Annotated in this window: 137 protein-coding genes and 2 tRNA genes (2 of these 139 cut by a window edge); 50 read left to right on the forward strand and 89 right to left on the reverse strand. The window is 62.6% G+C overall.

Annotation, left to right across the window (positions count from 1 at the left end; genetic code table 11):
* The 4 genes from B0G83_RS16120 to B0G83_RS16135 form a co-directional block, all read right to left on the reverse strand.
* On the reverse strand, positions 1-109 hold the 5' end (the start) of the coding sequence (locus B0G83_RS16120) for a sulfate/molybdate ABC transporter ATP-binding protein (RefSeq protein WP_105508378.1). The gene continues 950 nt to the left of window position 1, outside the view; 109 of the gene's 1,059 nt are visible here — the first part of the coding sequence; the start codon lies at positions 107-109; the stop codon falls past the left edge of the window.
* On the reverse strand, positions 109-1,131 hold the full coding sequence (gene cysW / locus B0G83_RS16125; RefSeq protein WP_181156892.1) for a sulfate ABC transporter permease subunit CysW: 1,023 nt from the start codon (positions 1,129-1,131) through the stop codon (positions 109-111). The genes B0G83_RS16120 and cysW overlap by 1 nt, the downstream gene beginning before the upstream one ends.
* Positions 1,128-2,030 (reverse strand): sulfate ABC transporter permease subunit CysT, encoded by a 903-nt coding sequence (cysT, locus tag B0G83_RS16130; protein WP_105508379.1) that lies wholly within the window; start codon positions 2,028-2,030, stop codon positions 1,128-1,130. The genes cysW and cysT overlap by 4 nt, the downstream gene beginning before the upstream one ends.
* Before the next feature lie 174 nt (positions 2,031-2,204).
* Positions 2,205-3,245 carry a sulfate ABC transporter substrate-binding protein gene (locus B0G83_RS16135; RefSeq protein WP_105508380.1) on the reverse strand — a complete coding sequence of 347 codons (1,041 nt, stop codon included), beginning with the start codon at positions 3,243-3,245 and terminating at the stop codon, positions 2,205-2,207.
* 312 nt (positions 3,246-3,557) lie between these two features.
* Between B0G83_RS16135 and lexA the strand changes: the two genes are divergently transcribed.
* From lexA to B0G83_RS16150, 3 genes are all read left to right on the forward strand, one after another.
* Positions 3,558-4,208: a transcriptional repressor LexA gene (lexA, locus tag B0G83_RS16140; RefSeq protein WP_105508381.1), complete on the forward strand. Its 651-nt coding sequence runs from the start codon at positions 3,558-3,560 to the stop codon at positions 4,206-4,208.
* 60 nt (positions 4,209-4,268) lie between these two features.
* Positions 4,269-4,637, forward strand: a complete 369-nt coding sequence (locus tag B0G83_RS16145) for a hypothetical protein (RefSeq protein WP_105508382.1) — start codon at positions 4,269-4,271, stop codon at positions 4,635-4,637.
* A 120-nt stretch (positions 4,638-4,757) separates the two neighbouring features.
* Positions 4,758-5,423 carry a DUF2939 domain-containing protein gene (locus B0G83_RS16150; RefSeq protein WP_105508383.1) on the forward strand — a complete coding sequence of 222 codons (666 nt, stop codon included), beginning with the start codon at positions 4,758-4,760 and terminating at the stop codon, positions 5,421-5,423.
* Positions 5,424-5,557: 134 nt separating this feature from the next.
* Here B0G83_RS16150 and B0G83_RS16155 read toward each other — a convergent pair whose 3' ends face one another.
* Positions 5,558-6,022, reverse strand: coding sequence for a universal stress protein (locus B0G83_RS16155; protein ID WP_105508384.1), 465 nt, complete (start codon positions 6,020-6,022; stop codon positions 5,558-5,560).
* A 302-nt stretch (positions 6,023-6,324) separates the two neighbouring features.
* Between B0G83_RS16155 and nodI the strand changes: the two genes are divergently transcribed.
* Both nodI and B0G83_RS16165 read left to right on the forward strand, forming a co-directional pair.
* The gene (gene nodI, locus B0G83_RS16160; protein ID WP_105508385.1) at positions 6,325-7,239 is read left to right on the forward strand and encodes a nodulation factor ABC transporter ATP-binding protein NodI; all 915 of its coding nucleotides are present in this window, start codon (positions 6,325-6,327) and stop codon (positions 7,237-7,239) included.
* Between the two features lie 147 nt (positions 7,240-7,386).
* Positions 7,387-8,226, forward strand: coding sequence for an ABC transporter permease (locus B0G83_RS16165; RefSeq protein ID WP_105508386.1), 840 nt, complete (start codon positions 7,387-7,389; stop codon positions 8,224-8,226).
* A 131-nt stretch (positions 8,227-8,357) separates the two neighbouring features.
* On the opposite strand, the gene B0G83_RS16170 is transcribed toward B0G83_RS16165, so the two are convergent.
* Entirely contained in the window at positions 8,358-8,780 is a 423-nt protein-coding gene (locus B0G83_RS16170; RefSeq protein WP_105508387.1) for a hypothetical protein, read from the reverse strand.
* 245 nt (positions 8,781-9,025) lie between these two features.
* Positions 9,026-10,012 (reverse strand): LysR family transcriptional regulator, encoded by a 987-nt coding sequence (locus B0G83_RS16175; protein WP_105508388.1) that lies wholly within the window; start codon positions 10,010-10,012, stop codon positions 9,026-9,028.
* A 185-nt stretch (positions 10,013-10,197) separates the two neighbouring features.
* On the opposite strand from B0G83_RS16175, the gene B0G83_RS16180 reads away from it, so the two are divergent.
* Positions 10,198-11,595 carry a M20 family metallopeptidase gene (locus B0G83_RS16180; protein WP_105508389.1) on the forward strand — a complete coding sequence of 466 codons (1,398 nt, stop codon included), beginning with the start codon at positions 10,198-10,200 and terminating at the stop codon, positions 11,593-11,595.
* Between the two features lie 102 nt (positions 11,596-11,697).
* Positions 11,698-12,981, forward strand: coding sequence for an MFS transporter (locus tag B0G83_RS16185; RefSeq protein ID WP_105508390.1), 1,284 nt, complete (start codon positions 11,698-11,700; stop codon positions 12,979-12,981).
* Positions 12,982-13,028: 47 nt separating this feature from the next.
* Here the strand turns inward: B0G83_RS16185 and B0G83_RS16190 are convergent, their stop codons facing one another.
* Positions 13,029-14,081, reverse strand: a complete 1,053-nt coding sequence (locus B0G83_RS16190; protein ID WP_105508391.1) for an NADP(H)-dependent aldo-keto reductase — start codon at positions 14,079-14,081, stop codon at positions 13,029-13,031.
* Positions 14,082-14,252: 171 nt separating this feature from the next.
* Between B0G83_RS16190 and B0G83_RS16195 the strand changes: the two genes are divergently transcribed.
* Both B0G83_RS16195 and B0G83_RS16200 read left to right on the forward strand, forming a co-directional pair.
* Positions 14,253-14,465 (forward strand): DUF3820 family protein, encoded by a 213-nt coding sequence (locus tag B0G83_RS16195; protein ID WP_035550621.1) that lies wholly within the window; start codon positions 14,253-14,255, stop codon positions 14,463-14,465.
* Positions 14,466-14,738: 273 nt separating this feature from the next.
* Entirely contained in the window at positions 14,739-14,981 is a 243-nt protein-coding gene (locus B0G83_RS16200; protein ID WP_105508392.1) for a hypothetical protein, read from the forward strand.
* A gap of 146 nt (positions 14,982-15,127) precedes the next feature.
* On the opposite strand, the gene cysC is transcribed toward B0G83_RS16200, so the two are convergent.
* Entirely contained in the window at positions 15,128-15,646 is a 519-nt protein-coding gene (cysC, locus tag B0G83_RS16205) for an adenylyl-sulfate kinase (protein WP_105508393.1), read from the reverse strand.
* A complete protein-coding gene (locus B0G83_RS16210) occupies positions 15,643-17,232 on the reverse strand; it encodes a sulfotransferase (RefSeq protein ID WP_105508394.1) in 1,590 nt (529 codons plus the stop codon). The genes cysC and B0G83_RS16210 overlap by 4 nt, the downstream gene beginning before the upstream one ends.
* Positions 17,233-17,587: 355 nt before the next feature.
* On the opposite strand from B0G83_RS16210, the gene B0G83_RS16215 reads away from it, so the two are divergent.
* Both B0G83_RS16215 and B0G83_RS16220 read left to right on the forward strand, forming a co-directional pair.
* Positions 17,588-17,938: a hypothetical protein gene (locus B0G83_RS16215; protein ID WP_105508395.1), complete on the forward strand. Its 351-nt coding sequence runs from the start codon at positions 17,588-17,590 to the stop codon at positions 17,936-17,938.
* A 364-nt stretch (positions 17,939-18,302) separates the two neighbouring features.
* The gene (locus B0G83_RS16220; protein ID WP_105508396.1) at positions 18,303-18,704 is read left to right on the forward strand and encodes a hypothetical protein; all 402 of its coding nucleotides are present in this window, start codon (positions 18,303-18,305) and stop codon (positions 18,702-18,704) included.
* Between the two features lie 46 nt (positions 18,705-18,750).
* On the opposite strand, the gene B0G83_RS16225 is transcribed toward B0G83_RS16220, so the two are convergent.
* From B0G83_RS16225 to B0G83_RS38655, 29 genes are all read right to left on the reverse strand, one after another.
* Positions 18,751-19,299, reverse strand: coding sequence for a 3TM-type holin (locus B0G83_RS16225; protein ID WP_105508397.1), 549 nt, complete (start codon positions 19,297-19,299; stop codon positions 18,751-18,753).
* On the reverse strand, positions 19,299-19,781 hold the full coding sequence (locus tag B0G83_RS16230; RefSeq protein WP_105508398.1) for a glycoside hydrolase family 108 protein: 483 nt from the start codon (positions 19,779-19,781) through the stop codon (positions 19,299-19,301). The genes B0G83_RS16225 and B0G83_RS16230 overlap by 1 nt, the downstream gene beginning before the upstream one ends.
* Positions 19,778-19,954: a hypothetical protein gene (locus B0G83_RS38650; RefSeq protein WP_181156895.1), complete on the reverse strand. Its 177-nt coding sequence runs from the start codon at positions 19,952-19,954 to the stop codon at positions 19,778-19,780. Before B0G83_RS38650 ends, B0G83_RS16230 begins: the two co-directional genes overlap by 4 nt.
* A gap of 104 nt (positions 19,955-20,058) precedes the next feature.
* Entirely contained in the window at positions 20,059-20,901 is an 843-nt protein-coding gene (locus B0G83_RS16235) for a hypothetical protein (RefSeq protein WP_105508399.1), read from the reverse strand.
* Positions 20,902-20,963: 62 nt separating this feature from the next.
* Positions 20,964-21,278, reverse strand: coding sequence for a hypothetical protein (locus tag B0G83_RS16240; protein ID WP_105508400.1), 315 nt, complete (start codon positions 21,276-21,278; stop codon positions 20,964-20,966).
* Between the two features lie 9 nt (positions 21,279-21,287).
* Positions 21,288-22,028, reverse strand: a complete 741-nt coding sequence (locus B0G83_RS16245) for a hypothetical protein (RefSeq protein ID WP_105508401.1) — start codon at positions 22,026-22,028, stop codon at positions 21,288-21,290.
* Positions 22,029-22,340: a hypothetical protein gene (locus B0G83_RS16250; RefSeq protein ID WP_105508402.1), complete on the reverse strand. Its 312-nt coding sequence runs from the start codon at positions 22,338-22,340 to the stop codon at positions 22,029-22,031. It lies immediately after the preceding gene.
* On the reverse strand, positions 22,340-25,732 hold the full coding sequence (locus tag B0G83_RS16255; protein ID WP_105508403.1) for a host specificity protein J: 3,393 nt from the start codon (positions 25,730-25,732) through the stop codon (positions 22,340-22,342). Before B0G83_RS16255 ends, B0G83_RS16250 begins: the two co-directional genes overlap by 1 nt.
* 2 nt (positions 25,733-25,734) lie before the next feature.
* Entirely contained in the window at positions 25,735-26,310 is a 576-nt protein-coding gene (locus tag B0G83_RS16260; RefSeq protein WP_105508404.1) for a tail assembly protein, read from the reverse strand.
* Between the two features lie 6 nt (positions 26,311-26,316).
* Positions 26,317-27,060, reverse strand: a complete 744-nt coding sequence (locus tag B0G83_RS16265) for a C40 family peptidase (protein WP_105508405.1) — start codon at positions 27,058-27,060, stop codon at positions 26,317-26,319.
* Positions 27,060-27,740: a phage minor tail protein L gene (locus B0G83_RS16270; RefSeq protein ID WP_105508406.1), complete on the reverse strand. Its 681-nt coding sequence runs from the start codon at positions 27,738-27,740 to the stop codon at positions 27,060-27,062. Before B0G83_RS16270 ends, B0G83_RS16265 begins: the two co-directional genes overlap by 1 nt.
* Positions 27,741-29,150 carry a hypothetical protein gene (locus B0G83_RS16275; protein ID WP_105508407.1) on the reverse strand — a complete coding sequence of 470 codons (1,410 nt, stop codon included), beginning with the start codon at positions 29,148-29,150 and terminating at the stop codon, positions 27,741-27,743. It lies immediately after the preceding gene.
* Between the two features lie 5 nt (positions 29,151-29,155).
* Positions 29,156-29,497: a phage tail protein gene (locus B0G83_RS16280; RefSeq protein ID WP_105508408.1), complete on the reverse strand. Its 342-nt coding sequence runs from the start codon at positions 29,495-29,497 to the stop codon at positions 29,156-29,158.
* Entirely contained in the window at positions 29,497-32,772 is a 3,276-nt protein-coding gene (locus B0G83_RS16285; protein WP_146120243.1) for a phage tail tape measure protein, read from the reverse strand. Before B0G83_RS16285 ends, B0G83_RS16280 begins: the two co-directional genes overlap by 1 nt.
* Positions 32,773-32,845: 73 nt before the next feature.
* Positions 32,846-33,280 carry an HK97-gp10 family putative phage morphogenesis protein gene (locus B0G83_RS16290; protein ID WP_105508410.1) on the reverse strand — a complete coding sequence of 145 codons (435 nt, stop codon included), beginning with the start codon at positions 33,278-33,280 and terminating at the stop codon, positions 32,846-32,848.
* Positions 33,280-33,570, reverse strand: coding sequence for a hypothetical protein (locus B0G83_RS16295; protein ID WP_105508411.1), 291 nt, complete (start codon positions 33,568-33,570; stop codon positions 33,280-33,282). The genes B0G83_RS16290 and B0G83_RS16295 overlap by 1 nt, the downstream gene beginning before the upstream one ends.
* A 5-nt stretch (positions 33,571-33,575) precedes the next feature.
* Positions 33,576-33,995 carry a hypothetical protein gene (locus B0G83_RS16300; RefSeq protein WP_105508412.1) on the reverse strand — a complete coding sequence of 140 codons (420 nt, stop codon included), beginning with the start codon at positions 33,993-33,995 and terminating at the stop codon, positions 33,576-33,578.
* Positions 33,996-34,038: 43 nt separating this feature from the next.
* Positions 34,039-34,680, reverse strand: a complete 642-nt coding sequence (locus tag B0G83_RS16305; RefSeq protein ID WP_105508413.1) for a phage tail tube protein — start codon at positions 34,678-34,680, stop codon at positions 34,039-34,041.
* 83 nt (positions 34,681-34,763) lie between these two features.
* Entirely contained in the window at positions 34,764-35,135 is a 372-nt protein-coding gene (locus B0G83_RS16310) for a DUF3168 domain-containing protein (protein ID WP_105508414.1), read from the reverse strand.
* Complete coding sequence (locus B0G83_RS16315) at positions 35,128-35,469, reverse strand: phage head closure protein (RefSeq protein WP_105508415.1); 342 nt, start codon at positions 35,467-35,469, stop codon at positions 35,128-35,130. The genes B0G83_RS16310 and B0G83_RS16315 overlap by 8 nt, the downstream gene beginning before the upstream one ends.
* A 142-nt stretch (positions 35,470-35,611) precedes the next feature.
* On the reverse strand, positions 35,612-36,286 hold the full coding sequence (locus tag B0G83_RS16320; protein WP_105508416.1) for a head-tail connector protein: 675 nt from the start codon (positions 36,284-36,286) through the stop codon (positions 35,612-35,614).
* 3 nt (positions 36,287-36,289) lie between these two features.
* The gene (locus B0G83_RS16325; RefSeq protein ID WP_105508417.1) at positions 36,290-36,568 is read right to left on the reverse strand and encodes a hypothetical protein; all 279 of its coding nucleotides are present in this window, start codon (positions 36,566-36,568) and stop codon (positions 36,290-36,292) included.
* A 72-nt stretch (positions 36,569-36,640) separates the two neighbouring features.
* Complete coding sequence (locus tag B0G83_RS16330) at positions 36,641-37,897, reverse strand: phage major capsid protein (RefSeq protein ID WP_105508418.1); 1,257 nt, start codon at positions 37,895-37,897, stop codon at positions 36,641-36,643.
* Positions 37,898-37,989: 92 nt separating this feature from the next.
* A complete protein-coding gene (locus tag B0G83_RS16335; RefSeq protein WP_105508419.1) occupies positions 37,990-38,733 on the reverse strand; it encodes a head maturation protease, ClpP-related in 744 nt (247 codons plus the stop codon).
* Positions 38,730-40,085, reverse strand: a complete 1,356-nt coding sequence (locus B0G83_RS16340) for a phage portal protein (RefSeq protein WP_105508420.1) — start codon at positions 40,083-40,085, stop codon at positions 38,730-38,732. Before B0G83_RS16340 ends, B0G83_RS16335 begins: the two co-directional genes overlap by 4 nt.
* Positions 40,082-41,740 (reverse strand): terminase large subunit, encoded by a 1,659-nt coding sequence (locus B0G83_RS16345; RefSeq protein ID WP_105508421.1) that lies wholly within the window; start codon positions 41,738-41,740, stop codon positions 40,082-40,084. Before B0G83_RS16345 ends, B0G83_RS16340 begins: the two co-directional genes overlap by 4 nt.
* A gap of 3 nt (positions 41,741-41,743) precedes the next feature.
* Positions 41,744-42,229 (reverse strand): terminase small subunit, encoded by a 486-nt coding sequence (locus B0G83_RS16350; protein WP_105508422.1) that lies wholly within the window; start codon positions 42,227-42,229, stop codon positions 41,744-41,746.
* A 181-nt stretch (positions 42,230-42,410) separates the two neighbouring features.
* Positions 42,411-42,740, reverse strand: a complete 330-nt coding sequence (locus B0G83_RS16355; RefSeq protein ID WP_258167906.1) for an HNH endonuclease — start codon at positions 42,738-42,740, stop codon at positions 42,411-42,413.
* The gene (locus tag B0G83_RS38655; protein WP_181156897.1) at positions 42,737-42,895 is read right to left on the reverse strand and encodes a hypothetical protein; all 159 of its coding nucleotides are present in this window, start codon (positions 42,893-42,895) and stop codon (positions 42,737-42,739) included. The genes B0G83_RS16355 and B0G83_RS38655 overlap by 4 nt, the downstream gene beginning before the upstream one ends.
* Positions 42,896-42,969: 74 nt before the next feature.
* On the opposite strand from B0G83_RS38655, the gene B0G83_RS16360 reads away from it, so the two are divergent.
* On the forward strand, positions 42,970-43,167 hold the full coding sequence (locus B0G83_RS16360) for a hypothetical protein (RefSeq protein WP_105508423.1): 198 nt from the start codon (positions 42,970-42,972) through the stop codon (positions 43,165-43,167).
* A 106-nt stretch (positions 43,168-43,273) separates the two neighbouring features.
* Here B0G83_RS16360 and B0G83_RS16365 read toward each other — a convergent pair whose 3' ends face one another.
* The 15 genes from B0G83_RS16365 to B0G83_RS16430 all read right to left on the reverse strand — a co-directional run bounded on the left by B0G83_RS16365 (position 43,274) and on the right by B0G83_RS16430 (position 49,537).
* The gene (locus B0G83_RS16365; RefSeq protein WP_146120244.1) at positions 43,274-43,492 is read right to left on the reverse strand and encodes a hypothetical protein; all 219 of its coding nucleotides are present in this window, start codon (positions 43,490-43,492) and stop codon (positions 43,274-43,276) included.
* An 11-nt stretch (positions 43,493-43,503) separates the two neighbouring features.
* On the reverse strand, positions 43,504-43,806 hold the full coding sequence (locus B0G83_RS16370) for a BrnA antitoxin family protein (RefSeq protein WP_181156900.1): 303 nt from the start codon (positions 43,804-43,806) through the stop codon (positions 43,504-43,506).
* Complete coding sequence (locus B0G83_RS16375) at positions 43,790-44,059, reverse strand: BrnT family toxin (protein WP_105508425.1); 270 nt, start codon at positions 44,057-44,059, stop codon at positions 43,790-43,792. Before B0G83_RS16375 ends, B0G83_RS16370 begins: the two co-directional genes overlap by 17 nt.
* A 59-nt stretch (positions 44,060-44,118) precedes the next feature.
* Positions 44,119-44,514, reverse strand: a complete 396-nt coding sequence (locus B0G83_RS16380; RefSeq protein ID WP_258167907.1) for a hypothetical protein — start codon at positions 44,512-44,514, stop codon at positions 44,119-44,121.
* A 68-nt stretch (positions 44,515-44,582) separates the two neighbouring features.
* Positions 44,583-44,861, reverse strand: coding sequence for a phage portal protein (locus tag B0G83_RS16385; RefSeq protein ID WP_105508427.1), 279 nt, complete (start codon positions 44,859-44,861; stop codon positions 44,583-44,585).
* The gene (locus tag B0G83_RS16390) at positions 44,858-45,106 is read right to left on the reverse strand and encodes a hypothetical protein (protein ID WP_105508428.1); all 249 of its coding nucleotides are present in this window, start codon (positions 45,104-45,106) and stop codon (positions 44,858-44,860) included. Before B0G83_RS16390 ends, B0G83_RS16385 begins: the two co-directional genes overlap by 4 nt.
* An 11-nt stretch (positions 45,107-45,117) precedes the next feature.
* Complete coding sequence (locus B0G83_RS16395) at positions 45,118-45,606, reverse strand: hypothetical protein (protein ID WP_105508429.1); 489 nt, start codon at positions 45,604-45,606, stop codon at positions 45,118-45,120.
* On the reverse strand, positions 45,603-45,938 hold the full coding sequence (locus B0G83_RS16400; protein WP_146120245.1) for a hypothetical protein: 336 nt from the start codon (positions 45,936-45,938) through the stop codon (positions 45,603-45,605). The genes B0G83_RS16395 and B0G83_RS16400 overlap by 4 nt, the downstream gene beginning before the upstream one ends.
* A complete protein-coding gene (locus B0G83_RS16405; protein ID WP_105508431.1) occupies positions 45,935-46,396 on the reverse strand; it encodes a DUF1364 family protein in 462 nt (153 codons plus the stop codon). Before B0G83_RS16405 ends, B0G83_RS16400 begins: the two co-directional genes overlap by 4 nt.
* Before the next feature lie 163 nt (positions 46,397-46,559).
* Positions 46,560-46,904 (reverse strand): hypothetical protein, encoded by a 345-nt coding sequence (locus B0G83_RS16410; protein WP_105508432.1) that lies wholly within the window; start codon positions 46,902-46,904, stop codon positions 46,560-46,562.
* Between the two features lie 3 nt (positions 46,905-46,907).
* Positions 46,908-47,531 carry a DUF1064 domain-containing protein gene (locus B0G83_RS16415; RefSeq protein WP_105508433.1) on the reverse strand — a complete coding sequence of 208 codons (624 nt, stop codon included), beginning with the start codon at positions 47,529-47,531 and terminating at the stop codon, positions 46,908-46,910.
* Positions 47,532-47,535: 4 nt separating this feature from the next.
* Positions 47,536-47,661, reverse strand: a complete 126-nt coding sequence (locus B0G83_RS39140) for a hypothetical protein (RefSeq protein WP_258167908.1) — start codon at positions 47,659-47,661, stop codon at positions 47,536-47,538.
* A complete protein-coding gene (locus B0G83_RS16420; RefSeq protein WP_105508434.1) occupies positions 47,658-48,818 on the reverse strand; it encodes a replication protein in 1,161 nt (386 codons plus the stop codon). Before B0G83_RS16420 ends, B0G83_RS39140 begins: the two co-directional genes overlap by 4 nt.
* 1 nt (position 48,819) lies before the next feature.
* Positions 48,820-49,092 (reverse strand): hypothetical protein, encoded by a 273-nt coding sequence (locus B0G83_RS16425; RefSeq protein WP_146120246.1) that lies wholly within the window; start codon positions 49,090-49,092, stop codon positions 48,820-48,822.
* A gap of 4 nt (positions 49,093-49,096) precedes the next feature.
* On the reverse strand, positions 49,097-49,537 hold the full coding sequence (locus tag B0G83_RS16430) for a phage regulatory CII family protein (RefSeq protein WP_105508535.1): 441 nt from the start codon (positions 49,535-49,537) through the stop codon (positions 49,097-49,099).
* A 213-nt stretch (positions 49,538-49,750) separates the two neighbouring features.
* Here B0G83_RS16430 and B0G83_RS16435 point away from each other — a divergent pair, with 213 nt between their 5' ends.
* From B0G83_RS16435 to B0G83_RS16520, 18 genes are all read left to right on the forward strand, one after another.
* A complete protein-coding gene (locus B0G83_RS16435) occupies positions 49,751-50,020 on the forward strand; it encodes a hypothetical protein (RefSeq protein WP_105508436.1) in 270 nt (89 codons plus the stop codon).
* A 181-nt stretch (positions 50,021-50,201) separates the two neighbouring features.
* Positions 50,202-51,503: a helix-turn-helix transcriptional regulator gene (locus B0G83_RS16445; protein ID WP_181156902.1), complete on the forward strand. Its 1,302-nt coding sequence runs from the start codon at positions 50,202-50,204 to the stop codon at positions 51,501-51,503.
* A gap of 53 nt (positions 51,504-51,556) precedes the next feature.
* Positions 51,557-51,967: a DUF6232 family protein gene (locus B0G83_RS16450; RefSeq protein ID WP_105508439.1), complete on the forward strand. Its 411-nt coding sequence runs from the start codon at positions 51,557-51,559 to the stop codon at positions 51,965-51,967.
* 171 nt (positions 51,968-52,138) lie between these two features.
* The gene (locus tag B0G83_RS16455) at positions 52,139-52,348 is read left to right on the forward strand and encodes a hypothetical protein (protein ID WP_105508440.1); all 210 of its coding nucleotides are present in this window, start codon (positions 52,139-52,141) and stop codon (positions 52,346-52,348) included.
* Between the two features lie 143 nt (positions 52,349-52,491).
* The gene (locus tag B0G83_RS38660; RefSeq protein ID WP_181156904.1) at positions 52,492-52,659 is read left to right on the forward strand and encodes a hypothetical protein; all 168 of its coding nucleotides are present in this window, start codon (positions 52,492-52,494) and stop codon (positions 52,657-52,659) included.
* Between the two features lie 132 nt (positions 52,660-52,791).
* Complete coding sequence (locus B0G83_RS16460; protein WP_105508441.1) at positions 52,792-53,001, forward strand: hypothetical protein; 210 nt, start codon at positions 52,792-52,794, stop codon at positions 52,999-53,001.
* Between the two features lie 130 nt (positions 53,002-53,131).
* Entirely contained in the window at positions 53,132-53,293 is a 162-nt protein-coding gene (locus B0G83_RS39145; protein WP_258167909.1) for a hypothetical protein, read from the forward strand.
* Between the two features lie 7 nt (positions 53,294-53,300).
* Entirely contained in the window at positions 53,301-53,534 is a 234-nt protein-coding gene (locus B0G83_RS16470; protein WP_105508443.1) for a hypothetical protein, read from the forward strand.
* Between the two features lie 25 nt (positions 53,535-53,559).
* A complete protein-coding gene (locus tag B0G83_RS16475; RefSeq protein ID WP_105508444.1) occupies positions 53,560-54,084 on the forward strand; it encodes a PRTRC system protein E in 525 nt (174 codons plus the stop codon).
* Between the two features lie 12 nt (positions 54,085-54,096).
* Positions 54,097-54,510, forward strand: a complete 414-nt coding sequence (locus tag B0G83_RS16480) for a PRTRC system protein C (RefSeq protein WP_105508445.1) — start codon at positions 54,097-54,099, stop codon at positions 54,508-54,510.
* Positions 54,507-54,689, forward strand: a complete 183-nt coding sequence (locus B0G83_RS16485; RefSeq protein WP_105508446.1) for a hypothetical protein — start codon at positions 54,507-54,509, stop codon at positions 54,687-54,689. Before B0G83_RS16480 ends, B0G83_RS16485 begins: the two co-directional genes overlap by 4 nt.
* The gene (locus B0G83_RS16490; RefSeq protein ID WP_105508447.1) at positions 54,686-55,735 is read left to right on the forward strand and encodes a PRTRC system protein F; all 1,050 of its coding nucleotides are present in this window, start codon (positions 54,686-54,688) and stop codon (positions 55,733-55,735) included. The genes B0G83_RS16485 and B0G83_RS16490 overlap by 4 nt, the downstream gene beginning before the upstream one ends.
* Complete coding sequence (locus B0G83_RS16495; RefSeq protein WP_105508448.1) at positions 55,732-56,445, forward strand: PRTRC system protein B; 714 nt, start codon at positions 55,732-55,734, stop codon at positions 56,443-56,445. Before B0G83_RS16490 ends, B0G83_RS16495 begins: the two co-directional genes overlap by 4 nt.
* A 4-nt stretch (positions 56,446-56,449) precedes the next feature.
* Positions 56,450-57,241, forward strand: a complete 792-nt coding sequence (locus tag B0G83_RS16500; RefSeq protein WP_105508449.1) for a PRTRC system protein A — start codon at positions 56,450-56,452, stop codon at positions 57,239-57,241.
* Positions 57,238-57,969, forward strand: a complete 732-nt coding sequence (locus tag B0G83_RS16505) for a PRTRC system ThiF family protein (RefSeq protein WP_105508450.1) — start codon at positions 57,238-57,240, stop codon at positions 57,967-57,969. Before B0G83_RS16500 ends, B0G83_RS16505 begins: the two co-directional genes overlap by 4 nt.
* Entirely contained in the window at positions 57,966-58,298 is a 333-nt protein-coding gene (locus B0G83_RS16510; RefSeq protein ID WP_105508451.1) for a hypothetical protein, read from the forward strand. Before B0G83_RS16505 ends, B0G83_RS16510 begins: the two co-directional genes overlap by 4 nt.
* A gap of 2 nt (positions 58,299-58,300) precedes the next feature.
* Positions 58,301-58,660 (forward strand): hypothetical protein, encoded by a 360-nt coding sequence (locus B0G83_RS16515; RefSeq protein ID WP_105508452.1) that lies wholly within the window; start codon positions 58,301-58,303, stop codon positions 58,658-58,660.
* The gene (locus B0G83_RS16520) at positions 58,660-59,673 is read left to right on the forward strand and encodes a hypothetical protein (RefSeq protein WP_105508453.1); all 1,014 of its coding nucleotides are present in this window, start codon (positions 58,660-58,662) and stop codon (positions 59,671-59,673) included. Before B0G83_RS16515 ends, B0G83_RS16520 begins: the two co-directional genes overlap by 1 nt.
* Here the strand turns inward: B0G83_RS16520 and B0G83_RS16525 are convergent.
* Positions 59,670-59,948 (reverse strand): hypothetical protein, encoded by a 279-nt coding sequence (locus B0G83_RS16525; protein ID WP_146120248.1) that lies wholly within the window; start codon positions 59,946-59,948, stop codon positions 59,670-59,672. The genes B0G83_RS16520 and B0G83_RS16525 overlap by 4 nt on opposite strands.
* Before the next feature lie 159 nt (positions 59,949-60,107).
* On the opposite strand from B0G83_RS16525, the gene B0G83_RS16530 reads away from it, so the two are divergent.
* The gene (locus B0G83_RS16530) at positions 60,108-60,314 is read left to right on the forward strand and encodes a DUF4224 domain-containing protein (RefSeq protein ID WP_181156907.1); all 207 of its coding nucleotides are present in this window, start codon (positions 60,108-60,110) and stop codon (positions 60,312-60,314) included.
* Positions 60,311-61,333, forward strand: a complete 1,023-nt coding sequence (locus B0G83_RS16535) for a tyrosine-type recombinase/integrase (RefSeq protein WP_258167910.1) — start codon at positions 60,311-60,313, stop codon at positions 61,331-61,333. The genes B0G83_RS16530 and B0G83_RS16535 overlap by 4 nt, the downstream gene beginning before the upstream one ends.
* Positions 61,334-61,488: 155 nt before the next feature.
* On the opposite strand, the gene B0G83_RS16540 is transcribed toward B0G83_RS16535, so the two are convergent.
* Positions 61,489-61,564 (reverse strand) — tRNA-His (locus tag B0G83_RS16540).
* An 89-nt stretch (positions 61,565-61,653) separates the two neighbouring features.
* On the reverse strand, positions 61,654-62,655 hold the full coding sequence (gene dusA, locus B0G83_RS16545; RefSeq protein WP_105508457.1) for a tRNA dihydrouridine(20/20a) synthase DusA: 1,002 nt from the start codon (positions 62,653-62,655) through the stop codon (positions 61,654-61,656).
* 331 nt (positions 62,656-62,986) lie between these two features.
* On the opposite strand from dusA, the gene B0G83_RS16550 reads away from it, so the two are divergent.
* Positions 62,987-63,253 carry a hypothetical protein gene (locus B0G83_RS16550; protein ID WP_105508458.1) on the forward strand — a complete coding sequence of 89 codons (267 nt, stop codon included), beginning with the start codon at positions 62,987-62,989 and terminating at the stop codon, positions 63,251-63,253.
* 173 nt (positions 63,254-63,426) lie between these two features.
* Here the strand turns inward: B0G83_RS16550 and B0G83_RS16555 are convergent, their stop codons facing one another.
* Both B0G83_RS16555 and B0G83_RS16560 read right to left on the reverse strand, forming a co-directional pair.
* Complete coding sequence (locus B0G83_RS16555; protein WP_105508459.1) at positions 63,427-63,669, reverse strand: hypothetical protein; 243 nt, start codon at positions 63,667-63,669, stop codon at positions 63,427-63,429.
* Positions 63,670-63,798: 129 nt separating this feature from the next.
* Positions 63,799-63,996 (reverse strand): hypothetical protein, encoded by a 198-nt coding sequence (locus B0G83_RS16560; protein ID WP_105508460.1) that lies wholly within the window; start codon positions 63,994-63,996, stop codon positions 63,799-63,801.
* A 162-nt stretch (positions 63,997-64,158) separates the two neighbouring features.
* Between B0G83_RS16560 and B0G83_RS16565 the strand changes: the two genes are divergently transcribed.
* Positions 64,159-64,509, forward strand: a complete 351-nt coding sequence (locus B0G83_RS16565) for a hypothetical protein (protein ID WP_374954915.1) — start codon at positions 64,159-64,161, stop codon at positions 64,507-64,509.
* A gap of 17 nt (positions 64,510-64,526) precedes the next feature.
* On the opposite strand, the gene B0G83_RS16570 is transcribed toward B0G83_RS16565, so the two are convergent.
* Genes B0G83_RS16570 through ssuD form a run of 4 tightly spaced genes read right to left on the reverse strand, consistent with a single transcriptional unit; the run spans position 64,527 to position 67,930 of the window.
* Positions 64,527-64,742 (reverse strand): molybdopterin-binding protein, encoded by a 216-nt coding sequence (locus tag B0G83_RS16570; RefSeq protein ID WP_011488137.1) that lies wholly within the window; start codon positions 64,740-64,742, stop codon positions 64,527-64,529.
* Positions 64,743-64,799: 57 nt separating this feature from the next.
* A complete protein-coding gene (locus B0G83_RS16575; RefSeq protein WP_105508461.1) occupies positions 64,800-65,876 on the reverse strand; it encodes an ATP-binding cassette domain-containing protein in 1,077 nt (358 codons plus the stop codon).
* On the reverse strand, positions 65,876-66,709 hold the full coding sequence (ssuC, locus tag B0G83_RS16580; protein WP_105508462.1) for an aliphatic sulfonate ABC transporter permease SsuC: 834 nt from the start codon (positions 66,707-66,709) through the stop codon (positions 65,876-65,878). Before ssuC ends, B0G83_RS16575 begins: the two co-directional genes overlap by 1 nt.
* 60 nt (positions 66,710-66,769) lie before the next feature.
* Positions 66,770-67,930 (reverse strand): FMNH2-dependent alkanesulfonate monooxygenase, encoded by a 1,161-nt coding sequence (gene ssuD / locus B0G83_RS16585; RefSeq protein WP_105508463.1) that lies wholly within the window; start codon positions 67,928-67,930, stop codon positions 66,770-66,772.
* 512 nt (positions 67,931-68,442) lie between these two features.
* Here ssuD and B0G83_RS16590 point away from each other — a divergent pair.
* A complete protein-coding gene (locus B0G83_RS16590) occupies positions 68,443-68,868 on the forward strand; it encodes a hypothetical protein (protein WP_105508464.1) in 426 nt (141 codons plus the stop codon).
* A gap of 16 nt (positions 68,869-68,884) precedes the next feature.
* Here the strand turns inward: B0G83_RS16590 and B0G83_RS16595 are convergent, their stop codons facing one another.
* Positions 68,885-70,021 (reverse strand): enoyl-CoA hydratase/isomerase family protein, encoded by a 1,137-nt coding sequence (locus tag B0G83_RS16595; RefSeq protein ID WP_105508465.1) that lies wholly within the window; start codon positions 70,019-70,021, stop codon positions 68,885-68,887.
* Between the two features lie 46 nt (positions 70,022-70,067).
* Positions 70,068-70,877, reverse strand: a complete 810-nt coding sequence (locus tag B0G83_RS16600) for a TetR/AcrR family transcriptional regulator (protein WP_105508466.1) — start codon at positions 70,875-70,877, stop codon at positions 70,068-70,070.
* A gap of 135 nt (positions 70,878-71,012) precedes the next feature.
* Between B0G83_RS16600 and B0G83_RS16605 the strand changes: the two genes are divergently transcribed.
* Positions 71,013-72,017 (forward strand): NAD-dependent epimerase/dehydratase family protein, encoded by a 1,005-nt coding sequence (locus tag B0G83_RS16605; protein WP_105508467.1) that lies wholly within the window; start codon positions 71,013-71,015, stop codon positions 72,015-72,017.
* 54 nt (positions 72,018-72,071) lie between these two features.
* Here the strand turns inward: B0G83_RS16605 and B0G83_RS16610 are convergent, their stop codons facing one another.
* Both B0G83_RS16610 and B0G83_RS16615 read right to left on the reverse strand, forming a co-directional pair.
* A complete protein-coding gene (locus B0G83_RS16610) occupies positions 72,072-72,497 on the reverse strand; it encodes a DUF1488 domain-containing protein (RefSeq protein WP_258167911.1) in 426 nt (141 codons plus the stop codon).
* Positions 72,497-72,766, reverse strand: coding sequence for a hypothetical protein (locus B0G83_RS16615; RefSeq protein ID WP_035550656.1), 270 nt, complete (start codon positions 72,764-72,766; stop codon positions 72,497-72,499). Before B0G83_RS16615 ends, B0G83_RS16610 begins: the two co-directional genes overlap by 1 nt.
* Positions 72,767-73,011: 245 nt before the next feature.
* On the opposite strand from B0G83_RS16615, the gene B0G83_RS16620 reads away from it, so the two are divergent.
* Together B0G83_RS16620 and B0G83_RS16625 are read left to right on the forward strand one after the other, a co-directional pair.
* On the forward strand, positions 73,012-73,203 hold the full coding sequence (locus B0G83_RS16620) for a hypothetical protein (RefSeq protein WP_105508468.1): 192 nt from the start codon (positions 73,012-73,014) through the stop codon (positions 73,201-73,203).
* A gap of 87 nt (positions 73,204-73,290) precedes the next feature.
* Positions 73,291-73,671 (forward strand): hypothetical protein, encoded by a 381-nt coding sequence (locus B0G83_RS16625; protein ID WP_105508469.1) that lies wholly within the window; start codon positions 73,291-73,293, stop codon positions 73,669-73,671.
* A gap of 27 nt (positions 73,672-73,698) precedes the next feature.
* Here the strand turns inward: B0G83_RS16625 and B0G83_RS16630 are convergent, their stop codons facing one another.
* Together B0G83_RS16630 and B0G83_RS16635 are read right to left on the reverse strand one after the other, a co-directional pair.
* Complete coding sequence (locus B0G83_RS16630; RefSeq protein ID WP_374954916.1) at positions 73,699-74,031, reverse strand: DMT family transporter; 333 nt, start codon at positions 74,029-74,031, stop codon at positions 73,699-73,701.
* 10 nt (positions 74,032-74,041) lie between these two features.
* Positions 74,042-74,539 carry a heme-degrading domain-containing protein gene (locus tag B0G83_RS16635; RefSeq protein ID WP_105508471.1) on the reverse strand — a complete coding sequence of 166 codons (498 nt, stop codon included), beginning with the start codon at positions 74,537-74,539 and terminating at the stop codon, positions 74,042-74,044.
* Positions 74,540-74,808: 269 nt separating this feature from the next.
* Between B0G83_RS16635 and B0G83_RS16640 the strand changes: the two genes are divergently transcribed.
* A tRNA-Met gene (locus tag B0G83_RS16640) sits at positions 74,809-74,885 on the forward strand.
* Positions 74,886-75,063: 178 nt separating this feature from the next.
* Here the strand turns inward: B0G83_RS16640 and B0G83_RS16645 are convergent.
* Positions 75,064-76,149 carry an iron-containing redox enzyme family protein gene (locus B0G83_RS16645; protein ID WP_105508472.1) on the reverse strand — a complete coding sequence of 362 codons (1,086 nt, stop codon included), beginning with the start codon at positions 76,147-76,149 and terminating at the stop codon, positions 75,064-75,066.
* A 167-nt stretch (positions 76,150-76,316) separates the two neighbouring features.
* Here B0G83_RS16645 and B0G83_RS16650 point away from each other — a divergent pair, with 167 nt between their 5' ends.
* The 6 genes from B0G83_RS16650 (at position 76,317) to B0G83_RS16675 (ending at position 81,778) form a co-directional block, all read left to right on the forward strand.
* Positions 76,317-76,862: an NUDIX hydrolase gene (locus B0G83_RS16650; protein WP_105508473.1), complete on the forward strand. Its 546-nt coding sequence runs from the start codon at positions 76,317-76,319 to the stop codon at positions 76,860-76,862.
* A gap of 9 nt (positions 76,863-76,871) precedes the next feature.
* Complete coding sequence (gene aat, locus B0G83_RS16655; RefSeq protein WP_105508474.1) at positions 76,872-77,615, forward strand: leucyl/phenylalanyl-tRNA--protein transferase; 744 nt, start codon at positions 76,872-76,874, stop codon at positions 77,613-77,615.
* Positions 77,616-78,006: 391 nt separating this feature from the next.
* A complete protein-coding gene (locus B0G83_RS16660) occupies positions 78,007-78,828 on the forward strand; it encodes an arginyltransferase (RefSeq protein WP_105508475.1) in 822 nt (273 codons plus the stop codon).
* 193 nt (positions 78,829-79,021) lie between these two features.
* Complete coding sequence (locus B0G83_RS16665) at positions 79,022-79,999, forward strand: quinone-dependent dihydroorotate dehydrogenase (RefSeq protein WP_244146882.1); 978 nt, start codon at positions 79,022-79,024, stop codon at positions 79,997-79,999.
* A gap of 171 nt (positions 80,000-80,170) precedes the next feature.
* Positions 80,171-80,965, forward strand: a complete 795-nt coding sequence (locus B0G83_RS16670) for a cystine ABC transporter substrate-binding protein (protein WP_035550685.1) — start codon at positions 80,171-80,173, stop codon at positions 80,963-80,965.
* Positions 80,966-81,118: 153 nt separating this feature from the next.
* Positions 81,119-81,778, forward strand: coding sequence for an amino acid ABC transporter permease (locus tag B0G83_RS16675; protein ID WP_105508477.1), 660 nt, complete (start codon positions 81,119-81,121; stop codon positions 81,776-81,778).
* Positions 81,779-81,818: 40 nt separating this feature from the next.
* Here B0G83_RS16675 and lepB read toward each other — a convergent pair whose 3' ends face one another.
* The 6 genes from lepB to B0G83_RS16705 all read right to left on the reverse strand — a co-directional run bounded on the left by lepB (position 81,819) and on the right by B0G83_RS16705 (position 88,810).
* Positions 81,819-82,520 carry a signal peptidase I gene (gene lepB, locus B0G83_RS16680; protein WP_105508478.1) on the reverse strand — a complete coding sequence of 234 codons (702 nt, stop codon included), beginning with the start codon at positions 82,518-82,520 and terminating at the stop codon, positions 81,819-81,821.
* Positions 82,521-82,623: 103 nt separating this feature from the next.
* A complete protein-coding gene (locus tag B0G83_RS16685) occupies positions 82,624-83,643 on the reverse strand; it encodes a Gfo/Idh/MocA family protein (protein WP_258167912.1) in 1,020 nt (339 codons plus the stop codon).
* A gap of 146 nt (positions 83,644-83,789) precedes the next feature.
* A complete protein-coding gene (locus B0G83_RS16690; protein WP_105508480.1) occupies positions 83,790-84,512 on the reverse strand; it encodes a FadR/GntR family transcriptional regulator in 723 nt (240 codons plus the stop codon).
* Positions 84,513-84,872: 360 nt separating this feature from the next.
* Entirely contained in the window at positions 84,873-85,706 is an 834-nt protein-coding gene (locus tag B0G83_RS16695) for a class I SAM-dependent methyltransferase (protein WP_105508481.1), read from the reverse strand.
* 45 nt (positions 85,707-85,751) lie between these two features.
* On the reverse strand, positions 85,752-87,674 hold the full coding sequence (locus B0G83_RS16700) for an alpha/beta fold hydrolase (RefSeq protein ID WP_105508482.1): 1,923 nt from the start codon (positions 87,672-87,674) through the stop codon (positions 85,752-85,754).
* A 158-nt stretch (positions 87,675-87,832) separates the two neighbouring features.
* The gene (locus B0G83_RS16705; RefSeq protein WP_105508483.1) at positions 87,833-88,810 is read right to left on the reverse strand and encodes a glycosyltransferase family 2 protein; all 978 of its coding nucleotides are present in this window, start codon (positions 88,808-88,810) and stop codon (positions 87,833-87,835) included.
* Positions 88,811-89,077: 267 nt separating this feature from the next.
* On the opposite strand from B0G83_RS16705, the gene B0G83_RS16710 reads away from it, so the two are divergent.
* The gene (locus B0G83_RS16710) at positions 89,078-90,535 is read left to right on the forward strand and encodes an oligosaccharide flippase family protein (RefSeq protein ID WP_105508484.1); all 1,458 of its coding nucleotides are present in this window, start codon (positions 89,078-89,080) and stop codon (positions 90,533-90,535) included.
* Between the two features lie 25 nt (positions 90,536-90,560).
* Here B0G83_RS16710 and B0G83_RS16715 read toward each other — a convergent pair whose 3' ends face one another.
* The 13 genes from B0G83_RS16715 to B0G83_RS16770 all read right to left on the reverse strand — a co-directional run bounded on the left by B0G83_RS16715 (position 90,561) and on the right by B0G83_RS16770 (position 102,705).
* The gene (locus tag B0G83_RS16715; protein WP_105508485.1) at positions 90,561-91,271 is read right to left on the reverse strand and encodes an immunity 52 family protein; all 711 of its coding nucleotides are present in this window, start codon (positions 91,269-91,271) and stop codon (positions 90,561-90,563) included.
* 11 nt (positions 91,272-91,282) lie between these two features.
* Positions 91,283-91,882: a restriction endonuclease fold toxin 5 domain-containing protein gene (locus B0G83_RS16720; protein WP_105508486.1), complete on the reverse strand. Its 600-nt coding sequence runs from the start codon at positions 91,880-91,882 to the stop codon at positions 91,283-91,285.
* A 53-nt stretch (positions 91,883-91,935) separates the two neighbouring features.
* Complete coding sequence (locus B0G83_RS16725) at positions 91,936-92,667, reverse strand: immunity 52 family protein (protein WP_105508487.1); 732 nt, start codon at positions 92,665-92,667, stop codon at positions 91,936-91,938.
* A 12-nt stretch (positions 92,668-92,679) separates the two neighbouring features.
* Positions 92,680-93,165 carry a restriction endonuclease fold toxin 5 domain-containing protein gene (locus B0G83_RS16730; protein ID WP_258167913.1) on the reverse strand — a complete coding sequence of 162 codons (486 nt, stop codon included), beginning with the start codon at positions 93,163-93,165 and terminating at the stop codon, positions 92,680-92,682.
* Positions 93,155-93,634, reverse strand: coding sequence for a hypothetical protein (locus tag B0G83_RS39150; protein WP_258167914.1), 480 nt, complete (start codon positions 93,632-93,634; stop codon positions 93,155-93,157). The genes B0G83_RS16730 and B0G83_RS39150 overlap by 11 nt, the downstream gene beginning before the upstream one ends.
* A complete protein-coding gene (locus B0G83_RS16735) occupies positions 93,627-94,130 on the reverse strand; it encodes a DUF4123 domain-containing protein (protein WP_105508489.1) in 504 nt (167 codons plus the stop codon). The genes B0G83_RS39150 and B0G83_RS16735 overlap by 8 nt, the downstream gene beginning before the upstream one ends.
* Before the next feature lie 3 nt (positions 94,131-94,133).
* Positions 94,134-94,544, reverse strand: a complete 411-nt coding sequence (locus B0G83_RS16740; RefSeq protein WP_105508490.1) for a PAAR domain-containing protein — start codon at positions 94,542-94,544, stop codon at positions 94,134-94,136.
* 202 nt (positions 94,545-94,746) lie between these two features.
* Entirely contained in the window at positions 94,747-95,868 is a 1,122-nt protein-coding gene (locus B0G83_RS16745) for a glycosyltransferase family 4 protein (RefSeq protein ID WP_105508491.1), read from the reverse strand.
* Positions 95,865-98,246 carry a hypothetical protein gene (locus tag B0G83_RS16750; protein ID WP_105508492.1) on the reverse strand — a complete coding sequence of 794 codons (2,382 nt, stop codon included), beginning with the start codon at positions 98,244-98,246 and terminating at the stop codon, positions 95,865-95,867. Before B0G83_RS16750 ends, B0G83_RS16745 begins: the two co-directional genes overlap by 4 nt.
* Positions 98,247-98,259: 13 nt before the next feature.
* Positions 98,260-99,417 (reverse strand): glycosyltransferase family 4 protein, encoded by a 1,158-nt coding sequence (locus B0G83_RS16755; RefSeq protein ID WP_105508493.1) that lies wholly within the window; start codon positions 99,415-99,417, stop codon positions 98,260-98,262.
* Positions 99,414-100,592 (reverse strand): glycosyltransferase family 4 protein, encoded by a 1,179-nt coding sequence (locus B0G83_RS16760; RefSeq protein ID WP_105508538.1) that lies wholly within the window; start codon positions 100,590-100,592, stop codon positions 99,414-99,416. Before B0G83_RS16760 ends, B0G83_RS16755 begins: the two co-directional genes overlap by 4 nt.
* 11 nt (positions 100,593-100,603) lie before the next feature.
* Positions 100,604-102,163 (reverse strand): hypothetical protein, encoded by a 1,560-nt coding sequence (locus B0G83_RS16765; protein WP_374954917.1) that lies wholly within the window; start codon positions 102,161-102,163, stop codon positions 100,604-100,606.
* An 8-nt stretch (positions 102,164-102,171) separates the two neighbouring features.
* Positions 102,172-102,705 carry a GNAT family N-acetyltransferase gene (locus B0G83_RS16770; RefSeq protein WP_105508494.1) on the reverse strand — a complete coding sequence of 178 codons (534 nt, stop codon included), beginning with the start codon at positions 102,703-102,705 and terminating at the stop codon, positions 102,172-102,174.
* A gap of 291 nt (positions 102,706-102,996) precedes the next feature.
* Between B0G83_RS16770 and B0G83_RS16775 the strand changes: the two genes are divergently transcribed.
* The 4 genes in view from B0G83_RS16775 to B0G83_RS16790 are tightly spaced (at most 4 nt apart) and all read left to right on the forward strand, a layout consistent with a single transcriptional unit that may run on beyond the window.
* Positions 102,997-103,248: an acyl carrier protein gene (locus B0G83_RS16775; protein ID WP_035550733.1), complete on the forward strand. Its 252-nt coding sequence runs from the start codon at positions 102,997-102,999 to the stop codon at positions 103,246-103,248.
* The gene (locus B0G83_RS16780) at positions 103,245-104,504 is read left to right on the forward strand and encodes an acyl-CoA dehydrogenase family protein (RefSeq protein ID WP_105508495.1); all 1,260 of its coding nucleotides are present in this window, start codon (positions 103,245-103,247) and stop codon (positions 104,502-104,504) included. The genes B0G83_RS16775 and B0G83_RS16780 overlap by 4 nt, the downstream gene beginning before the upstream one ends.
* A gap of 4 nt (positions 104,505-104,508) precedes the next feature.
* A complete protein-coding gene (locus B0G83_RS16785; RefSeq protein WP_105508496.1) occupies positions 104,509-105,576 on the forward strand; it encodes an amino acid--[acyl-carrier-protein] ligase in 1,068 nt (355 codons plus the stop codon).
* Positions 105,573-106,552 carry the 5' portion of a DUF1839 family protein gene (locus B0G83_RS16790; RefSeq protein WP_105508497.1) on the forward strand. It continues 115 nt past the right edge of the window, so 980 of the gene's 1,095 nt are visible here — the first part of the coding sequence; it begins with the start codon at positions 105,573-105,575; its stop codon lies beyond the right edge, outside the window. The genes B0G83_RS16785 and B0G83_RS16790 overlap by 4 nt, the downstream gene beginning before the upstream one ends.

Consider the following 106,552-nt stretch of genomic DNA (forward strand, 5'->3'; position numbering starts at 1 on the left):
ACGGCCCGAGCAGCGCAACCAGTTCACCCGGCGGAAAGTCGAGCGAGACGTTATCGAGCGCGACGAAATCGCCGAAGCGCTTCTGCAGGTTACGAACAGTGATACCCATTACAGCTCTCCTTGCTTGAGCGGGTGTTGCGGCGAGACAGGCGATGCCTTGAACGAGGACGATGACGACGACGCGGCGGCCAGTGCGACGGGACCCGCATACGCGGGCACGTCGCGCGCGGCCGACAGTTCCGCCGACATATGGCGCTCGGCGAGCAGCTTCAGCCCCAGCGTGACGAGTGCGAGCAAGGCCAGCACCGACGCCACCGCGAACGCCGCCGAGAAGTTGTATTCGTTGTAGAGAATTTCGACGTGCAACGGCATCGTGTCGGTCTGGCCGCGAATGTGGCCCGACACCACCGAGACCGCGCCGAACTCGCCCATCGCCCGCGCATTGCACAGAATCACGCCGTACAGCAGGCCCCATTTGACGTTCGGCAGCGTGACGCGGCGGAAGATCTGCCAGCCCGACGCGCCGAGCACGTGAGCGGCTTCTTCCTCGTCGTTGCCTTGCGCCTGCATCAGCGGAATCAGTTCGCGCGCGACGAACGGGAACGTGACGAAGATCGTCGCGAGCACGATGCCCGGCACCGCGAAGATGATCTGTACGTTGTGGTCGATCAGCCACGGGCCGAACCAGCCCTGCGCGCCGAACATCAGCACGTAGATCAGCCCCGAGATCACCGGCGAAACCGAGAACGGCAAGTCGATCAGCGTGGTCAGCAGCGCCTTGCCGCGGAACTCGAACTTGGCGATACACCACGAAGCCGCGAGGCCGAACGCGAGATTCAGCGGCACGGCGATCGCGGCGGTAATCACAGTCAGCTTGATCGCCGACAGCGCGTCCGGATCGGCGAGCGATTCCAGATAGAAACCCAGGCCCTTGCTCAATGCCTGATAGAACACCGCGACCAGCGGCACGACCAGAAACAGTGTGAGAAACAGCAGCGCGATGGCGGTCAGGAGCCAGCGCACCCACGGTGCTTCGGTAACCGGATCGGGGCGGCGCGACACGTTCAGGGGCGCGCGCGGCGCCACGGCGCCGGCCGCGCTGTTCACTTCATTCACGGACGGGCGGCTCATTGCGCACCTCCGCCGATTGCCCCGACGCTGGCCACAGTGGGCACCGGCGCCGGACCCGCGCCACCGCGTCCCGTGCGACGTTGCAAATACCACTGCAAGGTATTGATGAGCAACAGCATCAGGAACGACACGACCAGCATCACCACCGCGATCGCGGTCGCGCCGGCGTAGTCATACTGTTCGAGCTTGGTGATGATCAGCAGCGAGGTGATTTCCGACTTCATCGGCACGTTGCCGGCAATGAAAATCACCGAGCCGTATTCGCCGAGCGCCCGTGCGAACGCCAGCGCGAAACCGGTCAGCAACGCCGGGAACACGGCGGGCAGCACGACGCGGCGAAACGTCAGCCAGCGCGACGCGCCGAGGCACGCGGCGGCCTCTTCCTGCTCGCGTTCGAACTCCTCGAGCACCGGCTGCACCGTGCGCACCACGAACGGCAAACCGATGAAGGTCAGCGCGACCAGCACGCCGGCCGGCGTGAATGCGATCTTGAGGCCGAGCGGTTCGAGAAACTGGCCGATCCAGCCGTTGCCCGCATACACGGCGGCGAGCGAAATGCCGGCCACCGACGTCGGCAGCGCGAACGGCAGATCGACCACGGCGTCGACGATGCGTTTGAACGGGAACGTGTAACGCACCAGCACCCACGCGACCAGAAAACCGAACACCGCGTTGATCAGCGCGCCGCCGAGCGCGGAGAAGAACGTCAGGCGATACGACGCGAGCACGCGCGGCGAACTCACCGCGCGCACGAACTGAGCCCAGTCCAGCGTCGCGGTCTTGAGAAACGTCGCCGTAAGCGGAATCAGCACCACCAGGCTCAGATAAGCCACGGTGATGCCGAGGGTCAGGCCAAAACCGGGCAACGCGCTCGGTTTTCGGAAGGTCAACGTCGTCATGCTGGTTACTCGTTCAGGTTGATGCCGGTGTTGCGAGGACCGATTTCCGGCCGCCGGGCCTTGGGCGGCCAAAAGCGCGCCCATGGGCGCGCTCGGAGTAATGCGTTGCCGTTTGCCGGTCGATATCGTTGCGTCGTTGCGTCGTTGCGTCGGGACTGACCGGACGAGCCGGCCTTATTGCGGCGAGTAGATCGAATCGAACACGCCGCCGTCGGCAAAGTGCGTCTTCTGCGCGTTGGTCCAGCCGCCGAACGAATCGTCCACCGTGTACAGCTTCAGCTTCGGAAACTTGGCGGTCAGTTCGGCCGGCACCTTGTTCGAACGCGGACGGTAGAAGTTGCGCGCGGCGATCTCCTGACCTTCCTCGCTATAGAGGAAGTTCAGATACGCCTCGGCCACCTTGCGCGTGCCGTGCCGGTCGACGACCTTGTCCACCACGGCGACCGGCGGCTCGGCCAGAATGCTGACCGACGGCACGACGATTTCAAACTTGTCCGGACCGAATTCCTTCAGCGACAGGAACGCTTCGTTTTCCCACGCGATCAGCACGTCGCCGATACCGCGTTGCACGAAGCTCGTGGTCGCGCCGCGCGCGCCCGAATCCAGCACGCCGGCGTTCTTATAGAGCTTGCCGACGAACTCCTTGGCCTTCTGGTCGTTGCCGCCCGGCTGATGTTCGGCATACGCCCACGCCGCGAGGTAGTTCCAGCGCGCGCCGCCCGAGGTCTTCGGGTTCGGCGTCACGATCGACACACCCGGTTTGATCAGATCCTCCCAATCCTTGATGTGCTTCGGGTTGCCCTTGCGCACCAGAAACACGATCGTCGACGTGTAAGGCGACGCGTTGTCCGGCAAGCGTTTTTGCCAGCCCTTGTCGAGCAGGCCCTTGTTGGCCAGTGCGTCGATGTCGTAGGCAAGTGCCAGCGTCACCACGTCCGCCTGCAGACCGTCCAGCACTGAGCGCGCTTGTGCGCCGGAGCCGCCGTGCGACTGCTTGAAGGTGATCGTCTCGCCGGTCTTCGCCTTCCATTCCTTGCCGAACGCCTGGTTGATGTCCTGATACAACTCGCGCGTCGGGTCGTAGGACACATTCAGCAGCGTCGTGTCGGCGGCGTGCGCCTGCGCCATCACGCCGAGCGCCCCGGCCGCGCCCAATGCGAGCGCCGCGATGATTTTTCTGGTCTTGCCTGCCAGCCCCGTACCTTGGTGGTTCATGTCAACTTTCTCCGCGTTGTGGTCCGCTAAACAGCGTGTGGTGTTGTTCTACGTCGCGGTCACGTGCACATGAGCGCCAACTCGGAGGCCAGTCTATCGAAGAGCTTTCATCATTAAAAATAATGTTTCTTCATTCTTTAATACTCAAAAGTGGTAATGACAGCTGGGCAAGGCGTTGCGGCACGAAAACGGGTGTCGGAGCGTCCTTTTACGGCGTTGCAGCGGCAGCCGACGCGACGAACTTAAAGTAAAGCTTGAATTGCGCCGAATACTGTATAAAAATACAGTCACCTGTTCATACATACAGTGGCCATGACCAAACTCACCGCACGACAGCAGCAGGTTTTCGATCTGATCCGCCGGGCTATTGAACGCACCGGTTTTCCGCCCACCCGCGCGGAGATCGCCGCGGAACTCGGCTTCAGCTCCGCGAATTCGGCAGAAGAACATCTGCGCGCGCTTGCTCGCAAGGGTGTGATCGAACTCGCGGCCGGCGCGTCGCGCGGCATTCGCTTGTTGAGTGGGCCGGAAGACTCGCCCTACCAGTTCACGCTGCCGCACGCGAGCATCATGCAGCTGTCCTTGCCGCTGATCGGCCGGGTGGCCGCGGGCAGCCCGATCCTCGCGCAGGAACATATCGCGCAGCACTATGCATGCGACCCGGCGCTGTTCTCGAGCAAGCCCGACTACCTGCTGAAGGTGCGCGGGTTGTCCATGCGCGACGCGGGTATTTTCGACGGCGATCTGCTCGCCGTGCAGAAAAAGAGCGAAGCGAAAGACGGTCAGATCATCATCGCCCGGCTGGGCGACGACGTGACGGTCAAGCGCTTGAAGCGCCGGCCGAACGGCATCGAGCTGATTGCCGAGAATCCCGATTACGAAAACATCTTCGTTGAAACCGGCAGTGCGGAATTCGCGCTGGAAGGGATCGCCGTCGGGCTGATTCGTCCGGGCGAGTTTTAAGCCACTCCCCCGCATCAACGTCGTACTCACGCTGCATCTTTGCATCGCCTGGAGAGACTCATGGAACGCCTTGCCCGCTTGCTGCCTTTTCGCCAGTTCGGTCGTCTGCGTCATCTGCGCAAGCTGGTGCCCTGCTCGTTGATCGAGGCATCCACGGCGAGCACGCCGTCGCTGTTCGATTCGCTCGACGAGGCGTCGAACTTGCCGGCGGCGCTTTCGTCTTCGCTTCCGTCTTCGTTGCCGGCGTTTGCGCGCGTGTCGTTGAACTCGGGCCTGAATACGGCGGAACCGGCGCGTCGTGCGCCGGTGCGCGTCTATCACGGGCCGTCGCGGCTCATCATGGTCGGCACGGTCGACGCCGTCTGCCGCATGATCGACCGTTGCATCGCCGAAGAAGCGAATGTGCACGGCGCCGTATTCGAAGGCTGAACGATTCGATTCCGAACCGGTTGTCCTGTTGCATCCTGTTGCATTGCCGGAATCAATCAGGGATCGTTTTGGCGTGGCCGCGGTCCACGTTAAATCACACCTGATAGAGAGTCTCACTCAATGGCTGTTTCGACCCGCACAAAGCGCAGCGCTACCCGGCCGCTGATCGTTACGCTCGTTGTGATCGTGGTGATTGCCGCGCTAGGTTTCACGTACGCGTCGCCGTATCTCGCGCTGAACAACCTCAAACGCGCAGCGGATGCGCGCGACGCGCAAACCGTCAACCAGTACGTTGATTTTCCCGCGTTGCGCGAGAGCCTGAAACAGCAGGTGACTGGCTTACTGACGCGCCGGCTCGACGTGCAGAGCAACGGCAATCCGCTCGCTGCCATCGGCGCGATGATAGGCGTGGCGCTGATTGGTCCGCTCGTGGATGCTTATGCGACCCCGGACGGCGTGGCTGCATTGCTGAACGGCATGCCACCGCGTGGCAACCCTGGCGAGCGGCCGCCGGTGCCGCCGGCAGCGGATAATCCGTCAGCGTCTGAGGCACCTACACCAACGCCCGCGCCGCCTGCTGCGCCGACGCAGCCCGAGGCGGCCGGCAGCAACGCGAACCCCGCCGCCACGCCGCCGCAACCGCCGCAAACCACGGCGGGCTACCGTGGCCTCAACGAATTCGTCGTCACGTACCAGCATGGCACGGGCGACGCGCGTTACTCGGCGATTTTCGCGCGCGAAGGTTTGTTCACGTGGAAGCTGGCCGCGGTCGATCTGAACCCGTGACGTCCACGTGACGTTGCCTGATGCTCAATGGCGAGGGGCCGGCGCGGTTCGCCCCGCGCCGCTCAGACAGACCCTGATACGCGTTCGGGGCAAACCAGCAAGCGCACCTGGGCAACGCACCCCCGCTTAATCCATCAAGCTGCCGCTTGCTGCTGTTCCTGCGCGGAAGAACACGCCACCAGAATGCTGCACGAAATGCGGTCGAGCAGCGGCGTATTGCCGGCGCCCATCCACCATCGCGACAAGCCGGTGCGGCAGCGGTGCCCAACCACGACGAGATCGACATGCAGCTCGTTGGCGAGATTGGCGATCTCGTCGATCGGATGGCCGAACGCAAAATGCCCTTGCGCACTGACACCGCGCTCGGTCAGCCAGTCCACGCCTTCCTGCAGAATGTCGCGGGCGGATTTTTCGAAGCTGCCGCACGCCACGTCGGTGAGGAGGCCCGCGCTTTGCGCAATGCTCGAACGCATATCCACCACGGATAACAAATGCGTTTCCGCTTTCAGATCCAACGCGAGATCGGCGCCGCAACGCAGCGCTTTACGACCTTCGCGCGAACCGTCGTAGCACAGCAGTATTTTTTGGTAGCTCGCCATGATTTTCTCCCTTCGCGCGGAAAGCGCGCTTTGAATCAATCATGGTGCGCCGCAATTCAGCTTGCAAGGGATGGAAAACGCTAACTGCGCCCTAAACCGGTGCGCACACCGACGACACGGCAAGAGCGACACCCCGGCACGGCGCCGGGACATCATGCCGCAGTGCAAGAAAGCCCTTCTGGACACCCGGGTGCCAGGCAGCGGCGGCCGGGCGATGTCCTAGAATAGGCAGCCTTCACGGTCATTACGCGCATTACGGCCATCCGCATCAGTCGCCCCTTTCCCGGAGCCTCGTTCGATCCATGTCTGAAGCCGCCATCGAATTCCATCAGGTCAAAAAGCGCTATGGCGACAAGACGGTCGTCGACGGGTTGTCGTTTCATGTCAACGCTGGCGAATGCTTCGGCCTGCTCGGCCCGAATGGCGCGGGCAAAACCACCACGTTGCGCATGCTGCTCGGCATTGCCGCACCAGACGCCGGCGCGATCCGTCTGTGCGGCGAGCCGATTCCCGGCCGTGCGCGTGTGGCGCGAGCCCGGGTCGGCGTGGTGCCGCAGTTCGACAATCTCGATCCCGATTTCACCGTGCGTGAAAACCTGCTGGTGTTCGGCCGCTACTTCGGTTTGAGCGCCGCGCAATGCCGCGCGATGGTGCCGTCGCTGCTCGAATTCGCGCGGCTCGAAAGCAAGGCCGACGCCCGCGTGAGCGAACTGTCGGGCGGCATGAAGCGGCGTCTCACGCTGGCGCGCGCGCTCGTCAACGATCCCGACGTGCTCATCATGGACGAACCCACCACCGGTCTCGATCCGCAGGCACGGCATCTGATCTGGGAGCGGCTGCGCTCGCTGCTCGCGCGCGGCAAGACCATTCTGCTGACCACGCACTTCATGGAAGAAGCCGAGCGGCTGTGTCACCGGCTCTGCGTGATCGAAGAAGGCCGCAAGATCGCCGAAGGGGCGCCGAGCGAGTTGATCGCATCCGAAATCGGCTGCGACGTGATCGAGATTTTTGGCCCCGATCCGGTGGCCTTGCGCGATGAACTCGCGCCGCTGGTCGAGCGCTCGGAGATCAGCGGCGAGACGCTATTCTGCTACGTGAACGACGCGCAACCGGTGCACGCCCGGCTCAAGCAGCGCGCCGGCCTGCGTTATCTGCACCGGCCGGCGAATCTGGAAGATGTGTTTCTGCGGCTCACCGGCCGCGAGATGCAGGACTGATCGTTGCGAGTGGATGCATCGGGCAATCATGCGTATCGCAAGCACACGCTGCATCACCTGCATCACGCAGGCCACCAGCCGCCGCACCTGATCGCCATAACAACGCCCCGGAGAAACTCCCTTCGGGCAAACCGCACGAGACACGCCATGGACGCACGCACCTACGACACCCCGGACCAGGCCCCCAGCGACAAACCCTCGGCGCAAGAACCCTTCGCCGCGTTCCCGACGAACGCAGTGAACTGGGTCGCGGTATGGCGCCGCAATTTTCTGGTGTGGAAGAAGCTTGCGATCGCGTCGATGTTCGGCAACCTGGCCGATCCAATGATCTATCTGTTCGGTCTCGGCTTCGGGCTCGGGATCATGGTCGGGCATGTCGACGGCGTGTCGTACATCGCGTTTCTCGCGGCCGGCACGGTGGCCTCGAGCGTGATGATGTCGGCGAGTTTCGAGTCGATGTATTCAGGCTTTTCGCGCATGCACGTGCAACGCACGTGGGAAGCCATCATGCATACGCCGTTGACGCTCGGCGACATCGTGCTGGGGGAAGTGATGTGGGCGGGCAGCAAATCGATGCTGTCGGGGGTGGCGATCATGCTGGTGGCCGGCTCGCTGGGCTATGCGAATTTCCCGTCGATGCTGCTCGCTTTGCCTGTCATCGTACTCACCGGGCTCGCATTCGCGAGTATCGCGATGATTGTGACGGCGCTCGCGCCATCGTACGACTTCTTTATGTTTTACCAGACCCTGGTGTTGACGCCGATGATGCTGCTGTCCGGCGTGTTCTTTCCGACTTCGCAATTGCCGGTCGCGGCGCGCGCGGTCACGGGCATGTTGCCGCTCGCTCACGCCGTCGATCTGATCCGCCCGGCCATGCTGGGCCGGCCGGTCGAGCATGCCGTTCTGCACCTGGCGGTGCTGGCCGTGTATGCGGTGGGCGGGTTTATCGTTGCGGCCGTGCTGTTCCGCCGCAGGATGATGAAATAGGCTCAGGCCTTCAATGCGGCGAATTCGCTTTGTCGCCGCATGCGCGGCACGCAGACATGGCCCGATGCATTGCCGCGGAAGGTGGGTGCTCGAGCTTCAGCACCCCGCACCCGTGGCGATCAACCCATCGCTCAGTCTTCGTCGTCGGTCCACGGAATATCCACGTCGGAGATAAACGCGACCGTCGCGAACGGTCCGCCATCCTGACGGCCGATTTTGCCATCGGCACGCTGCCATTCGACGCGGAACACGGTGGCGGGATCGTCCGCGATCAGACGCACCGTGCGCACTTCGTCCGGATCGGATTCCTCGACCGGACCGTCGAGCGAAATCTGCAGTTCCTGCGGCCACAGGCCGTCGGCCGGATCGTAGATCTTGTCGCCGTCTGGAATCAGCGTGAAAGCTTCCACACCGATCGTTGCCGAGGCTTCCACGATCATCTTGCCGAGCGCGCGCAGCAGTGCCGTCGCCCGTGCCGAATTCGCCTGACGGATCGCCAGGTCCCCGCGCGTCAGCGCCTGCTCAAGTTTTGGGTTGGTTTTTTGTTGCGCCATTCGATGTCCTGAGTCCTATCGCTCTGTTGTGGACAGCGCGCCTTAGCCGTTGCGCGCCGCTCTCCATTTTTCGGGCTGAATCCTACCACTGGCGTCCCCAAAAGGGACGCCCCGGCGCGTGCATTGCTGCATTGCACGCCGTGCGGCGCAGTTCGACAGCCCGCCCCGTCCACCACAGTTTAGGTCGTGATTCAGGTTCCGGCAGGGACATTTGGCTTTCAATCGACAACGCAGGCAGGCCCCTGCTATATCGCGCCCGGCTTCAAAACCCGGCCGCCACGCGAGCTTCGTTTTCGCGTTGGGTTAGGCTCGCTGCTCTCTGCCGGCCTTGACCCGCCGATTGCCGCGATCAGGTAATCGCGAAACGCCCGCACCGCCGACGGCAGTTCGCGCCCCGCCATGGTCTGCACCTGGATATTGCGCTGGCGCAGTTGCGGATGGGTCAGCGGCATCACGACGAAACCGTCGCCGGCATAACGGTCGCGCACCGACAGCAGGCCCGTGAACATGATCGCGCCGCTCTTCTGCGCGTAGCGGTACATCGCGCCACTGTTGTTGCAGGTGAGATCGGGCTCGAGCAGGATGCCTTCGAGCGCGCAGGTAATGTCGATCAACTGGCGAATCGTGGTGCCCGGCTCCGGCAGTACCAGAGGATAAGACCGCAGGTCGACGAGCGACACCTTCGCGCGCGCGGCCAGCGGATGATCCGCGCGCAGCAGCGCCAGCACCGGCGCACGTTCGGTGTGCTCGACCTTGACGCCCTTCTCCGGCGCAAGGCTGAAGGTCAGCGCGAGATCGGCGTCGCCGTCGCGCACGCGGCGGGTGGCCTCGCCCGGCGACATCACCGAAAGCGTGAAGTCGATGCCCGGATACTGGCTGCGGAAACCCGCCATCGCGGCGGGCAGGAAATCCGCGGCGAACCCCTCCGAACTCACGATCTTGATCATGCTGCCGTGCAGACTCTCGAGTCCGCCGATCTCCTTCACCACGTGTTCCGCTTCGAGCAGGCTGCGCTGCGCGTAGGCAAGCAGCCGCTCGCCGGCCTCGGACAGCGCCATGCCGCGTGGGCGTCGTTCGAACAGGGCTACGCCGAGTTCGCTTTCGAGCCGCGCGATCTGCCGGCTGATCGCCGATATCGCGACGTGCAGTCGCGCGGACGCGTCGCTGATCGAACCGGTGCGCGCGACTTCGACGAAATAGCGCAGTGCGATGCCGTGCAGGGAAAGTGTCATGGGGCTCTCTCATTCGGCAAAACGTGCGACCTCAAGCTTGCATATTGACATGCGCCGACCTTTGCCTTTTCGGCAACGCAAGCTTCGAAATACGATCATTGTGACAAAAAAATCGGCCTCCTAGAATCGGTTCGAAGCTGTCCATCGCCCCGCATCCGCATTCCGCCCCGCATTGGAGACACACCATGAGCCGCAACGAGGCCATCGAACACGCCACCCGGCATTTCGAATCCGGCGCCTTTCTCGAAAACCTCACCCGCCGGGTGGGGTTTCGCACCGAGAGCCAGGAAAGCGATCGCGCCGCGACGCTGCTGTCGTATCTAACCGACGAAATCGCGCCCGAAGCCGAAGGTCTCGGTTTCACGTCGCGCATCGTCGATAACCCGGTTAGCGGGCTGGGCCCCTTCCTGATCGCCGAACGCCACGAAGCCGCGCATCTACCGACGGTGCTGATCTATGGCCACGGCGACGTGGTACGCGGCTACGACGACCAGTGGCGCGCGCCGCTCACGCCGTGGGCCGTGACGATTGAAGGCGAACGCTGGTACGGCCGCGGCACGGCCGACAACAAAGGCCAGCACAGCATCAACCTCGCCGCGCTGGCGAGCGTACTCGCCGCGCGCGGCGGCCAGCTCGGCTTCAACGCGAAGCTGCTGATCGAAATGGGCGAGGAAACCGGCTCGCCGGGGCTCGACGCGCTGTGCCGCGAGCACGCGGACGAACTCGCCGCCGACGTGTTGATCGCCTCCGACGGCCCGCGTCTCGCCGCGCGCCGCCCCACCGTATTCCTCGGCTCGCGCGGTTCGGTGAACTTCAAGCTTTCGCTGAATCTACGCGACGGCGCGCATCACTCGGGCAATTGGGGCGGCCTGCTGCGCAATCCGGCCACGGTGCTGGCCAACGCGCTGGCATGCCTCGTCGATGCGCGCGGGGTGATCGCCGTCGACGGTTTGCGCCCGCCGCCGATTTCCGAAGCCGTGCGCCGCGCGCTCGCCGACATCAGCGTCGGCGGCGGCCCGGGCGATCCCGAGGTCGACGACGACTGGGGCGAGCCCGGCCTCAGCGCGCCCGAACGCGTGTTCGGCTGGAACAGCTTCGAAGTGCTCGCCTTCAAGGCGGGCAATCCGGAGAACCCGGTCAATGCGATTCCGTCGTCGGCCTTCGCACATTGTCAGTTGCGTTTCGTGGTGGGCACCGATTGGCACAGTCTCGAACGCTATCTGCGCGCGCATCTGGACGCGCGGGGTTTTTCGCTGGTGCGGATCGACGTCGAGCGCGGCGCGCCGGCCACGCGGCTCGACCCGGACGATCCGTGGGTCACGTGGGCGGTCGCGTCGCTCGAACAGACTACCGGCAAGAAGACCGCCGTGTTGCCGAACCTGGGCGGCACGCTGCCCAACGAAGTCTTCGCCGACACGCTCGGGCTGCCGACCATCTGGGTGCCGCACTCGTACCCGGCCTGCTCGCAGCACGCGCCGAACGAGCATCTGCTCGGACCCGTGGTGCGTGAAGGCCTGCAGATCATGGCGGGCCTGTTCTGGGATCTCGGCGAGAACGCGCCGCATCCGACATCCGCAGCCTGAGGCAGTCCCGCACGAAAAACCCGCGAAGCCGGGGCGACCACCAGGTCAGTCCCCGAGCCCACGCCATTCGCCCCGCCGCATCCGTTACGAGACACGTTCACGATGATAACGTCCACCTTGCAAACCAGCGCCGCGCGGCCGTCCGCCGCGAAAGCCCATCGCATCATTCTCGCGGCGTCGATCGGCAACGCGCTCGAATGGTTCGACCTCGTCGTCTACGGCTTCTTCGCGGTGACGATCGCCAAGCTGTTCTTTCCGGCGCGCACCGAAGCGATTTCGCTGATGCTCACGCTCGGCACCTTCGGCATTTCGTATCTGATCCGCCCGCTCGGCGGACTCGTGCTCGGTTCGCTCGCGGATCGCGCCGGACGCAAGGCATCCCTATTGCTGTCGATCGCGTTGATGATGGTCGGCACGTTGACGATCGCCGTGATGCCGCCTTATGCGGCGATCGGATTGTGGGCGCCCGCGGGCATCATGCTGTCGCGCCTCGTACAGGGATTTTCGGCGGGCGGGGAATTCGGCGCCTCGACCGCGTTTCTGGTCGAACATGCGCCTGAGCGGCGCGGCTTCATGGGGAGTTGGCAGTTCGCGAGTCAAGGTCTCGCCACGCTGCTCGCGTCCGGTTTCGGTGCGCTGCTGACGAGCCAGCTCACCACCGCGCAACTCGAATCATGGGGCTGGCGCCTGCCGTTTCTGTTCGGCCTCGCGATCGGTCCAGTCGGTTTCTATATTCGCCGCTACGTGGACGAAGGCGCGGAGTTCGCCGCCGAGCCGAAAGCCCGTACCCCGCTGCGCGATCTGTTCGGCACGCAGAAGCTGCGTATGGTGCTGGCGGTCGGCGCGCTGATCGTTTCGACGGCGGCGAACTACATGATCCTGTACATGCCGACTTATGCGATCAAGCAATTGCATCTGCCCGCTTCGACCGGATTCGCGGCGACGCTCGCGACCGGCTTCGTGCTGACGATATTGACGCCGTTCGCCGGACACCTGTCCGATTCGCTCGGGCGCATCCGGATCATGGCGTCCGCTGGCGTGCTGATGCTGCTGACGGTGTATCCGGCGTTTGTGTATATGAACGCGCATCCGTCGTTTGCGACGATGCTGCTCGCGCTGATCTGGATCGGCGTCCTGAAGGCGACGTATTTCGGCGCGTTGCCCGCGTTGATGTCGGAGATCTTTCCGACGCAGACACGCGCGACGGGTCTTTCGGTCAGCTACAACATCGGCGTCACGGTGTTCGGCGGTTTTGCGCCGTTCGTGATCACGTGGCTGATCGACGCGAGCGGCAATAAACTCGCACCGGGCTTTTATCTGATGTTCTGCGCGGCGGCCAGTTTGCTGGCGCTTTATGTGGTGCGGGCGAAGCTGAAGATTCGTTGAACTGCTTCTTCGAGCGTTACCCGCACCGCCAACCCTTCAGCGACGCATCAGGGCGCGGGATTCGGCTGCAATTCATGCAGTGCATCGATTTCCGCGAGGATTTCCGGCGATAGTTTGACGGCGGCGCTGGCGATGTTTTCCTTCAACTGATCGAGCGAGGTCGCGCCGATCAGATTGCTGGTCACGAACGGCCGGCTATTCACGAAGGCCAGCGCGAATTGCGCGGGCGACAGGCCGTGACGTTTCGCCAGTTCCACATAACGCGTGGTTGCCTGCACGGCTTGCGGCTTGTTGTAACGCTGGAAGCGCTCGAACAGCGAGATGCGTGCGCCGGCCGGACGCGCGCCGTCCTCGTACTTGCCCGTCAGCCAGCCGAACGCGAGCGGCGAATAGGCCAGCAGGCCGAGATTGTCGCGATGCGCGTATTCCGACAGCCCCGCCTCATAGGTGCGATTGAGCAGGCTGTACGGATTCTGAATACTGACGATGCGCGGCAAGCCGAGCTTTTCCGCCGCGCGCAGAAATTGCGCGACACCCCACGGCGTTTCATTCGACACACCGATGTGACGCACCTTGCCGGCCTTCACGAATTCGGCGAGCACCGACAGCGTTTCCTCGATCGGCACCGTGTATTCGTCGTCGACCCACGGATACGCGGGGCGGCCGAACGTCATCGTGCTGCGATCCGGCCAATGCAGTTGATACAGATCGACGTAGTCCGTTTGCAAACGCTTCAGGCTGTCGTTCAGCGCTTCGGTGAGGTTCGCCCGGTCGAACTGGTTGCCCGCGCCACGAATATGGCGCGGGTTATGCGGCTGACGCGCCGGGCCGGCGATCTTGGTGGCCAGCACGATCTTCTCGCGCGCGCTGCGATGCTGAGCGAGCCACGTGCCGATATAACGCTCCGTCGAGCCTTGCGTCTCGGCGCGCGGCGGCACCGGATACATTTCGGCGGTGTCGATCAGGTTGATGCCGTGATCGAGTGCGTAGTCGATCTGCGCATGCGCTTCCTGTTCGGTGTTCTGCTCGCCCCATGTCATGGTGCCGAGACCGATCAGGCTGACCTGCACATCGGAGTCGCCAAGTCTGCGGTATTCCATCGAACTGTCCTGTTGATTGTGTGAACGGAGCCGGCGACGTTACCATGTCGGCGAATAGCCTGCAGCGAGGCTAAAATGCAGGGCCGGTGAATCTCGCCTGCTCGTGGCCGCTTGTTGTTCCTTGTCACCCACTTCCCCACTCACCGCGTTTTTTTTGCCGACCTCTGCGCCATGAATCCCGAACATCTCGAACTGCTGGTCACGCGCGTGATGCCCTACGGGAAATATAAAGGCCGCGTGATTGCGGACCTGCCGGGTCACTATCTAAACTGGTTCGCGAGCCAGGGCTTTCCGCCCGGCGAAATCGGCCGGCTGATCGCGTTGATGCAAGAGATCGACCACAACGGTTTGAAGCCTTTGCTCGAACCTTTACGTAAGCGCTGACATCCTTACCGAGGCTTCGAAAAACGCTTGCGCGATACCTGCTCGAGGCGCGCGTTGAAAGCGGTTTGAAGCACTGCCAAGCCGGATGAAAGTCGTTGCGCAGGCAACGTGCAAGCAATGTAGGCTTGTACAAATTCATACAGACTTTTGCTTGCGCCGCGCGCTTGCGTGGACTTAAATCGGCATGTGCCCTTGCGCAGTCCCGAATGCTTTTTGCCGTAGTCTGAATCGTGGTTTGAACACTCCTCCGCACGTGTCATCGCCTGCCTTTTCATGTCTGAATTCAGTCTCTCCGCACTACTGGAATTTATCGGCCACGACCTCTCGCCCGTGCGGGCGGTTCTCGCTTTTTTTCTGATCGGCTATCTGGTAGTCGGACTACCCGTGCATTTCCGCCAGGGCGCCGCGTCGCGCGATATCTGGGGCACCGCCGCCGGCGTGACCATGGCCGCCATTTATGCGGCGTTTATCATCGGCGTGTACCCGGCTTTGCATCATCCGGGCTTGATGCATTGAAGGCGGCCACGGACCTGCGTGAGCCATGGCCGTGCCGGTGGCGAACGCCGGGGCAATGAGCTTGTGCGGGTTTGACGATTGCGCGCCGCGTCGACCTCTGAGCGTTCGCAACGTCGGCGGAAAGCGCGTTATGCCGGCAAACGGCCCTACGCGATATGGGCGAGTAACCGGTCTACCGCCTGATCGACCGGCAAACGGTCGGATTCGATCACCACGTCGGGTTTCAGCGGCGCTTCGAAGGGATCGGAAATACCAGTGAAATGGGGAATTTCGCCACGTCGTGCGCGTGCGTAGAGTCCCTTCGCGTCGCGCGCCTCACACACCGCCAGGGGCGCGTTCACAAACACCTCGACGAAACCTTCACCGACGATTTCACGCGCCGCGCGCCGATGCTGATGCTCGGGCGAAATCACCGCGGCAATCGCGACGAAACCCTGCTGCATGAAAAGCGCCGCGACGTGCGCGACGCGGCGCAGGTTTTCAGTGCGGTCCGCGTGCGTGAAGCCGAGGTCGGCGTTCAAACCGCGCCGCAGCACGTCGCCGTCGAGCACGATCGACGTCTGCCCCCTCTCCTTCAGGCGTTGATGCAGTGCGTTGGCCAAGGTCGATTTACCTGCGCCGGATAGCCCTGTCATCCAGATCACCGCACCACGCGATGCGCTCATGCCGGACGCTCCGGATAGCCTGCATGTGCCGTGCCGGCCGCGTCGTTCAAGTCGTTCACGACAGCCGGTGCCAGCTCGGGCCCCAAGCCATCGAACAGCGGCTGCAGCAGCGCCGAACGCGGCTGCCAACGCTGCAGCGAAGTCTTGTAGATCGGACGACGCACCTGCGTCGCGCTGGCCGTGCTCACCTGTCGCGTGGTCTGATGAAACGACAGGCAGCGTTCGTCCCAGTCGAGCCCGCAATGCGCGAGAATGCGACGCACATGGCCTTCCAGATCGTCGACCAGCTCTTCGTATTTGACTTCCATCATCACGCCCTCGGGTAGCACGCTTTGCCAGTGCTTCATCAATGCATCGTAGGCACGGTAGTAACGGCCCAGTTCGCCGAGATCGTAACCGAACGGCACGTCATGAAAAACTCGCGAAAAAATCGACAGGCAGGTTTGCAACGGCGAACGGCTGCTATGAATAAAGCGCGCGTTCGGCAGCGCCAGATGAATCAGCCCGATGTTGATGAAGTTGAACGGATATTTGTCGACGAAATGCGTATAGCGTTCGCCGTCCGGCATCGTACTCCGGATCTCGGGCAGCGCGTCGTGCATACGCCGCAGATAGTCCGCGCCGAGCGCGTGCAACGGCGCGGCATCGGCGTGCGGCAACCCTTCGATGTCGATCCTCAACGGATCGCCGGCGCCGCGATGAATACCGCTCACCAGTGCCTCGCCGAATTCCGTGCGCTCGCCGGCGCCGAACACCTTCGGATGACTCGCCAGAATCTGTTCGATCAGCGTGGACCCCGAGCGCGGCATACCGACGATAAAAATCGGCGCCGCGCTCCGATCGCCCAACCCGCCTTTGGCCGCTAACACCTCCGCGCCGAGCAACTGCGGCAAGTGCGAGAACAGGCTCAACGCCTCCGCTTCGACATAGCGCACGCCGGGGCGGCGCAGCGCATTGGCCATCAGAAACTGATCGAACGATTCGTCGTTGCGGCCGATGTCGGACAACGCCTGACCGTAGGCGAAGTGAATTTCCGACTGATTCTCCCGCGTCAGCGAATCGGCATGGTTCGCCAGATGCTCCATGGCCGCGAACACCGGATCGTCGACGGCGAGACGCTTGGACTGCACGAAGTTGCGGTAATAGAGCGGCGCCATCGGCGCGGCTTCGATCGCGTGACGGTAAGCTTCGTGAGCTTCGTCGAAAAGGCCGAGCGCGTGCAGACAGTTGCCAAGATTGTTGTGCGAGCCGTCGGCCTTCGGATTGAGGCGCACGGCTTCACGATACGCGTCCAGCGCCGGCTCGAGCCGACGCATCTGCTCGAAGCACCAGCCGAGGCCGTGATACGTATCCGCGTTCAGCGGATTGAGCGAGCTCGCCGCGCGGTATGCCTGCACGGCTTCGGGATAGCGGTTCAGGACGGCGAGCGTCGCGGCGCGGCGCTCATGGACGATAGCGTTGGAGGGGTCGAGCGCGCGCGCGGTGTCGAAGCGCTGCAGCGCGCCTTCGAGGTCGCCGCGCGCGGCGCGGGCTTCGCCTTCGGCGCACCATTCGGATGCGGTAGCCGGTTTTGGATCGTGCTTCATTGACGGCTGTTTCTTTCGCAGGCTGCGCATTAAGCGGTCCTGGCAGTGGGCGGATGCGTCCTTGTCGTTCAGCACGGCGCGGGCGCAGAACACGCGCTGAACTCAAGGGGTATTGTCTGACGCGAAATTAACAGGCCCGCCATACAGTTGCGTTTCGAAATTTTAACTAACTGTTACAACACGAAGTCGCGGTGATACTTTGGAAGGCCCCTGCGATGCGTGGCGGCTAAGGCATTGCATCTCTGTCGATGCTCCGTCGATAAGGATGGCGATCGACCGGCCGTAATCTGCGGACACAAATGGCGCTGAACTCCCGCGTGCGCGATTTTTCTCATTCTTATACCAGGAGAAAATCGTGAGCAGGCTCATTGCATCGATGGCGCTGTTGGCGGTAGCGGCAAGTCTCGTCGGTTGTGCGGTCGCGCCGCCGTATGGGTATGGCTATGGGTACGCGCAGCCGTATTACCCCGACTACGGTTACGGGTATGGACCGCCGTATGGGCCGGTCTATGGTTCGGTCGGGATCTGGGGCGGCTGGGGTGGCTGTTGTTATTACCGTGGCGGCGGCTACTGGCATGGCCACGGCGGGTGGCACGGTGGTGGCTGGCATGGCGGCAGCGGCGGCTATCACGGCGGCGGGTACGGTGGATCCCATGGCGGCGGCAGTTCGTGGAGCAGCGGCGGGTCGGGAGGACGTGGGCGTTGAGGCGGGAGCGCGATTGTTCGGCGTCTTTCTGAGTTGCTCAGCGGCGCGGAGATCGAACGAGCAACGTCAAAATCAAAACAGACTGCCAAAACAAAAACGGCGTTGTGATTGCTCACAACGCCGTTCGTCAAATCCATTACTGCTTGAATTCTTTGGGGTGGCTGATGGGGCTCGAACCCACGACAACAGGAATCACAATCCTGTATATCCATACATATTTAGTAAGGCTTTGCGGTCGATGAATGGGAACGCAAAGGAAAATTCAGGCCTTGATTAACAAGGGTTTTTCAAACCTCGTTCCCATAAATTGTCGCCTCCGGGCTCCGGGATATACTGTACATCCATACAGCTATTCGAGCTTGCCGTGACCCTGCCACCTTTCACCCCGCCGACGCTCGCTGAACTGCGCGAGTGGTATCGGCTGTACGGAGAAGCCGAGGATCTGAAGCGCCTCATTCTGGAAGTCCAGCACTCACGCGAACTGCTCGCGCATCTGCATTGGCTGCTGCAGAAGGCGACACGCGTCGCGGAGCGAGCTGAGTTCGGAAGGCTTATCGGCGGCGAGGATGCGCCCCTGCGCGCCGCTGACACGGCAGTCAGCGCGGAGATGCGCCGGATAGGGCCGATCGGAGGAAAGGGAAAGCCGGAACACTGGCGGCCAACGCCCAGGTCGGCCGCAGACATCGCGCCGTTCTCAATCGACCCGGACGACCCGGCAGACCGTGCGGCGCTCATCATTGCGCGCGGTCACCAGCGGCGGCGCTAACGCTATTTCGCGCCCGTCGGCTCCCGGCCACAGCGCGCCGACCACGCTAACCGCGCATGTCGCTCTTGACGCTAGGATCGGCCTGCATTTTCCCGCGGAAAAAACTCGCCACACCGAGCACTCCACCAATCGCGACCCATGCCTCGGGTGGGATGTTCGGCTGAGCAATGTTCGGCCACCAACCGCGTAGCACAGGGATGATGAAATACGCGCCGATCCACGCAAACCCGAAACAGAAACCGACGAACGGCCGCCATCCGTAGGTCGGCCAGTGATCCGCCTTTGCCTCGACCTGCATCGTCTGGTTGACCGTCGCGGTATTGGCCTGATCGGCGGCAAGTTCGGCCTTCTCGACGTCAGCTGCAATCTGCGCGAGTTGCGCCTGCTGATCGAGCACCGCCTTCTGAAACTGCAGCGAGAGCGCCGGGTCGGCCTGGATAGCGGCAAGCGCCGCATCCGGAGCCGACTGGCCGGTTACGACTTGCGCGATACCAACGACCTTGCCGGCAACATCGGCGGCCTTGGAGCCGCCGAGCCAGCCGGCGATCATCGGCGCGAACTGTGCGAGCGCCATTGCGATTGGAATAAGCGGCATTACGATGCTCCTTTCGTGAGGTTGTTGGCGATGCGGTTGGCCCAGCCCTTGCCAAAGCTCGACCATGTCGACAGTGAAGTGAAATAGCGCAGGCGCAGCGCATTCCAGCGCAGCATGAAGCGCAGCGGGTCGGTGGCCTGCACCGCCGCGATCGTCGCGGGCCCGATCAGCCCGTCGACCTTCGCGCCGGCGGCACCCTGCATCCAGATCACCGGATGGCCGCCGTTATAGTTCGCATCGAAGATCTGGAACGCGACGCGCGCGTCGAGCTCGTCGAGCCGCAGCGGATCCCAGTACAGCTTTTTCGCGATCACCTTCGCGGTGTCCCGCGGTAAATCGCGCATCGCGCCGGCGTAGCCATATGCTCGAGCAACGCGTAGCGTGACGCCCCACATGGTTTCGCCGCCCGGGTCGGCAGCGTTATTCGAATATCCGCCCTCGTTGCCGATCAGCGCATCGAAGGCGTCATCAAAGCTGGTCATTTGCTGAACCCCCTTGTTTGGAGAAATGCGTACGCCAGCGCAGCGAGCCCGAGCGAAGCCACACCGCCGAGCGTCCACTTACCGAGCGTCGCGAACTGCTTGTCGAGCCACTCAGTCAAGCCTTCCTTGAGTGCGTTCTTTACTTCGTCTTGCGTCAGGCCTTCTACTGGCATGGTGTGTCCCCGGTCACGGGCAAAAGCCCAATAAAAAACCGCCCGAAGGCGGCCAATAAAAAAGCCAGCTCGAAGGCTGGCTTTGCTTGAGGCTAGATTACGGCCTACGTCCCGGTCGCCGACGCGCCACTTGCCGCGCTGGCGGATGCCGCCGACTCCTTGTATCCCGCCGCGATCGAATCAGCGACTGACTGAACGACGAGATTTTGAATGTAGGCGTCGGGCGTCCTGCAGTCGGCCCCAAAATGCTCAATGCCCGGCGATGTGGCCGTAGGCTCGGCCGTTCCGTTTCCGAATCCAAAGCTGACGCTTGTTTGGCCGATGAATCGCAGCGCAGCGCCGTTGGAGAACGCCTGTATGAGAGCTTTTTGAAGTGCGGCCGAGGCTGAATCGAGCGCATCGCAGGTTTGAACCGGGACCACGGCGAATACGGCTTTTCCAGCGACAGCCGCCCATTGCGAAAACACTACCAGGTCGGCGGCGAACTGGCTCATCGCGGCTTGCTGCGCCGGATCACTCGAAGGCGTCACCATATCGTCGAGCTGAAAATTGACGACGACCCATTCGCTCGGGTCTTTTGTGAGAAGCGCCGGCGACGGTGCGACGCCGTTGTACTCGGTCGTGACGAGCTCGTGCAGCGTCGTGCCGTCCATCACTTGCGCAGTCACGTCGGCAGTCACGCCGCGCGACGCGAGCGCATCCTGAAGCGTTTGCACCGTTGCTTGGGCATCGGATGCGCCGGTATCAGGCGCGGACGCCGCCCTAGCCGCTGCAGCAAGCTGCACGTGCGCAGTCGCGCCTGAGGATGCCGAAACAAGCGGCTTGCCGTACATCGAGATCGTGAGCGGCTTGGCAGCCTGCAGCGGCGCACTTCCGCCGTCGCTCCCGCCTCCGCACGCCGCCAGACAACCCGAAAACAGCGCTGCCGCCACCATGGTTTTAATCATTGTTCCCCGCCCCGGATTGATTTGTTAATTGCCTTACAAAAGTTTACATGCAATTTGTAAACTCACGCAACGATTTCTGCGCCAGCAAAAACATATCTATTCGGATAGCTTGACGCGCTGCCGTCTGTCGGTGCGGCAGCAACGAGCGACGACTCGGCGAACTCGCGCGCGTCGACGCCAGCGCCCGGCAGTTCCGAGATATGGATCTGCTGGGTGTACATGGCGAACCTGCCGGCGTCTTTGGCCGCGCTGTCTAGATACGACGCGACTGTCGCATTGGTTAGGCCGGAAACGTAATCGAGCGCCACTTGTTGGACGACGTGATAGCCAGCAGATGCGCCGGTCGACGGCGTCACATAATTAATTCGGAACGGCATTTAATCCTCCTAGATATTGCTTAAGTCAACGGCCATGAATCGCCAATCCCATTGCGAGCCGAAGCACACGTCGTTACTTGGGTGAGAAGCGCCTCCGAACGAGTAATACTGGTACAGGAAGTTGACGGCGTTCCCGGCAGTCTGTAAGGCGCTGATGTTGTAATTTCCGGTGCTCCCGCTAGACATGCCGATCAATGACGTGCCAATTGCACCCACGCCGATTTTCGATACCGTCGGGTAATTCCATGAATATGAAACGGTGTCGACGTGCGGCAATTGGCCGAATCCCGGCCCCGCGCCGCGAACGTTGCCGGCCTGAACGTCGATTACTCGGGCCATGCGCTGCCTGGCGTCTGCGATCAAAGTGCCACTCTCATCGAACACCTGCAGGCCGTACCCGGCCCCGCTCGGCGCTGCGGCAGCAGACCGGTCGAATATGTAGACGGCTATCTGCGCGGCGGCACTTGCCCACAGAAGCACGTTCCATGTGTTGCCGCTCGGATTCGTGACTTTCAGGATCGTCGCGTACGCATTCGGGCTGTACAGCACGATCAGCGGCGATACGGCCGACACAGAGAACGAACAGACATTCCCTTGCGCCGTGTATTGAGTGCTCCCGTTTGACTTCATCATCGGGAACGTCCCGGCGGCGGCAGTCACGGCCAACGTCTGGCGAAGCACATAATTCGATGTGGCGCCGTCAATTTGCACGAGGCCGGAATCCGTGAACGCCTGAAAGCCTGCAGTCATTTAATAGGTCCCATAGAACAGCGTTCCCGATTGGTAAATGTCGTATTGCGAGCTATGCTTCGCTGCGTACGTCCAGGTTAAAGTGCTCCCGCTGATCGAGAATTGCGGGCAGATAACGCCGCCCGACAAGTAACCCTCGCCAATGCACACTTCCGGCTGGAACGAGACGAAGCCGCCTTGCGCAAACCGGGAATCAACGATGCTGCCGCCGGTCCCGTTGATGTACTGCGAACTGATAATCCGCATCACGCGGTACGACGCGTCGAGCACCAGATTACCCGACGCGTCCCAGATTTGAAGTCCTGCCGCCATCACCAGAGCCCCAATCGAACGCGCAGCGTGCCGTTGCCGTCGTACACCAGCAACGTTGAATCGCTCAGCGTGAGATAGCCACTCCCGCCGTTCGCCCCATTCATCGTCAGCGTTCCGTTCTTGTCGAGCTTCCACCGCGGCTGGCCATTGGCGCCGACGGCGGTCGATTGGATGATGTCGCCGATCATCGCGTTCTGGATCCAGCTCGTACCGATGAACGCCTGACTGATGAATACCTGCCCGCCCTGCACGACGAACGGTGAGCTCACTGCACTGCCGTTCGGGTCGAGGATAGCCACGCGACTCGCCGATAGCAGCACCGTCGACTCGACGACGCCGCTGCTATTGTCAACGCCCACGCCGATCCCGGCGATGTAGGTGTGCCCGTTGGACGTGATCTGCGTCTTGATCTGGTACGACGCGGCCACGCGGCCGTTCAAATCTGCGTACGAGCTCGCCACTGTCTGCACTGCCGCGGCATTGGCATTTGCCTGCGCCTGCACCGTCGTGATCTGCGATGCCTGAGCACTGTCCGCATCAACGCGCGCTTGCGTTTCAGTCTGAATCGTCGCGAGCAGCTTCGCACTTGTCGACGCGATTTGCGCTGTCGTCGTTTCAAGATCTCGCGAGAGAGCGAGATCGCCCTCGGCGCGTGCCGACTGCTCCGACCACACACCAGCGTAGACTTGAGTCGATCCGGCATAGTCGCCCGTGGCGCCGGCCATCGCCGGAATGACGACCTGCGCACTGACCTGGTCGAGCCGGGTTGAAAGCGCCGTGTCCCCTGCGGCGCGCGCCTGCTGCTCCGTGGTAATGGCGGCGGCGTTGTCCGCGACTGACTGCTGGATGCCGGGAATCGCCTGGATCGGTGCAAGCACGTCCTGCGCGAGCTGTCCCTGCGTAATCTGATTTGTCAGGTACGTCAGGATCTCGGTTGCGTCGCTGCTGCTCTGTCCGTTGACGCCAGCTCCGGTCGGGTACCACGGCCCGATATTCCCCGACGTGTCGACGAGACGCCCCCAGAAAAAGAACGAGCGGCCGGCAGCCAAACCCATCAGGCTCGCGCGAGCCTGTGGATAAGCGTAGTCGGATAGCTTCACGGCAGTGCTGCGATCGCTCGTCTGGCTGTACCAGATTTCGGTTCGCTGAGTGTCGCCGGCGGAACCGTCCGCAGGGAAAGCCCAGTCGAGCTGGATCGCAAAGACCTGCGTTGTGGTCGCAAGCGATACGAGTGACGGCGGCGGACTGGTCTTTCCGGTCAGCGCCGTGTCCACGCCATAGGCGGGGACCGACGTAACGCCCATCGCATTCACCGCACGCACTCGCGCGAGATATGTGCCCTGATAGATTCCCGCGACCTCGACCTGCAGGCCGCCCGTCGAGTTGACCGTAACCCACTCGCCGTTGTCCTTGCGCCACTCGGGCAGATACGAAACAGCCTTGTCGGCAGAATTCCATGCGATGACCATGACGGTCTTCGAAATGCCCTGATCGATCACCGAATACGTCGAAGTCGTCACGCCAGTCGGCGGCTGCTGCGCCGAAGGCGGAACTACCGTCACAGGCCGCACCTGGATTGCCGCTCCATTGTCGATCGCGGCATATTTGCCTGGTTCGTGCTGGGTCGCGTTGATGGTGTATGTGGTCTGGTCGTTGTCCGACGATTCTTGAATGCTCACCACCCGGAAAAGCTGCGTCGCAAGGTCTGCGCTCTCCAGCATCCATACCGCGTCCGTAACCGGGTCTTGGTCGTACGCCGACGAGACCGTCACCGTGTCGCCGTCGACCGACGAGACCGCGCGAGCCTGCGCGACACCGGTAGGCAAAATCGCGGTGAGTGTGTCTCCCGCCGAGACGACCGGAGCCTTATCGAGAGTGATCGCCCTTCCCGCCGCCGTCCGGATGCGGCCACCAATGCGGCGCCCTGCCTTCGCCGGGTCCGCAACGCCAATGATTTTCCCGGGCGCGCATAGCGTCGCGTCCAGCCCGACAGAGAATGAGACGGTGTTGGTCTCATAACGGCTCGTAAGCAGCATCCACCGCCCAAGCCGGTGCGCCTGCCCCTGTGACGTTGTACCGAACGCCGTGATCTGCGCCTTGACGACGCCGTATCGAGCGATGCCATCGTCATCAGGGACCGGCTCGACAGCCTGCTTGAACTGGTTCGCCGGGTCATTCCAGCTTACGAGCGCGGTCGTATATCGCGTCTTGCGCTCCGACCCGACGTATTTGAACTGGCCGTCGATGACGTTGGCAGCCGTGTAGACGTAGTCCGGATCTGCAGGTATGTCGGCAGCGGCCACGACAGAGCCCGGTCCCCAATAAGCGATGCCGCGAAACGCAGTGGCCAGATCCTGCAACACCTTGTACGCGTCGGCCTGCGTCTGGATTACACAGTTGCAGGTGAATCGGGGCTCCTGGCCACCCTTGCCGTCCGAGACCATCACATCGCAATACTGTGCGATCGCGTAAAGCCCCCACTTGTCCACCATCGACGCGTCGACGCGATTGCCGAGCCCGTAGCGCGCATTGAGCACCAGGTCGTAGAACACCCAGGCCGGGTTGTTGGACCATGCCGTCTTGAACGTGCCGTCCCACGCCCCCGAATACACCCGCGCCTCGGGATCGTAGTTCGTCGGCACCCGGATCATAAGACCCTTGATGTCATACGAGCGAGTCGGCACCGAACTGAACGACTGGGCGTCGAACGACAGCCCGACCAGCGCGCTCATCGGATAGCGGAGCTTGCGGTCGATTACTTCGGTGATCGCTTCAATGTTGATCGTATCGGCGATCAGCGAACTGTGAGCGTTCGGTGTGATGCGGCGCACGCGTACCAACCAGCTCGTCGTCGCGGCCGGCAACTCGATGCGTACGCTGCGTTCGTAAAGCGATGTCGTCTTGCCATCGAACGCGCCTGACGCCACTTGGGCATACGAGCCGCCATCAACCGCGAGATCGATCGCATACTCGATGCGGTATCCAGTGACATTCCCCGTCGACGCGTCGGACTTCTGCAACGCCGGCACACCGAACCGGATGCGCACCGCGGTGAGCTGCGTATTCTGGATCTGGTGGACCCACGGCGAATCCGACGTCAAAGGCGTGCTGACGGCAGTCTCATTCTCGACCGCCGGGAAACCCGACAGATACGTCTGATCCTGGGTGCCTGTCCGGGTATCGACGCTGTAGTTCGAGAAATTCGTCGAGCCGTCGCTATTCTGAATCGGCGTGCCGTCGAGAAACACGGATTGAAGCCCGTTCGCAAGACCGGCGATCGGCCCCTCGGAGATGACGTCGAGCACCTTGGCGTAGGCGATCGAGTGCAGGCTATCCGGCGACTCGCTGGGCGTGCCGCCCGAGCCCCCTCCCTTCGAACCTTGGATGCGCATATCTAGTTCTGGTCTTGGGCGAAGATGCCCGAGCTGATGACTTTGGAGCCGACCGTCATCCGGCCGTACACCAGTGGAACGGGCTCGCCCTGCGCCGCGCTATTCACGGGACCATTGAAGTAATAGGACGTCCCGTTGTTGGGACCAGCCCCGGCGAGCCCGCTGGTTTGCGGGCTGAGCATCTGCATGACGCCGCCGAGCATCATCGAAGCGCCGAGGCCGATCAGTGTCGAGCCGCCGAACTCGCTGGTGAAGACTCCGACGACGACAAGCGCGGCGCCAAGAATGGTTTGAAACAGGCCGCCGTTCTTGCTGCCGATGAGGATAGGTGCGATGCGGATTTCGTCGCTGCCGACCGGATGCTCGATCTCATCGTCGGCGACGTTGCGCCGGCCGTGAAAGACGGCAAACGTCAGGCCGTTGTCTTTGGCGTTCATCATAAATTTCTCGAAGCCCGGCACCGTCACGCACAGCGCGCGCACCGCCTCGCGCGTCGATGACACGGCCAGCCGGTGAATGCGGCCGAACCGCGTCCCCGCGACGCCATAGAGGCGTACGGTTCTGAGTGTGTCGCTCATATTTTTTTATCCCTTGTAGCGCAGCACCGTGCGCAGGCTGTGCACCCACATGCCGCCCCAAACGGTGCGGCCCGATAACCGGCCATACATATGATGCAGAAGCACGCCATCGCCGAGATAGATGCCTGCGTGATTCGGCACGCCGTTCTTGCTGCGGATCTGCATCAGCAGCACGTCGCCGCGCTGCAGCTCGGCTTCCTGTCCCATGTCGACGAAGCCGGCGGCCGCGAAATTGTCGAGATAGAGATTCGACTTGCCGTCGTCCCACCACCCGTCCGGTCGTTCGAAGTCGGGCAGCTCGACGCCACGCTCAAGCAGGTAGTAGCTTTTGATCAGGTCGTAGCAGTCATGCACGCCATGCACGAACTGCCGCCCGATCAGGGGTGCGACGTAGCCGGTCGGACCGAATTCGCACCAATCGTCTATGCCGATCAAGCCGTCTTCCTGCACGCCGAGCGACACAATCACCCACGCGCCAATGCCGGACCGCTCGCACATAGAACGGTCCGCGCCGCTGGGGCGCGCCGGCATGCCCGGATGCGAATGCACGAACGCGACGATTCGACCCAAATCCTCGGCACGGGCATAGTCGTGCCCTGATACCGTCAAATCCTCTTCCGGCTTCGTCGCCCGATTCGTGCAAGGCAGATATGTCTCGCCGTTGACAGCGTCGACGATGAACCCGACACACTCGCGCGGATACTCCGCGAGCGCGTGCGCCGCGATCGCGTTCTTGGTCGTCTCGTTCATCAGGAAAGGTTGTCGCTGAGGAAGCCGCCGAAACTGAGCGGCTGGTTGACACCGAACCGGCATTCGCACCCGCTGGTACGCTTGCTGCATCGATCGAGCGCAGGATCGGTCACAGGGTTGTCGTTCACATCGAAATACGCAGTACCGGTGTAGCCGCAGTTCGCATCCCGATACATCCACTGACACATCGGCGCGATCTGCCGCGCCGGCAGTTGCTGCCCACCGAAGTCGAGCGCAGAAGCCAGCATGAAATCGACCTGGACGTTGGTCTCGCTGCTCTTTTGCTCGATGTACCAAAGCTCGGGCGCCATTTCCTCGTTAGGGTCGGCCGTCGGATTGCCGCCCGCGAAGTTGACCGCGTCGAGGTACTTCGTGAGCGTGCGCCGGCGGCGCACCTTTGCGCCCACCATATCGGCGAGAAAGACACACAGCGCGGAAATGGTTCCGTTTAGGTTGGCGACCGAAAGCGTCGGCGAAGGCTGCTGCGCATCCGACGTGTGCTCGAAGCCAGTTGCCTGAATCGGCCACGGTTTGTATTCGTTGCCCTGCCAGAAGATCGACGTCGACTGAAGGTGGCCATGAAAGCGCAGCACGTCGCCGCCTATCGCTGTGCAGTCGACCTCGAATAGCTCAACTAACGCGCCAGGTTCGAGCTGCTGGATGTCTGCGTTGATTGCCATCTAGATTCCTACTGCGAGGTACTGCAGCGGCCGGACTCCGCCGCTTCCGGTGTAGTCGTTCACGTGGAAATTCGCGTTAGTGAGCGTGAAGCCCGTCATGGTGAGCAGGCAGTTCGTGTAGTTGCTCACGATGACGGGAATGCATACAAACTGCGCTGTCGTGAATGGCTTCGTGAATGCGACGGTTGCATCCCCGCCGCTATTGGTTGACGCCTGCCCCCAGTTAAAGATGAGGCCGCCCAGCCATGTCGGAAAGGCTATAAAACCTGTCGTTCCAAAGAGCGCCGCGAACCCCAGACGCAGTTTTTTTGGAGTGACAACAGCCGGATAATCTACAACTCCAGCGTTCACTTCCGCCTGCGTGGCGGTGCGGGTAAGACCCGCGGTTGTATCGGTCGCCGTCCCACTCAAATACGCAACACTTGCCTCTTGAGAGTAGAGAGAAGAATTGTTCCCACTCTCCAGCTTGATGCTGCCGAATCGAATACCAAAAGCGCCGGCAGCAGGATTGCCGGACGCAGCGTCAGCATATTTCCGAACGCACGCGTAAGCGGTACCGGAAGGTGTTGTAAACGTCGTATTGAGGGTTGTGAACCCTTGGCCGAACGGAAACGTGAGACGCGAATCGGAGAACCCGATGGGCGCCATCGCCGAATTGAAAAATTGCACGTCGACTTCGGCGGCCCCCGCTGTCATTCCGCCCGTATACACCTTGGCCGAAAGGGCCAATGGCGCGCCTGCGGTAATCGCAAAAGGAGTGGCGCTGTCCACGGTTGTCACCGAGACCGGGTTTGCGTTCGAGAATAGCGTCCCCTCTCCTGACCCGCCCACCAGCGCTGCGAAATTGCTGGTCTGCCAACCAGTATTTCCCAGCTCCCCAGACCCATTGAGCAACAGGTTCGGACTGTTGGCACCGTTTAGCTTTCCGGTGGCGGACAAGTTCCCCGCAATACCAGCGCCAAGGGTAAGCGTCCCGTCAATGGTCTCGTTCGCGCTTCCTCGCCCCCTAAACAGGACTCTCCACGGATTGACGCCGTCCGTGTCAAACGCCACGGACTCGCCCGGATGAAGCGACATGAACGCGGCTTGCGGAGCAGTAGGGTTACCTGCGCCGGGAGAAATCCCCGTAGAGACCGTGCCGACGTTACGCAGCACGATATAGCCGTCCACTCCGGCCGCACTCGCGGGCGGTAGCCCCACGTTATTGGAGTTATAGATGTTGACACGCTTGCCGACGCAGTCCGCAGGCAAATCCTGATTAGACGTGATCTGGTTCGGGTAGGTTGTGAGGGCGGCTTGCGCATTCAGGATGTCGACATTTCCGTTGGCCTTCACATTGGCCGTACGAACAGCGTCGCCGTCCTTGCCGTCCGGTGGAGTGCCGAGGGCTACTTTCTGAAGATTTGCCATGGGGCTCAGGGAGTGAAGGTTTGATCGAACGTCGCAGTGATCGTGTAGGCGCTGCCGTCCTTGGTCGGCTGCGAATACTTCTCACACGTGAAAAGCCCGGGCGTGGTCCACAGCAGCGGCGTCCAGTTGAATGACGTTGCGCCGGCATGCAATTTCAGGAATGCGAGGATCGCGGTGATCGTTGCAGCGTCGTCGGTGAATTGGAGGTTGAAGCTCGACGACTCTCCGTTAATGCCGTCCGCGATACGTTGCGCATAGCCGTCGCCAAATTGTGCTTTGCGTACACGCTCCGTCGTACTGCCCGACGTACCGGCGACCGTTGGAACCCACGTGAATGTGTCGGCCATTACGCGATCCCGTTTTGCGTTTTCCAGAGCACGCCGCCCTGCTTACGCTCGTTTTGCAGTACGGCCTGCACGGCCTGCTTGATCTTCATGCCGAGATCGCCAGCATTGCGTTGATCATCGGCCGAGCCACCGCCCTGGACGGAAACCGGTACGGTCACGTTGATGTCGCCGCTGCTCGACGAAGTAATCGCGTGATTCGGCGTGATCGTTCCGGACGCGCCGGGATTGAACAACTCCGGCCCCTTCTCGCCAACGAGATACGTTGTGCCAGCGTCAACCGGGCCGCCGCTCGCGCGCGCCGGAATCGTTCCCCAGCCACCCGAACTGCTCACCAGGTTATCGAGAGCGTCGCCGCCCTGCGCATTGGCCGCGAACGTCGCGCCGGTGTTGCCGAAATAACTGCCGGCCGCGCTGATCGCCATATTGAAGAGACCGGAGATCGCTGCGCGCGCCTGCATGCGGATAATGTCCGCGATAACGCTATCGGCCAGGCTCTTGAAATTGAACTTGCCGGTGGTCGCTAGCGAGACGAAAGCGTCTTCCATGCTCTTCGCGACGTTGGTAACGGCCGATTCGGTCTGCGCAGCCATGTTCTGCGCCGAGTCCATATAGTTGGCGATCGCCGCCGACGCGCCGTTGGTCCAATCAGCCTGCTTCGCCTTCAGCGAAGCATAGTAGGCGTCGTAATCCTGCAGCGACTGGTCGAGCCCCGCCTTGATGTCTGCTGAGGCTTTCACATAATCCGCACCTCCAATCAGGTCTTTCGGCGTGGCCTTATCGAGCTGCTCCTGCAGCCGCTGATACTCGGCATAGACAGATTTCACGGCCTGCGCGTTTTTCTGCGCTTCCGAGCCCATGCCGAAAGCGCCAAGCTGGCGCCCATACTGATCGTTTTGGCCCTTCTGGTAGCTCGCCATCGACGCGTCGATCTGCGCCGATCGCTCCTGCAGTTTCTGAACGTCCTCGCGATGCTGAATCTCTTTCTCGAGCTCGACGTTCTTCTGCAATTGGGCACGAATCGCGTCCTGGTCCGCAATAAGGCTCGCTTGCTGCGGCGTGAGCGTCTTGTTCTTCCAGTCACTCACCTGCTGGTTGAACTTGGCGAGCTCGCTTTCTGCGGTCGTCAGCTTTCCGGTGGTGGAAAGCTGCGCGTCGAGTGCGGCCTGCTGGTCGCGGAGCTGTTGCAGCATCCGCGCGCCGGCATCGTCCCGAACTGCCTTCGGCTTCGGCGTTTTCGGATCCTTGTATTTCGCGTCGATATTCGCTTCGTCGGCGAGCTGCTGCTCGGGGCTCAATCCGAGCGGCCCCGCGATCGTATCGAGATATTTCTGGATCTCTTTGGCGCGCTTCTCCGCCGGCGTAGCGAACTGCGAATTGAACGTGTCGTACGCGTGCTTGGCGTCGATGGTCTGCTGGTTCTGACGCTCGGTGCGCGCCTTATCCTGCGCTGCCTTGACCGCCGCATCGCGCGTCGAAATCGCCTTCTGCAACTCCGCCTCGTCCTCGGGCGACCATTGACCGATCGGCAGCCGCGCCGATTTGTTGTCCTGCAGCCGCGCGACTACCTGCCCAGGCGTCGCCGCAGCGCCGAACGATCCAACGGCCTCAATCGCACCATTGATCATCGCTTTGATGTCGCGCCATCCAGCGAGAATGATCCCCTCGTTGGCGGCAATCTCCTTCGTGCGATCATCCATCGCCTGGGAGAACGCTTCAACGGCCACCTTCGCCGCGCCGGTCGCGTCGCCCTGCCTTTCCAGCGCTGCGATCTGATCGTATGTCGCGGCCGTCAGGTAGTGATACTGGTCGTTCAGCTTGACCGAAGCCTGGACGGGCTCTTCGGCAAGTTTCGTGAACTGGTCGACCATCTGCTTGACCGACATGCTCGTATAGGTCGCCGCATCGGCCGCCGTCTTCCCGAGGTTCTCGATTTCTTCGCCGGTCAACCGTCCCGTCGCGGCCAGTTCCGTGACCGCCTCGACGGCCGTGTTGAACGTCGCGCCCCCCGCCGTCGCTGCGGTCGCCATGTTGCGCAATTGATCAGCGGTGACGCCCGCGTAACCACCGGTCAGCGCGAGCGCCTCGTTCATTTTCTCGTTCTGGCTCGCCACCATATACATCGCGGCCCCGACGCCCGCAATCGTGATCGACAGCGGATTCAGCAGCAAATCGAGCGCGCCCGCGAGCGAGAGAAACCGGGTAAACGAACTCGCGAGACGAGTGAAATTGCCGCTCGCTGCTTCGCGGCCCAGCACACCGATCTCTGCGGTAACTCCAGCCGTGGCACCGGCCGCGCCGTGGGCCGCCGTCGTCTCGACGGCATATGCGGCCGCCATCTCTTCGCCGAGCGCAATCTGCTGCTTGCGCAACTCGATCTCTTTCGCGATGGCAGCGACCTGCGCCGTCTCAGCCTCGGTGAAACCGGCCATTTGCGCGTCGTACTCAACCATCTGCGCCTGTGTCGCGGTGAGCGCGGTCAGCTGGCGGCCGAGCGCCTCGGCGACCTTTTCGGCTTCCGTTCCGATCACCGTGGATGCCGCCTTGAATTCCGCGGTCACCGCTGCTTGCGCCGTCGCCGCGGCTCGCGCCGAGGTCGCGATTCCGGTATTGGCGCGCTCGGCAGCCGTCGCCGCAGCAGCCATCGCATCCACGCTCGACGCATAGCGGTCTGCCGCATCGGTCGTGCTGCTTATCGCAGCGGTTGCCTCCAGCGAGGCTGCAACCATAGCTGAGATGCGCGCCGTCGCCTCTGCTTCGCTTTCCCCGGCCTCGGCAGCGTTCACCATGAGCTGCGCTTCGGCGAGTTGCTTGAGTGCAGCTTCTTTCTCGCGGATCTGCGCGATGATCGGCGCCGCATCGGCTGCTTGCCCGCGCTGCTGGGCCTGGTACGCCAGCAAATCGGCGCCCGACATGCCGACCGTATCAGCGCGCGTTTGAAGCGATGCAAGGAAAGCCTGATTCGAGGCCAAGCGGGCCTGCTCCGCGTTGAATTCTCGTTGCGCCTCCGCCGCTCTCCTGGTGGCGGCATCGACCGCATTCATCTTATCGATGTACGGCGCGATCGAATCGGAGACGCCTAGAACCGCGGCCTTTTGCTCGATAAGCTGGCGATTGTTCAAGCCGTACGATTCTGACATCCGGGCGACTTGCTGAACAAGCGAGTTGATCGCGCGCGAGCTCGCTTCACTGCCATTCTCGGCTGCTTCGGCGATAGCTGCCTGCGCCGCCTGCGTGCGCTGCGCAGCCGCTTCCTGCGAGGCAATAAACGCGTCCATGCTGCGCTTCGCGCGCTCGACGCCGGATTCAACGCCGGTAGCATCGAGCGAAACGCGAATCAGTGTTTCCTTGTCAGCCACGGGTCAACTCCGAAATTTTTTGCTGAAGCACTGCATCCACCGCGTCGGCAGCGGCAGTCTTCTTCGTGTCGAATGACGGGCGCAAGAACGGCTGCGCTGCCATTTTTGAGGTGCCAGCTTCGACGAAACGGCCGTAAAACGCGTCCCTGCTCCACGTCACGATGTACGACGCAATACGCCCTTCGACAGACTGGTCCTTGTCGTAGGCAATCAGCAGATGCTCGCGAAGAAATCCCGGGTAGATCTTCGTACCCTTGCGCTCATACGAGCGGATACCGACAGGAACACGCACCTTCATCTCTTCGAAGAAAACGCGCGCGCCGGCGACCGCGGCCTGCCGCAAAACCGGCTCGCTCGCGATGTTGTCGAGTCCCCGGAGAGCATCGGTCAACGCTTCCGGGTTTTCTATCGTGAAGGGCTTGGCCATCAATTCGCCTTGCTCGGGAACATCATCGAAAGCAGAAGATTCGATTGCGCATCAGGATCGTCGAGCAACACCGGCTTCGCCTCTTCCGTCACCTGCTGGACATGCTCATTCCATGTCATGAAATCGAGCGGCCCGAACGACTCCTTCCTGACCTTCACATCGCGATTGATATTCGCGAGCATCGACGCAATCGTGCCGGCACGGAGATCGTCGTAATGAGAGCCCCGCCGGTCGAGCTGATACGAGGCCATGTACTCGACGAACTCCGCGCTGGTGATTTGCTGCTGCAATTCCCTTACTGGGCGGCCGAAGTCGATGCTGAGCTGGAGCCAGAATCGCCGCTCGGGGCGGCTGCGGAGTTTTTTACTGCGTCCTCCACCGCCGTCGGCTGCATGCCGTTGAGACGAATGGCGACCGCGGCAATCCGATCGATCGCCGCGGTGCCCTGCGCGCGCAGGTTCGCGATGTCCGACTCGTCGAGCACAAGCGCGCCGGATTCGTCGACAACGGTCGCGAGCAGCAGACCGGCTTGCGACTCGCTGATCGGAACCTTGCCAGCCTGGCGTTGCGCGTAGAACGCGTCGCGCGCGAGACCCGACATTTCCGACACGTGAACGGAGACGCCGTCGCCCCATTCGGGAACGTCGACCGACTCGGTTTTCAGGTGGACGGCGCCGAGGATGGCGGCTTTGGTTTCTTTGCTGAGAATGGGCACGTGAATTCCTGTTTGCTGGGATGAATGTCGAACGCGGCCGCAGTTACGCGTAGGCCACGTCGCCGGTGATGCGGATCGACACGCCGGTCGTCTTCAGGATCTGATCGACGCCGCCGTCGAGCGGGCTGTTTTTAACGTAGCCGCTGAAAGTTGCGGTCCGGGTATTGGGCAGCGTCAACTTAAACTGCTTCAGCGTGCCGGCGCGCTTCGCTGCGTCGCATGCGACCTGGCCCGGATCGGTGAAATCCTTGTCGACGTCGAAGGTGAAGTGGCCGAAGTCCTGCAGGCCGAGCATGAATTCCTTAGCCGTGCTCGACAGGTTCGTCTTGTCGATTTCATTTGCCGTACCGTCGAAGCCCTTGAAGTTGTTCAGGTTGCCGATCGGCGTCCATGCAACCGGCGTCGCGGTACCACCTGCGGTCCACGCGGCGCCGCCGGTGGTGTCAATGTCGACGGCATACGTGCCCGCCGTGACATTCTTGATGACGGCGGTTTGGCCGTTCAACGTCGTGTTGCCCGCCAGGGCGCCAAACGTCACGATGTCGCCGTTCGAAAAACCATGCGCCGCCGAGGCGACGATAGTCGGGAAGCCCAGGGCAAGGCCGGTGATGTTCTTCACCACGCCGGCGCCGCCGGACACGGAAAGAGTCGATCCCTGAGCGGAAATCGCAGTGCTAGAAGGCATTTTTCAGACCTCACAAATGAAAAAACCCGCTCAGGGCGGGTCGGTGGTTAAAGCTGATGCCGGCCGAGACCGGCCGCGATTCGTTACGGATAGAACCAGATAGAGAAATCTTCGCGCGAGCCGTACAACTTCGTGTCGGGCTCGTACGCGCTCACTGGCGCGCCAAGCGTCGTGGCCCTGATGGGCGCGGCGGAAAGCGCGGCGATCGCGCTTTGCATAATCGCCGTCGCTGCGGCACGCGTGTCAGCCCAGACGTTGACCTGCATGCGGGCGTTCTGCAGATCGACGGAATTACTCAAATAGTTCGGCGACTGGCCGCCGACAGCCTGGTAAGTGATGTAGGGGCGGCCGACGCCCGTGGGCCCTACGTCCGGATAAATGCGAAAGCTTCCATCCGCGTTGCTCACCAGCGACTTTAACGCCGCAACTACGATCGCCTCGGCGGAGTTAGCCATTGTTCAAGCCCTCCTCTGCCATCAACGTGATCATGCGATTTCGCTCGTCCTCGTTGATCGAGTCGTGAATGTCGAAAATCCGCGTCCCGAAGACGATGCGCATCGCGGCGACGTCTTTCGGGTTCGCGAGTTGCGGCACATAGCGCACAGTTACCGAATGCGTCACTGACGACTGAACGGCCTGCGCGGCGAGGCGTTCGCGGCCGGTCGTCGGTGAGACCTTTCCACGGCAGGTCAAAACATCAACCCACGCATTGATCGGCTCGCCCAACTCATCCTGCTCGGCCGACTTGGCCTGAAACGTCAGGAGGTGACGAAGTTCGCCAGCGCGCATTACCAGCTCCTTATCCGATAACGGCCAGTTTTCCCGGTGGCCAACATCCGAAGTGACAGCATTAGCGCGATCGTGATCCCTCGCCCAAAGCGACGGGCCGTGAGGAATGCGGATATGGTGCACCTGACGCGGTTAGCGATCATCATGCGTATCCCATGATCCGGTAAGGGTCGAGCAGCGTGTCGACGTAGGGCAATTCCTGCACCGTCACGCGCGTCGCCACAGACACCTCTTCCCGGTTCTCATATAACGCGCCGACGCGAAGCAGGATCCACGACTTGATGCCGGCTGGCACGTCGACCGCGTCCCCATAGCCCGCGGTGAAGCTGATCTGCACCGCATTCGTCGTATTCTGCGTATCGGGCCAGTAGGTGCCGGTCGCCGGCGTCAAAACGCCAGGCTCGCTAATCGGATCGACAACGTAGGCTGACGGGTCAAGCGTCCGCGTCACGCCGCTCGTATCGATGTACTTCACGGCATCGACTGATTGCAGGCGCGGAAACGGGATGTCGATCTTGCTGCCGCGGAAGCGCACGGCGTAATTGCGCATCGTCATCCACGCAGACGGCAGCTGGTCGACCGGCACATAGCCCGGAATTACGCCGTAGTAGGTGTAGAACGGGAACGCGTCGAGGAACAGGTCCCACTTCTGAGTCACGAAGACGCGACGACACACGTTTTCGGCGTGAACCCGCGCGGCACTGATCAGCATTGCGATTAGCGCGTCTTCGCCGGAGTCGGTCACGCGCAGATGCAGCTTTGCCTCATCCACCGTGACCGGCTCTTCCGCCGGCGCCTGCGTCAGTCTGATGCCCATGCTTTAGCTTGCCGCAGCCTGCGAAGCGCCAGCCGGGTCGGGCTGCTTTTCTTCGGTAATCGCGGCGGCCACCTCGGCGGCCGTCGCGGGATCTTCAATCGCGACAACATCAGCGCCCTTGCTGGACGCGTACGCGACGGCATCCTCGTGATTGTCGACAACGCCCGCGGCTGTCAGCGCCTTGATGACGTTTTCCGGACCCTCGACAAGCTGGCCGCACTTGATGCCCAAGCCAACGTGATCGGCGAGCACACGCGCTCGCGCCGTTTGAACTTTTGCCATGATGGACTTCCTGAGAGAGGTGATGCAGCGAGCCGAAGCCCGCCGTAGGATGACCGAAAGACTCGGTTTCTGTTAGGTGGCCGAGTTCGCGTACGTCTTGATGGCACCGCCTGCGTCGATCAGATTGCCGCCCGTGCGCAGGAAGCCGACGAAGCCGATCTGACCATTCAGCGTGAACGCCGAATCGGTCATGCGGAACAGTGTCAGGTCCATCACGTCGCGGATGACGTACTTCGAAAATTGACCGAACGCGATCGACTCTGCATTCGCCGCCATCACCGGCATGTCCTGATTGATGTAGATCGGGCGGCCCATCAGGCGATCCGGCGCGCCGCCATTGATCATGGCGTCGGCCTCGTATCCCGGCACGAAGATCGGGCGGTTCTGGCTATCCTTGATCTTGCGGATAGCCTTCACCGACGAGTCGTGCATCATGTAGCCCACGCCCGGCTGGCTTCGGTACGCGGGATCGATGGAGTGCTCGAGGTCGACCAGATCGTCATAGACAACGGTGAGCGTCTGGCCGGTGGCGCCGACCTTGCCAGTGTTGGCGGCCGTAATGAGGCCGCGCGGCTGGCCGGTGCCGGTGCCGGTGGTGAAATGCGTGTTCTGGATGCGGCCCAGACGCATCGCCAACAAACTCTGGATGTACGCCTCGATGTCGATGAACGAGTCCTGCACCAGTTCAAACGGCAGCGCGATCTTCTTCGAGCTGTACTTGTAGACGTCCATCGAAATATTGCCGAAGGCAGTATCGAGCCCCGTAACCGGCGCGTTCTGGCCAACGATTTCACCGACTTCCGCCGTCGGATCGGTGGTCGGAAAGTTCATCGACGCGCCCGTCGCCGTACGAATCGCGTGCGCTACGGCGCGCATACCACCGTAAGCCTTCATTGCGATTTCCAGCGAGCGCTGGTATTCGGTCGCAACCGTGAAGCCGCCTTCCGTGGTGGTGGTCGTCGACATCGCGTTGCGGATGTCGGGGGTCTGCCGAGCGAGCATGCGCGCACGGTCTTCGTCGGCCATGTTCGAAATACCGCCGGCCATGAAGGCGCGGAGCGCGCGCGTTTCATCACCGTGGGCGCCGGGCGTGCGCGTCGCGGCAGTCATTGCTGCGGCATGCTGAGCAGCCGGGTCTTCTGCGGCGAGCTGCGCGCGGCGGCTCTCGCGAGCGATTTCGCTGTCGATCGCCTCGATCTCGGCCAGAATCGAATCCATGCGCTCGGCCTCGGCGGCCGGCATGCGCTGGTCGGCGGGAAACTTGTTGTTGATCTCGTTGGCTTCTTTCGCCTTCGAATTGCGCAGTTCACGCAGTTGTTGCAGCTTCATGTGAATCTCCTGACAGGGATGACCGCTCGCGCAGGTCGTTAGGACGAAAAAAAACCGCCATCAGGCGGCTGTTCTCAGGTGCGCGAGGCGCGTCACTGATGGTTGATGCGATTCAGCATGCGCATGCGCTGCTGCTGGCGTTCGCGGTGTTCTGCGGTAATGGCTTCGACATGCTCCGGCTTAGCGCTAGCCTGCGGCTTGGGAGCATTGGCGTAGGCGCTCAAGTCCCACGATGCCTGCGCGCGTGGCGCATTCTCGGCAACGCGATCGGCGAGGCCGATTTCGACCGCCTCTTCTGCAGTGAACCACGTCTCTGCGCTCATGAGCGCCTTCATATCGTCCACGCTCTTGCCGCTGCGCTTCGCGTACTGACCAGCGATCACGCCGTCAGTCTTGTCGAGCAGCGCCGACGTGGCTGCGAGGTCGGCAGAATTGCCAATGGCAACAGTCCAGGCGCAATGGATCATGTACATGGCGCCGTCCGACATTTCGACCTCATCGGCCGCCGATGCGATCACGGTCGCCGCGCTCGCCGCGACGCCGTCAATGTGCGCAACCACCTTCGCGCCGGTATCGCGGATCGCCGCGACGATCGCCTGCGCCGCGAACACATCGCCGCCAGGCGAATTGATGCGCAGATGGACCGTCCCGCCCTTGATGCCGCGAATTTGCGGCACCAAAGTTTGGGCGGAGACGCCGCCCCACCATTCCGCTGTGTCGTCGTCGGCGACGATGGCATCGTAGATATAGATGGTCGTGTCTTCGCCCTGCACATCAAACGCGCGAGGCTGCGCCGGCCGGCGGTTTTTCGCCAATAGCTGGATCAGCTTGCTCATGTTGCTCCTTGGTCTGGTTGTCCCGCCGGCGCGGGCGCGGTTTCCGGCTCTGCAGCTGGTTCGGTTACATTGGCGGTCTGCGCAATACCGCTGTTCACGACGTCTCCACCCTCGACGGGCGGCAGCAGCTTCAGGTGCCGCACCTCGTTCTGGGTCATCCAGCCGGGCTCGCCGGCGCGACCGAGCGCGATACGGAGCGCATCGTTCTCGCTCTTCAGATCGCCTCGCTCCATACCGGATACGTCGAATTCACAGAAGATGCGCTGGCGCGCCGGCCACACCTTGCGGTTGAATTCCTGATTGATCTTCACCAGATCTCGCAGCAGCGTGAACTTGACAAAGCCACGGCTCATGTTCTCGACGCCGCTGCCCCACGATGTCGTCTTCTCCGTCGAGCCAACCATAAACGGCGGCACTCCCAAGATGCGGCAGATTTCTTCGAGATCCCACTTGCACGTCTCGAGGATCTGCGCATCGACCGGCGACATAGTCAGTTCTTGCACCTTCAGACCGCCAGTAAGGATCGCCGGCAGGTGCGAGTTCGCGACGCCGCTATGGCGCTCGCCCCATGTGGCACGCAGAAGCCGCGCCTGCTCTTCCGTCATGTTGCCGTCGGTCGTCAGCGCAAAGTCGGGGCGCGCGCCGTTCGAAAAGAACCGTGCGCTGTATTCCGCCGCTGCGATCGATGTGCCGACGGCCTGTCGCGCAGCGTACGTAATCGGGCTCGGACTGCGGATTCCGTCATACCCGAGGCTCGGCACGTGGATGATGTCCGCCGGATGCAGCACATACTCGGCGCCAACCAGCGGCTGCACGCGATACCAGAGATCGCCCCGGCTGTCGCGGAACGGAAAGACGCGCAGCGGATGGTGCGCCTTAAACGCCGAGATCGAGCTGCTACGAAACGACGGCCGCACGATCTCGGCAAAGCAATCGCCATAGAACAGCCGCGCCGCAACCATGTACTCCCAAAAGACGGCCGCTGATACGTCCGGCTCTGGCTGTTCATTGAACAGCCACCAATACGGGTGCTCGACGCGTGCGCGGCCGGTCGGCGTGCGCTCGTAGATCTGCATCGGCAGCGTCGAGATCGCGCCGGCAATCAGCGCGACGCACGCATAGACCGCAGAGACCTTCATTGCGGTCGTCTCATTGACGACCGGCCCGGCGTTGCTGATTGCGCCGCCGCCAATGATGTTCGCCAGCTCCTGAACAGTCAGGCTCTGCCGCGTCTCGTTGAGGTTGCTGACCCGACCGGTAGCCTCAGGCCCATGCTGAGCGCGCCAGGCATTCAGCACGGACGAGCCCGGAATTCGGGCCTTCGCCTGCGCCGCCTTGAATGCTTCGCTCATAGGATAACGATTCCCGGTGTAGGTGCTGACTGCGGATTAAGACTCATCAGGGTTATGGCGTTGAAACTGGCCATAAGCGGATCGATTTTGGCGGTCCCGCTGACCTGCTTGGTGATATTCACGGCATTTCCAACGGGAACCACGCGGGCATTGCCGGCGCACCACGCCATCATTCGCTGGCCGCCATGCACAAGCACTCCTTCGGCGAGCTTGCGCTCTGTCGTTTTGATGGCACCGGACATCTTCCAGCCCTGCGAAATACCGATGACGATCTCTTCCGGCACGCCGGCCTCGACCAGCGCATCCAGGATGGCGCCGATACCGGCCGGGTCTGCCCCAACCTTGTCGAGCAGCCCCGAAGCGAATATAAGCGAGACGATGTCAGCGACGTCGCGCACGTCGTCGCCGATCTGCTCGACGACGGTCAGATCGCCCTCTTTCTCGAAGTCGCGCAGCGTCGGCGCAACCTCTTTCCGGCGTTCGAAAACTGAGGGATGCGCCCACGCATGCGTCCAGAGCAGCCAGCGACGCGTCACCTTCTCGCGCCCAACCACCCCAAGGCCAAGCAAGTCGTCGAGGCCGCCGCCGTCGATGCCGACGTCGATCACATCGCACCGCTCGATCAGCTGCTCGAGTGTCAGTTTCGGAACCAGCGCCGCCGACTCCCAAAATTCCGCTCCAGCCCATCGATCAGAGCGCAACGCGAGACCGATTTCGACGTTTGCATGCTTCGCGAGGAAGCCGCGAAATGATTCCTCGCCCTCGGTTTGCGCCTTCTTGAACTCGCGCTCGAGGAACTCCTGATCAACCGAGTAGCCGAGATTCGGATTGACCATCCCGAGGTTTTCGACCTTCAGGTGCTGCTTGCTCGCCACCATTTCCGGCGGGTGCTCGAAGATCACCGGCACAAAGCGCTTGTCTTCGATCTTGCCGTCGCGCACATCGCGCGCGTACTGCAATTTCTGGCGAAAAACACCGGCCGGCGGATCATCGGACTGCGTGGTCAGATAGATCACGAAGCCTTCCGGACGCGATGCCAAGCCGCCGATCGCCTCGCGCAGCATGTTCTCCGCGTTCGCCTGCTTGCCGAATAGCCACAATTCATCGACCAGCGTCCCGACGCTTTTCTTTCCGCCGACGGTGTTCGAATCGGCCGCTACGACCTTCAGCGTCGCCCCGCTGTTTCGGTGCGTGATCGTCTTGATGTGCGTCTGCACCTGAAGCAGCTCGTCGAGCTCTTCGTCGTGCTTCACCATGTCCCGGCTGGGGCTGAAGCTGTTGCCTGCAACCTCGATGGTCGGCGCCAGAATCGCGAACTCCGCGGACTGCCGCCAGTTCAGAATGACCGCGGTCATCATGATCCCGGCCGCGATCGTCGATTTCGAATTCTTTTTCGGCAGGCAGATGAACCACTCGGTGATCAGCCGCCGGCCGCTATCCGGGTCATACGCGCCGAAGATCGACGCCACCAGATCGAACACCCATTGCGCGCACGACTCGCCGAACGTCGGGCTGCCCGGCGCATCGACAATTTTCAGCTGCTTGAAGATCGCCAACGCATGCTCGGCCTGGTCGGGGAAAATGGGCGGCGGAATGATGGACTCGCCGCGCTTGAGCCGGTCGGCCCAATCGAGGCAGCTTGTCTTCCATTCCATCGGTCACTTCCGGTTGTTCACCACCAGCTTTGGGGGCACCGTTGCTGCGAACTTGCCGGCACCGGCCTTCTTTGCTGCATCGGCCTTCGCGTCCTTCTTGCCGGCCTCGGCCATCTTGGCGTGCATGAACGGCATGAGCGTCTTCGCCGCATCGACCCGCAGCTTCGGCTCGGTATTCTGGTCGTTCATTGCAGCAAGCAGGAATGCCTTCGGATCCGAAAACGTCAGGATCGTGTTCAAGTCGAAGCCCGCCGCGACTGCGGCCTTTGTTATCGCCGCATCGGTTTCGGCTTGCGCCGGTTTCGGCTTCGCGCCGCCCTTCTTCCGCCGCTCCACCAAGTAGGCGACGACGTCCTTATCTTTAACAAGTCGCGACCCGGCCGCCGATGCGGTTGCAGCGCTGTAGCCTGCTGCGATAGCCGCGTCCCTATTGGACTTTCCAGCTAAAACAGCATCGGCAAAGAGCCGTTTCTTGCTGTTAAAAGCCATTAACAAAAGCTCCAAAAAGGGAAAAATTCTGCGCGTGAGAGAACGGTTGGTTTCCCGTCATGCGAAACGGTAGAGTTTCGATGCCCCCACCCTGCCAGCACCTCTACGGCACGCCGAACAGGCCTGTGACGGCCTCGCGCGTGGCGCCTGACGCTCTTCGAACCTGTCGCGAAGCAGGCTGCTACAAAGCACCTACTGCCGATCGACCCTTCGCCTCGCTCGCTGTCTTCGTGGCGTGGCAGTCGACGCACAGCAGGTTGAGGTTGCTGTCGTCGTTGCTGCCGCCCTGCTCAAGCGGCACGTGGTGATCGACCTGATCGCGCCACGGCAACCACACGCAACCACAACCCCGACACTTGAACTGTTGGTCAACTGCAACGCGCTGACGCGTCTGCACCCATTTGCGACCACGCACGCGTGGCGTCGTGCCGGCCTTGGCTTCGAGCGTTGCGACTCGATTGGTGTTCGCCGCCTGGATGCGCGGCTTGAGCGTCGATAGCTTGCGGCTCATCGGACGACCACACGCATCGCGCGCTTGATCTTCGCCTCGAGCTTCGCCCGATCCGGCGCATTGCCACTGAGAATGCAGCAGATCGCGAGCACGCGCAGGTATGGGTTCAGCCACCACGCGAACGACACACTCAACTTGATCTGCGTCTGCGCCATGCTGGACTCCAATGAATCACTGCCGCTGTAGAATCGTTGCGCCGGAAGGGCCGGCATACAAAAAGGAGAATTGAATGGGAACGTTCTACGGGTCAACCGCAACCGCAGTCGTCCGCGAGGCCGTGAGTGCAGCACTTAACAACGGCAGCATCAAATTGCTCGGAACTGGTAACCCAGATAACGCGGAACTGAACGGCAAATCAGACGCTGCATACCTCGCCACGCTGCTCAACGAGCTGCACGAGCAACTGAAGGCAAAAGGAAACGAGTAAAACAAAAAGCCCGCGCGGCGTGAACCGTGCGGGCTTTTCTTTGGGCGAGCGAACTCACCACAGGCGAATAATCACACGTTTCCTCTGTGGTCGTCAATGATTGCAATCATTCTTCGCTCGGTGGAGTGATTGGGCCATACCAGCGGGTTCCAACGAAACCCGGAGAATCCACAATAGTGCGGCCGCCCTCGCCAGCGAACGCTATGGCGAACGCAACTCCCGCGCCGAGATGCACGACGGTCACCTCGCCGACCAGCTTCTCGCCCGTATTGCGCTCCACCCAATAAAACCCTGACTGCGCAGGCAGTTCGATCGTCCACTTCATGCCGGCTCCAATCATGCGTGCTGATGCTCCTTCAACCAATCGCGCAACGCGTCATTCATGCGCGTTTGCCAGCCGTCGCCCGTTGCCTTGAATGCTTCGACAACGTCGGCATCGTATCGCACAGACAATAGAACCTTCGGCGATTCGAGACGTGGCCGGCCGCGCGTGCCGAGGCGCTTCATCTTCTTGAAATCTTCGTCAGACACCTCGTAGGTATCCGGATCAGCGGCGATGCCGCGATTGATTGCCGCGTCTTCGTCGGGCGTCGGCAATTCGAGCACGCGACCCGACCGCGTCTTAATCGTATTGCGCATAGTTGCGTACCTCTCGGTCATTTGCCTTGCGAAGGCTGATCACATGCATCGCTTCGCCGCGCTGTGTGAAAACCACGCAAAAGAGACGTGCGCCGATCGGTGCAAAACCGACTTCACGCACTTCCCTGTAATCGCGACGGTCATCGACGTAGAACAGCACTTCCGACCAGTCGATCATTGCTGCCATTTCGAGCGACACGCCGTGCTTTGCGATGTTCGCTTTGTTCTTTGCGGGGTCGTAAGTGAGGTCCATGCAAATAATTGTAGCTACATATAATGAACGATGCAATCATTATTTGCAGCTACATTTAATCATACGCCACGAATGAGAGATTTGGCCAGCAGGCCTGGACGCATCACGCGCTTTGCTTCCGCATAGTCTGCGTCTTGGGTCGAGGGATTGCGGGGGTTGCGAAACACCGCCGCGCCGGCGACGAAGTTGCGCACGGCGGTCATGACCGCGACTCGATGGTCGAGCGACAATTTTTGAATGAGCGGATCGACAGCTTCGCCGGTCGCCGTGCGCAACTGGCGATCAACAGTGTCAGACAGATCGTCGTAGTCCATCCACTGATTACTGATCTTGAAGTCGCGGCAGCTCGCCGACGCGCGGCCATGCCCAAGCGCGGGTTCGTATGCCTGGCTCCACTCGTACCACTCCGTCAGAACCGCGTCGATCTCGTCTGCCGCAATGGCGCTTGTCGTCATGGTGATTTGCCTCTTTGCGTGTTGTTCGCCGCGACCGCCGCGGTTTGCTCCAATTGCACAGCTCGTCGTCACATGACCACCATGAAGTGAATGCCGTGATACCAGAACCAATCCACCAGCGCGTGCCGCAACTCGACTGCGCGCGGGAATGAGTACTCGACCTGCAGTGACTTGATGTCCGCCGGATGCGGCACATACTCGGCGCTGCCTTGGAACAGTTGGCCGCTGATCGGGCAGCCGTCAAATGCGACAATCTGCGCTTCGGTTATTTCGTCGACATGCTGCCGGCTCGTGTCGATCAACTGCTGGGGCACGTCGGCCCATTGGATATATGCGTGTGCGCTCATTCCGACACCTCGACGGGAGCAGCAGCATGGTCGACCGTGATAGTCACAAGCCCTTCATTGATGACGCTGTAGCTACCCATTCTGGAAGATAGGCGGCATTGGATATTGACGCCGGGCGAACCCGGATCAATGCCGCACATCGACGCGACATACTCGCCGATGATGCGTTCGAGCTCGGTGCCGTCGAGCACCGCACGATGCGTCGTCGTATTCGTCCTGCTGCTGTTGACGTTGATTGCGCTCACAATGTCCTCCCTCACGACAGGCTTTTGAGTAGCGCCTGCAGCTGGCGCAGCTTTTCGAGGTTCGCATTGCTTTCGGCGCTGCCTTGCTCGATCGTCAGCGCCGCCGTCTCGATGTCGGAGGCAAGCATCACGATGCTGGTCGCGAGCTGGCGCGCACGCTCGGACAGACTGGATAGGATGTCGATCGGCGATTTCGCCGACTCGACCGCCAGCGAGCCGGATTCAACCGCTTTTGCTGTCGCCACTTGAATAATCTCCCTTTCCCTGATTTCAACGCGCTGATACAAGCCCGTTTGACGCTCACGAATCAGACCGGCATCCTTCAGCCGCGCAATGCAACCGTCGAGCACCGCGACGTCGGGCGAGCTCTTCGTGACGCGCCGCATATTCGAAGCGATCTCGTTGCGCGACCACGCTTCCTGAATGGGCACCATTTCGAGCACCTTCTTGGCGATCGCCGATTGGGCGTTCAATGCGGACTGATATTTGGCTGGCGTCATGCGATTTCCCTCACATCCCATTCCAGATCACCACTGGCGAGAAACGCCGCCAGCGTGGTTCCATTAAATTCGACAGGCGCTTTGGCGCGGAAGACTCCATCGCCAACCCAACCCAGATCGCCCGGCAGAAACCCGCCGCGATAGTGTTCCGGTATCCATGCGTCCGCATAGACAAAGCGCGGGCCGCGATGCTCGTACATCACGCGCTCGAGCCGGTAGACCATCGTCTCAATCCGCCGGGTCTTGCCGTAGGTGGCAAACTGCACCCGCCCTACGCGACGGCCATGCCTCAACCAGCCAACGCCATCGGGAATCTCGACCCACAATCTCAAGCTGCCTCCTGAATTTCCAATCCCATTTTCCGAGCGCGCCGCGGCTCCCAGCGCGCGAGAGCATCGTCAAAAGCGGCGCACTTGTCCTCGAATGGCGCACCGCTGCGATCGAGCCATTCGTGGCACTTCGCGCAACCGGGCACCGTGAACCAGTGCTTCGCCTTCAAACCACCACCCTTTCCGTGCTTCGACTGGTTCGAGTGGCAATCGACGACCGTCGGATCTGCCCAATCGCTCCACGGGCATTCCACGTTCAAGTAGCACGGCTCGCCGCGGCACGCCGCGAGGTACTTCGCGCCTTCGGCAACCGTCACGCGCTTCCGGCGCGTTTTGAGCGCAGCCTTGCGCAGTACCGTCTGAGTGTGAAATGTCGTCTTGACTGCCGTCGACGGCTCCGGCCGTTTGAAGCCAGTGCGCGCAAGCGGCGTCTTTCGCTGCATTGGTGCTGATCGCTTCATGCCGATTCCCGCAGGCAACGCATTTCAACCGGCGCACCGCTCGAGGCGAGAACCGAACGCCGACCTTCGCGCCAGAAGTGAAATGCGAGCTCGCGCAACGATGGCGCAACCGCTGCGGCGTTGAATTCGCGTTCAAACCACGCGTCGAACTCTTCCCGCTCGGTCACGTCGCCGCCCTCCCTGCCATCACCATCGCGTGCATGACGGTGAACAGCGTGTCCCGGATCGTCAATTGGGTCGCGAGCCGTTCCTTGCGGGCCAGATAGCGCGGATTGAGCCGATAGTCCGCGCTGCGCGGAAACGACTTGCCAGTCAATTCATAGAGCGCGCGATATTTCGATTCGCTGCCCTTCACATGGCCGCTTTCCTTCAATACGCGCAGCTTCTTCTTAACGCTCTCGTATGTGAAGCCGGTCGCAGCGCAGATCTCCGCATTTGTCGAATTGGGATTGAGCGACAGGAATTCACAGATCTCGCGCTGCTGCTTGCTCATGTTCGTGTATGCCATTGGCTAGATCTCCTTCACCGTGATGCCGTGCTTGTCGAGCATCTGCTTACGCTTCTGGATGTACGTGCGGTTCTTCCGCGTCGCGACCGATTTCACGTCCTCGACGACCTGCTTTCCGAGCGTCACGTCGAAATAGACGAAATCGGCGACATACTTCGATGCGCGCTCCCACGTACCGTCGTCGCGCTGGCGCCGCTCAGTCAGCACGAACGCAACCTGCAGGCGAAGGTCGCAGATCGATCCGGCCGCCTGCAGCTGGATCAGGTGAAACCAGCGCGACCGCTCTTTCTGGCTGTCGAATTTGATGCCTTGATGCTCGCACTTCGTGTTTCGATACTTCGGCGGCTTGGCCGGCTTGGTCAGCCGCCGGAGCGGTGCGCCGAGCGGCGCCGCGTCGCCGATCTCGGCCATGGCGCGCGCGGAGCCAGCGATGCTGCTTCCGATCGCCGACATGCCAACGCCGTCGGCCACCTCGTCGAACGTACTGTTCGGCGCACCGCCGTTGCGACGCATCAGCTCGCGCTCGGCGAAGCCGCGACCGACAGTCGTGTCCTCGCGCACGCGCGCAGTGCCGACGTTCTTCGTGCCTGTGGGGACCACCATTGGCCAGGGTGCTCGCTTCGTCATGGGCTCACACCTTCCGGAACGCGAGCCAGAACAGGAAACCGAGCACCGCGAAGCCGACCATCACCACCACGAGTGCGCCGGCGCCTGCCACACTCAACCAAACCATCCATTCGGGGATATGAATCGTCATGAATTACCTTCAAGTTTTGCGAGTGCAGCGCGCACTCGCGCCGTGATTGCGGGCACCGGTTCGTCATCGGTGAACGCGATGCCCATTTCTCGGGCCATCGCTTTGATGCTGCTCGCCGAGGCGTCCCAATTACCCGCGGCGCGCGTCCCATCCGGGTTGCGCTTGAGCGTCATGCGACCTTTGACGTCGCCGAACCCCTTCGGGCTGATCAGGTAATCGAAGCCGGCGTGCGGCGGCAAGTCGACCTTGTCGCGGACCGCCGGGAAGTAGCGCGCCCACGCGTCCGCGTCGCCCTTCAGGTGTGCCGTGAACGCTCGGATCGCACCGGCCCGCGCCTCGACGAAAGCCGCCTCGTCCACTGCGCCGATACGCTCCCCGAGTGCCTTGTTGAAGGCTCGGATCACGGCAAGTTCGGCGTCGGTGTAGGCGGATTGGATCTCGTCCATCCAGCCGCCCGCGTTCAGCCAAGTGGCCGCGTGCGGAATGAATTGCGGGGTCGACCACTGCTCCGAAGTCTTGGCACGCTCCAAACCTGCCATCAGGTCGTTGAAGAGCTGCTCGTCCGGGTTGCGTTTGGCGAAGGCCTTTTCCGCCGTGGTCTTGGATTTCTTCTTCGGGTAGGCCGCCCAAAAAATCTCGAAGCGTTCGCGAAGCGAGCGCGAAAGGGTTTCTTTTGGAGTTGTCTTTTGGTTAGTGTCTTTTGGGGTTGTCTTTTGTGGTTGTTGATTCGACAACCCCTTAGTTGTTGAATCAACAACCGGAGTGGTTGTATTTTCGACAACCGGGGGTTGTTGAATCGACAACCGTAGATGCTCAGCGACAGCCCATTGACGGTAGTGCTTGTTTAGGCTCAGCGTGTGCGCATACTCGCCGTCGGCACGGTGGAGGATGCGGAGGTCAACCAGTTGGGCAACTGTGCGGCTCAGGTTCGCTTTGTCGATGTTGGTCATTTTGCGGATCTGCGACAGGCCGATGTCGTCGCTGCGCTTGTTGAAGCCGTAAGTCTTCCGGACGACTGCCATCACCACGGCTAGCTGCTGGCCCGTCAACCGGGCGAACAGCAATGCGTCAAGCAGTTCGTTTGCAATGCGCGTGAAACCGTCCTGCGTCTGCGGGCCGACCTGCTCAGGCAAATGAATGACCTCGGCCAGTGCCATATCAGTTCGTTGCGGGCAGACCGATGGTTTCGTTCAGCACACCGGTCGCTGCGCATTTCTGCTCGCCGCGCACCTGCAGCGCTTCGTCGTCGAGCAGCTCGCGCACGCGGCCGCAGACGCTCGACAAACGCAGATTCGTGCGGTCGGCGATTTCCTGCCGCGTGAGCGTCAGGTGCTCGCTGTAGAACAAATTGGCGATCATCTGCTTCTGCGTGCAGCGCTTCGTGCCGGTCACTGAGTCGTAGCCGGCCAGTTGGGTATGTGTCGCCCGCATTCGGTTACTCCGCCATGCCGCGCAGTCGCGCAGCCAGGTTGAACAGGACTTGCGCGTGCGCGAAGATGCGCGCCTCGACGCGTGCTACCTCTTTGTGCTCGACACGGCCGTCTTCAAGCGTCTTCGTGATCTCGCGGCCAACGTCGCCGTGCGTTTCCCACGCTTTGCCCATCATTTCGACGATTGCCGAGTCGCAGCAGTCTGAAACCTGCGGCAGCTTCACCAGGGCATGGCCAAGCTCGTTCGCAATGGCTTCCGCGATTCGCACGTCGCCGGTGATCTGCGACATCCGCACGGCCTCAGCCACCGTGAGGTGATGCGTAGTGTTGTTGGGATTCACCTTGTTGCGCAAAACCGCCGCCGACATTCCCATGCGGGGCGCGAGAGACTCGCAACCGCCTGGATAGTCGTGTGCCACTGCATGCGCCGCGTCGAGAATGTTCAATTGCTGCTCCACACAAACGTGTTTTCTTGCCCTTAGCACAACTAAAGTGCAATTCAACAACAAGAAAACGGGGAAGGATAAAAATGACGACGCTACGGAAATCTTTTGCTGCTGCTGCGTTCGATTCCAACGTGCTGCCTATCGGGGCGGGTATCCGGGCTCTCGCCTGTAGAATTTGGAGTTCTCACACAACCAATGTCTACGGATACCCTCATGGAAGAAAAACTCGAACAACTCACACGCCTAGTGGATGCGATGGCAAAACAGCAAACCTATCTAATCGCAAACAACTCGGCATTGACCGCAGTGGTTCGCGCACTCGCCGAAGCCAACGCACAAGACCCTGTATTCCAAACCGCACTGAAGATTGGCGCGGAATCCCGGAAAGTGGCGCAGTTAAACAGCGCGCAGTCGGACGAGGGCATCGACGCGTTCAACGCAGCGCTGAACGCGTTACTGCCTCGAGGGCTGCGCGAGATCTAACCTCGCGAGCAATGGCGGCAGCATTAGCCGCACAGGCCGCCGTGAGGGTCTCGATGCGTACGCTCACGGCGGCTTCTCGCGCAGCGGATTCGAGCGCCGGACGGATCAGCCACAGCACCAGTCGCGCATACAGTCGTTTCATATCAAGCAGCCTCTCTAACTCTGATCTGGGGTAAGCGCGATGACGTCAGACCGCCTCGGGGAAAGCGACACCGGCCTTAGCGCTGAGAATGTCGGGGCGACGCAAACGGACGCTGGCGGGAATTCCGCGCACGGTCCAGTTGTGAACGCGCTGCGTGCCCCCCCTCTTGAAACCGAGAAGCTTCGCGACGCGAGCGGGGCCGCCGAGGCTCTTAATCAGCGCCCGATCGGATTCGAGGGTGAAGGTGTTGGTGTCCATGAGGCGCCATTAAACACCACGTTTAGTTTTGCTGCAAGAGGTTTAAACGCGCCGTTGAACAACAAAACGTTTACTTCGGCGACCATTGCGCGCATGCACGCGACAATGGAACGGTTATACGAAGCTGCCCGCCTCCTTCATCAGATCGAGGGGCCGGCTCAACTCGCCAAATTTTTGAATATCTCGGAGCAACTGGTAAATAACTGGCAGCGCCGTGGCATTTCGAAGGGTGGAATGCTGGACGCACAAAAGGCATTCGGGTGCAGCGCAACTTGGCTGGAAACTGGCATCCCGCCAATGATGGCATCAGTCGGAGGCGCCAACCACGGCAATCCAGGCTCCGATTCGACGAAGAGTGATAGAAAGAAACCTGTAATCAAAATGCAGCCTGACGCTGGCCGGGATACACTGCCTGCCGGGGAAGTATCAGTGAACCGGCTGCGTCGTGCGTTGGCCGACAAAAATGTCTCACCAACCGAGCTCGCGAGCGTTGCGGGCGTTGGTGTGGAAACCGCTGCCTTATGGCTGGGTGGTATTGGCCCCGAAATCTCGATGATTCAAGCTGTCGGGATACAGAATACCTATGGCGTGAATTCGGTGTGGTTGCTCAAGGGCAAGGGAGAGCCCGGAGTGGCCGTACGGTACGCGGACGCGTTCGACCCGATCACGGATCTTAAATGGCGAGGCGTGCCAGTGGTGGGGTTTGCTCAATTGGGCGATAACGGACATTTTGTGGACATCGATTACCCCGTAGGTTATGGCGACGGCTATGTCGCCGCACCAACGGAGGACAAAGACGCCTACGCCCTTCGCTGCGTTGGCGATTCGATGCGGCCCCGGATTAAAGACCGCGAATTTGTCGTTGTTGAGCCGAACCATGTGATCGAGCCGGGGGACGAAGTGCTGGTGAAGTCCAAAGACGGCCGTGTCATGGTCAAGGAATTTCTATACGAGCGCGCCGGGCGGGTGCACCTCATATCCGTCAACGAGACACACGCTCCCATCGCCATCGACAAAGACAACATCGAGAAAATGCACTACGTTGGCTGGATTGCCAAGCCCACAGCTTGGCGGCCAGGTTGAAACTTCGCCCTGTAGCGCCAACGAGAGAGCGCCGCACATGTCTGGAAAAATAAATGGACGTCGATCCAATCGTTAGCGGGCGCACCAGCTCATCCAATTCGGAAACTGTATTTCTGAACCTTGACAACGTCAAAGTCACCAACGCACGGTTCGTCGTGCCAGGGCAGACTTTCGCCATGAGCGGCATCACATCAATCGGCCATCGCGAGAAGGGTTCGTCGCGCACGGGCGGTATCGCGCTCGCGTTGCTCGCCGCCGTCGTGGCGTTGGCGTGGCCTGCGCTGCGCCCTCTCGCCGCACTGATGTTCGTCGCGGGCATAATTTGGACCGTGCGCGCCCGCGGTCGATACGATGTGATCTTGCATACGGCTGCGGGCGAAGTCCCTGCGTTCTCGTCGTCGGACAGCGCGATTGTCCAGCAGGTTGTGGCCGCGCTGAACGAAGCAATAATATTTCGCGGATGATATGGCGCGCGCCACCAACTGAAGAAACCCGCCTTGGCGGGTTTTTTTTCGCCAAGGCGAAACGTGCGACGATCAAGCACATACAACCAACTAAACAAAATGTTTGACTGAAATATAAACATAGTGTTTAATTCGGCTCACGCACTCACCGACCTACCGGGAGAACTTGAGATGAGCACCGTGCACACAACCGCCCCGCGCTTCACCGAAGCAACGCGGCCGGCGAACGAGATCACGTACTTCGAAAACGGCGGCATGACCGACGCCGAATTGGCGCAGTACGCCCGCCGTACGACGAAGCGTCCGCTGGTCTGCTTCGCTGTCATCGCCGCCTCGCCGTTTGTCGCCGAAGGTCTTTGCCGTCTCCTCGGCACCTGGTAATGCGCGCCTATCTCAAAGCCCTCGCAGTCGGTGTCGCCGCGCTAGCGATATACAGCGCTGTTGCCGAAGCAATTGAAGCCCGAGAGTCCCGTATCGAACGCTGCAGCGTGGTTCGCTGCACCTGATCCCGTAAAGGCTCACCGATGAATACGTTTCCCGTGATTTTAGTACTCCTGTTCATGGCAATGACGGTTGGCATGTTCGCGGGATTCATTCTCGGCAGCCTTTGCACCACAGCGAAGCTCGCAGATGCCGCCGATCCGGCGCTCGAACACGAGAGCGATGCGTGCTATCCGCGCATCGGCGACTAACCAAGCGCCACTGGAGCCCTGAGATGGTTTGTCGCGATACCACGGTTCTCCTGATCGTCGGCGCTATCGTCTTGGCCGCCGTTGCAGGGGTGCTGCTCGGCCTTCTTCATCTGCGTAGTAGCAAGGACTGATATGCCCGCGCCGATCCGCATTACTGACGACATGGTGGCTCGCGAGTTTCGCCTGCAGCGCTGCCGTGGCTCTGCCGTCGACGCGATCACCAACCCGATCGTGCGACGCTGCCTGGAGTTGGGGGCGAGTGTCCGCGCAGCGCGCGAAACCACGATCGATTCGAACAACCACCGCGACGCGAAGCTGCGCGCGGCCAACGATCTCGACTGATATGTCACGTTGCCACGTCCGCTGCCGCCACTGCGCGACACGCCGCTGCCTGAGGCGTAACCCGCGCCATTACGCTCGACTCCCCGCCTGCGCAGTATGCGGCAAGCGTAACTACCGCGTCGATCGCTGGATGAACCGGCGCGACACCGGAAAAACGCGGTGCGACTGCTCCGGCTACTGGTTCCCGCACCGTCGCGGCTCGCTTTTCTGCTGGAACCGCGCCGACGGAACCGGCCGTTATCCCGGCGATGCGGATTTCGCCGATCGCAACTACGACGGGCTCGCGGCCTGAACGCACGATGCCGACCATTTCTCAACTCGCCGGCATGTTGCCCCGCGACCCGAAGTTTCGCGAGTGGCTTTCGTCCGCAACGCAGGTCGACCAGCTGACCGTCGACGAAGCCGCGGAGGTTATTCGCCACGTCTGCCAGATCGATAGCCGCCGCCGGCTCGCCACGGATAAGGCGGCGGCCACCCGCTTTCACACCCTTTTGCGCCCCCCGTTCGCCGAGTGGCGCGCCAAGCAGCACTGACCCGCAACCACACGGAGAAACGTACATGTCTTTGTTCACATCCCTGCAACCGCTGGCCAAGCTGGCGACGCTCACCTTGCTGATCACCGCCGAGGGTGATCAGCTTCGAGTCAACGTCACGCCGCGCGCCAGCGACGACGACAAGGGCGAAAAGACGCTCTACCCGCTGTCGATCCTCGCCACGGCCGAAGAACTCGACCGCGACTTCGCCGAGGCGGTGTCCATTTACGAACCCAGCACGCTCTCCGTACTCGATCAGGCACGTGCAGCAAGCGCGGCGAACGGCGCCGGATCGGCTCCCAAGGCACTCCCGGCGCCGTCGACGAAGGGCAAGCCGGGCCGCAAGCGCGCATCCGAAGTGCCCGCGCCGAGCGATTCGAGCGAAAACCCGGGCGGCGGCGAAGCGCCGGAGGCTGATCCGCGCCAGACACAAATTCCCGGCATTGAACCCGGCGCCGAGCAGGCCACCCCCGAGACGCCTGCAGCAGCCGTCGAGCAGGATTCCAGCAACGACCAACAGGCCGCCGATGATGGCGTCGACCTGCTGTAACGGGAGCCGCGAATGAAAACCGAAACACTCGCTCGCGAATTCCTTTACAACGGCGCGAAGCTGGCCGATCCGTCGCCGACGTTCTCGCTCGCGCAGGTGCGCGACTTCTACGGCAACACCTATCCCGAGATCGTCAATGCCGAGATCGAAGGGCCGGTCGTCGCCGGCAATAAGAACGTCTTCACGTTCCGGCGCGCCGTCGGCACCAAGGGCACTACCGACGAACTGATCACCGTTCGAAAGAAAATCGGCCGCGTCCTGCAAAACTGCAAGCACGTCGCGCCGGCGATCTGCGCCTATCTCGTCGAAGTCGAACGCATCGCCGGCGCGCACGTGTGCCCGCTGCTCGACGAAGAGGTGCAGTTCATCGACGCGCTCTACGCGCGCTACGTGAAGCAAGCCGTCGCCGCGGAGATCGCATCGTGACTCTCGAACAGCTGCGCGCCGAGCTCGAGCGCGGACCAATGACGCCGGCGGGCGAGCACCGCGTCGACGTCCAGCACACGAACAACCCGCTCGTCCACCGCTTGCACGGTCTCGCGTTGCGCCGCGCTGCTGGCGTGCGCCTGAAGCTTCCCGTCGCCAACATGCCGGTGCTGCCATGAGTTTCGCGCCCCTCGCCCTCCCGTCGCTCGCCAACGTTCCGGGCGCGTACACGATCAGCTCCGGCGAGTCGTTCGCGTACCCGCTCGCGATGTCGCTGCTTGAATCGGGCGTCATCGCCGCCGAGGACGTCGCGCGGCGTCCGCGATCAGAAATGGCAGTCGCCACGGCCGCCCTGACGCGTCATTGGAACCGGATCACGGAAGGCATGCATATGTTCGACTGGAACCTGCGCCTCGAACAGGAACCTGCCGGATACCCTTTTGAGCCGGCGAAACGCACGGATCAGCTGTGGGCCATGATCCAGACAACCCGAGGCCCTGTTTCCTGCAAACAAGTGTGCATCGGCGGCGCAATCACTGAACTCGAAAGAGTGCGCGAAGGCCTCGGCCAAACGCTGCTTGCCGCGCTTTATGACGCCTTCCACATGCTGCCGACCGTGTGCTCGCCCGAATACACGTTCTGGCTGGCTCAGCACACGTACTGGTACGGCGAAAGCGATGAGAAGTACGCTGTCGAAGAGGCCATGGCGATGCACGACTGCAAGTCTCGCGAAGAGCTTGTCGACACGTTCGATTTCTTCACGCACGAAAAGTTTTTCGCCGAGATGCCTAAATGGGCAGCGCGTCCGGAGCGCGTGCTTTCCCGCCACCAGGTCAGGCGCGCTGCCGCCCGCGACGATTTCGCGCGTGAGGTTGTGGGCGCGATGGACTCAATCTGGAACATTGTCCAGTTCTACGGCCCCTTCGCAGAAGTGGGTACGGGCGGCGCCGGCCTTGATGCGATCGACCTTGCTCTCGTCGTGCGCTGGCAGGAAGAAGACGTTTGCGGACGCGTTATTGACGACTTTCTTCAGTACGTCGCCGACAGCGAGGAGCTCCTGCTCGCTTCGTCCGTAACGTCCTTAAAGGTCGACGGGGGTGACATCGCAACGTGGCTCAAACAGATGGAAGCGACGGCGATGCTGGCCAAGGCAGTCGAGTATCTGCTGAACATGCTCGGGCGCGACGAGTTTCAGACGAAAACACTGGTGCGGGTGTTCGCATGAAAAGCGTCGTGATCGCTCAGGAAAACGACGTGGAGCTGCAGCTCGACAGCGCGCTGCTGTTCTACCGATCGCAAGGCACAAACCACATTTACGCGACGCAGCATGCCGCGCGCGTCGTCGACGGCCGGCCGACGCTGCTGGCCGGCGTGCCGATCACGCTCGACCAGCTGGCCGACATCGCTGACCTCGCCGCGCAGAAAACGAGCTATCGCGGATTCGTGCACGACCGCGTCGTCTATCTCGCGCCGAACATGATCGCCTGGTGGGTGCCAGCCGGCACGCGCCATGTCTGGTTCAAAACGACTGACAAGATAGGCGAGCGCGCCGGTGACGCGAAACATCCGCCGCTGCTGTTCATCGTCAACCGGAACGACTGGTCTGTATTTGCCCTGCGCGAAAACGAGCGGCCCGGCGCAGCGACGCGACTCTACACCGCGCCCTATTACAACGTTTGGGAGGACGGCAGCATCTGTGTGGGCAACGTACCGACGCCCGAGCGTATCGGCATGGAAAGCATCGCGCCGTTCGAAGACGCATTTTTCCGCAGCCGCTTCACCCATCCGAACAACAAACGACTTATCCACAGGCGCGGCGGCGCTCAGCACCTGTGGCTCGACCTTCTCGACGGCGCCGACTTCCCACTAGACCGCCTGATCGACGCGAAGCAAACGCTCGCCGAAGCGATCAGCACCAACGCAAATGAGGATTGAATCCATGGAAAAGCTACTCGCCCTGTTTCAGGATGCCACGCAAGCCGGCCTCCGCGACATCGCCGCGGCGCTCGAAAGTTTCTCGCGTGGCGTTGCCGATGAACTCGCTAATGCAAAGCCGCGAGCGATCGCAGCGGCCAGCGACGATGCGGAACTGCCGCTCGACGTCGCGCTGTTCGATAGTGCGCCGACGGTTGCCGTGCCGAAGCACGCGCAATTCGCGCCGCTGCTCGAGGTCGGCCACCGCTTTCTGATGACGGCCGAAGGCGTGTTCGTGGAAGTGCGCCGGCCGTGGCTCCATGTGATTCAGCAACTGGCGAAGCACGGCGACACCGGCCCGCGGCCGCCGTACGGCCTGATCATGCCGAAGATCGAACTCGCATTCGGGCGGCTCGGCGTCGCGATCCCGTTCGTGCAGGCATTCGCCGAAGAAGCGCGAAGCGCGCTGCCGAACGAGCACGCCGCGTGGATCGTGTGGGACCAGGACAAAAAAGAACTGGCCTACAAGGCGCTGCATGTCTCGTCTGCCACGCCCGGCGCGATTACGTTCGAGCGACCGGAGCTGCAGCCACACGAATCGCTCGCGATCGACCTGCACAGTCACGGCGTCGGGCCGGCATTCTTCAGTCCGCAGGACGATGCTGACGACGCCGGCGAAGTGAAGATCTCGGCGGTGCTCGGCGGCCTCGGCGATGACGGAACACCGAGCGTCGCGTTCCGCCTCTGTGTGCTCGGAATGATTATTCCGCTGAAGGTACCGGCGTCCGCCGTATTCAAGGTTCCGGAGCCGGCATGACGCACATCACGCCCGCGCATTTCCTCGACCGGCGCGTGAATATCGCGCTGATCGGCTGCGGCGGCAACGGCTCGCAGATGCTGACCGGCCTCGCGCGGCTCAACCATGCGCTGACCGCACTCGGCCATCCCGGCTTGCACGTTACCGCGTTCGACGGCGACACGGTCAGCGAGGCGAACATCGGCCGCCAGATGTTCAGCCCGGCCGACGTCGGCATGCACAAGAGCGTCGTACTGGTTCACAGGCTGAATGCGTTCTTTGGTCTGGACTGGCACGCCCGGCCGATCCATGCCGGACCGTCAGAACTGATCAACGTGGGGCCCGGCATCGCAATCGTATGTGTCGACAGCGCGGCTGCGCGCAAGAAGCTGGCGCCAAGCCTCACCGGCGCGTCGACGTATGTGATGGATCTAGGCAATCGCGCGAGCGACGGACAAGTGATCTTCGGTCGTTCGTCGCCGCGCAATAGCGAAGGCTCGCCGCTGCGCTGGCCATACGACGTGCTGCCCGAGCTGATCGATACGAGCGTTCCGGAAGATGACACGCCGAGCTGCGGCCTCGCTGAGGCGCTCGAGCGTCAAGAGCTTTTCATAAACCAGGCGATCGTGACGCCGGCGCTCGGGATCCTCTGGGAGTTTTTCCGGCACGGCAAGCTCAGCTGGTGCGGCGCGTTCGTCAACCTGAAAACCGGGCACGTCCGCCCATTGCCTGTGGATAACTCGAAATGAATACACCGCGATTTTTCTGGATTGGGGAAGAGTCCGAAATCTTCGCTGCCGCATCGATCCGCCAGCTTGCGCGCGACAATGGCCGCGCAGGCACTGGAATCGACCGCTGGGACGATCACCCTGACCGTGGCGTGCTGTTATTCGACGAAGAAGGCGAATTGATTGAGTGGGCTGAACTCGATGCAGTCGCCACGCGCATGACGCTGCGCAACCGCGGCAACGACGACCGCCCGCTAGAAACTTTGCGCGGCAACCTGCACGACCTCTACGCGTGGACGGACGGCGGCCGCTTCAATTTACCCGTGATGTTCTGTACGCAATACAACTAACGATGCCGCTCGATCTCATTGGCGGTCATCACGTCGGCCCGCTATTCGTACCGGTGAAGCGCCGCGCGCCGGTCATCCACGGTGGCACGCTCGGCGGGAAGCGCCGCCGGCGCCGCGAGTGGCGAGCCACACCGCCGTGGGCCGACATGGAGCAGATCCGGGCGCTATATCGCGAGGCCGCGCGCTTGACGCGCGAGACGGGCGAGTTGCACGTCGTCGACCACATCGTGCCACTGGCCGGCAAGCTTGTTTGCGGCCTGCACGTCCACTGGAATATGCGCGTCCTGCACTGGCGCGAAAACGCGGTCAAGTCGTGGCACACGTGGCCCGACATGCCGTTCGAACAAATGGAGCTTCTTTGATGGACTCACGCGAAATGTTTCTGGTGATGGGTTACGGCGAAACGCCCATGCCCGAAATTGAGTTGGTTTCCACCCTCGACGAGGCGTTCAACGCTGTGGCGCGCATGGTCTACGGCGATCCCTCGCCGAGCGAGTTGCTGGAGGCGCGCGCCGACTTCTGCGATTTTGAAGATAGATTGAGCGACGGGTTTGAGTGGTACGTCGACTTCGAAATCGGCGGTATCCACGCGTGGAAAGTCTGCGGGCCTGACGACTTGGTGAGCGCGCTCGCCGCTGGGGGCGAATCAGTTCTTCAATGCCGTGAAGATGACCGCGCACGGTTTGAGGCAGCCATGTCCGTTGATAGCGGCCTCGGCGGGGTAACGCTTTTCCGGAATAGCGACGGCAAATACGTCCAGCGCGAAATGCAGGCGGCTTGGGTCGGCTGGCAAGCCGCTCTCGCCACCAGTGCAGACCAGAGCGCGGGGGAAGGGTGGAAGCTGGTTCCGGTCGAGCGCTCGTACGAGATGCGCGCAAAGGCTCTCATCGCCTTCAACACCACCGAGCAATCTGGCAAAGATCGGGACGACGCTCTCGATGCTGCGCACCGCGCTACGCTTGGCGCCGCTCCCCAAGTTCCCGCGCCAGTAGCGCCGACAGACGAGCAGAATGCTGGTCGGGTGGTGCTGACCAATGACGAACTGAACGCCTTGACAAAAGAGCGTTTTGGCAACATGCATCAGACGTATGCTGAAGGCTTTCGACGTCTCATGCGAACCGCTATCGAGATAAATGCGCAGAAAGCCAGCGCCTCATCGACGCCCGCCACGGTGACGCTGACGGATGGACAGTTGCTGGAGCTACGCCTTATCGCGCGCACTTACAACGAAGTTGGTTTTCCCAAGCATGCACGCGAATTCCTGGCCCGCGGCGCATCCGCGCAAGCCACGGCATTGCCAGTCTCGGACGAGACGGTGATGTTGGCCGCCGCGATTGACGCCGCCATGTCTCAACAGAAAGCGGGAGAGCGCTAGTGCGCGCCTGCTTCGCGCCATTGGGCGATGCAGTGCCTGCCCCATGCCTCGCCATGATCGAGTGCTTCGCCGATCGTCAGGAAACGATCGCCGTGCAATGGAACCATGTCGTCAGAATGTTCGTTCAGAAACGTTCCCTGAACAGGCTTCCTGTCCGTCCTTGCGACCGTGACACGAACGCTATAGCCGATAACTTCGGCCGGAGCGCTTGGATTGTATTTCGGTACCGCATTGATAGAAATGTGATACGGCGCGTCAGTGGCATCTCGATGCATGTTGGTCTCCGGGGTGGTTGCGTGACTCACCATATCACGACCCGAAAAAATGAATGAACCTGAGGTCGCAGTGAAGCAGATTGCAACGCGAACGAACCTGAGCATCAAAGCAGCAGCACAACGAATGATTGAAACCACGCGCAAACATTGGGGTGTGAATTGAGCATCGTCACTAACGCAGAGCTGGTCGAACTGACTGGCGGACTGACGCAAGGCGCAGCGCAAACACGCTGGATCAAAAAGGCGCTAGGCATCGACGCGCCGCGGAAGGTCGACGGCCACCCCTTACTCACATGGGAGCAGGTCAACCGCGAGCCGAGCGCCGCGACCCGCCGCACCGCACCGAAGTGGAAAAACGCAGCATGAGAAAGCCCGTGCGCGATGGCCTCTTGCCGCGAATGGAGGCTCGCCCGACCAAAGCCGGTTTCACTTACCGCTATCACCCCGTCGGGGCAAAGCCTATCAACTTGGGCAACGATCGCGTCGAGGCGATCCGCAAGGTATTGGATTTAACCGGCACCGGAGACGATCTCGGCACGATTGCGCGCTTGTGGGAGCAATTTCAGGATACGCCTGGCTGGAAGCGCTATTCGCAATATACGCGCGCCGACTATACGCAGTGTTCGCTTAAGCTGCTTGAGATCTTTGGCGACATGCGGGCTTCTGACATCGACGCGACCGACGTCGCGCGCTACCTGCGGAAGGAGCGTGCCAATGCGCCTGTGCGCGCTAATCGAGAGGCGGCGCTGCTTTCCAACCTGATCGGTCTCGCGATCGAGCGTGGCGAGGCGAAGCACAACCCCTGCCGCGAGGTGAAGCGCAATGAAGAGCAGCCGCGCACCGAGGCGCCGGAGCCGGCCGACTTCGCCGCATTCGCGCAATGGTTGCGCGATCAAGGCAAGCAGCGCGCGATGATCGGCATGGCCGCTGAATATGCCGCGGGCGCCGGCAACCGGAAGGTGGAGTTTCTTGATTTGGCGTGGCCGCAGATCGATCGGGCCGCTGGCCACATCCGAATCAAACGCGCGAAGCAGCGGGGCAAGAAGCGCGGCGAGGTAATCGAACAGATCGAGATCACGCCGCACATCACCGCCCTGCTCGACCGGCTCGAAGCCGTGCGCGAAAACGACTGCCTGTACGTATTCCCGAACCGCTCGGGCAACGCATACACGCAGGCCGGGTTCAAAGCGATGTGGCAGAAGCTGATGGTCCAGGCGCTCAAGGAAAAGGTGATCGTGCATCGCTTTACCTTCCACGACCTGCGCGCGTACTACGTGACGCAGCACAAAGCCACCCGCGGCGCGCTGCCGGATCTGCATGCAAATCCGGCGACCACCGCACGCGTTTACGACCGATCGAGGATCGTGAAGCGCCGAGCGCTATGACTGGATGGATGCACAGGACTATGTGCTTTGGCGTATGGCCGACGGGCGCCGCTCGATTCCCAAAATGGGAATTTTCGCGGGAATCACAAACAAAAACGGCACTGTGTTTTTGCACAGTGCCGTCTTATAAACGCTTGAACCGCTTGGGAATTCTTTGGGGTGGCTGATGGGGCTCGAACCCACGACAACAGGAATCACAATCCTGGACTCTACCAACTGAGCTACAGCCACCACTGACATCTGCTTGACTTGCCTAAAAACTCTGGCTCGTCGATGAAGAAACGAGATTATACGAACAAGATTCTCGTTTGCCTAGTCCTTTATTCAAAAATTTCGACTGGCTCACGCAGATGCTGTCTTGCTTCGTCGAAGATGCTCAGATCGCGCGCGGCCAGACGCTTGCTATCCGACAACACGCGGCGCCATCCACGCGCACCCGCTTCGCCACGATAGAGACCGAGCGCATGACGCGTGATCGCGCCGAGGTACGTGCCGCGCGCCATTTCGGCCGCGCAATAATCGATCAGCTTCGCTTCGACCTGCTCGCGCGTGAGCGGCGTTTCCGTCGAGCCGTAGAAGCGTGCGTCGACATCGGCTAGCAAATACGGATTGTGATAAGCCTCGCGCCCGAGCATGACGCCGTCGACGTGCTGAAGATGCGTCTCAACTTCATCGAGCGTTTTGATGCCGCCGTTAATAATGATCTCCAACTGCGGGAAATCACGTTTCAACTGATAAGCGTAGTCGTATTTGAGCGGCGGAATCTCGCGGTTTTCCTTCGGACTCAATCCCTTCAGAATCGCATTGCGCGCATGCACGACGAACACATTGCAACCCGCCTCGGCGATCGTGCCGACGAAGTCGCGCACGAAGCTGTATTCCTCTACCGCGTCCACGCCGATCCGATGCTTGACCGTGACCGGCACCGAGACCGCGTCGCGCATGGCCTTGACGCAATCGGCGACGAGTTGCGGCTCGTTCATCAGACACGCACCGAATGCGCCGCGTTGCACGCGCTCCGAAGGACAACCGCAGTTCAGATTGATTTCGTCGTAACCCCACTGCTCGCCCAGTTTGGCCGAGCGCGCGAGGTCGGCCGGTTCGCTGCCGCCGAGTTGCAGCGCGACCGGTGCTTCTTCCGGCGTAAACGCGAGATGGCGCGGCACGTCGCCGTGCAGCAGCGCGCCGGTGGTGACCATTTCGGTGTAAAGCCAGGTATGGCGCGAAATTACGCGATGCAGGGACCGGCAGTGACGATCGGTCCAGTCCATCATCGGGGCAACGGATACTCGGCGCGGACTGGGAGTTTGAGGTGAAGACATGGGGTGGCCAACGGCTTGATTCAAAGCACGGATTTTACAGCAACGCTTGAAATCGCCAGTTTGGGCGACCGTGGTCGTCCGAATAACCCGCGCGCGCAAGCGGTCTTTCCTCCTTAAAACCGGCCACCCATCGGGGTCGGAACGTCGCTCGCCCTTCTCCCACCTACGTTCGGCCGATTATTTCAGTATCGAGAACAGTAATTTCAAATTATCAGTACAAATTCTCGATAGTAGGGGTATACACTGCCTTCCATCGACGTTGCAGACACACCTCACCGGCCCCTGCGACGCCATCCTGAACTGAAGTCAAAACGTTTAACGGAGTCACACCATGAACACCAAGCTTATCGCCGCTGTGCTGGTTGCTGTTTCTGCCTCGATCGCCGCTCCCGCTTTCGCTAGTGGCTACGGCCCGGCACCGTCGTATCGTCCGTCGGTTGGCGCACCGGCTTCGCAACAAGGCCAGAACGCTCAAACCGTCGCTGCGGAACGCGCTCAATCGGAATCGAACGCTTACGGCGGCGTGAATAGCGTGTCGACGCAATCGGGTACGCGTGAAGCGACTTCGGGCCCGCAATCGGTTTTCTTCGGCCACTAAGCAGTCGAGCGTTGTTGAATCTGCTGCCGCCACGGGCAGCAGATAAAACTGGGCGTCGCGCATGATCTATTCATGCCGGCGCCCAGTTTGCGTTTACAGCGGTTAGCGATGATTTAACGCAGGTTCGACACCGTGTTGTCCAGCTCGCCCCATAGCCGTACGAGCTGCCGACGCTAGGCGGCGAAGCCCGCGTCGATCGTCTCGCGTCCGGCGCGGAAGGCCGCCTCCGCCGCCGCATGTTCGGTTGGCCAGAGACTGTCGATCCGCACGAGCCGCCAATCGATCACCACGGCGCCGCCTCGCAGCACCCGGAAATGCGCCTTGACGCCGGTCAGCACCTGCTCGACCGCGACCTCGATGTCGTAGTCCTGATAGCGCTCCTGATAGTCCCCCATGTCGAGACCTTTTGGCTCCATGGACGCCTCCGTGGTGACTCGTGGTGTGAGTTGCCGCATCCGGTCGCCGACCCACCGGCCGCACTGACCCAGCGAGCGCGGGCCCGCGCGCCGCGTGGCCGTCGCTGCCAGACCGCCAGACCCTGACAATCAGTCGCAATCGCCCGACAGATACTGCCGGCCGTTACAGGTGATCTCGACCTCGCCGCTACCTGCTTCGGTCACCAGACCGCTCGCCAGCAATTCAGCCGCGACGGCCTGCGCGAAGGCCGGTGCGGGCTGGCCGACGCCGACATCGTTCAGGCGTCGCAACGCTTCGATTGCTTCGGGACTCAATGACTTGGACATCGCCGTCTCCCGTCGGGATGATCAATTCATCCTAGCAACTTTCAGAGCGGTATGCAGCCGTGCGTCGAGGCATAGGGATTGCGTGCGCAAGGTGTCGGATGCGGCACGTTGAACACGCGCGGGAGCGGGCCAGACAAGGCCGGACTCGCAGAGGAGAAAGACATGAAACGAAGCAGATCGGCGGCGTTGAAAATGTTGACCGCGATGTCGAACGCAACGTCGAGCGCAGCGTTGACAGCGGGCGTCGCGCTCACGCTGTTCGGTGCGAGCGGCACGCCGACGTTCGCCCAGACGCCTCGACCCGCGCAAAGCGCACCAACCCGCCCTCAGCTCGCCCAAACGAACCCACCTCCTCTGCAGGACAGCAACGCGCCGATGGCCAAACCGCCGCCGGCGGCGTCAGGCGCAGGCGGTTCGAGCAACCCGGACAACATGCCGGTCAAGCGGCCACCCCAACCGACCCACGACCGGATGACGCGCCAGCCGCCCGCCAGCGGCGCGAACGCGAAATAGCGCGTGCGGCACCGGCCTCAAAGACGCGCGATCGACACCTCCGTCGACTTCACCAGCGCCACCACTTCCGAGCCGACCTTCAGATCCAGTTCGTCGACCGAGCGCGTGGTGATGACGGAGGTGACGATACCGAACGGGGTATCGACATCGACCTCGGACACCACCGGCCCGCGGATGATTTCCTTGACCTTGCCCTTGAACTGATTGCGTACGTTGATTGCGGAAATGCTCATAACGGGTGACTCCAAAGTCCAGAAAAACGATTAAAAAAACAGGTCGGGCAAGCAATCTCAGACGGCCCAGCGGACCTCGGTCGGCCGCATGACACGGCCTTCTTCACGTGTTTCGTAGGCGCGATGCGACAACGCGTCGTCATTCGGCGCGTTTTGCAGCACGCGTTGCAACACATGGTCTTCGAGCGCCGCGAAACCCGCCGACGCGCGTGCCCGCGGACGCGCGAGCGGCACCGGTTGATCGAGCGCGATCCGCCCTTCCTCGATGAGCAGAATCCGGTCGCCGAGCGCGACGGCTTCATGCACATCGTGCGTCACCAGTAATGCGGTAAAGCGATGCTCGCGCCACAGGCGCTCGATCAGCGCGTGCATTTCGATCCGCGTCAAGGCATCCAGTGCGCCGAGCGGTTCATCGAGCAGCAGCAATTGCGGGCGATGCACCAACGCCCTTGCCAGCGCGACCCGCTGACGCTGACCGCCGGAAAGCTGCGCGGGCCAGTCGTTGGCGCGTTCGAGCAGGCCGACTTCGGCGAGCACAGCGCGCGCATCGTCGCGCGCGCTGCGGCCGAGGCCGAGCATCACGTTCTGCAGCACGCTCTTCCACGGCAGCAGGCGCGCGTCCTGAAACATGATGCGGGTATCGAGCGGACCGCCGTCTTCGGCGCGTTTATCGAGCACGCCCGCGCTGGTTTTTTCGAGGCCGGCGACCAGCCGCAGCAACGTCGATTTACCGCAACCGCTGCGGCCGACGATCGCCACGAAACTGCCGCGCTCGATCGACAGATCGAAATCGGCCAGCACCTTGCGCTCGCCGTACTGCTTGCCGACACCGCGCAACTGCACCGAGTAATCGGCCGACCGTGCGGCGGAATCTGCGTCTGAACCCGCGCGGCCCCCCTCAACCAACCGCGCAACCGCCCCCGCAGCAAAATCGCGCGCCACCGCAACCCCACGCACCGACACGTCAATCTCGCGCAAATCCCCCAACTGCGCGACCTCGTGCGACGCATCATCAAACTCAAATCCCGCCGCTTCACCAGCGTCACGATCGACAACACGCGTTTGCGCCAGCTCAGCTTCGAGATCGCGGCCCGCGATCCCGCCAAACGACGCCGAAAAAGTCGTCGCGTTCATCATTTCGCTCCTCGTTGATAAGCCGGATGCCAGCGCAACGACACGCGCTCGAGGCTCTTCGCCAGCACGTCGGCGAGCTTGCCGAGCCCCGCATACAGCAGAATGCCGACCACCACCACATCGGTTTGCAGGAACTCGCGCGCGTTCATCGTCATATAGCCAATGCCCGACTGCGCGGAAATGGTCTCGGCGACGATCAGCGTGACCCACATCAGCCCGAACGCGAAACGCACACCGACCAGAATCGACGGCAACGCGCCCGGCAACACCACATGCCGGTACAACGCAAAACCCTTCACGCCGTAGCTGCGCGCCATCTCGATCAGGTTCGCGTCGACCGAACGGATGCCGTGAAAGGTGTTCACGTAGATCGGAAAGAACACACCGAGCGCGACCAGAAATACCTTGGCTTCTTCCTCGATCCCGAACCACAGGATCACGAGCGGAATCATCGCCAGCGCGGGGATGTTGCGTATCATCTGCACGGTCGAATCGAGCGCGATTTCGGCGGGTTTGAACAAGCCGGTCGCGAGCCCGAGCACGAGACCGATCCCGCCGCCAATCGCAAAGCCCGACACCGCGCGCCACGTGCTGACCTTGACATCGGCCCACATTTCACCGGACTGGATCAGCGACCACGCGGCCTTCACGACCGCGAGCGGCTCGGGCAGCACGCGCGTCGACAGCACGCCGCTGCGCGCGGCGAGTTCCCACGCAAGCAGGATCGCGAGCGGCGCGAGCCACGGCGCCAGATGCGCGCCGAGCCGGCGCAACCCGCCGGCGCGTTCGCCCGCGTTTTCGTTTCGATCCGCATTCACGGTAGCTTGAGCCATGATGACTTTCCTGATTGCCTCATCGACAGAGGCGACGGATGCAAGCGGAGCGCGCCGCGCTCAGCTCGAACTCGCCGCCTTCGGCAGATAGTTATTACCGACGATCTCGCCGAACGGACCCGACAGCGGTCCATTCGAAGTCTTGTTCTGGCGGTCCGGCAGCAGCGGAAATACCAGCTCGGCGAAACGATACGATTCCTCGAGATGCGGATAGCCGGACAGAATGAAGGTATCCACGCCGAGTGCGGCGTACTCCTTCATCAGCGCCGCCACCTGCTCCGGATTGCCGACCAGCGCCGTGCCCGCGCCGCCGCGCACGAGTCCCACGCCCGCCCACAGATTCGGATAGACCTCGAGTTCCGCACGACTGCCGCGTTTGCCGCCGTGCAAGGCGGCCATGCGGCGTTGGCCTTCGGAGTCCATCTTCGAGAACGATGCCTGGGCGCGTGCGATGGTTTCGTCGTCGAGCTTGCTGATCAGTTTGTCGGCGGCGGCCCAAGCCTCTTCTTCCGTTTCGCGCACGATCACGTGCAGACGAATCCCGAATTTGATCGTGCGACCGTGCGCCGCGGCGCGTGCCCGAATGTCCGCGATCTTTTTCGCCACGGCCGCGGGCGGCTCGCCCCACGTCAGATAGGTGTCGATATGCTCGCCCGCCATGTCGTGCGCGGCCGGCGACGAGCCGCCGAACCACAACGGCGGATGCGGGTTCTGCACCGGCGGATATAACGCCTTGCCGCCCTTCGAACTCAGATGCTTGCCGTCGAAATCGATCGCGTCGTTGGTATGCGACGCGGCGAGCAGCTTGCGCCAGATATGCAGGAATTCGTCGGTGATCTCGTAGCGGGTATCGTGATCGACGAACACGCCGTCACCTTCCAGTTCGGCCGCGTCGCCGCCGGTCACGACGTTGATCAGCAAACGTCCGTTCGACAAGCGGTCGAACGTCGCCGCCATGCGCGCGGCCAGTCCCGGCGACGAAATGCCCGGACGGATCGCCACCAGAAACTTCAGCCGTCTGGTCGCGGCGATCAGGCTCGACGCGACCACCCATGCGTCTTCGCATGAACGGCCGGTCGGCAGCAGGACGCCTTCGTAGCCGAGCGTGTCGGCAGCCACGGCGATCTGCTGGAAGTAGTCGTAATCGGCTGCGCGTGCGCCTTGGGACGTACCGAGATAGCGGCTGTCGCCGTGAGTCGGAATGAACCAGAACACATTCATGTGCTGCTCCTGCTTGTTCGAAAACTGGATTGAATGAAGACGCCGCGGAAGCTGACCGCGCACACGTCGGCCGCGCGCATCCCGCGAGCAGCCTGTCAGCGGCCCGGCGATGCAACGCAAAAGAGGATGAAGAAAGAGCGTCGGTAACCGCGCCGGCTAGCGACGACAGCGTCGGCGCGCAAACGCCTGGCGGCGGATGAAGATCGGCATCAGGCAGGACATCGCGGCGGCTTCCCTCGACCAGACGTGCGCGTGCGGCGCTCGATTAAATGGGCGACGGCGGCAAACACCGTCTGCATGGAGAAACAGTCTAGGGATCGGGCCACGGCTTTTGAACGATTTTTTTTAGCTTAGGTTTTCCACTTTCGTGATTAGCCCGACGCTAAAGCATACGGATGTTGCGCGCCGTGCACGCTGGAAAGCGGAGGTCCCTAGATATAATGGCGCACGTTTTCCAATAACCCGGTGCAGGCTGCGCGAACCGCGCCGCCTGAGCTCTCGCGGTGTACTGCATGCAAAAACTCATCCTGCCGTTCGTCGCCGGTTTCCTGGCTTCCCTGTTTTTTCACGAATCGACGTTGGCGCTGTTGCACGCGGCCGGGCTGATCGACCCAACGGGTTTTTCGACCGCACCGTTTTTACCGCTCGGGCTGCCTGAGTTCATTGCGAATGCAATCTGGAGTGCGTTCTGGGCGGTGCTGATGGCGTGGCTGCTGCGCGTCGCGCCGCAGCGGCGCGCGCCGTGGGTGCCGGCGTTTGTGTTCGGCGGCATCGCTTTGACGGCGGCGAGCGTGTTCGTGGTCGATCCGCTGCGCGGTATCTGGCCGAGCGGCAACATGCTGCCGCGCCTCGCGGTGGGGTTCGCGGCCAATGCAATGTGGGGCTGGGGCGCGCTGGTGTTCATGCGCGCCTTCATGGCAAGTGAGGACGAGGAGTAAGCGCAGCCAGGCTCGCCTAACCGCGCAGATCCCGCAACGGGTGTTCGCTTGCCGGCCACGGGCTGTCGAACATCTTGTCCACCTCGGCCGCGCTCACGTCTTCAATGCGCGCGAAACGCCAGCGCGGCGCATTGTCCTTGTCGATGATGCGCGCGCGAATTCCCTCGACCGTATCGCCGCGCGTAAAGCACGAACGCGTCAGATCGAGATCGCAGCGCAACACGTCCGCCATCGAAGCCTCGGCGCGCGTCACCACTTCCAGCGACACCGCCATCGACAACGGCGAGCGTTCGCGCAACACCCCTATCATCTGTTCGGCCCATTCGCCGCCGTGGCTGTTGGCGTCGCGTTCGTGTTCGAGCGACGCAAGAATTCGCGCGACGTCGGGCAGCGCGAAATGCCGGTCGATCTCCCTCCGCGCATTGGCCAGCGACGAAGCTTCGGGCGACGGCACGACCTGATGCGCCCGCGCTTCGCGTTCGACGCACGCCACCACGTCCGCGCCGCGCTCGAACACCTCGCTGCGCAATGTGTCGACCAGCGCGGGCAACGCGGAGTCGTCGAGATAGACATCGGCGAGGCCGGCGTATAGCGCGTCCGCGGCGCCGATCGTCTCGCCCGTCACCGCCAGATAGCGACCGATCGCGCCCGGCGTGCGGGCCAGAAACCAGCTCGCGCCGACGTCGGGAAACAGGCCGATGCGCGTTTCAGGCATCGCCATCTTCGTGGAATGGGTGACGACGCGCAGCCCGCCGGTGCGATGCGCGCCCTGCGAAATGCCCATCCCGCCGCCCATCACCACGCCGTTCATCAATGCGATATACGGCTTGGGGTACGTGAAGATGGCGTGATTGAGCCGATATTCCTCGATGAAGAACACGTCGCGCGCGTCATGCTCGCCGCGTTGCGCGGACTCGTACAGAAAGCGGATATCGCCGCCCGCACAGAACGCGCGCGGATGCTGGCTGCGCACCACGACCGCGACGACGTCGGGATTGTCGCGCCACTGGTCGAGCGCCGCGTGCATGGCGCGAATCATGCCGGTGGACAGCGCGTTGAGCGCCTTCGGCCGCTCCAGTTCGATGAAGCCGATGCGATTGGCTACGTAGGTCGCGACTTCGTCGCTGACGGCGGGCGAGGCGGGGATGGACATGGCGTGCTACGCGCGGCGGCGCAAAATGAAATGGAATTGAACGTTATCACGCGCTCGCGGCTTTCGGTTTGGCGCGCGGCTCGGGAGCGGCTTTGGCGGCGGCCCCGGGGGCGGCGCCGGATGGGCCGAACCAGACGTCGAGCGTCAGGTTCAGCACGGTGTCGAGCGGAGCCGTCGGGAACACCGGACACGTGAGGTTCAACGCGACAATGCCATGCAAGGTCGCCCAGAAAGCCTCGGCCCACACGCTCAAATCCGCCGCTGCGGACAGACGCCCCGCGGCCTTCAACTCCTCGAGCGCGCCGAGCATGATATGAAGCGCGGCAGCGCCGGCGTCGTCGTCCCTGTGCGCGGCGGAGTCCGACGATGCGGCAACCGTCGTGGCAGACGCCGCGACCGTGCCCTTCTTCTTCGCCGACCTTGTTGCATCGTCAACTTCCGCACCGGCCTCCTCGTCCGCCAACCGTTGCGCGTTGCGCGCCGCGCCACCCAATGCCGCGCCGGTGTAGCTCGGATCTTCCATGAAGATCAGGCGGTACGTCTGCGGATGCGCCACCCCGAACGCGATATAAGCGCGCCCGAGCGCCTTGAGCCGCTCCGCCGGATCGGCGATCCGCGCGTGCGGCACGAACGTTTCCAGCAATTGCGCATAGCCCTCCTCGCACAACGCCTGCGCGATCTCGTCGCGGCTCGCGAAGTGAAGGTAGAGCGTGGCCGGTGAATATTCGATGGCGTCGGCGATCTTGCGCATGGATAGCGCGGCAAAGCCTTCGCGCATCACGATGCGCCGCGCGGCATCGAGGATGCGTTCGCGCAGTGCCTGCTTCTGGCGGTTCTTTCGTTCAGCGATTCCCATGACAGCTATTTTCCGGTTGACAAACTGAAAAGTCAAATTAAACTGAACACCGTTCACTGAACGATGTTCACTAAATTTTAAGTCGTCAGGAAAATTCATTCGCGGCGCGACCGGGCGCCATCTCAAGGAGTGGTCATGGAAGCAAACGGGAAAGTCGGGCTGTTCGGTGCCGCGGGTGCGGCAGGTCAGATCATTGCAGCGGCGTTGAGCGCTGCCGGCCGCGATTACCGCGTGGTCGGCCGCTCGCGTCAGCCGCTCGAGGCGGCGTTCGGCCACGATCCGCACGCCGAAATCGTCACATGGAATCCGGACGATCCCGCTTCCATTCAAGCGGCGTCTGCCGGCTTGCAGACCGTGATTTATCTGGTCGGCGTACCCTACGACCGCTTCGCGGAGCATCCGCCGCTGATGGAGCGCACGCTCGCCGGCGTGACGGCGGCGAGCGTCGAACGATTCATTCTGATCGGCACGGTGTACCCATATGGCCGCGCGCACGGCAACCCGATTCGCGAAGATCATCCGCGCGAGCCGCACACGTTCAAAGGCCAGATGCGGCTCGCGCAGGAAAAGCTGGTGCTCGCGGCGCACGGCCGCAACGGTCTGTCGACGCTGGTGCTGCGCCTGCCCGACTTCTACGGCCCAGGGATCGAGCGCAGCCTGGTGAACGGCGTGTTCGAAGGCGCGACCAACGGCACGCGCGCACAGATGATCGGCCCGGTGGATGTGCCGCACGAGTTCATCTATCTGCCGGACGCCGGACCGGTGGTCGAAAAACTCACGCGCACGCCCGAGGCCTATGGACGCTGGTGGCATCTGGCCGGCGCGGGCACGATCACGCAGCGCGAATTGGCACGGCAAGCCTACGCGCTGGCAGGCCGGAAACCGAAGCTGATGATTGCCGGCAAAACCATGCTGCGCGTGCTCGGCCTGTTCAATCCGTTGATGCGTGAGTTGGTGGAGATGAACTACCTGATGACCGAGCCCGTCGTCATGGACGACGCGGCGTTGACCGGGTTGATCGGGCCGATCGCTAAGACGTCATATGAGGAAGGCATCCGGCAGACTTTCGCAGCCTCACGCGAAGCGGCTTCGGCCAAGGCGGCGGCAGGCGGTGGTCGTAGTGCGGCGAAAGCGGCGTGATACGGGAGGACACGGGAGGATTGTTTCAAGTGCAAAACCGGGCCGACGCCCCGCTTACCCCGCCACATTCCCCGGCGGAAAGTGTCCGCTTTTGAGCAGCACGGGCGTGCCGTTACTGATCTGCAGATGCTCGCGCGCCACGGCCTCGATGCGTTCGCGGCCGGCGTCGAACGCGCGCAGCCAGCCTTCAAGATTTTCGCTGTACGCGCCGAAGTGGTCTTCGAGCGCTTCGACCGAGATCGCGCACGGCACCGGTTCGCCATTCACCAGAGCGGGAAAAACAACGGTGAGATTGGAATCGCGGTAAGCAGGCGCGTCCGCGGGAAACCGAATTTCCATGGTCGCCTCATCAGAAGTATCCGGCGGGAGAGCGTGGCCGGCGCGCATCCACCGGTCACGGAGAACCCCGCTATGGTACTCGCGCGGCCGGACCACGGTCCAGCCTGCGACGGCCCGCTGTTTCGCGTCGCGGATCGTCATCAGTGACCTCCCAGCAGCCGGTCGACGTAGTCGCGCGCCGCCTGTTCGACGAAGCCGAGCGCCTCCTCCTCGCTGCCGAAACGCTGCTCGCCGCCGAGTTCCAGCAAGGTCTCGATCCGGTGTGGATCGTCGGGGCCGAGCTCCGCGAGACTGACCGAGCCGATGTAGGTCCCGCCCACGGCATGGGCGGGCGCCGCGTTGGCCGGCACGAGGCGCGCGGCGGCGCTGATGTAATAGCCGCGATAAGGTCCGCTGACCCGTTCAGCCATCTTCGTTCTCCTCGTTGCAGTTGATAGCGATTTGTGTCGTCTGGCGTCAGCGCGGATGCCACATGGCGTGCGTGCATGCTCGCGGCATCCGTTCATCCATCGACGAGTAAGTAAGGCGCTTCGCCGGCCGATAAGTTCGCGCCTGCTACAGCGGATCGCACTTGTGCCACACCGGCCGGTCGAACAGACTCCGCGGCACGATCCGTGCTGACAGGAGACGCCTTTTCGAGTTCAGCGAGCGCAATATGGGAAAATATTTTCTGCGGAACCACGAACTGCCCGAGCCGGATGCGGCGAATCGGTGGTTTGCTTACGCCGAAAGCCACGGCATCGACATTCCGAAAGCCATCAGCATCTGGGAAGACGCGGCCACCGTCAGCGGCACTGAAAGCCGCCGGCTGGTCAGCGCGGCGGGCATCACGGTCGAAACGCCCTAGGCCTCGCGCCTGGGGCTCGTGCCGCTCCACCCTCGCCTCGTGCCGATACGGCGAGCCCCAGACATCAATCTGAAAGGAAACCTCACGATGCAACTCATGACGCAATCGCGCCGCGCCACCCGACTCCGCCTGAGCGCCTTGCTCGCCCTATTGCGCAGGGCGGCCGTGCCGGTCGCGCTACCCGCTGCCGTGTTGCTCGGCGTGAGCCTCGCCGGCTGCGCATCGTCGAACACCACGTCGTTGATCAATCTGCCGAACGGCCAGACCGGCTTCGCGGTGAATTGCAGCGGCGCGGACGCCGCGTCGAGCTGGGCCTCGTGCTACGTGCAGGCCGGCAAGGCATGCGGCGCGACCGGCTATGACATCGTGTCGAAAGACAACGACGAAGGCGGCGCCGCGGGCGGCAGCGTGACGAACGTCGTGTCGGCGAACGTCAAGAACCGCTCGATGATCGTGCGCTGCAAGTGAACGCCGGGCGTGCCGGCTGTGGAAGCATCAATGCGCCTGCATCTTCGAAAAGATATTCAGCACCGCGACGCCGGCAATAATCAGCCCTAGCCCGATGATCGCCGGCAGGTCCGGCACCTGCCGGTACAGCAGCAGCGCGACGAGCGTGATCAGCACGATACCGGCGCCCGACCACACCGCGTAGACGATGCCGACCGGAATGCTTTTGAGCGTCAACGACAGGCAGTAAAACGCAATGCCGTATCCCATCACCACGACCGCCGACGGCACCAGCCGCGAGAAACCTTCCGAGGCCCGCATCGCGGAAGTCGCAATGACTTCCGCGACGATCGCGATGCCGAGCAGGGCATAAGGAGGCATCCGCATCGCGTCAGGCCCTGGCAAGCGCGAGCTTGCCGTAGTCATGGCCGAGATGCGCGCACAGCGCTTCCACCACCAGCTCATGATCGGCGCGCTGCGGCAAGCCGGACACCGTGATCGAGCCGATCACGCCTACCCCTTTCACCGTCAACGGAAACGCGCCGCCATGCGACGCGTATTCGGTAGCCGGCAACGCGTGCTTGTCGGCGAGCGTGCTGCCGGCCTGCTGCATCTTCAGACCGATCGCATACGAGCTGCGCCGGAAATGCGCCACCGTGTTGCCCTTGCGGCGCGCCCAATCCACGTTGTCCGGCGTCGCGCCGTCGAGCAGGCTGAAGAACAGCGGCTGACCGAACGTGCGCACGTCGATGGCGGCGGCGATACCACGCGCTTTCGCGACCTCGTGCAGATAGACGCCAACCTGCCATGCACGGTCGGCATCGAATTGGGGGAACACCAGCGCGTGTTCCTGGGCGGCAATCATCTGCAGATCGTGGGCGATATCCATGGCGTTCGGAGCGAGTAAGAATGGAAGCGGTTGAGGCGCGCGTCGATGTCGATACATGAGTGCGGTCGACACCGCACACGACGCGCCGCGCGAAGCGAACCTGGATTCTAGCGCAGCGCCTTACGAGCGCCTTCCGGCATACGACACAGGCCATGCGCGCGACGACTTGCGAGCGCGTCGTCGAGGAAATTCAAGCGTGGAGTGAAGTCGATTCTTAAATAGCTATTGCAGAGGCGTGCTGTGTACGCTATACTCTTTTCTTCGACGGACGCGGGGTGGAGCAGTCTGGCAGCTCGTCGGGCTCATAACCCGAAGGTCGTAGGTTCAAATCCTACCCCCGCAACCATCAAGCATTCAAAGGCCTGATTTCTCACGAAATCAGGCCTTTTCGCTTTTCCGGGCGAGCTTTGTTATCCGCCCGGTTCGCATCATTCACTTTCCCCCGGCTGGCTCGTGTTCACGCACGCACACGAGCCAGCCGCCCAGCAGCGGTTAATCTGCCGCGACGGTTCAACAACCACGAACTACGCGGTGAGCTGTTCGAAAAGCGCGTCGTAATAATCCCGGCAACTCGCCAGCCGCAACGCCGCGCCCAGCAAAATATCCGCACCCACCGAAGGCGTCTCGTTCACGATCGGCACGATCACATTCGCCAGCCAGCCTTCGCCGTGAATCACGTCGATGGTCACATGCTCATCGTAGTAATCGAGCTCGTTCAGGTTCCCCAAACCGACGCGCCGGCATCCACGCGCCAGCTTTTCGTATTGCGACGGATCCAGCAGTTCCGTCATTGCCATGATGCCGAGCAGCTTGAAGTAGTGACGGCGGTTCAGACAGGTCAGCATGAAGAGATTGTGGCCGGCCAATCCTTGCCAGCCGAGTTCGCCGGCGTGATTGTCGTTCGCGCGGCCTACTCCTACGGTTTCCAGCAAGTGCTGGAACAGACTCACATGACTGCGTGCGGCTTCGCCGCGTCCGGATTCATCCCAGAAGTTTTGCGCGAGTTCCTTGCGCACGCCTTCTCTCGACCCGACCATCGAAAACAGCAGCAGATCGAAGAAGCGGATATTCAACGCGCTGTCGCTTTTGAAAAACGCGATCACCTGTTCCCGCGACGCGTCTTTCTCCAGAAAATCGAACAGCGGATGCGCCGCCACCGGATGCCGCGCCCACAAGTCCTTCAACGAGCGCACCATCGCGGCGCTATCGGACGCGCCGGTTTCAATGTCGAGCCGCCCCACTTCACTGTCGATCCACGCGCGCTCGATGCGACTGCGAACCCGCGTCAAGGTCGGATTGAATTGATTCGCGGTACGCGGCGACGTACCGTCCATTACATGCAGGTCGTAAAGGGAAAACAGCGCGCGATGCACTTCTCTCAACGCCGCCGGCTCGCGATCGGCAAACGCGCGACCCAGCGCGATCTTCAGTTGATCGAGAAACCGCGCCTCCCAATCGGGCGCCTGTTCGACCCGCTCCTCGAGCTCCGCGCAATCGCAGAGCGCGGACACCGCGAGATCGAGCGGCATCGACAGGACCGACGTTAAAAGCGTGGCGCTGATTCCGCCTATGTGCGAATCAGCCTGATTTTTTCCTTGTACCTCGTTCATGCTCAACCCCTTCTGGTTTTTGTGGACTCGACCAAAGCGCTCAATACTATCGAAAGCTTTCCGTATCGAAAATTAGATTGCGCGCCGGGTTTTCATGCGTATCGCGAGCCGTCAGTGAAACCCCGTGCCAGTGATAAACTCCCATCACCCTTTCTCGTCCCCATCCTATGAAATTCTGTTCTGTCTGCGGCCAGGGCGTCAGCCTGAGCATTCCGCCGGGCGACAACCGCGAGCGCTTCGTCTGCGGCAGTTGCGGCACGGTGCACTATCAGAATCCGCGCAACGTGGTCGGCACCGTCCCGGTCTGGGACGACAAGGTGCTACTGTGCCGTCGCGCGATCGAACCGCGCTACGGCTACTGGACTCTGCCCGCGGGCTTCATGGAAATGGGCGAGACCACCGCCGAGGCCGCCTCGCGCGAAACGCTGGAGGAAGCCGGCGCGCGCGTCGAGGTGCAGAGCCTGTTCTCGCTGCTGAACGTGCCGCACGTGCATCAGGTGCATCTGTTCTACATGGCGCGCCTGCTCGACCTCGACATTGCCGCCGGCGAGGAAAGCCTCGAAGTCAAACTCTTCGAGGAACACGAGATTCCGTGGGACGAGATCGCCTTCCCCACGGTCGGCCAGACCCTACGCTTCTTTTTTGCCGACCGTGCCGCCGGCAGTTTCGGCCTGCACACGGGCGACATCTTCCGCTCGCTGCGCGAAGGTTGAGCGGCGCCCATGGTGCCCTGGCTCGGACCTGACGACCCGTTTCCCTCCGTCGAACGCGCGCTCGGCGCCGCCAGCGGCGCGCCGGGGCTGCTGGCCGCCAGCGCCGACCTGCTGCCGTCACGTCTGATCGACGCTTACCGGCGCGGCATTTTCCCGTGGTACTCCGACGGCCAGCCGGTGCTGTGGTGGAGTCCCGACCCGCGCATGATCCTGCGGCCCGCCGAATTCAAACTGTCGCCGTCGTTGCGTAAGACGCTCAAGCGCGTGCTGCGCGAAGACGCGTGGGAAATCCGCGTCGACCATGATTTCGCCGGGGTGATGCGCGCGTGCGCGCAAGCGCCGCGACGCGGTCAGCGTGGCACGTGGATTACCGCCGACGTGGTCGAGGCGTATTCATCGCTGCATCGTGTCGGCGATGCGCACAGCATCGAGAGCTGGTTCGAGGGCAAGCGTGTGGGCGGGTTGTACGGTGTGTCGTTCGGCCGGATGTTCTTCGGCGAATCGATGTTCGCGGACGTGACCGACGCCTCGAAGATTGCGCTGTCCGCGCTTGTCGGCCACTTGCGAAGCCACCATATCGAGTTGATCGATTGCCAGCAGAACACGTCGCACCTGGCCTCGCTCGGCGGTCGCGAGATCGCGCGCAAGACGTTTATCTCGCATGTCCGCGCGACGGTCGGCGCCCCACCGATTCCATGGCGCTTCGACAAGGCGGTGCTGTCGGAACTCGTCGCGAAGCCGTCTTATTTGTAGTCCCGCGTGTCGACTACCTTGGCGATTTTCCAGGCGCCACCAGGCGATCTCCCTGCCATCAGGCACAACACCGAGAAACAACCTGCCGCCATCCGCAATATACTTGTCGCTACAACTCGCGCCGCCCGTTCGATGATTCAATACCCGAGCTTCATCGCCGCCGCCCCGCGAAAATTTTCGTGTTACCGTTTATGCAAGCTTTCCGGCACGCCCCGCTGCCGACCGGCCACGCTAAGCGATTGATTGACAAAGCAACACCCGCGTTGGCGCCGAGAGACAGCCAGCCGGGAAGAATCAGGCCGAATCCGGAGCCGTCGCCTACGAGCCACGGGCCATGCGCCGCAAGGCACGCCGGGTTTGCAATACCAGAGACGCTTCGAGAGCTGCCAACGTGACTCATCCCAACGAGCTGCCTCTTTCACCGCTTTCCGCGCTGCAATTTTATGCAACGGCGCCGTATCCCTGCAGCTATCTGGATGGCCGCATCGCGCGCTCGCAGGTCGCCACACCCAGCCACCTGATCAATTCCGACGTCTACACCGACCTCGTCAAAGCGGGCTTCCGGCGTTCGGGCGTGTTCACCTACCGCCCGTATTGCGATGGCTGCCGTGCCTGCGTGCCGGTACGCGTACCGGTCGACCAGTTCGAGCCGAACCGCACGCAGCGCCGTGTCTGGAAGAAGCATGGCCAGTTGATCGCGACCGTCGCACCGCTGCACTACGATGAAGAGCACTACGCGCTCTATATGCGCTATCAATCCGCACGGCATGCGGGCGGCGGCATGGACCGCGACAGCCGCGACCAGTACGAGCAGTTCCTGCTGCAAAGCCGGATCAACTCGCGGCTGGTGGAGTTTCGCGAACCGTGGCCGGATCAGCCCGACGTGCCCGGCATCCTGCGCATGATCAGCATGATCGACATCCTCGGCGACGGGCTCTCGTCGGTGTATACGTTTTTCGAGCCGGGACTCGCGCACACCAGCTTCGGCACCTACAACATCTACTGGCAGATCGAACAGGCGCGCAGCCTGAAATTGCCATACGTGTATCTCGGCTACTGGATCCGCGAAAGCCCGAAGATGGCCTACAAGGCGAATTTCCGGCCGCTCGAAGGCTTGATCGACGGCGCCTGGCATGTGCTCGACCCAGAGAGCATCGACATGCCGCCGGTCGATCTGGCGATCCACGGACGGCGCGGACCGCTGCGGCCCTGATCCTGCCGGCGGGTCAAGCCTCCAGTAACGCTCGGCTGACACCCACACACCGCATCCCGCCCTTCGCCCCGCTTTCAATCAGTCTCATTAACGCCTCAAAGCCGTTAAAATGGCGGGTTCCCATTTTCCGGCCGCCCGGCTTCGTCCCGTGTTCAGTTCCCTCTACCCGCTTGTACGCGCCCAACTCTTTCGCATGGACGCGGAAGACGCTCATCACCTGACCTTGCGCATGCTCGGCGCCGCCGGCCGTACTGGCCTCGCGGGCGCGCTCGCGCCGCGCGTGCCGGATGCGCCGCGCACCGTGATGGGGCTGACGTTCCGCAACCCGGTCGGGCTCGCCGCGGGGCTCGATAAAGACGGCGCATGCATCGACGGTCTGGCCGCGCTCGGTTTCGGCTTTATCGAAGTAGGCACGGTCACGCCGCGCGCGCAGCCGGGCAATCCGCGGCCGCGCATGTTCCGTCTGCCGCAGGCAAATGCGGTGATCAACCGGATGGGCTTCAACAACGCGGGCGTCGACCAGTTCGTGAAGAACGTGCAGGCCGCGCGTTATCGCGGCACGCTCGGGCTGAACATCGGCAAGAACGCCGACACGCCCATTGAACGCGCCGCCGAAGACTACCTGTACTGCCTCGAACGCGTGTATCCGTTCGCCAGCTACGTGACGGTGAACATCTCGTCGCCGAATACGAAGAACCTGCGCCAGTTGCAGGGCGCGGGCGAACTCGACGCGCTGCTCGCGGCGCTCAAGGACAAGCAGCAGCGCCTCGCGGACCTGCACGGCAAGCTGGTGCCGCTCGCGCTGAAAATCGCGCCGGACCTCGACGACGAACAGATCAAGTCGATCGCCGACACGCTGCTGCGTCACCGGTTCGAGGGCGTGATCGCCACCAACACCACGCTGTCGCGCACCGCCGTCGCCGGCATGCAATACGGCGACGAAGCGGGCGGCCTGTCGGGCAAGCCGGTGTTCGACGCGTCGAACGAAGTGATCCGCAAGCTGCGCGCCGAAGTGGGCGAAACGGTGCCGATTATCGGCGTCGGCGGAATTTTTTCGGGCGAGGACGCGCGCGCCAAGCTGGCGGCCGGGGCGTCGCTGGTGCAGCTTTACACCGGCTTCATTTATCGCGGACCGGCGCTGGTAGCCGAATGCGCCCAGGCGTTGCGCTAAGCGGCGGGGACGACGGCGAACGCGGTAGCGCCAGCCTCAAGGCCATACCGCCCACGCCATCCATGCAATCCGCATGGGAATATAGACATAAACAAACAGTATTTAGGTTTCGATAGTCTGCTTTGTTATGCTTTCGTCTGTTAAAACGCCAGACGAACAAAAAGGTACAGGATGAAATTGGGCTTGCTGAAAAAGCTTCTGGTCGCCGGTCTGATCGGCGCGTCGTTCACCGCCGTCGCCGCGCACGCGGACGATCTGCTCGACCAGGTCAAACAGCGCGGCACGTTGCGCATCGGTCTGGAAGGCACCTTCCCGCCGTTCAACTCGAAGACGCCGTCGGGCGAACTGGTCGGCTACGACGTCGACGTCGCCAAGGCCGTCGCGGCCAAGCTTGGCGTCAAGCCGGAATTCGTCACGACCGAGTGGAGCGGCATCATCGCCGGTTTGCAGGCGGGCAAGTTCGACGTGATCGCCAACCAGGTCGGCATTACAGATGCGCGCAAGCAGGTGCTCGACTTCTCGCCGGCCTACACGTACTCGGCCGCGCAACTGATTCAGCGTAAGGACGACACGCGCCAGTTCAAGTCGCTCGACGACCTGAAGGGCAAGAAGCTCGGCGTCGCGCTGGGCACGAACTACATGGACATGGCCAAGGCCGTGCCGGGCATCGACGTGAAGACGTATCCGGGTGCGCCCGAATACCTGCGCGATCTGGCGGCCGGCCGTCTGGACGCGGCCCTCAACGACCGCCTGATGCTCGCGTATCTGATGAAGAACTCGCAGTTGCCGCTGCGCAGCGGCGCGAACGTCGGCGCGGGCAACCCGTCGGGCATTCCGTTCAAAAAGGGCAACCCGAAGTTCGCCAAGGCGATCGACGACGCGATGAACCAGCTCGAAGCCGACGGTACGTTCGCGAAGATCTCAGACAAGTGGTTCGGTATCGACGTCAGCAAGCCGATCAAGTAAGCGGCGTTGCGTGAAACGAAGGGCGGCATCGATCACGATGCCGCCCTTCGCTTTTTGCACCACGCCTGAAAATCCGTCGACGTTTATGATGTGCGCTTTGCGCGTCGACGCCGACGGCAATCCGACGCCAACCCGACCCGACGACTCCCGCTCATGCCCACCACTTCCCTGCTCGTCCAATCGCTTCCTGTGCTTGCACAGGGCGCCGTCCTGACGGTCAAGTTCGCGGTACTGTCGATGTTCTTCGGCCTGCTGGCCGGCGCCGTGCTCGCGTTGATGGGTGTGAGCCACAACCGCGTGCTGAAGTGGCTCGCGCGCATCTACGTGAGCGTGATGCGCGGCACGCCGCTGCTGGTGCAGATCTTCGTGATTTACTACGGCTTGCCGAGCTTCGGCATTTCGCTCGATCCGACGCCGGCCGGCGTGATCGCGCTGTCGGCAAACGTCGCGGCGTATCTGTCGGAGAGCATGCGCGGTGCGATATTGGGCATCCACAACGGCCAATGGTTGGCCGCGTATAGCCTCGGTCTTTCGCGACGCCAGACGCTGCGTTACGTGATCGCGCCGCAGGCGCTGCGCATTGCCGTGCCGAGCCTGTCGAACAGTTTGATCAGCCTGATCAAGGACACGTCGCTGGTGTCGGTCATTACCGTCACTGAGCTGCTGCGCAGCGCACAGGAAATCATCGCGTCGACCTATCAGCCGCTGCCCCTGTATCTGGCCGCGGCGGCGGTCTACTGGGTGCTGTGTCAACTGCTCGAAGGCGTGCAGCGCTGGTACGAACGGCGCCTCGCGCTGCCGTCACGCAACTGAGCGGGAGATCGCTGAGGTCGGGTCCAACCTCTAACGTCTACTAGCGACTCGCGAGCGGCGCCGCGTGCGGATCCAGCGCCGCGCCGAAGCGTTCGAAACGCGGCGCGTAGTAGTGATCCGGGTCGAGCGAAAACGCCACGCGACGCGTGCGGCCCATCAGTTCCTTGCGCGGAAAGAAACCGAAGTAACGCGAGTCGGCGCTGTCGTCGCGATTGTCGCCGAGCATCAGATATTCGCCGGGCGGCACCGTCACCGGCCCAAACGAATTGCGCGGACTGGGTGCCTCGGGCGCGAGCCGCATGGTGTGTGCGACACCGTCGAAGCGCTCGGTCAGATAATCGCCCGGCGTCACGGCATCGCCCGGCAGCGGCTTCAACTTGAGCGGCTGGTAATCGGCGCGCACACCGTTCACAAACAGCACGTTGTCACGCATCGCCACGCGGTCGCCCGGCACGCCGATCAACCGCTTGACGATCAGCTCATGCGCGGCGGACGAATCGATCGTGACGATATCGCCGCGCTGCGGATCATGCAGATGCGCGATCGTGATGTGCGTGAGGGGCACGCGCAGATCGTAAGCCATCTTGTCGACGAAGATCCGGTCGCCTTCGCGGATCGTCGGCAGCATCGAGCCGCTCGGCACGACGTTCCAGTCGGCCACCGCGCTGCGAAACAACACCATCAAGAACAGAAACGCGACGAGGCTCTTGTTGTCGCGCCACAATTTTCCAAGCATGCGCATGGCAGGCGGCTCCAGTGGAAGGTGTTCGAAAGCTGCGGACCGACGGCGCAATGGCATGCGCGGCGTGGCCCGCGCAAATCGTACCACCGCCTTGGCCCCTCCCTCACTCCCCCGCGAACTTCAGCCCCAGCGCCGCACGCGCGGCGTCGGCCATCGCGATCATCTGCAGCGACGTGCTGTGCGGCATCAGCGGACTCTCCCGTTGCCCCGCGCGAATCAGCTCGCAGAAATGCGCGGTCTCGTAGTTCAGGCCACCGCCTTCGAACGGCTCGTCGAGTTCGACGACGCGCCCGTCAGCGTAGCGGATCGTGGCGCGCGACGGATTCCACCACGGCTCGTGAATCGTCACATGGCCTTCTTTGGCCATCAGCAGCGCGTCGCCCTTGCCGTGCAGATCGAGCCCGCAGAACAACTGCGCGATACCGCGCTCGTGCTGACTGTTCAGGCTCGCGAACAGATCGACGCCGGTGGACCCGAGCCGCCCGAGCGTCTGCACCTCACGCGGTGCGCCGAGCCAGTCGACCGCGAGAAAAATCTCGTAGATGCCGATATCGAGCAGCGCGCCGCCGGCATGCTCGAACGACAGCGACGGATGATCGTCCGGCACGCCCGGCACCGAACAGCCGGCGCGCACGAGTCCCACGTCGCCGATCGGTTCGACCGTTAGATGCGCGCGCAACTTTCTGTAGAGCGGATAGAACGGCGGCTTCATCGCTTCCATGAAAAGCCGTTGCGTGGCGCGCGCGACCTCGAGCACACGCTCGAGCTGCGGCTGGTTGATGGTGGCGGGTTTCTCGCACAATACGTGCAAACCGGCTTGCAGCGCGGCGATCGCGTAGTCGGCGTGGCTGTCCTGGACGGTCGCGATATAGAGCGCGTCGATGCCGCTCGCGAGCAGCGCCTCGAAATCCGCGCAGACCTCGCCGCCGAATTCTTCGGCAAAAGCCCGGGCGGGCTCGGCGCGGCGCGACCACAGCGCGCCAAGTTGCGCATGCGGCACGAACGCCAGTCCCTGTGCAAAGCGGCGGGCAATCCGGCCGGTGCCGACGATCCCCCAACGAATCACACGGTCGGGTGAGGATGGCGGGGTTGCGTTTGCCGCGTTTATTGACGTGCTGGTCATTGTTTCTTCAAGTCCATGCAGTTCCGAACAGGCGCTATTGTCGCGCATGCCGCTCGCTCACGTGTGAACATGAGCTTGCGTCGTTCGTGCTGCAAGGTCGTCGAAGACAATCCGTCTGCCGCCCGTCGCGGCAGCAGCGGGCGCGCTTATTCGCGCGTGACGGGAGGCTCCCCGGAAAACTGGCCGCCGACTTCTTCCGCCGTGTAGTCGATCATCGCGAGCGAGGCGATTTCGGCTTCCTTCGGGTCGCGCCGTTCGATCGCGTCGACCACTCGCCGATGCGAATTCACCGCCGTCTCCCACAGCCCTTCGCGCGTGGTAACGATCGGATTGACCGTCGACAGCGCGCCGCGAATGATCGCCGCCATCTGCTTGAAGAACTGATTGCCGCTCGCCACCACGATGCGGGTGTGGAACAGCTCGTCGGCTTCCTGATAGCCCGGCTCGCCCGGCCGGATCGCGCGGAACGCCTCGAACGCCTCGCGAATCGCCGCGATGTCGGCGGCGCTGCCGCGCGCGGCCGCCTGCGCCGACGCACGCGGTTCGATCAGAATGCGGAACTCGATCACGTCGCGCAGAAACAGCGGATCGGGTTTCGCGCGAAAACGCCATTGCACGACGTCCTCGTCGATCATGCGCCAATCGCTCATCGGCCGGATACGCGTGCCGATCTTCGGCCGCACGTCCAGCATGTCGCGCGCGAGCAGCATCGACAGCGCCTCGCGCATGACGGTGCGGCTGACGTCGAACTCCTTCGACAGCACATCCTGCGGTGGCAGTATGGCGCCGTACTTCTCTTCGACGATGCCGGTGACCAGTCCGTCCATGACTTTGCTCACCAGCGATCGATCCTTGTTTGCCTGTTCCATGACACTCTCCCCGAAGCGGTGTTTGCCCCCGCGTAGCCTGTTGATCAAGCGGCCCTCGTGTGTCGTTTTATTGATGCATCCTGGTTGTTTTACGATACGTTGCTAGCTTCAAAACAGATGCGCCAGTTGGGAAACGTCCTGACAGGGTTATCCCTCTGAAGAATTGTTTCGTCCGTGTAACGCCGCATATTTTGATGGGCCATAAGCTTGCGTCCCAAGCGTGCCTGCGTTGCAAAATTTGCATAGTGCGAAGACGCACGTAGCGCGGTGAATTGTCTGACCGACACGGCGCGATGGCGCGCCGCTGGCGGAAAGAGACGGACCGGCGTCCGAAGCGCGCGCGATCGGGAATGCGTCATCTCAATCGAAGCGACAGGCGGCCAGCGGCTTGTGCGCAATGAAGTGAAACCACCACGCGCCGCTCTCCTCGACGTCGTCGGGAATTCGGTTGCCTTCGCAACTACCGAACACTGCATCGCTTTGCAAACCGACCTGCGCGAGTTGGCGGCGCTGCTCGCCGAGCGTCGTGTAGACGATCACAATGCCGAAGTTGTGCGCGGCCGCGGTTTTCACCGCATAAGCGCCGTAGTCGTGATTCAGCTTCACGTGGCGTAGGTAGTTCAGCGTGCCGAGCTGGAAGCGCCGTACGGAAATCAGCGTGCGCCAGCCGAGCTTGAGCGGGTTGGGCGTGAAGTGCGGCAACAATTGCCAGATATTCTCGAGGTAGCCTGGGCCGCCGCGGTTGTGCGACGAGAACAGCACATAGCCGCCTGGCCGCACGACGCGGTACATCTCTTCGAGAATGCGCACGCGGTCCTCGTAGTCGACGCAGTCGATCCCATTCCAGCTGAACTCGGCGAGTCCGTAGTGACCTGACGGCAACGCCGACATATCGCGCGCGTCCATGTGGCGCAAATCGTGCGTCGGATAGCGCGACCTCGCCAGTTCGAGCAGGCTCTCGGTGTAGTCGACGCCGGTGTAGTCGTTCGAGATCGCGGTCATCAACGGAATCGTGCGGCCGGTGCCGACGCCGATATCGAGCAGCGGCGCGCCGCTGCAACGCGGCGCGAGCCAGCCGAAGGCGGCCTCCTCGCCGGGGTCTGAGAAGGTCTTTTCCTGGGTGAAGACGCGCGCGGCGTCGGCTGAATTCCACGCAACGCGATTGATGCGGTCCAGTTCGGTTTGACGATGCATGGCGCTCCTCCCCGGAAGCTCACATGTGCGGGACGTCCCGCGCATTCATGAGGCTTCTCCGAATAGACGAACCGCGCGCGCCCGCTTTACAAGCCATTGCGCGGCTCTCGACCGGCGCCAGCGGGAGCGCGTCGGACGCGCGTCGTGGGCTGGTTCGGTGTCGGTCCGCGCAATTCCGCTGAAGGTGTCGCGATAGAAATTCTCGAAGTACGACATCACGTTTTCCTGCGCGCTCGACGACAGGATCGCGTGATCGGTGCGCTCGCAAAACGCCGCGCGGACGTGCTGAAAACGTCGCAGCCGCGCACCGTGCGCGCCGAAGTGACATTCCAGTTCCTCGACGCCTTCGTCGAGTACGCCATACACCAGCCGTGTCTCGGCGCCTTTGGCGTCGACCGCGGCGATCAGGCGGTGCGCTTCGCGCGCGCCCAGTTCGATACCGCTCACGCGTTCGAGCCGGTCGGCCAGCGTCGCGCCAATGCGGGCCATGAAGCGCGCCGCCAACTCGCGCGCCACCGGCCAGCCGCCCGACTGCCCCTTCAGCACGCGCAGCCATTTGCGCGGCTGGTACATGGAACGCAGATAGCTGCGCGTCGAGCCGAAGGTTGCGGGTGCAACTTTCGGTTTGCCCTGCTCGTCGCAGAGGTTGCGCCAGCTGAACTTCTGCAGATTGATCAGCACCGCGCCGGTTACGGCCGGTTCACGCGCGGCGGCATGCAAGCCGATGTAGGCGCCCGCGCAAATGCCGAGCACCACGGCGCCGCGATGACCTTGCGCGTTCAACCAGCGGGCCGCGCACGCGGCATCGTCGACGCCTTCCGGCGCGTACAACGCGTCGAGGTTGAGGCCGTCGACGGATGGCAGGCTGTCACCCAGACCGCGGAGATCGACCCGCAGCGAGCTGATGCCCTGTTGCGCGAGACGCCGTGCGAAACGCACGCCGAGTCGCGCATTGCCGATCCGGGAAACGGCGCCCGTGTTCAGTAGAAGCGCGGCAGGCGCGGTGGCGCTCGCGTGCGCTTCGCACCGCGCGGCCGGCGCGCAGTAGATGCCGAACAATCGGCCGCCGTCGAGCCAGACCGGCGTCTCGACCACGTTCGGCGCGACGGGATGGCCGGCGAGGTGGTCGGTCGCGTGCGTGGCGCAATGAACGGCAGCATGCTGCGCATCGCCGCCGACAGGCGCGCTCGCCGCCGCGTCGCCCCGCTCCGCCAGCCAGTTTTCGATCGATGCGAACGCCGCTCGCGGCAACTCGCTGTCGAGCGATTCCAGCATGAACTTGCCGTATTCGTCGAACGGCTGCCGTTCGACGTCGAGACCTTGCTCGCGATAGTGCGCGACCAGCGCGTCGACGCGCCCGGCGTCCAGCGAATCGAGGACGAGAATGCGCGTGGCGGGCTGCCGCGCATCGCGTCGCAAGTCGACGGCGCGCAGGCTCTCCAGCGTGTCCTGATAGAGACGAAAACCGTAAGCCTCGACGAAAGCGTCGGTGTCGGGCTCGTGAACGCAATCCATCGACGCCGGAATCGACAGCCACTGCCGGTAATGCGCGCGCAACTCACGCTGATAGTTCTTGCCGGACAGGACCGGCGCGAGCAGCACGAGGCCGTTCACGTCGCCGAGTTCCTGTGCCGCGAGCGCGGCCAGCGTGCCCCCCAGCCGCAACCCACACAAACTGACGCGCGCGACGCCGGTGGACTCGCGCAGCCACGCGACGGCTTCCTTGATGCTATCGATCCACGCGCGCCAGCGGCCCGGTTCGCTCGGGTCGCCGGCCGAGTCGCCGGTGCCGGGGTAGTCGAAGCGCAACACCGGCATACCGCGTTCCGCGAGCCGCTCGGCCAGCCTGCGCAAGCCGCGATAGGTGCAGAGCGCGTCATAGCCGAACGGAGAACACAACACCACGCCATGCGGCCCATTCGCCGGATGGAACCAACCGAACTGACCATCGAAGACTACTGGCCTCACGCTTCGCTCCTCACTGTGCTTACCTTTCAAGCATTACAACAAACCTCATACCTATCCTCTGTACGCCTTGCCACATAGCCCTTCTGACTGCGAGGCGCGGACGGCGCGGATAGCGTTGCTGTGCGAAAGACGAGCGTCGATGAAACGATGCAAAAAACTCAGCCGCCGTGCGGCGTACGCAGCGCGAAAGTGGAACGGGCCGCGAGCAGCACGTGATAAAAAAACCGCGCGCGCAATCGCTCGCGCATCGGGTAGTGCCGCGATAACAGCACACGCCACGCGTTGGCCGGTTCGCCGGCGCGCGCATACGCGGAGGCCGCGCGCGGCGCGACCCGGCGCAACGCGTCGTCGCGGGCGGCCTGCGCCGCGGCCGGCACGCGGCTCGCGCGCAGTTGCGCAAACGCGTGCATGGCAGGCAACGCATGGGTCGAAATGGATTGGGCCGTTTCGCGCGAGATCGACACGAACTCGTCCACGAAACAGATGGCCGCGGCGTCCATGCTAAGGCGCAGACCGAAATCGAAATCGCACGCCTCGCCGACTTCCGCCACCGTGCGATAGCCGGTCCGGCGCGCCGCCAGGGTATCCACGAGATAGCCGTTGTTTGGAAACATCTGGTCGATGCCTGCCAAGGCGGGCACGGGCAGCCGGCCGGCGCGTTCCGGCACGCGCCGGTAGTCGACGTTCAGCCGTTCGGTGGCCTGCGGGCGCGGCGTGCCGTCGTCGGCGATGACACGCTGTTTGCCGAACGCCGCGGTCAATGCCGGGTAGCGCTGCCAGCAGGCGTCCAGACTGGCCAATGCGCCGGGTTCCAGCAGATCGTCGTCGTGCAACAGCACGAGGCGTGCGCCCCACGCGCGCGCGAAAAGCCGGTTGACGTTGCCCGCTTGTCCGAGCCGCGGCGTATTGCGTTCGTAGCGGATGGGCCGTGTACTGCGCGAACGGCAGCGCTCCACGAGCTGTTGCGCGCTGTCGTCGGCGGAATCGTCGCCGATGACGATTTCGAATTCGCCGTAGGTTTGCGCGAGACAACTGTCGATGGCCTGTTCCAGCAACGCAGGCCGGTTACAGGTGGGAATGCATATCGAGATCAATCGTGCGGTCAATGCGCCCCCGCCGTTCTCGCCACGCGTCATGGTCAAACCCCGTTAAATAGCGGCACTGGGTGCCGGTGCCGAGGGTGTCGCAACGGCCCTGCCCTCTGTTGGCTATTCATTTAACCCTGGCGGATCGCGACTATCTGTACGGCCACCCACACAGGCGCAGGGGGCGCCAGGGCACTATTCGAGGCTGCGACGGGCCGACGCCGACGTGCCGCGCATGCCGCAGGGTGCGGCCGCGAACCGACGGCGTCCGGGACGAACCTCATCATTGAAGGACTTCAGCCGCCGGACAAGGGCACCATGGAAAGAAGTATCGTCAGGAACATCTTCATCAACTTCGCGGGAGCGATCGCACCGACCTTCGTTTCCCTGGTGACCGTGCCGGCGTACATCCATCTGATGGGCGTGGAGCGCTACGGTGTCATCAATCTGGTGTGGGCGCTGATCGGCTATTTCAGTGTGCTCGATCTCGGCACGAGTCTCGCGACGGAAAATCAGATATCCAAGGCACGCGCCGCCAACGACGATTCGATCGAGCGGATTTTCTGGAGCGCCTGGTTCATGAATCTGGGCACCGGCATTGTCGGTGGCCTGCTGATCTATCTCGGCACGTTCATTTACATCACGCATGGCGTGAAGATCGAACCCGAGTTTCAACGCGAAGTGATGGCGAGCCTGCCGTGGATCGCGGTGGCCGTGCCGATCGCGAACGTTTCGTGGGTGTTTGCCGGTGCGATCAACGGCGTGGAGCGTTTCGCCAGTTTCAACATCAACCAGACGATTGGCACCGCGCTGTTTCAACTGCTGCCGCTGGCGGCGATTTTCTGCTTTTCGCCTTCGCTGGCGGTCGTGATACCGGCAGCCGTGCTGGCACGTCTGATTGCCGGTGTGATGCTGGGCGCGGCCGCGTTTCGCGCCATCGGCATTCGACGTGTGCGGATGCCACAATGGCGCGTGATGGCGGAGCTGTTTCGCTATGGCCGCTGGATGCTGCTGTTTTCCGGCGCCAACATGATTGCCTCGACGCTTGACCGGGTGCTGGTAGGTGCGTTGCTCGGCGCGCGTTTCGTGACTTACTACGCGACGCCGCAGAATCTCATTACGCGTTTGAACCTGCTGCCCATTGCGATGGTACGCACGTTGTTTCCGCGACTCTCGGCGGTATCGCGCGCGGATGCGGATGCGCTCGCGCACCGGGCGCTCGCGTTTTTGAACGGCGCGTTTACGCCTTGCGTGATCGTCGCGCTGTTCGCGTTGAAGCCGTTTTTGATGCTGTGGCTCGGGCCGGCGGTCGCGGCTGCGGCGCCGGTTGCCGGCGTGCTCGTGCTGGGCGTGTGGCTGAGCGGGCAGTCGGGCATTCTGGGGATTCTGATTCAGGCACAGACGAGTCCGGCGGCGATTGCCGGTGTGAGCTGGATCGAATTACCGGTGTTCGCCGGCGCGTTGTGGTGCGGGATTCACTGGTTCGGGATCATGGGCGCGGCGGCCGTGGTGGTGCTGAAGAGTTTCTTCGACTATGCGGTGTTGCTCGTTTTCTCGCGGCTGCATGTGTGGTCTATTGTGCGCAATATGCTGGTTCATCTGGCGTTTCTGGTTGTTGCGCTGGCGTTGGCCGAAACGATTAACGCGCTGCCGGTGAGTATTCTGGTTGCGCTCGCGCTGGCGGCGGCGAATCTCGGACTATCGTTGCATGGGTCGAGTGAATTGCGTGCGGTGGTTTATAAGGCTTGGGCGCGGGTGACGTTGTCGTGGGGTTAGTGGGTTTTTCTGTGAGCCGGCTGGTTCAAAGGTCCACATAGCGAGGTAGGAGATCCTGATCGACGAGACGGATCTCGATACGGTTGGCGATTTCGATGTGCTCGGGGTTGTCGATGGAGAAAACGGTATCGGTTACGCTCACGATGATTGTTCCAGTTTGCTGCTTGCCCGTCGCACGGATAGGGATCAGTGCACGCGCCTCGGGAACCTGCTGCGTCGTTATGATCGTTGGCAAGTACAACATCCAACCGACACCAGGCTTGTCGTCAAAGACCTGCTTCCCGGCATATGCGCGCGGCGCCACCGCCAGATACGCCGGAGCGAAAGCCCCGATCGCCGCCAAAACAACTGACGCCATCGAATTAACGTCGCCGAATGCGGCATCGTTATACAAACTGACCACGAAGGAATCCGGCAGGTATTTGTCTCCGACGAGACAGGCAAGCGTCGCGCCTTCGTTATGGTCCTCATCTCCGTCCCATAGTGCAACGGAAGTAAACATCGAATCGTTCGCATATCGATGGCGGAGGACAGCGACAAGCGCCGCAGAAGGCTGTCCGTTCTCGAAAGCCCGATACATGTGTGCTTCTTCCGGACTGTCCCCTTGCGCGTACCAGTCGGCGAACCGCGCGTCGATACGCGTCATCGCGTTGGTCACATGGTGAATACGAGTCAGGATGTTCGGAAAATCGGTCGAGGTTAGCGACTCATCGCGGAATTGAAGTCTGATATCCATTTGCACAGTCCCTACGGTTGATAAACGGAGGTAACGGCAAATTCTCGTAGCACCGGGAGCATGAAACTCCGTGTTCTCGGCGTCTGGAAATACCATATAAGCTTGGCGGGCGGATTCGCACGAGTGACACGAGCCTGCTTGCCGATCGTTTCGGACATGGTTTTGAATCCGTCGAACCACTTCATAGGTTTGTCGGGCACGGCAAAAAACTGATCGTAGTTTCCCTTCGCTTCCTGCAACAGACAGTTGGAAGGCTGACATCCGTCGAAGTCAATGCCTAGCCAATTCCATTCGTCGCTCCAGCGGCACTGCTCTGTATCGAACGCAAAGCCAGTAGTACGTGCCTGATACCGATAAGCGTCCCAGTTGACACCATGGCGCCTGCGCACTTTGGCCCCTCCTTCCGGCGGACATTTCCTGCAACCCTCACGAGTCCGCGGCAACGCGCGCACCGCAGGCGTGCTTTTGCTGTCATCCTTCGAAGCATCACCCGCCACGCTTCCCACCGCCCCCGTGGCCGCCCCACCCAACAACGCCTTTCCCGCGCTCAACAAAACCGGCCCAAGTTCCGCGACCGCTGCCTCTAACAACGGCGCGAATAATGTCCCCATACGTCAATTCTCTCTGTCTATTGGTTGGTAACCGATCTGAATGACTATCGGGCTCAAAGGTCAACGTAGCGAGGCAGCAAATTCTGATCGACGAGACGGATCTCGATGCGGTTGGCGATTTCGATGTGCTCGGAGTTGTCGATTGAGAAAACGGCGTCGGTTACGCTCACGATGATCGTTCCGGTTTGCTGCTTACCCGTCGCACGGACAGGGATCAGCGCACGCGCCTCGGGAACCTGCTGCACAGTGATGATCCCGGGTAGATACAGCATCCAACCCACGCCGGGTTTGTCGTCGAAGACACGTTTGGACGAATACTTTTGCGGAGCCGCCGCTACGTACGCGGGCATGTAAACGATGGCAATCTTCGAGACGATCTGAGCGATTGCGTTGAAGTCTCCCAATCGAGAGGCGGTGGTATTTTCCTCGCCGAGTGTGATGTCCAGGTCGCCCGGCATGGGGCCGTTATCAAAGATCAGCACAATTGACGCCCCGTCCTTTTTAACCGACGCCCCGTTCCACATACCTACAGCCTTAGGGTGTTCTTTTTCATTGCGATATTGCTCGTCGAGTACGGCCTTTGCAGCCGGTGATAGCAACGCTTTCTGTTCATAGATTGCATGTAGTCGAGCTTCAGCCACGACATTTCCCTGGAGAAACCATTCGGCGAGACGTGCGTCCTTGCCCGCGAGCGCTTCGATAACGGACCATAGTCGTGTCAGATGGAAATTGAAATCAGACGGGACTATGTCCCGTTGCTCTCTGTACTGGGCTACAAATTTCATATCGTTGTAAGACTAGGGTTGATAGACAGAAGGCACGCCGATTCGCTCCAACACAGGCAGCAGGTATTCTCGCGTCCCAGGCGTCATGAAATACCACAACAGCTTTGCGGGCGGGTTAGCCTTTACTGTTTGTGCCTGCAGAGTGACTTGCTTGATAACTCCAGTGAACCCGCTAAAGAAAAACTTGGGCTCTCCATCTTCATCAAGAAACTGATCGTAGTTGGCTTTTGCCTCCTGCAGCAGACAGGCCTCCCGTTTGAAGCCATCGAAATCGACATTCATCCAGGCCCATTCTTCGCTCCACCCATCCGGGACGCTAAAAGGTCGACCGGTTATTCGACCTTGGTACTCGCGCGGTGTGGGCTTCATGTAGTGCGAGCGTTTGACCGCAAGCCCCGTTTGTTCCGGCGGACATTTCCTGCAGCTCTCCCCGATCTGCGGCAACGCGCGCACCGCAGGCGTGCTTTTGCTGTCATCCTTCGAAGCATCACCCGCCACGCTTCCCACCGCCCCCGTAGCCACACCACCCAGCAAAGCCCTTCCAGCGCTCAACAAAGCCGGCCCAAACTCCGCGACGGCGCTCTCCAGCAGCGGCGCCAGTATCGTCCCCATACGTCAACCCTCCCACAAATTCAGGATGTTCAATTCGCCAGCGCAACACACACAGAAAATCATGAAACCGCTCGTCGGCAGAGTGACCCGAACGCTTGATCCAGGCACGCATCGCAGGCTTCTCATAGAAACTGGGCGAGTAAGCTTCAAGTCGGAGAAACTCGATGAGATGGGCATCTTCCCGAATACCGATTCCTCGCGCGACATTGAAAGCACGCCACAACCTCGCCCAGAGAAAAGCGGTATTCACCAATTCCGGCTCTTCGCTCATCAAAGCCTGCCGCACCCGCTCGACGAAACCTTTAGCGTCGACATCGGCAAGCGCCGCCACCTGTTCCGAAGTCAACTCAATCATCCGGATGCACCCTGACCAGTTCGCCATTGATCTGCACCAGCCAATCGAACGTCGGCACAAAAAACGCCGCACGTTGCGACGACGACAACACCCGCGTGATATCGCTCACAAGGCGAGCATCGTAGAAGCGCAGTAGCGCCGTGCCGCCGTCCGGCATCAGCACGTCCAATCGCTCACGCAATTCCCGCGCGAGTGATTGAAACTGATAAGCGGTAGTGAGCCACGACACACCCGAAGCGCCAGCCGCAAGCTCTAACAGTGCGCAGCGTGTCGCCATTGCAGAACCTTCAACATCGATCAGCCACGGCCCCGCATCGGCAAGCGAAGCGTCGGGCGTGTCATCGAACAAGGCAATCGCGGTGCAACCGCGTTCAAGCGCGCTCGCACCCAACGCGTCGCCATAAAGCAGCCCATCAACGAGTGCGTAAAGCCGAACAGGCAGCGAGGTCTGTATCCGACGTTGCGTCAGATAACGTTCGAGTTTCGACAACGGCACGCGCTAACCTCGCATCACGGTCGTCGCACCGCTTTCCGTTGCGGCTCGCAAACATTCGACGCAAAGCGTCGGCTCCGGGCCAATTGATCGGACATCGCTCTCACCCCCGCCGCGATCAGGCTCGATCTCCCCACGATCTTCAATGGTCATTCTGGATTGCGACGCGATCAGCACGGCGCCGCAGGTAGCGCGCATGCCATCAACCGCCGTATCGCGGCCATGCATCCGATGCGGAATACGACGTCCGAGCAAATCGTCCGAGATCGCAAACACACCTTTGCAAAGCGGACAGAGCACCTTGTGTCCGACGCCCGCTATCGCTCGTCCGTCGATCCTTGATTTATCGTTACCTTCGAGTACACGACCGCCGTGTGACGTCGTGTCACCCTCGCAAATGATGGCGCGTTTTACCACTGGATTCCCTTCGTTCGTCAAACAGGCGACGAAGGATTTCACAATGCAAACGGCCGCGCTACCTGCCTGGACTAGCAGGTAGCGCGGCCATTTAGACCCGCTCCGTCTGAAACAAGAAACGCAGGCTTCAGAACAAATTAGATTATTCAGTAATCCGTCTTAGCTACCCGCCTATCAAGCCATCTTTCAACCTGGCATTTCCTCAAGACTTCTCAGGCACCGCGAGATTCGAAGTCACCATCGTCGCAAATCGACGCGGCTGGCAACTCGCCAATGTACGTTCATAAATCGCCAGATAACCGTCGCTCACCTGCTGCACGCCGAATTTGTCGAGATTGAATGGCGCGCGCGCGCACAGCGCGGCGCGCGCATCCGTATTCGTCAACACATGCCCCAATGCTTCGGCCAAGGCAACCGGATCCCGCACCGGCACCAGCACACCGGCCTCACCACCGTCGAGCATTTCCGGAATGCCACCCACCCGGGTTGCGACAATCGCGCGCCCCGTCTCACGCGCTTCGCACAACACGAGCCCGGCCGCCTCATAGTGCGAGGCCAGCACGAACACATCGGCCTGCGCGAGATACGCACGCGGATCGGCCACGAAACCCTCAAAGCGTGTTTGCTCAGCGACACCCAACTCCGAGGCCAGCGCTTCCATCGCCGCACGATCGGGGCCATCGCCGACGAGATACAACACCGCATCCGGCACACGTCGGCGCAGTAGCGCGAACGCATTCAACAAATCGCCGATGCCCTTGCGCTCATACATTCCCGATACCGTAACGATGCACGGATGCGCCAACCGCGGCGTCGACGCGACCGGCATTCCGGCAAGCCGTGGCGTGCCGATCGTGCCGTTGCGCACCACGCTCAGCCGCTCGCGCGCAATGCCACGCCGCGCCATGGCAACCGCGACCGCATCGCTGACCGCCACTACGTGATCGCCGACGCCCATCAGCGAAGCCGTACGCTGAAATTCGTTATGCACCGTCGTGACCAGCACGAAGCGCCGGCTGAACGCGCTAAAGCGTGCGATCAACGCGCCGGTCATCATGTGTGCGTGGACAACGTCGGGATCGAACTGCGCGACGAGCCGCCTGAAACCGGCCACCATTGCCGGCACACGGGCCGGTTTGGGCGACTGCGGCAGCAATACATGACGCACGCCGTGCCGCGCCAGCAATTCCTCGAACCCGCCGCCCGCGGAAGCCACGATCACGTCGTGTCCGGCGCGCGCCTGCAGACACGCCAGATCGATCATCACGTTGACGATGCCATTGCCGATACAGCGCGCGTGATTGGCGAGATGGATGATTTTCATGGGGTTTGCGCAACGTTCGTTGAATGAGGTGGCGCGGCTGCCTGTGACGCAGCCGGCGGCGTGAAGCGATACATCAGGGCTTTGCCGTACGCGTCTTCTTCAGCCAGCACGAGGTATTCGCCCGATGCAAGACGGTGCGCGGTGAGCGGCATCGGCACATCGGCCCAGCCGCTCTTAGAGCCGACTTCCCTGCCGGGGGACAGCCGGCCCACGTCGCGTCCCGACGCGCGGTCGTAGACCCGTACGATCGCGCTGCGCGTTTCGATCGCGAACACGTAGTCACCCGCCACCGCGAAGCCGCTGATCGACGACCAGTCCGGCGCGCCACGATCGGGCAGGCCGATCACATAGCGCAGCACCGGCTTGCCGCTCTTCCAGTGGTCGTAACGCGCGAGCTGCGAGCCCGCGCTATTCCAGTTGTCCTGCACGAACGGGTGCGCGGGCGTCGAACCGGAGACGAACATCGTGTCGTCGTCAGGGAAGTAGTTCATCCGCGCGATCCGGTAGAACGGCGCGGGCGGTGGGTACTGCCGCATCGCCCCATAACGGTAGATGGGATTGCCGGCGCGATCGAAACCCTGCAACGGAAACTGGCGGATGCCCTGCGATTCGGTGCCTTGCCAGATGTCGCCACGGCTATCGACCCACCACGCGCGCAACGGCGGCGCATTGGTGCTGCCGGTGTTCTGATCGAACGCCGACGCGGAGAAATCGCCCTTGCCAGTCGCGTCGCGCCAGATCCATTCGCCCTGTGGAGGCTGGTTGGGTGGCCACGTGCCGTCGATATGCGCCAGCGAAAAAAGTCCCGATGGAATCGCGGTCTCGCGGTCGTCGGCGAAACGATAGATACGCAGATACGACGAGTACATATCGGTCGTATAGAGCAGCCGGTGGCCACGCACGTCGCGCACCATCGGCATGCCGCGTTGACCGCCGAGATACAGATGAAAGTACGGATCGTACGGATAACGGAAACGGTCCGCCGTATAGCCGGCGTACGACCACTCTTCGCCGGCGGGCCGCGACAGATCGAGCGTGAAACGCTTGCTGCCGGTGTAAATGGAAGGCGGCTCGCCGTCGACGAACTGCGCGCCGTCGACGAACAGCAGCCCTTGCAGACTGAAGCGCTGCACGCCGTCCGGCGTGTAGCTTTCGAGCAGCGCGCCGTCGAAAGTGCTCGGCCCCGCGCCGAACGGACGCGGTCCCGCGCCGTTCATCGACACGTAGAGATTGCCGGCGCGATCCACGCCGACGCCTGTCAGTCCGTTGAAGCGCTGCGGCCCGGGCGCCCCGGCACGGCCGGCGTAGATACCGCCCTGCTGGCCGAAGCTCGCCGACAGTTGCATGCCCGCGCCGGGTTGTGCAGCCGCCGTGAAAATCAGGATCTGCTGACGCACACCGTTATCCGCGACCAGCAACCGTCCCCGCGTGTCGACCGTCAGATCCACGGGCACCACACCGTCCGGCAACGCCAGCTCCCCGAGCCGCGCGCCGTCGCGCGCATGGTGAACCACGCGCCGCGCGCCATCGGTGCGGCTGTTCTCGATCACCCACAGCGAACCATCCGGCGCGAGCGCGAGACGGCCCGGCTCGTGCACCGGAAAACCGCCGACCGGCTGCATGGTCTGCGCATCGAAAATCTGCACGCGATTGTCGAGCTGATTGCCGACGAAGAGCCGCGTTTCATCGGCGGCGAGGCCACGAATCGCGTAATCGGCCTTGGCCGGATACGCCGAAATCAGCAGATACGCGAGATGCCCACCGGGAAACTTCACCTGTCCGGCGAACGGCACGCCGTCAGTGATATCCGCGCGGCTGCGGCGCGCCACACCGGTCCACTCTTCGCCCTCGTGCGGCGTCGGCCGATGCTTCGCTTCCTCGTTGCCGAGGCTCACTACCGTCTGCGCGGTGTAGACGTATTCGTCGTTGACCGCGATCGCATCGCCGCCCATCATCCCCCAGCCGTGCGACTCGCCGCCGTGTCTCACCAGTTCGCCGTTGCGGTATTGACCGAGTTCACCGCCGCCTTCGTCCCACGGCGCGTTCGTGAACACGTCGCCATTCGGCGCGACGGCGATCGCCTGCACGTCGATCTGCATCCAGCGCTTGTCCGCGTAGCCCCACGTATTGCCGACCCACGAAGTCCGGTACGACAACGACGGATGCGCCAGTGCCGCCAGAGCCTCGGCCGCCGGCACGGCGGCGGACGCGACGCTCAACGCGCGCGCGCCAGCGGCTTCCGCGGCGTGCGCCAGCGTCGCGCCCGCGCCCGTCACGGCACCGCCCGAGCCGCCCGCACACAGCAGCACCAGCACCGGCAAGGCCAGCGCCGCGGCGCATACCACCCGTTCGAAAGTTTTGCGCGTGGGACGTCGCATGATCGCGGCCGCGTCAGAACGCGTCGATCGCTTCGCGGTAGACGGCGGCGACCTGCGCAGCCACGACCGCCCGGTCGAAATGCTTGCGCGCATACGCGCGGCACGCCGCGCTGTCGGGCACCACACGTTGCCCGAGCAGCACCTCCATGATGCCCTCGCCGATCGCCTTGAAACCGCCCGACGGCAGCACCAGTTCCGCCGCCAGCGGCGCCACGGCTTCGGGCAGACCGCCCACCGGCGTCACCAGCACCGGCGTGCCGGCCGCGAGCGATTCGATCGTGGTGAGACCAAAACCTTCGAGCGACACCGTCGGCACCACCGACAGATCCGCCGCGCGATACCACAGCGGCACCTTGTCGTCCGCGACGAACCCTACGAGCTGAACGTTGCGCTCCAGCCCGCGCGCGACGATGCGCACCTGCAGTTGCTCTTCCAGCGGCCCGGTGCCCGCGATCGTCAGCAGCACATCGGGCAGCGCGGGTTTGACGATCGCCATCGCGTCGATCAGATCCTCGAGCCCCATACGCGACACGAGGCGACGCATACAGAACAGCAGTGGACGATCCTGCGATAAGCCGAGCCGCTCCCGCGCCCTGATTTTCGTTGCGCGTACATTGAATCGCGCGACGTCGACGCAACCCGGCACCACGCGAATCCGATCCTCGCGCACGCCGTAGGTTTCGTGCAGCAACTGGCCGAACGCTCGCGACAGCACGATATGGCGCGTCGCCCCGCGATAGACGAAGCGTTCGAGGGCCACACGCGCCGCGCGCGACCAGCCGCCGCCACCGCCCGGATACGATTCGGCCGCCCACGGCCCATGAAAATGCACGACCTTCGGCACGCGACGAAACACGCCGGCGGTCGGCGCCGCATACAAAGCGAAATGCGAGGCGACGACGTCGGGCATCTTCGCGGCGCGCAGCGCACGCGACTGCACCCGCGAGCCCCACAGCCGCGCCCCCAGTTGCTCCTGCGCACCGGCGAACGCCAGCACGCGGCCGCCCGACGCGTCGAACACGCCAGGGGTTCCCGCCACCATGCCGCGCACGCTGACGCCCTGGTCGGGCAGCGTGTCGATCAACGCCTTGAACATACGATCGAGCCCGCCGGGCCGTTCGTTGAACCAGTGCATGCCGATCTGCAGCGAATCGATTGGAGTCCCACTCATGATTTCACCGGCGCGCTCGCGCAGTTGGACGGCATCGCGTGGGCCGTGCGCCGCGCGTGTACCTGTTCATAGACGGCCAGATAGCGTTCGGCCATCGCGTGCCAGCTCAAGGTCCCCGCCACGTCGCGCGCGGCCGCACCGAGGCGGCGCGCGTAGGCCGGGTCGCCGGCCAGACGTTCGATCGCGAGCGCCAGCGCCGCCGCGTCGTTGGGATCGTCGAGCACCACGCCGCTCCCGGCGGTGATCACTTCCGCGCCGCCCGCGGTACGCACGGTGATGACCGGCAGCCCGGCGGCCAGCGCTTCGAGCAGCACCAGCCCCATCGGCTCGTAGCGCGACGGAAACACGAACGCATCGACCGAGCGCATCAGCGCGGGCATGTCCATCACCATGTCGGTGAAGTGGACCCGCTGCGTCAATCCGAGCGACGCCACCAGCGCCGGATACGGACTGTTGTGCAGAATCCCGGCGACGGCGAGATGGACATCGTCGCGGGTCCGCACGAGGGCGTGCAGCACCGTGTCGAGATTCTTGCGCGACATGCGCAGATCGCCGGCGAACAGCAGCATGAACGGCGCGGGCGGCAAGCCGAAGCGCGCGCGTTCCGGCGCACCGGGCGTGAATTCGCCGATGTCGACGCCGTTATGAATCACCTGCACGCGCGCCGGGCCGATGCCGAGCGCGCGCACTTCGCCGGCCACTTTCTGCGAAACCGGCACGATCACATCCGCGTGCCGGAACGCCCATTTTTCGCAGGCGATATTCAGCAGCGTGTAGATCACCTGATACGCGTCATACAGGTTGTGCAGCAATCGAAACGGATAGAAACCGCAGCGATACCAGCCGTCGTGCACGAAATGCGCCGCATTGACATCCGCGCGCGCCCACGCGATAAAACCGTTCACATGCACCACGTCGAACTCGTCGCGATGCGCGCGAATCCACGTGCCGCAGCGCCACGCGAACATCTGGTACTGCACGAGCTTGGTCGGCAGACGGCTGCCGGCAATCCGCACGAAACGCACGCGCGGATGGTCGATCAGTTCGGCGGCCGCTTCAGCAGCGAGCAGCGTCACGGTATGATCCGCCGCGAGCGCCGCCTGCACGATCTCGTAGTTGACTCGCCCTTGCCCATCGTTTTTGCGCACGACATGGGTGACGATCAGAATCCTCATCCTGTGGTCCTTCATCTGACTTTCTTCAGGTACTGTTCGATGCGGCGAGCGACCACGCCGGAAGCGGGCCGCGGCATTTGGCGCTCGCGTGCGTAGCGCAGCGAAATGACCGGCAAGGTCACGCCGAGAAAGAAAAACATCCCCGACACGGAGGTCAGCGTGTTGATGAAAATCATCATCGAGAAAATCGCCACGGCCACGCCGACGCCCGACACCGCCATCAGGTCGGTGGAATGCAAACGGCTCGCACGGTACGCGCGCCACATCAGCATCAGCACGCCGGTCGCATACAGCAACGTGCCCGGCCAGCCCATCACGAACGGCACTTCCATCAGCCCGCTGTCGAAATCGACCATGGCCTGCGATTTGTTATCGGACAGCTTGGTGCCCAGTCCGATCGAACCGAAGCCCTGCCCCGCGATATCCGTAAACGCCGACGAAAAGAAACTCTTGTAGAACTCCGCGCGCGCCTGATAGCTGTTGTCCTGGCCGAGATCCTGCATTGTGCTGAAGCGCGCCATGACCGGCTCGGCGACCTGGTCGATCATCATCAGCGGCGTGGCCATCACGGCCAGACCCAGCACGCCGGCCAGCAAACGCAGGCGGCTTTTGCCGTCGAGCATCGCGAACGAATACACCAGCGCGATCGCGAAACCGCCCCACGTGCTGCGCGCGCTGGTCAGCAGCAACGCGGGAATCCCCACGCAGCCGAGTACGATGCGCGCCTTGCCGCGCGCGGCGAACGACATCAGCAATAACGCCATCAGCGTGACCGCGAACGGGCCGCACGAATTCATCGTGCTGCTCACGCGCATGCCGAACGGCACCGGCTGGCCCTCGGATTGCATCTTCGACGCGATCAGCCAGAATGCGTCCCACGGCATCGGTGAAACGAATTCGAGCAGACCGTACAGGCTCATCAGCAGTCCGCCGAACACGAAGGTCTTCAGCAGCACGCGGTGATAGTCGGGGTAATGACGCCAGGTCACGGTCAGGTAAAACGCCACCATCACCGGATACAGCCAGTTGATGAGCGTGTAGGTGGCCGGCGCGGGGCCGACCTGCGCCATCCCGATCACATACGCGTAGAACAGCGCGATTACGATCAGCACCAGCGGCGCCGCACGGCGCTGCCCCAGCAGCGTCACGTGCTTGAGCAGCGTCAGCCCGGTCAGCGCGACGGCCAGCAAGGGCGCCACCATGATCGGGCTCTGTTCGTTGAACGCACCGTTGACGAAGTCGGCGAGACGCCGCACTTCCGGTGTCAGGAAAAACAGCCAGCAGACGAAGCCGAGGTAATGCGCGGGCGAGCGCCAGTACAGGATCAGCGCGACGCCGAACGCGCCGAGCGGGAAAAAGAACTCGACCAGTCGGCCCTGATGCAGCAGCACCAGCAGCAGGGTCACGGCGAACAACGCCATCGGCAGGCGCAGCGGATGACGCAGGCCTTTGGCCGGCGTACCCGAGGCGGCCGCGGGCGGCGGCGCCGGCGCTTCGCCGTAGGGCGGCCCGGGCGGCTTCAGTGGCTTCGGGACAGCAAGTTGAGCGGCACGCGAAGGCGTGACCAGCATCCGCCCCATCACAACAGCTCGAAGGTATTGACGAGCGCCGCGCCGTCGCGCTCGCGCCGCCGCGTGCCGAAGCGCGGCGCGCTGCTGCGCACCTGGCGCGTCAGGCCGATGAACGGCACGCCATGCTCCAGATACGGTCCCTCGGTCTTGCGAAAGCCGAATTGCTCGTAGAAGTCACGCAAGCCGAGCGGCGCGCTCACCCGTGCGGCGTGTCCCGGCCAGCGTTCCGCGATCGCCTGCAGCACGCGTTCGATCAACAGTTCGGCGGTGCCGTCGCCGCGCCGCAGCGGGCTCGTCAGCACCTTGTCGATGGTGATTTCCGGATCTTCCGCGTCGCCGGGTTGCAGCCGTGCGTAGGCGAGGATCGGCATGGGCCGCGCGATGTCCTCCACCGCGAACACGTGCAGCGAGTCCTCGTCACGGCCGTCGGCGTCGAGACACACATGCGACTGTTCCACCACGAACACCGCACTGCGCGCGCGCAATATCAGATATAGCTCGCGTGCCGAAAGCTGCTCGAATTCCAGCGTTTTCCAGTTCATCACGTTCCCCAGCGGTCAATTGGTTCAGCAAGCGCGGCTTCGCCCGCCGCCCTCGACGGCCTGGCCCGACAGGCCGGCGCGTTGTCATGGCTACACGGTACGTCCGCGAAACGCGCGTTTCCGTGCGGCATCGCACTGACGCTGGGCTTTGACAATTCTTAAATACGACTTATTGGAAAACGGCCGTGTCGACCACGGCAACCACCACCCCGCAACCACCACATGCCGTTGTTTTCCGTCAGAACCATCCGAGAGACCTTTCCAAGTTCAACAATCAGGGGGCACCACACCATGAAAACCGCATTGCGACGCATCCTTTCCGAATCGGCTCGCCTCGATGTCCCGCCGGACAGCCTGGCCGACGACGCCGATCTGTACGCCGCGGGCCTGTCCTCGCTCGCGACCGTGCATCTGATGCTGGCCATCGAAGATCAGTTCGACATCGAGATCCCGGACCGTCTGCTGACGCGCCGGCTGTTCTCCAGCATCGATTCGATGGCCGCCGCGATCACCGAACTGCAACAGGCGAAGGCGGCAGCATGAACACGCCGCTGCTGGACGCGGCCGCCGCACAGCCCGGCGGCGACGCCGCCGTCGTGCTGACGGCGGTCGAACCCGAACCCGGCTGGCGCGCGGCGGCGCAGCGCTGCGCCGCGATCGCCGCGCAGTTCGCCGATGCGGTGGACCGCGACGCGCGGTTCCCGAGCGAGGCCTTCGACGCGCTCAAACGCGAGCGCCTGCTTTCGGTGATGGTGGCCGTCGCCTTCGGCGGCGCCGGGCTCTCGCTCGCGGAAGTCGGCGCGATCTGCGAGATCCTCGCGCAAGGCTGCGCCTCGACCGCGATGGTGTTCGCGATGCATCAGATTCAGGTGGCGTGTATCGCCGCGCATGGCAGCGGCTCGGCCTGGCATCGACAGTTGCTGACGCAACTGGCCGAACGGCAATGGCTGCTGGCTTCGGCGACGTCCGAGGAAACCATCGGCGGCAACATGCGCACCAGCGCCTGTTCGGTCGAACTCGACGGCGCGCGCTTTCGGATTGAAAAGCTCGCCCCGACGATTTCGTACGGCGCGCACGCGGACGGCATTCTGGTCACCGCGCGCCGCACCGCCGAATCGGCCGCGGCCGATCAGGTGCTGATCGTCGCGTTACGCGAAGAAACGCAGCTCGAAAAACGCGGCGGCTGGGACGCGATGGGCATGCGCGGCACCTGCAGCGAAGGCTTCCGGCTGGTCGCCGGCGGCCTCGCCGAACAGATTCTGCCGGACCCGTTCGCCGAGATCGCCGACCAGACCATGCTGCCGGTCTCGCATACGCTGTGGGCGTCCGTCTGGACCGGCGTGGCTGGCGACGCGGTGAGTCGCGCGAAAGCGTTTTTTCGCGCCCAGGCCCGCTCGACACCCGGCGCGGTGCCGCCGGCCGGCTTGCGTCTCGCCGAAGCGGTCGGCCTGCTGCAGATGATGCAAGCGCGCCTCGCGGTCGCGCTGGACGCCGCGCGCGCCGCGCACGACGCGCGTCACGGCCGCTCGCAGGCCGATGCGCCGCTCGCGGCCCAGCTCGGTTTCGCCTCCGACATGAACACGCTGAAGACCAGCATCTCCAACATGGCGCTGCAGGTCGTGCATGAAGTGCTGATGATCTGCGGCATGGCGGGCTACAAGAACGGCACACCGTATAGCGTCGGCCGCCATTTGCGCGACCTGCATTCCGCGCCCCTGATGATCAACAACGACCGCATCGCACAGAACACGGCGAGTCTGTTGCTCGCGCAACGGCCTGCCGCTCCGGGGAGAGCCTGACACCATGAACACGATGACCGACACCGCCGCACTGGCCGGCGCGACCGACGCTGCGTCCACGGATCAACCCGCCGCGCCGAACTTTCGCGACGAACTGATCGCCGCGGGCCTGCTGATCGACACCGGTGAAAACGGCCTGTACGGCCGCAGCCAGATTTTCGAGGACGTGCTGGACCGCCTGAACGTGGCGATCACGCATCTGGGCGCGGACCAGCAGCCGGAAGTGCTGCGCTTTCCGCCGGCCATGCGCCGCACCGACTTCGAAGACAGCGAATATCTGAAGAGCTTCCCGAATCTGGCCGGCACGATCCACTCGTTCTGCGGCAACGACATGGGGCATCAACGTCTGCTGCGCGCGCTCGACGACGCGATGACCGAGCGCGACGACGAACGCGACGAGGCGTGGATGGAACAGCAGAAACCGACCCGCGTAGTGCTGACGCCGGCGGCCTGCTATCCGATCTATCCGGTGATGGCGCGGCGCGGTCCGCTGCCCACGGACGGCCGCACGATCGACGTGCTGTCGTACTGCTTCCGCCACGAACCGTCGCTCGATCCCGGCCGCATGCAGATGTTCCGGCAGCGCGAATATGTGCGTCTGGGCAGCCCCGCGCAGGTGATGGCGTTCCGCCAGATGTGGATCGAGCGCGGCTCGCTGCTCGTCACGCTGCTGCAACTGCCGGTCGAGGTGGACCTCGCCAACGACCCGTTCTTCGGCCGCGGCGGCAAGATCGTCGCCGATAGCCAGCGTGCCCAGGCGCTCAAGTTCGAACTGCTGATTCCGATCGCCGATCCGCGCGGCAAGACCGCCTGCCTGTCGTTCAACTATCACATGGACCACTTCGGCGCGATCTGGAAAATTGCCTGCGACGACGGCGCGGTCGCGCACACCGGCTGCGTCGGCTTCGGCATGGAACGCATCACGCTCGCGCTGTTCCGGCATCACGGGCTCGACGTGAACGCGTGGCCCGACGACGTGCGCGCGCTGCTGTGGGGCGACACCGAGGCACGCGTGGCGCACGGCATGCAGACTCTGCCCGCCACTGCACCTGGCGCTGGAGAGCGCGCATGAACCCATTGCTGACACCTGCGCCGACGGGGCCGCAAGCGGCTTTCCCGTTGGGGCGCCGCGTCGATTTGCCCGCTCAGGACAGTGCATCCGCGGCCGTGCCCCTTGTGCCCGCCGCACTCGTCACGCCCGCCGCGCATTTACGGCAGCACGCGCCGCATGCGCTGCATCAGGGCGAGCGCGTGTGGCAGGAGACCAATTGCTACGTCGATCTGTGGATCGAACTGCTGCACGGTTTCGGACTCGATCCGCGCGCGGCATTGGCCTTCACCGTCACGCAGGACTTCGAAGGCGATCAGTTCACGTTCTTCAAATTCCCGCTCGAAGATCTGGAGCGGCTTTACGGCACCCAGGTGCAGGAACTGGCCATCTACGATTCGCTCGAAGCCCGCGTGCTCGCGCAAACCCAGCGCGGCCATACCGTGCTGGTGGAAGTGGACGGCTACTATCTGCCGAACACGCGCGCCACGTCGTACCGGCGCGAGCATCCGAAGACCACCGTGGGCATCGACTTCATCGATCCCGCCGCGCGCCGCCTCGGCTATTTTCACAACACCGGCTATCACCAGCTCGACGGCGACGACTACGACGGCGTGTTCCGCAAGCTGCCGCAATTCGCGCAACAACCCGACCTGCTGTTTCCGTATGTGGAATTCGCCAAGCAGGCGCGGCCCGCGCTGGAAGGCACCGCGCTCGCGGAAACGTCGGCGGAATTGTTGTGCGCGCATCTGGGCCGGCGGCCGTTGACCAACCCCGTGTCGCAATGGCGCGCGGCGTTCCCCGCGCATCTCGACCTGCTGCTCGAACGCGGCGAGGCATTCTTCCACCCGTACTCGTTCAACCTGATGCGCCAGCTCGGCGCGAACTTCGAGTTTCTGTCGAAGTATCTGCTGTGGCTCGGCGCGCAAGGTTTCGAGATGCCGGCCGCGATTCCGGCCGCGGCGCAAAGCATCGCGGCGGAGTCGATGGTGATGCAGTT

This window comes from Paraburkholderia sp. BL21I4N1 (assembly GCF_002973525.1).
In the GTDB taxonomy this organism is placed as follows: domain Bacteria; phylum Pseudomonadota; class Gammaproteobacteria; order Burkholderiales; family Burkholderiaceae; genus Paraburkholderia.

Coding starts and splice junctions, on each gene's coding strand:
- cysW (WP_181156892.1), bottom strand. CDS start 1,131: ATGAGCCGCCCGTCCGTGAATGAAGTGAACAGCGCGGCCGGCGCCGTG.
- cysT (WP_105508379.1), bottom strand. CDS start 2,030: ATGACGACGTTGACCTTCCGAAAACCGAGCGCGTTGCCCGGTTTTGGC.
- B0G83_RS16135 (WP_105508380.1), bottom strand. CDS start 3,245: ATGAACCACCAAGGTACGGGGCTGGCAGGCAAGACCAGAAAAATCATC.
- lexA (WP_105508381.1), top strand. CDS start 3,558: ATGACCAAACTCACCGCACGACAGCAGCAGGTTTTCGATCTGATCCGC.
- B0G83_RS16145 (WP_105508382.1), top strand. CDS start 4,269: ATGGAACGCCTTGCCCGCTTGCTGCCTTTTCGCCAGTTCGGTCGTCTG.
- B0G83_RS16150 (WP_105508383.1), top strand. CDS start 4,758: ATGGCTGTTTCGACCCGCACAAAGCGCAGCGCTACCCGGCCGCTGATC.
- B0G83_RS16155 (WP_105508384.1), bottom strand. CDS start 6,022: ATGGCGAGCTACCAAAAAATACTGCTGTGCTACGACGGTTCGCGCGAA.
- nodI (WP_105508385.1), top strand. CDS start 6,325: ATGTCTGAAGCCGCCATCGAATTCCATCAGGTCAAAAAGCGCTATGGC.
- B0G83_RS16165 (WP_105508386.1), top strand. CDS start 7,387: ATGGACGCACGCACCTACGACACCCCGGACCAGGCCCCCAGCGACAAA.
- B0G83_RS16170 (WP_105508387.1), bottom strand. CDS start 8,780: ATGGCGCAACAAAAAACCAACCCAAAACTTGAGCAGGCGCTGACGCGC.
- B0G83_RS16175 (WP_105508388.1), bottom strand. CDS start 10,012: ATGACACTTTCCCTGCACGGCATCGCACTGCGCTATTTCGTCGAAGTC.
- B0G83_RS16180 (WP_105508389.1), top strand. CDS start 10,198: ATGAGCCGCAACGAGGCCATCGAACACGCCACCCGGCATTTCGAATCC.
- B0G83_RS16185 (WP_105508390.1), top strand. CDS start 11,698: ATGATAACGTCCACCTTGCAAACCAGCGCCGCGCGGCCGTCCGCCGCG.
- B0G83_RS16190 (WP_105508391.1), bottom strand. CDS start 14,081: ATGGAATACCGCAGACTTGGCGACTCCGATGTGCAGGTCAGCCTGATC.
- B0G83_RS16195 (WP_035550621.1), top strand. CDS start 14,253: ATGAATCCCGAACATCTCGAACTGCTGGTCACGCGCGTGATGCCCTAC.
- B0G83_RS16200 (WP_105508392.1), top strand. CDS start 14,739: ATGTCTGAATTCAGTCTCTCCGCACTACTGGAATTTATCGGCCACGAC.
- cysC (WP_105508393.1), bottom strand. CDS start 15,646: ATGAGCGCATCGCGTGGTGCGGTGATCTGGATGACAGGGCTATCCGGC.
- B0G83_RS16210 (WP_105508394.1), bottom strand. CDS start 17,232: ATGAAGCACGATCCAAAACCGGCTACCGCATCCGAATGGTGCGCCGAA.
- B0G83_RS16225 (WP_105508397.1), bottom strand. CDS start 19,299: ATGCCGCTTATTCCAATCGCAATGGCGCTCGCACAGTTCGCGCCGATG.
- B0G83_RS16230 (WP_105508398.1), bottom strand. CDS start 19,781: ATGACCAGCTTTGATGACGCCTTCGATGCGCTGATCGGCAACGAGGGC.
- B0G83_RS38650 (WP_181156895.1), bottom strand. CDS start 19,954: ATGCCAGTAGAAGGCCTGACGCAAGACGAAGTAAAGAACGCACTCAAG.
- B0G83_RS16235 (WP_105508399.1), bottom strand. CDS start 20,901: ATGATTAAAACCATGGTGGCGGCAGCGCTGTTTTCGGGTTGTCTGGCG.
- B0G83_RS16240 (WP_105508400.1), bottom strand. CDS start 21,278: ATGCCGTTCCGAATTAATTATGTGACGCCGTCGACCGGCGCATCTGCT.
- B0G83_RS16245 (WP_105508401.1), bottom strand. CDS start 22,028: ATGACTGCAGGCTTTCAGGCGTTCACGGATTCCGGCCTCGTGCAAATT.
- B0G83_RS16250 (WP_105508402.1), bottom strand. CDS start 22,340: ATGGCGGCAGGACTTCAAATCTGGGACGCGTCGGGTAATCTGGTGCTC.
- B0G83_RS16255 (WP_105508403.1), bottom strand. CDS start 25,732: ATGCGCATCCAAGGTTCGAAGGGAGGGGGCTCGGGCGGCACGCCCAGC.
- B0G83_RS16260 (WP_105508404.1), bottom strand. CDS start 26,310: ATGAGCGACACACTCAGAACCGTACGCCTCTATGGCGTCGCGGGGACG.
- B0G83_RS16265 (WP_105508405.1), bottom strand. CDS start 27,060: ATGAACGAGACGACCAAGAACGCGATCGCGGCGCACGCGCTCGCGGAG.
- B0G83_RS16270 (WP_105508406.1), bottom strand. CDS start 27,740: ATGGCAATCAACGCAGACATCCAGCAGCTCGAACCTGGCGCGTTAGTT.
- B0G83_RS16275 (WP_105508407.1), bottom strand. CDS start 29,150: ATGGCAAATCTTCAGAAAGTAGCCCTCGGCACTCCACCGGACGGCAAG.
- B0G83_RS16280 (WP_105508408.1), bottom strand. CDS start 29,497: ATGGCCGACACATTCACGTGGGTTCCAACGGTCGCCGGTACGTCGGGC.
- B0G83_RS16285 (WP_146120243.1), bottom strand. CDS start 32,772: ATGGACGCGTTTATTGCCTCGCAGGAAGCGGCTGCGCAGCGCACGCAG.
- B0G83_RS16290 (WP_105508410.1), bottom strand. CDS start 33,280: ATGGCCAAGCCCTTCACGATAGAAAACCCGGAAGCGTTGACCGATGCT.
- B0G83_RS16305 (WP_105508413.1), bottom strand. CDS start 34,680: ATGCCTTCTAGCACTGCGATTTCCGCTCAGGGATCGACTCTTTCCGTG.
- B0G83_RS16310 (WP_105508414.1), bottom strand. CDS start 35,135: ATGGCTAACTCCGCCGAGGCGATCGTAGTTGCGGCGTTAAAGTCGCTG.
- B0G83_RS16315 (WP_105508415.1), bottom strand. CDS start 35,469: ATGCGCGCTGGCGAACTTCGTCACCTCCTGACGTTTCAGGCCAAGTCG.
- B0G83_RS16320 (WP_105508416.1), bottom strand. CDS start 36,286: ATGGGCATCAGACTGACGCAGGCGCCGGCGGAAGAGCCGGTCACGGTG.
- B0G83_RS16325 (WP_105508417.1), bottom strand. CDS start 36,568: ATGGCAAAAGTTCAAACGGCGCGAGCGCGTGTGCTCGCCGATCACGTT.
- B0G83_RS16330 (WP_105508418.1), bottom strand. CDS start 37,897: ATGAAGCTGCAACAACTGCGTGAACTGCGCAATTCGAAGGCGAAAGAA.
- B0G83_RS16335 (WP_105508419.1), bottom strand. CDS start 38,733: ATGAGCAAGCTGATCCAGCTATTGGCGAAAAACCGCCGGCCGGCGCAG.
- B0G83_RS16340 (WP_105508420.1), bottom strand. CDS start 40,085: ATGAGCGAAGCATTCAAGGCGGCGCAGGCGAAGGCCCGAATTCCGGGC.
- B0G83_RS16345 (WP_105508421.1), bottom strand. CDS start 41,740: ATGGAATGGAAGACAAGCTGCCTCGATTGGGCCGACCGGCTCAAGCGC.
- B0G83_RS16350 (WP_105508422.1), bottom strand. CDS start 42,229: ATGGCTTTTAACAGCAAGAAACGGCTCTTTGCCGATGCTGTTTTAGCT.
- B0G83_RS16355 (WP_258167906.1), bottom strand. CDS start 42,740: ATGAGCCGCAAGCTATCGACGCTCAAGCCGCGCATCCAGGCGGCGAAC.
- B0G83_RS38655 (WP_181156897.1), bottom strand. CDS start 42,895: ATGGCGCAGACGCAGATCAAGTTGAGTGTGTCGTTCGCGTGGTGGCTG.
- B0G83_RS16360 (WP_105508423.1), top strand. CDS start 42,970: ATGGGAACGTTCTACGGGTCAACCGCAACCGCAGTCGTCCGCGAGGCC.
- B0G83_RS16365 (WP_146120244.1), bottom strand. CDS start 43,492: ATGAAGTGGACGATCGAACTGCCTGCGCAGTCAGGGTTTTATTGGGTG.
- B0G83_RS16370 (WP_181156900.1), bottom strand. CDS start 43,806: ATGCGCAATACGATTAAGACGCGGTCGGGTCGCGTGCTCGAATTGCCG.
- B0G83_RS16375 (WP_105508425.1), bottom strand. CDS start 44,059: ATGGACCTCACTTACGACCCCGCAAAGAACAAAGCGAACATCGCAAAG.
- B0G83_RS16380 (WP_258167907.1), bottom strand. CDS start 44,514: ATGACGACAAGCGCCATTGCGGCAGACGAGATCGACGCGGTTCTGACG.
- B0G83_RS16385 (WP_105508427.1), bottom strand. CDS start 44,861: ATGAGCGCACACGCATATATCCAATGGGCCGACGTGCCCCAGCAGTTG.
- B0G83_RS16395 (WP_105508429.1), bottom strand. CDS start 45,606: ATGACGCCAGCCAAATATCAGTCCGCATTGAACGCCCAATCGGCGATC.
- B0G83_RS16405 (WP_105508431.1), bottom strand. CDS start 46,396: ATGAAGCGATCAGCACCAATGCAGCGAAAGACGCCGCTTGCGCGCACT.
- B0G83_RS16410 (WP_105508432.1), bottom strand. CDS start 46,904: ATGGCATACACGAACATGAGCAAGCAGCAGCGCGAGATCTGTGAATTC.
- B0G83_RS16415 (WP_105508433.1), bottom strand. CDS start 47,531: ATGACGAAGCGAGCACCCTGGCCAATGGTGGTCCCCACAGGCACGAAG.
- B0G83_RS39140 (WP_258167908.1), bottom strand. CDS start 47,661: ATGACGATTCATATCCCCGAATGGATGGTTTGGTTGAGTGTGGCAGGC.
- B0G83_RS16420 (WP_105508434.1), bottom strand. CDS start 48,818: ATGGCACTGGCCGAGGTCATTCATTTGCCTGAGCAGGTCGGCCCGCAG.
- B0G83_RS16425 (WP_146120246.1), bottom strand. CDS start 49,092: ATGCGGGCGACACATACCCAACTGGCCGGCTACGACTCAGTGACCGGC.
- B0G83_RS16435 (WP_105508436.1), top strand. CDS start 49,751: ATGGAAGAAAAACTCGAACAACTCACACGCCTAGTGGATGCGATGGCA.
- B0G83_RS16445 (WP_181156902.1), top strand. CDS start 50,202: ATGACGTCAGACCGCCTCGGGGAAAGCGACACCGGCCTTAGCGCTGAG.
- B0G83_RS16450 (WP_105508439.1), top strand. CDS start 51,557: ATGGACGTCGATCCAATCGTTAGCGGGCGCACCAGCTCATCCAATTCG.
- B0G83_RS16455 (WP_105508440.1), top strand. CDS start 52,139: ATGAGCACCGTGCACACAACCGCCCCGCGCTTCACCGAAGCAACGCGG.
- B0G83_RS38660 (WP_181156904.1), top strand. CDS start 52,492: ATGAATACGTTTCCCGTGATTTTAGTACTCCTGTTCATGGCAATGACG.
- B0G83_RS16460 (WP_105508441.1), top strand. CDS start 52,792: ATGCCCGCGCCGATCCGCATTACTGACGACATGGTGGCTCGCGAGTTT.
- B0G83_RS39145 (WP_258167909.1), top strand. CDS start 53,132: ATGAACCGGCGCGACACCGGAAAAACGCGGTGCGACTGCTCCGGCTAC.
- B0G83_RS16470 (WP_105508443.1), top strand. CDS start 53,301: ATGCCGACCATTTCTCAACTCGCCGGCATGTTGCCCCGCGACCCGAAG.
- B0G83_RS16475 (WP_105508444.1), top strand. CDS start 53,560: ATGTCTTTGTTCACATCCCTGCAACCGCTGGCCAAGCTGGCGACGCTC.
- B0G83_RS16480 (WP_105508445.1), top strand. CDS start 54,097: ATGAAAACCGAAACACTCGCTCGCGAATTCCTTTACAACGGCGCGAAG.
- B0G83_RS16490 (WP_105508447.1), top strand. CDS start 54,686: ATGAGTTTCGCGCCCCTCGCCCTCCCGTCGCTCGCCAACGTTCCGGGC.
- B0G83_RS16495 (WP_105508448.1), top strand. CDS start 55,732: ATGAAAAGCGTCGTGATCGCTCAGGAAAACGACGTGGAGCTGCAGCTC.
- B0G83_RS16500 (WP_105508449.1), top strand. CDS start 56,450: ATGGAAAAGCTACTCGCCCTGTTTCAGGATGCCACGCAAGCCGGCCTC.
- B0G83_RS16505 (WP_105508450.1), top strand. CDS start 57,238: ATGACGCACATCACGCCCGCGCATTTCCTCGACCGGCGCGTGAATATC.
- B0G83_RS16510 (WP_105508451.1), top strand. CDS start 57,966: ATGAATACACCGCGATTTTTCTGGATTGGGGAAGAGTCCGAAATCTTC.
- B0G83_RS16515 (WP_105508452.1), top strand. CDS start 58,301: ATGCCGCTCGATCTCATTGGCGGTCATCACGTCGGCCCGCTATTCGTA.
- B0G83_RS16520 (WP_105508453.1), top strand. CDS start 58,660: ATGGACTCACGCGAAATGTTTCTGGTGATGGGTTACGGCGAAACGCCC.
- B0G83_RS16525 (WP_146120248.1), bottom strand. CDS start 59,948: ATGCATCGAGATGCCACTGACGCGCCGTATCACATTTCTATCAATGCG.
- B0G83_RS16535 (WP_258167910.1), top strand. CDS start 60,311: ATGAGAAAGCCCGTGCGCGATGGCCTCTTGCCGCGAATGGAGGCTCGC.
- dusA (WP_105508457.1), bottom strand. CDS start 62,655: ATGTCTTCACCTCAAACTCCCAGTCCGCGCCGAGTATCCGTTGCCCCG.
- B0G83_RS16550 (WP_105508458.1), top strand. CDS start 62,987: ATGAACACCAAGCTTATCGCCGCTGTGCTGGTTGCTGTTTCTGCCTCG.
- B0G83_RS16555 (WP_105508459.1), bottom strand. CDS start 63,669: ATGGAGCCAAAAGGTCTCGACATGGGGGACTATCAGGAGCGCTATCAG.
- B0G83_RS16560 (WP_105508460.1), bottom strand. CDS start 63,996: ATGTCCAAGTCATTGAGTCCCGAAGCAATCGAAGCGTTGCGACGCCTG.
- B0G83_RS16565 (WP_374954915.1), top strand. CDS start 64,159: ATGAAACGAAGCAGATCGGCGGCGTTGAAAATGTTGACCGCGATGTCG.
- B0G83_RS16570 (WP_011488137.1), bottom strand. CDS start 64,742: ATGAGCATTTCCGCAATCAACGTACGCAATCAGTTCAAGGGCAAGGTC.
- B0G83_RS16575 (WP_105508461.1), bottom strand. CDS start 65,876: ATGAACGCGACGACTTTTTCGGCGTCGTTTGGCGGGATCGCGGGCCGC.
- ssuC (WP_105508462.1), bottom strand. CDS start 66,709: ATGGCTCAAGCTACCGTGAATGCGGATCGAAACGAAAACGCGGGCGAA.
- ssuD (WP_105508463.1), bottom strand. CDS start 67,930: ATGAATGTGTTCTGGTTCATTCCGACTCACGGCGACAGCCGCTATCTC.
- B0G83_RS16590 (WP_105508464.1), top strand. CDS start 68,443: ATGCAAAAACTCATCCTGCCGTTCGTCGCCGGTTTCCTGGCTTCCCTG.
- B0G83_RS16595 (WP_105508465.1), bottom strand. CDS start 70,021: ATGTCCATCCCCGCCTCGCCCGCCGTCAGCGACGAAGTCGCGACCTAC.
- B0G83_RS16600 (WP_105508466.1), bottom strand. CDS start 70,877: ATGGGAATCGCTGAACGAAAGAACCGCCAGAAGCAGGCACTGCGCGAA.
- B0G83_RS16605 (WP_105508467.1), top strand. CDS start 71,013: ATGGAAGCAAACGGGAAAGTCGGGCTGTTCGGTGCCGCGGGTGCGGCA.
- B0G83_RS16610 (WP_258167911.1), bottom strand. CDS start 72,497: ATGACGATCCGCGACGCGAAACAGCGGGCCGTCGCAGGCTGGACCGTG.
- B0G83_RS16615 (WP_035550656.1), bottom strand. CDS start 72,766: ATGGCTGAACGGGTCAGCGGACCTTATCGCGGCTATTACATCAGCGCC.
- B0G83_RS16620 (WP_105508468.1), top strand. CDS start 73,012: ATGGGAAAATATTTTCTGCGGAACCACGAACTGCCCGAGCCGGATGCG.
- B0G83_RS16625 (WP_105508469.1), top strand. CDS start 73,291: ATGCAACTCATGACGCAATCGCGCCGCGCCACCCGACTCCGCCTGAGC.
- B0G83_RS16630 (WP_374954916.1), bottom strand. CDS start 74,031: ATGCCTCCTTATGCCCTGCTCGGCATCGCGATCGTCGCGGAAGTCATT.
- B0G83_RS16635 (WP_105508471.1), bottom strand. CDS start 74,539: ATGGATATCGCCCACGATCTGCAGATGATTGCCGCCCAGGAACACGCG.
- B0G83_RS16645 (WP_105508472.1), bottom strand. CDS start 76,149: ATGAACGAGGTACAAGGAAAAAATCAGGCTGATTCGCACATAGGCGGA.
- B0G83_RS16650 (WP_105508473.1), top strand. CDS start 76,317: ATGAAATTCTGTTCTGTCTGCGGCCAGGGCGTCAGCCTGAGCATTCCG.
- aat (WP_105508474.1), top strand. CDS start 76,872: ATGGTGCCCTGGCTCGGACCTGACGACCCGTTTCCCTCCGTCGAACGC.
- B0G83_RS16665 (WP_244146882.1), top strand. CDS start 79,022: ATGGACGCGGAAGACGCTCATCACCTGACCTTGCGCATGCTCGGCGCC.
- B0G83_RS16670 (WP_035550685.1), top strand. CDS start 80,171: ATGAAATTGGGCTTGCTGAAAAAGCTTCTGGTCGCCGGTCTGATCGGC.
- B0G83_RS16675 (WP_105508477.1), top strand. CDS start 81,119: ATGCCCACCACTTCCCTGCTCGTCCAATCGCTTCCTGTGCTTGCACAG.
- lepB (WP_105508478.1), bottom strand. CDS start 82,520: ATGCGCATGCTTGGAAAATTGTGGCGCGACAACAAGAGCCTCGTCGCG.
- B0G83_RS16685 (WP_258167912.1), bottom strand. CDS start 83,643: ATGACCAGCACGTCAATAAACGCGGCAAACGCAACCCCGCCATCCTCA.
- B0G83_RS16690 (WP_105508480.1), bottom strand. CDS start 84,512: ATGGAACAGGCAAACAAGGATCGATCGCTGGTGAGCAAAGTCATGGAC.
- B0G83_RS16695 (WP_105508481.1), bottom strand. CDS start 85,706: ATGCATCGTCAAACCGAACTGGACCGCATCAATCGCGTTGCGTGGAAT.
- B0G83_RS16705 (WP_105508483.1), bottom strand. CDS start 88,810: ATGACGCGTGGCGAGAACGGCGGGGGCGCATTGACCGCACGATTGATC.
- B0G83_RS16710 (WP_105508484.1), top strand. CDS start 89,078: ATGGAAAGAAGTATCGTCAGGAACATCTTCATCAACTTCGCGGGAGCG.
- B0G83_RS16715 (WP_105508485.1), bottom strand. CDS start 91,271: ATGGATATCAGACTTCAATTCCGCGATGAGTCGCTAACCTCGACCGAT.
- B0G83_RS16720 (WP_105508486.1), bottom strand. CDS start 91,882: ATGGGGACATTATTCGCGCCGTTGTTAGAGGCAGCGGTCGCGGAACTT.
- B0G83_RS16725 (WP_105508487.1), bottom strand. CDS start 92,667: ATGAAATTTGTAGCCCAGTACAGAGAGCAACGGGACATAGTCCCGTCT.
- B0G83_RS39150 (WP_258167914.1), bottom strand. CDS start 93,634: ATGATTGAGTTGACTTCGGAACAGGTGGCGGCGCTTGCCGATGTCGAC.
- B0G83_RS16745 (WP_105508491.1), bottom strand. CDS start 95,868: ATGAAAATCATCCATCTCGCCAATCACGCGCGCTGTATCGGCAATGGC.
- B0G83_RS16750 (WP_105508492.1), bottom strand. CDS start 98,246: ATGCGACGTCCCACGCGCAAAACTTTCGAACGGGTGGTATGCGCCGCG.
- B0G83_RS16755 (WP_105508493.1), bottom strand. CDS start 99,417: ATGAGTGGGACTCCAATCGATTCGCTGCAGATCGGCATGCACTGGTTC.
- B0G83_RS16760 (WP_105508538.1), bottom strand. CDS start 100,592: ATGAGGATTCTGATCGTCACCCATGTCGTGCGCAAAAACGATGGGCAA.
- B0G83_RS16765 (WP_374954917.1), bottom strand. CDS start 102,163: ATGCTGGTCACGCCTTCGCGTGCCGCTCAACTTGCTGTCCCGAAGCCA.
- B0G83_RS16770 (WP_105508494.1), bottom strand. CDS start 102,705: ATGAACTGGAAAACGCTGGAATTCGAGCAGCTTTCGGCACGCGAGCTA.
- B0G83_RS16775 (WP_035550733.1), top strand. CDS start 102,997: ATGAAAACCGCATTGCGACGCATCCTTTCCGAATCGGCTCGCCTCGAT.
- B0G83_RS16780 (WP_105508495.1), top strand. CDS start 103,245: ATGAACACGCCGCTGCTGGACGCGGCCGCCGCACAGCCCGGCGGCGAC.
- B0G83_RS16785 (WP_105508496.1), top strand. CDS start 104,509: ATGAACACGATGACCGACACCGCCGCACTGGCCGGCGCGACCGACGCT.